Origin of the sequence: Paraburkholderia sediminicola, assembly GCF_046026855.1 — a bacterium.
GTDB classification, from domain to species: domain Bacteria; phylum Pseudomonadota; class Gammaproteobacteria; order Burkholderiales; family Burkholderiaceae; genus Paraburkholderia; species Paraburkholderia sediminicola_A.
Genome location: NZ_JAQQET010000005.1, coordinates 113,100 through 228,442 on the forward strand (window position 1 = coordinate 113,100; position 115,343 = coordinate 228,442).

Consider the following 115,343-nt stretch of genomic DNA (forward strand, 5'->3'; position numbering starts at 1 on the left):
GGCGCATCATGAATTCAAGGACCCGGTACTCAGTGGGCTGAAGCTCTATCTCCTGCCCGTCACGAGTGACTACGCGCGACAGCAAGTCGATCTCGAGCGGCCCGACCACGAGTCTGGTTTCCTGCACCGGTGACCTGGGTGCGACGCGCCGAAGCATCACTTCAAGGCGTGCGAATAATTCTTCAAGCTCGAACGGTTTGGTCAAATAGTCGTCGCCCCCCGCACGCAGTCCGCTTATACGTTCGTCCACATCGCTCAGCGCGCTCAGCATCAGAACCGGCGTCTGAACACCAACGGCCCGTATTGCCTTGACGATGGAAAGTCCGTCCATTCCCGGCAACATACGGTCAAGCGTAATCGCGGCATATTCGTTGCTCATGGCTCGAAGCATCCCCTCCGGACCGTTGTCCACCCAGTCAACCTCAAACCCGTTTTCGCGCAGATAACAGACGATGTCGCTCGCCGCGGACGAATCATCTTCGACGGTCAAAATACGCAACTGGTTCACGGCTAGTACTCCTTAGAGCGGCTCTGCGGCAAATGACACAGGTGCGAGAGCTGAGACGTGTGGGTGATTAGCGAGTTGAAGTTTGAACCGTCGTCGGGGTGAATCACGCCGATTGGCGTGCCCGCGCAAGGATCACCTACTCATCTAACGTCACAACTATTGAATGATTGTATTACAATATTTCAATTGCACAAAGCTGTAGTGCCGGTCGTCTCCGCGGCACAGCGAATAAGTTCACGCGAAACGCCTGGTGAGATAGGGTCGAAAACTGTGATCTGCTCGTTGAGCATATCGATTGGCAAAAGAGGTCAATCCCGATCGTTCCACAGCCACAGTGGTGTCCGTGCTAGCGCGTATGCTCGAGGGACAGCGGAAACCGGAGCGCTCGTGGACCGAGTGCTCCGACGGGATATACGGGTCGGGAAAGGCTCACGAGGGTGAGACGGTTTTTCGGCCGGGCGCAGTCTTGTTGATATGGTTATATATCGCGCCGACAGCCATCAATGCACAGGTTCCAAGAAACACCGCGCGCATTCCAAAGTGCCCCCCAACGAACCCGCCTAACAAGGGTCCAAGCACCTGCCCCGTGTACTGCGCGGAAGTAGAGTAACCCAGCATTTTCCCGGCGATGCTCTGTGGCACGTTGAGTCTTATCACCGTCGCCACGCAGGGCAAGAGACCGCCCAGCGCCATTCCCATCAGAAATCTCAGGGTAACGAGCTGCCACCCCGTCGTCACGAACGCCTGCGGAATCAGGAGAACGGCTGCAACTGCCAGACACCCGACGATCACATTCCAATGTCCGATCCGATCGGCCAGCCGCCCCAGGCGGGATGCCGAAATTATGCTTCCCAGGGCCGCAGCGGACATCACCAGCCCCGCGACAAAGGTCACTTGTCTCACATCGACGATCTGTGCGACGAATACAGTGATGATGGGTTCGATTGACATGTTCGCCACCATGAGCAACACGCCCGTGACAAGCATGGCTACAACGGGCCGTCTGTCCGGTATGGCATGCCAGTCAACCTGTTGCTTCTCTGTCTTCTTCGTGACGAGTCGTGGGTCTTCCTTGAGGAAAAACGCAGTGGCGAGGAACGCGACAAAAATGAACGCTCCGGCCGCCAGAAAGGTTGCCCGCACCCCGATGAGTGGCGGTAGCGAGCCGCCGATTAGCGGACCAGCAAGGTTGCCAGCCATGATCCCTGACGACAACATGCCAAGCGCCCAGCCGCAGCGATGTTTCGGTGTCTGAGTGGCGACCAGCACGGTGGATCCCGATGCGTATCCGCCGAGAAGGCCCGCAAGGAGGCGCAACGCAACCAGTTGCCAGACGTTGTGCGCCATGCCGATCAGGGACATCGCAATCGCCATCCCCAGGCTGGCGCGAATCAGCATCAGCTTACGGCCGTAACGATCGCCAAGCCGGCCCCACAGCGGCGCAGTCAAGGCAGCGGACAGGAACGTGGCGCCGTACGCGACACCGGACCATTGCACGATCGCCGTGTGACTCTTTACGCCAAGTTCTTCGACATAGAGTGGCAGAAACGGCAGAAGCAAGGTCATCGCCACGATGGTGGTAAATGAGCCGAAGACACAGACAAAGAGGTTTCGCCGCCAATGGGTAGCCTCGTCCTGCTGTGGCGCAGGAGGCTGCGATACACTCGTGTGCGGATTCGCCATGATTGGATCCGGGTAGACGTCGCAGTAATTCAACGGAGCCAGTCAGCATTCGGTTGAGTACTGCGGCTGCTTTGCCCAGCAAGGCTGCTTTGCCGGGACGACTGCGTGCAATCCTACGGTGTGCCGGGATCGGCATCCAGTCCAGCGCGCATACTAGTATTGGGAATACCAGTCGCGCGGACGCGCCAATCGACGCGACCGCGAATTTAAGCGCCCTTTAATGCATCACTGCTGAGCGTGCCTGGCCGCGTCCTCAATCACCGCTGCCACTTCCTTCGGACGCGATTCGTAGACCGAGTGGCTTGCGCCCGCCAGCACCGTGGTGTGACTATGAGCGCGCTGATAATAGAACCGCTCGAGATCCGGATTGATGATCTTGTCGTCACCGGCAACGATGCCCCAACTGGGCTTGGTGGTCCATGCAGCGACCGTCATCGGCGCCGAAAAGACCTTCGCGGCAGTCAGGATTTGCGAGTGCGATTCGAACTCTGCCTGCTTGAGCGGCAGGTCGGCAGCGAAGTCTTTCGGAAAGTCCGACGGGTTCAGATACGTATAGCCGTCGTCGGTCTTCTTGATTGCGCCGGGTTGCTTCGACGTGTAGCTGGGCATTTTCTTGCCCAGATCGGACTCGTCCTCGCCGACAGCAGGCGCGTGCGCCGCGACGTACACGAGGCCTGCCACCTTCGGATCAACGCCGGCCTCCGTGATGACCGAACCGCCGTAGCTGTGCGCCACGAGGATGGTCGGGCCGTCCTGCAGGTCGATCACGCGCCTGGTGGCGGCGACATCGTCGTCGAGCGAACTCAGCGGTTCCTGCACCAGGGTGACGTGATAGCCGTCCCCGGTCAGGATGTCATAGACCGGCTTCCAGCCCGAGCCGTCCACCCACGCGCCGTGTACCAGAACAATGTTCCTGACCGGCGCGCCAGCCGGCTGGGCGTCCTGCGCCATTGCGGCGGTCGATGCAAACAGACACGCTGACACGGACAGGACCGATGCTACGAAAGGCAAGATCTTCACGACAAAACTCCAGTAATAAGGATGTGGCATTTGAAAACCAGTGGGCTTGACCCATAACCGGCCAAGGCCGCGAGACACACGCGTCCGTCAAGCCGTCTATTTCTGTTACTCGAACTGGCGGCGATCCTGTGCCTGGCAGCAACGGCACAGGACCCGTACCTCGCCACCTAGCTACCGAAGTACACGTCGCAGAAGCTGACCGGTCCGACGCAGTTGACCGGCGTCAGCGTGTGAGTTACCGCTCCCGAGGCACCACTGCCATTCTGGGCGACACCGCCGACAGCCTGCCTGGCGAGTTGTTGATCGTCTTGTGCGGCGATCTTTGCTTCAGCCGCCTGGATATCTGCCGGGTAGTCGATGTCGTCAGCGCGGCCCGGGGTATAGCCAGCCTGCTCGACACGAACGAGATCAGCGCGAACTTCAGCACGCGTCAACGGCTCGTTCGATTGCGCGAAGCTAAGAGCGGGAACGCCAAGGGTCGCGGCGGCAAGAGCGAGGCCAATAAGAATCTTCGACATGGTTAATATTCCTTCATTAAATTAAATTAACTGAGCGGCAAAGGCCACCTGCAGATTCGCGATACAGAAGCCGATGAATGCAGGCTTCCGGTAACTCACAAGCAGTCTGAACCTCCAGACGTTGCAAGGGATCAACGTGTTCATTACAAAGTTGTTATGTTTTTGAGGCAGAATGCCGGCACTGAGATTCTGCGCACGGATTCAAGCGGCTTCGCCGGCTTCACTATTTCATTACTACTTTAAATTCATTTAACATCGCATTCCTAATTTTTAAAAATCACCTTCCAGATGCGATATAAATCTATCTGAGCATCGCTTTCAGACCAGGCTTGATGAGCCGATCACTCGGCCAAAACAGGACAAGCCACCTCCCCTCTTCCAGTCTCGGCGCATCGCTTTGCTCCCTGTCTACATGAGGGCAAACACGCTGCCCCGGGTTTTATTCCAGACATTTACTGGAATGTTGTTCAAAGTGCACCGTCCGTGTCACCGCGCGATCCAGTCCGAAGAGAGGCGAAGCGCAACAGGTCAAGGTGGTAAAAGCGGCGCGAAAATGATCGGTCTTATGAACCGTAACCGGCTGGGAATCGAGCAGCACAGCCACGACTCTGCCGGTTCCCTCGCCCCGTTCTGACCAGCAGGAGCCCAATAGAGTCCCGCTCGTTTGAAGTCGTGGCGCTGCCCGGTCAACGACAGAATGAGACTTTTGTCTCAGCCATTTTTTGTTATGGGGACAGCATGCAACGCAATTTCCGGGCTAAGGAAACGGGCATGCACGATGCCCACTGCTAGAATAGTCGCCCTTTTCCCTGGAGACGCACATGTCCTGGTTCATCTATGAAGTGCCCGAATACAACGAAGATGGGGCGCGCATCGAACCCTTCAGCGACCTGCGCAGCCGCGTCCTGAAAGTCAGTGGGCAGGCAATGGTCGACGAGCTGGAAAGCGTCCGCGACAACGCCGCGACGACAGCGAACACGCCGGCGCACCCGCTGCTCAGCGCGGAAAATCCTCATGTATTCCCGATCCCGTATGCCGACTCCATGATCCTGGTCGGATTCATTTTCGAACTGAAACGGGAAAACCGGCATCTGGTGGTATCGCCGGTGGAAATGCCCTGGCTCAAAGAGGCGTAAAAAAGAGGCGTAAAAACGGGCTATTGGGGTTAGAAACGGGCGCGCCCAGACTCAGGGCCGTGCCGGCAAAAACCGACCTGTTCCCTGGCGCGCGGGATGCAGCAGGCAATGCGCCAGGCCATCGGGCCGGCCAGTGATCAGCTACGTTTAGCCAGATAGGCGTCGACCAACTCGACCAGTCGTTCTCGCCCGAAGCTCCCGTCGTGCCCAGCGTGAACCACTTGCACGGGCAATTCGCGCAGGCGCTTCATGGTGCGCACATAGGTCGGAATATCCGCGCCACCGATCTCATCCAGCAGCGGGCCATCGTAGATCGCATCGCCCGAGAACAGCGTGCCGGACGCCGCCTCCCATAGACCAATGCTGCCCGGTGAGTGGCCTGGCAGATGCAGGACTTCAAAATGCCGGTTGCCGAGATCGACGATGTTCCCTTCCTTGACGATCTCCGTGACCGTTGCAGCCCGCACGCGATAGTCGGTCATCGAATAATCAGCGCTGGGCAGGGCCGTGATCAGATCGCCGTCGAACGGATAGCCTGCTTCGCGATACCGGCGAATGGCTTTGTCGCCTAATACCGACGCCAGAAGGGTGCCGCGCTCGCGCGGCGCGCGCAGGTTCTCGGCCTCCAGTTCGTGAACCAGCGTGTGTTCGAACTCGTGATGTCCGCCGATATGGTCCGAATGCGTATGCGTCGCAACGGCGGTGACGTCCTTCTGCAGCAAGTGCTTCGCGGCATCCTGCAGACTGACGATGCCCATCCCCGTGTCGATCATCAGATCCCGGTCGCGCCCACGCACATGCCAGATATTGCAACGCATGAGCGGAACGACATGAGGCTCCCAAAGCAGCGTGATGTCGTCGGTGATGCGTTTGAGTTCGTACCACCGGTCGGCAATCGGTAATCGGGTCATGCGGGGTCGCTCCACGAGTAAGAGTCGTTACTCTGACACACGCTGCATCAATGGGCGGCGGCGTTGGCATCCATCCACATCACTTCCCAGATATGGCCGTCCGGATCCTCAAAACTGCGACCGTACATGAAGCCGAAATCCTGCGTCGGGGTCGGATCGATCACCGTGCCGATGGCCTTCGCCTTGCCGACCATCTCATCGACTTCAGCGCGGCTGTCGACAGTGATGCAGATTAATACCTCACTTGTCGTTCGTGCATCGGGGATCGCCTTGGTCGTGAACTGCCGATACTTATCGTGCGTCAGCAGCATCGCGTGGATGGTGTCGCTCAACACCATGCAGGCGGCCGTGTCATCGGTGAATTGCGGGTTGTTGGTGAAGCCGACCGCCTCATAGAAGCGCTTTGACGCGGCCAGATCATGCACCGGGAAGTTCACGAAAATCATCTTGCTCATCACTGTCTCCTTCAAGGAAGGTGCGAGTCGCGATATTAGCTCGCCACCGGCGTAGTCACGCCATTTTTCTCGTCGCCGACAATATTTTCGATCGTGAATCGTCTACAGGCGTATGGCACCGCCGCGTGGCGCGAAACCGCATCATCGACCGCGTTCGCTTGCAACGCCGTGTATGACGAACTGGATATCAAAAGGAGCAGATAGATGAGTTTCAAACTGAGATGCGTCGGCAAAGCACTGCTGGTTCTGGTGGGCATTGCCGTGCTGGGATGGATGGTGATGACGCTATGGAATTGGGTTATCCCGGCGCTATTCATCGGTGGCCGTTCGATCGACTATCTGCACGCGATGGGCCTGCTGATTCTGAGCCGGATTCTGTTTGGCGGATTTCGAGGACATGGCGGTTGCCACGGACGCCGGCATTGGCGCCGGTGGGAACGGATGACACCCGAGGAACGCAACAATTTTCAGAAGAACCTATCGTCCATTGACGGAAAGCGCCCAGGGGATCAAGCATGAGCGACACTTCGACATCCGCTTGCAAGCAGGAGGCAGGCGTGATTGTTCCCATCGTCAATTTGAAACGGTGCGAAGGCAAGGGCGATTGCGCAGTAGTCTGTCCCGAGCACGTTTTCGACATCCGCCGGATCGACACGGACGACTACCAGCAATTGGGAGCGCTGCACAGATTCAAGCTGCGCGTCCATGGAATGAAAGTCGCGTACACGCCAAACGCCGATGCGTGCCGGGCATGCGGCTTGTGCGTGACTGCATGTCCCGAACGTGCCATTACATTGGCCAGAATCGGGGCGCCATAACGATACGGATAAAACGAGCAACGGGAATAGTTTCGCGTAAGGGAAAACCCGTATAATGGTGAGAGGTCAGACAACTATAGGACATAGTTGTCGTCACGACCCTGGCCCGCGCCCTGCCGCGCAGCGCCTATCCTGAAAAGCCCTTCTCTCCCAGACCCGTGAATCCGACTGCGACTGCTGCCCTGCCTTTCCGAAACGCCCTGCTAGCCATGCTGGGCATCGGCCTCGTCAACATGCTGGTCGCACTCGACCAGACCGTCGTCAGCACCGCGCTGCCTTCGATCGTCGCCGAACTACATGGCTTCGAGTACTACGCATGGATTGCCAGTGCGTACTTGTTGGCGTCGGTAGTGACTGTCCCCGTGTTCGGCCGTCTCGGCGACTATTTCGGCCGCAAGCGTTTCGTGATCGCCGCGGTCATCACGTTCACGATCGCATCGGTGCTCTGCGGCGTCGCGAACGACATGCTGTTTCTCGTGATCGCGCGCGGCTTGCAAGGGGTTGGCGGCGGGATGATGGTGGGTACGGCGTTCGCGTCGATACCCGACCTTTTTCCCGATCCGCGCGCGCGGGTGCGCTGGCAAGTGGTGATGGCGGCCGCGTACGGGATCGGCACCGCGGCGGGTCCGTCGCTGGGTGGCTGGATGAGCGAGCATTGGGGCTGGCGTTCCACCTTCCTGATCAATCTGCCGGTCGGCGCAGCGGCGCTCTATTTCATCTGGGCGCATCTGCCCAATCTGCAGCGTCCGCATGAAGGCGAAGTCAAGATCGACTGGCTCGGCGCAGCGCTGGTCGCCGTCGTGCTGGGCGGCCTTCAGGCTCTCATTGAAGCCGTGCCGAAATACGGTCTCACGGCCGGCAACCTGGCGCTGGCGGCCTTCGTGGTTGCGGGTGCCATCGCATTACTGGTGTGCGAGAAACGCGCTACGCATCCGATCATTCCGCTTGACCTGTTCAAGGACGGGCAGCTCGTCACGCTATTCATACTGGGCTTCCTGTCCGGCTTCGTGATGTTCTCGCTGATCTTCTTCGCGCCGCTGCTGTTGCAAGGCGGCTTCGGGCTGTCGCCGCAACAAGCCGGTCTGCTCGCTACGCCGATCGCCGCCTGCATCGCACTCGGCAGCCTGCTCAATACGCGCATCGTCATTCACATGAAGAAGCCCACGCGGATTCTGTCGATCGGTTTCGCGCTGCTGCTGTTCGCATCGATCGCGTTGGCGTTTGCCAATCCGGAGACACCGCACGTATGGATCGAATTGCCAATGGCGGCCGTCGGCATCGGCCTGGGTTTCATCCTGAACAATCTGAATGTGTTCGGCCAGGAGATTGCCGGGCGCGAACGCTTCGGCATCACGACGGCGCTGCTGCAGTCCACGCGGATGGTGGGCGGGATGCTGGGCACCAGCATCGTCGCGACCGTGGTGTCGCACCACTATCGCGACGTGGTCACCCGCACGATGAGCGTGCTCGGCGAGCCGGCCGTATCGCAATGGCAGCCGCGCTTCGTCGATCTGCGCATCCTGATCGACGAAGCATCGCGCGTAAAACTGATTACGGATATGAAGCCATCAGGGCTCAATACGCTGGCGCTGATCGACACGGCCCGCGATGCACTGGTGCAGTCGATTCATATCGGCGTGTGGCTGACGGCGGTGGCAGCGCTTGTGGCCGCGTTGCTCGTGCAGCGCATCTCGCACGTTGTGTTCCGGCGGAGTTGACTGCTTACTGCGCGCCGAGCTTCCTGATCAGCACGTCGAGTTGCGCCAACTCTTCTTCAGTCAGATCGGTCAGCGGTGCGCGCACCGGACCTGCGCTACGTCCGACCAGCTTCGCACCCGCCTTCACGATGCTGACGGCGTAACCCTGGCGGCGGTTGCGGATCGCCAGATACGGCAGGAAGAATTCGTCGAGCAGCTTGCCGACGGTCGCGTGATCGTCCGCGGCAATCGCGCGATAGAAATCCATCGCGGTCTTCGGAATGAAGTTGAACACCGCCGACGAATACACCGGCACGCCGAGCGCCTTATAAGCCGCGGCATAGACTTCCGCGGTCGGCAGCCCACCCAGATACGAGAAGCGGTCGCCGAGGCGCCGGCGAATCGTCACCATCGCCTCGATTTCACCCACACCGTCCTTGAAACCGATCAGATTCGGGCAACTGTCCGCGAGACGTTCGAGCATGTCCGCATTCAGCTTCGAATTCGCGCGGTTATAGACGATCACGCCGATGTTCTTCACCGCCTTGCATACTTGCTCGACGTGCGCGGCAATCCCTTCCTGCGATGCCTCGGTCAGATAGTGCGGCATCAGCAGCACGCCACTTGCGCCAAGACGCTCAGCTTCCTGCGCATAGTCGATCGCCACACGCGTCGGGCCACCCGCACCGGCCAGAATCGGTACCTTGCCGCGGCAGGTCTCGGTCGCCGTGCGAATCACGTTGGTGTAATCGCTTCTGGTCAGCGAGAAGAACTCGCCCGTGCCACCGGCGGCAAACAGCGCGGTCGCCCCATACGGCGCGAGCCATTCCAGGCGCCCGGCATAAGTATCGGCGCGGAAATCGCCCTGTTCGTCGAAATCAGTTACCGGGAAGGACAGCAGGCCTTCAGAAACGATCGCTTTGAGTTCTTGCGGTGAGGTCATAGCGTAATAGCTTGATAGCGTGAATTGCGGGTGAGAGCGAACGGCCGCATGGACCACCGCTCAGATCATAGGAGACTCAGCGCACCAGACACGGGCGCTTGTTATCGAACTTCCAGTTCGGAATCAGGTACTGCATGGCAACGCCGTCGTCGCGCGCGCCGAGGCCATGTTGCTGATACAGCGCGTGCGCCTTCTCGATCTCGTCCATATCCAACTCGACACCGAGGCCTGCGGCCTGAGGCACTTTGACCTTGCCGCCGACGATCTGCAACGGCTCACGCGTGAGGCGCTGGCCATCCTGCCAGATCCAGTGCGTGTCGATCGCCGTGATCTTGCCGGGTGCCGCCGCCGCGACATGCGTGAACATCGCGAGCGAGATGTCGAAGTGATTGTTCGAGTGCGAGCCCCAGGTGAGACCCCATTCGTTGCACATCTGCGCCACACGCACCGAGCCCTGCATGGTCCAGAAATGCGGATCGGCAAGCGGAATATCCACGGACTGCAACTGGATCGCGTGACCCATCTGGCGCCAGTCGGTAGCAATCATGTTGGTCGCCGTCGGCAAACCGGTCGCGCGGCGGAATTCGGCCATCACCTCGCGGCCCGAATAGCCGTTTTCCGCGCCGCACGGATCTTCCGCATAAGCCAGCACGTCGTGCTGGTCGCGGCACAGGCGCACCGCTTCCGCGAGCGACCATGCGCCATTCGGATCAAGCGTGACGCGGGCGTTGGGGAAACGTTCAGCGAGCGCCGTCACCGCTTCGATTTCGGCGTCACCGGGCAACACCCCGCCCTTGAGCTTGAAATCGTTGAAGCCGTAGCGCGCCTGCGCCGCCTCAGCAAGTCGCACCACGGCCTCGGGCGTCATCGCTTCTTCAGTGCGGACGCGCTCCCAGGCGTCGTGTCCGTCCGCGCCACTGACATAAGGCAGATCGGTTTTCTTGCGCTCGCCGATGTAGAACAGGTAACCGAGCATTTCCACTTCGTCGCGTTGCTGGCCTTCGCCGAGGAGTGCCGCGACGGGCACGCCCAGATGCTGACCAAGCAGATCGAGCAGTGCGGCTTCGAGCGCGGTCACCGCGTGAATGGTGGTGCGCAGATCGAAAGTCTGAAGACCGCGCCCGCCGACGTCGCGGTCGGCGAACTGCGTACGCGCTTTGTTCAGGATAGCTTGAAGATTACCGATCGACTGACCGACAACCAACGGGCGCGCGTCGTCGATCGTCTTGCGGATGCTCTCGCCGCCCGGCACTTCGCCGACGCCGGTATGGCCGGCACTGTCGCGCAGAATGACGATGTTGCGCGTGAAGAACGGGCCATGCGCGCCGCTCAGATTCATCAGCATGCTGTCACGACCGGCGACGGGCACGACGCGCAGTTCGGTCACGATCGGCGTAGCGTTCGATTGAGATGAGTTCGTGGACATGAGAATGGGCCCGGTTGAATTAGTGAGCCAGCACGTGGGCGTCCGCGTGCTGCACAAGCGCGCTTGAAACCCATGCCGGACAGAAAGTGAGAAATGCGTTATTCATAGTCGACAATTTTCGCCGGTCAGTGGGCTTTGCTATGCAGCGATTCCGGCAACGTGTCGGAGTTCACACGGCGATTGCGGGTCAGGAAGCCGGCCGCCGCCGCGATCAGCGAAGCCACGCCCAGGGCATACAGGCCGCCGGTAATCGAGCCGGTATGCTGCTGCAGATAGCCGAACGCGGCCGGCGCGAAGAATCCGCCGAGGTTGCCCACCGAATTGATCAACGCAATAACCGCAGCGGCAACGCGTGCATCCAGATAACCCTGCGGAATCGGCCAGAAGAGCGAAGACGCTGCCTTGAAGCCGATCGCCGAGAAGCAGATTGCCACGAATGACAGTACCGGGTTACCCGAAGTCGAGGCGAACAATCCGCACGCCGCGATAACGAGCGCCACGGCCAGCCACGCCTGCTGGAAGCGCCATTTCGCCGACAACACCGCGAAACAGTACATCGCGACCATGGCGATGAGCCACGGGATCGCATTGAACATGCCGACCTGGAAGTCCGAGAGCCCACCCATCTTGCGGATGATCGTCGGCAGCCAGAAGGTAGCCGCGTAAATGGTCAATTGAATCGCGAAGTACAGGAAGCAGAACAGCAGAATCTGCGGGTCCTTCAGCAGCTTCATCGCGGGCAGATGCGCACCGCCGTGCGCCTCGCGCTCGGCCTGCTCCGCCGCAATCGACGATTCAAGAACGGTCCGCTCTTCAGCCGTCAGCCACGAGGCATCGCGAATGCGCGACTTCAGCAGCATCCAGCTGACACCGCACAGCACGATCGAGAAAGCGCCTTCAATGAGAAACATCCATTGCCAGCCGTGCAGGCCGAAGCCGCGAATCGACAACAGGCTGCCGGTAATCGGACCGGACAGCACCGACGCGAGAGCGGAGCCCCCAAGAAAGACCGCCACGGCCTTGCCCCGCTCCTTTTGCGGCAGCCATTGGGTGAAGTAAAACACTACGCCCGGAAAGAAGCCGGCCTCGGCGACACCGAGCAGGAAGCGCAGCACGTAGAAGGACGTATCGTTCCAGACAAATGCCATAGCGGCCGCGACCAACCCCCAGGTGCCCATGATGCGGGTCAGCCAGGCGCGCGCGCCATACTTCTGCATCAGCACGTTCGACGGCACTTCGAAGAGCGCGTAGCCGATAAAGAACAAACCGCTCCCCAGCCCGTATGCGGCTGCGCCAATGCCGAGGTCCGTCTGCATGTGAGCGTTGACGAAGCCGATATTCACGCGATCGATGTAGTTCGCGATGAACATGATCAGAAAAAGCGGCAGCACGTGCCGCTTGACCTTCGAGATCGCGGACTCAAGTGGGTCGGCGGCCGTGGTGAGAGCAGATGTCAAGGTTGTCTCCAGTGTCGGCCACTCCGGCGGCCTGCCCGAACGCACCACGATGCATTCGAGCCGGCCGGATGATCCGGTCCTTAAATGCGTGATACGTTGTCTGACGACAGTCTACTACTTTCTATCGACTGATTCCAACGGGGCGTTTACCCTGCCTTGCAAGGCATATACATTGGGACTTCGCCACGAATATACTGCAATAACACGTCGCACCACAAAAAACGAACTAAGACGTCTGATGACTTGAATTCTGCCCAGGAGGCAATCCATGAAAACACTGGCGACGGCGTCCGCCGCCGAACCACAAACGGCGGGGACTGCGACGACCGAAGAAGATTCGCTGTATTCACTGGTCACCCGCAGGCTGATGCCCGTGCTGCTCACCGCGTTCTGCATTGCTTATCTCGACCGGATCAACGTGGGTCTCGCCAAGTTGCAGATGGCGTCCGATCTCGGATTCAGCGACGCGGTCTACGGTTTCGGCGCAGGAATCTTCTACCTGGCCTATGCGATCTTCGAAGTCCCCAGCAATCTGATCATGCATCGGGTCGGCGCGCGCCGCTGGATCGCCCGCATCGCTGTCTCATGGGGACTGGTGTCGATGTGCATGCTGTTCGTGCGCACGCCGGCCTCGTTCTACGCCCTGCGGCTGCTTCTCGGGATGGCCGAGTGCGGCCTCTTTCCGGGCATCATCCTGTATCTGACCTACTGGTACCCGGCCCATCGACGCGGCAGGATCGTCGCGATGTTCATGGCGGCGCTGCCCATCTCCGGGCTGGTCGGCGGCCCGCTGTCAGGCTTGATCATGCAGCGGTTCACCGGCGTATCGGGCCTGCACGGCTGGCAATGGCTGTTCTTCCTCGAGGCGCTGCCGGCGGTGGTTATCGGTATCGTCATCTGGTTTCTGCTGCCTGACCGGGTGGCGGACGCACGCTGGCTCTCCGACGAACAGAAAAGCATCATCGCCGCCAATATCGCCAAAGAGGATGCCCAGAAGCCGACGTCGAACACGCGCAGCGTCTTCACGAGCGGACGCATCTGGCTGATGAGCCTGATGCTGTTCGCGTTCGCCACCGGCAACATGGGTATCAGTTTCTGGCTGCCGACCATCCTGCAGCGTGCAGGCCATGGCAGCGCGCTGAACGTCGGCCTGCTGAGCGCGATTCCGTACGCGTTCGCGGCGGTCGCCATGATTGCCCTCTCGATGAGCTCGGACAAACGGCGCGAGCGCCGCTGGCACCTCGCTTTACCGGCGTTTGCTGGCGCCGCGCTACTGGCGCTCAGCACGGTGTGGAGCAACGACCTGACCATGACGATCGTGACGATGACCGCGGCGTCGATGTGCGTGTTCGCCGTTGCACCGCTGCTGTGGGCTCAGCCGACCGCCCTGCTGAGCGGCGGAGCGGCTGCGGCGGGCATCGCGATGATCAGCTCGCTCGGCAATCTGGCGGGACTCTTCTCGCCTTCGTTGTTCGGCTATCTCACCGTACGCACGCATAGCACGTCGGCAGGGATGTTTCTGCTGGCGGGGTTCATGGTGCTCGGCGGACTGTTGGCGCTGATGACACCGGCACGCCTCGTCAACAAGTGATCGCAGGCGAGCCGCTGCTTTCAAGCGGCGTCCTGTGCCATCCTTTGAGGGAATTTCGGCGCGGCCACCGCGCCTGATTCTGACTGGCGCTATGATGGCCGTATCGAGACGTGAAATGACGTCTCTCGCACACAGCTTGTATTTCCAGCCGATTAGTCACTAAGCCACAGCAATGAGCAGCCTAACTGAGAAGGTGGTGGCCACCCTTTCCGATGAAATCCGACGCGGCGCCCTGAGGCCGGGAGATCGCATCCCGACAGAAGTCGCGATGATGAAGCAGCTCTCGGTGAGCCGCTCCGTGGTTCGCGAAGCGATCTCGCGCCTGCAGGCGGCCAAGGTGGTCGAGACGCGCCACGGCATCGGCACGTTCGTTCTGGAGCCGGCCACGGAGCAGTCCATGCAACTGCCCGCCGCCGACCTGTCCAGCATGCTGGACGTCATGGCCATTATCGAATTCCGTATCGACGTCGAGGCGGCCTCAGCCGCGCTCGCCGCAGCGCGACGGACCGAGCAGAATCTCAGGCAGATTCGTGCCGCGCTGGAGCGTTTCGAGTCCGAACTCGAGCGGGGAAGTACTGACACGCTGGCGCACGACATCGAGTTTCATCTGCAGATCGCGCGCGCAAGTGGCAATCGCTATTTCTTCGATGTACTCAGTCAACTCGGCCGCGCGGTGAGCCCGCGCACGCGCCTCGGCACCGCTGAGATCGCGGAGCTCGACCATATCGAGCACCTGCGCAACGTGCTTAGCGAGCACCAGATGATTTATCGGGCGATCGAACGTCAGGACGCGGACGATGCACGCGCCGCCATGCGGATGCATCTGAGCAACAGCCGCGAAAGACTTCGGCGCGCGCATGAGTTGAGCAAGGCAAGCGGTTAGCGCTAACGCATACGCGAAACGGTCACGACTCATGGCCGGGTCCGGCAACCCGACCAGATGCTGCGCGGCGATCGCGCGCGGGGATGGATTGCCAGACCGGCTCGAAACGGATCTACGGCGTAGGGGCCTCGACATCCAGCCCCATCAACGCCGAACTCAAGGATTTGCCGTGCGCGTCGAGCGCAAGCGAGCGCGTCACGCCTCCGCCGAGCGCATGACCGAGTACGAAGTTGAACGCGGCAATGCCAGGCAGTTCATAACGCACCACGTCACCTTGAACGACATCGCCCAGATGCGCCTTGACCCGCTCCGGTGTCAACACCGCTCGCAGATGCCCATAGTGCTTCGCGTCGTAACAGATCACGGAGATGTTCAGCGTATTGCCCTTGTCGCCGGTACGCGAATGAGCAAGCTCACGTAGTTTCATATCACGCCTCCACCAGCGAGAAAATCGGCTTCACATGCTCGCGCGGCAACAGCACCGATTGCACCGCGACGACTTCGCGCGACGACTTCGTGACGCCGCCACCGCCCGCCGGACCATTGGTGTAAAGCGTCTCCACCTCATTGCCGATCTGCACCGCTTGCGCCTGCGATGTGGTGCGCCCTGCCACCCGCGCTCGCACCTCATAAGGCTCGGCGTAACCGGCAGCCACCGCTTCGCCATGCAACGCGTTCACGCCGATCAGATCGAAGCGCAATTCGCGCGTTTCCACGCCGGTCAGCGCAAGCCGTTCCCGCACGATATCGAGTGCCAGCCGGGCACGCGCCAGCGCGCCGGGACCGCCGTACGAGATCTGCCCTTCGCCGATATAGCCGTCGAAGTACGCGACGGACACCTTCAGGGTATCCGTACGCGGTGTGCCACGTCCACCGCTCACATGAACGCGATCCGGCGCTTCCCGCCTGACACGCACCTGGGTGAAATCGGCGACCACGTCCGGTTGCAGATAGCGCTGCGGGTCGTGAATCTCATACAGCAGTTGCTCCTTGCAAGTCGCCTCGGTCACCTGTCCGCTGGATTGCGCGAGCTTGGTGATGACCACGGAGCCATCGAGCGCCACTTCAGCGATGGGAAAGCCGAGCCTCGCGAGGTTGGGAACGTCCTTGAAACCCGGATCGGCAAAATAACCGCCCGTGATTTGTCCGGCGCATTCGAGCAGGTGGCCGATCACCGTCGCCTGCCCGAGCGTCTGCCAATCGTCCATCTGCCAGCCGAATTCGTGGATCAGCGGCGCCACGAACAACGACGGATCGGCGACACGTCCGGTCAACACGATCTGCGCACCGGCGGCAAGCGCATCGACAATCGCCGACGCGCCGAGATACGCATTCGCGGACACGAGGCGATCCTTGTACGAAGCGACGCTTTCACCGGACTCCTCGAAGCGGAAATTGCCCTGACGCACGACGTCGAGCACATCGTCCCCGGTGACCGCGGCAATCTTCACATCGCCGAGACCGAGCGCGCGCGCGATCTCCGCGGTCTTGCGCGCCGCCGCGAGCGGATTCGCCGCGCCCATGTTCGAAATGATCCGCACGCCGTTGCGTATCGCAGCGGGCAACACGGCCTTCATGCGCGTTTCGAGCAGCGGATCGTAGCCGAGCTCTGCGTCTTTGCTGCGCGCCTGCTGCGCAATCGCAATGGTGCGTTCGGCGAGGCATTCGAACACGAGGTAATCGAGCGCGCCGTATTCCGCCAGTTCGACTGCGGGTTCGATGCGGTCGCCGGAATATCCCGCGCCCGCGCCAATTCGCACCTGGCGTCTAGCGTGAGTGGTCGTCATGCTGGTCGTATCCATTCAGTGAAACAGTCAAGCTCACAACGAAAATATCCCCAGCACGACGCAGGCGATCGTCATCACGATCGACGCGCCGAACAGCAGGGGGAACGTGAATTTCTGGTGGTCGGCGAGATCGATACCGCACAGGCCGACCACGAGGAATGTCGCCGGTGTCAACGGGCTGACCGGAAAGCCGGTCGTCATCTGGCCGAGCAGCGCGGCCTGGCCCACATGTACGGCGGGCACGCCGAGCTGGCCGGCCACCTCGGCAATCACCGGCAGCACGCCAAAGTAAAACGAGTCCGGGTCGAACAGCATGCTCAGCGGCATCGACATCAAGCCGAGCGCGACGGGAATGTGGCTTGCCATCGCGGGCGGCACGAAGCCCACGGCTGCCTGCGCCATCGCTTTCAGCATGCCGCTGCCTTGCATCACGCCAGTGAACACGCCGGCCGCGAGCAGAATGCCGGCCATCATCAACGCGGCGCGCGCGTGAGCGTCAATACGCTTGCGCTGCATGTCCACGTTCGGATAGTTCACCATCAACGCGATGCACAGCCCCACCATGAACATGATGGCCGGTGGAATCTTCTCGCCCATCACGACCATCGTGCCGAGTACGAGCAGCGTCAATACGATGTTGAACCAGAAGTTTTTCGGCCGGCGCAAGGCTTGCTCCTCGGGCGTCAGTTCGCGCTTCGGCATCGGCACCGAACCGCTCGCACCCGTGAGGCCAAGCCGCTTTTCCTCGCGCCGCCCAAGCCAGAACGCCATGCCGAAGACGAACACGAGGCCGATTGCCTGCACCGGGATCAGCGGATTGAACAATGCCGAAATCGGCAGATGCAGCGACGCCGACGCGCGGATCATCGGCCCTGTCCATGGCAGAAAGTTGATGCCGGCCGCCATCGAAACGGCCGCGGCCAGCACCCGCCGATCCATCTTCAGGCGATCGTAGAGCGGCAGCATCGCGGGAATCGTGACGAGAAAGCAGACCGCGCCGGAGCCGTCCAGGTGAATCAGCAATGCGAGCAGCGTGGTGCCCATCACAATGCGCGTGGGTCGTGTACCGACGGCCCGCAGGATACGGTCGATGATCGGATCGAGCGTGCCGGCGTCGGTGATGGTGCCGAAGTAGAGAATCGCGAACACGAACATTCCGACCACGGGCGCGAGGCTCTTGAGCCCGTCGATCACGAACTTGCTTGTCTGAAAGCCGAAGCCGCCGATGAGCGACGCCGCGATCGGCACGATGATGAGCGCCACCAGTGGCGACATCCGTTTCGACAGGATCGCGCCGAGCAGCACGACGATGGTGGCCAGCCCCAGCAATGGCAGCATGTGCTTGTCTCCAATGTTGTTTTTTACTGCGATCCAGCGTAAGTTCGAGCCGGCAATAAATCAATTGAAATGATTTGATCACAGCAATTACAAACCATTATGGATCTGAACCTTCGGGACATTCGCGCGTTTATCGCCGTCGCGCAAACGGGCAGCTTCACGCGTGCGGCGACACGACTGCATCTGTCCCAACCGGCCTTGACGGTGCAGATTCGCCGCCTCGAGGAAACCGTGGGCATGCGGCTCTTCGATCGCAACAGCCGCAATGTCGCGCTCACGCCGACCGGCCGCGAACTGTTACCGCTGCTGCAGAAGTCGCTGCACGACATGGAACACGTGCTGATCGACGCGCGTGCGCTCGGCGAGGGTACCAGCGGCACAGTACGGATCGCGTGCCTGCCGACTTTCGCGGCCAGCGTCTTGCCCGAACTCGTGCAGGAGATGAAGAAGGCCGTGCCGCGCGTGAGCTTCCACGTGCGCGACGTGGTCGCCAGCATGGTCAACACGCTGGTGCGCAACGAAGAGGTCGATATCGGGCTGACCGGCGGCGAACTGGATGATGCCGGCTTCGAGGTACTGCACGCGGGCATCGACCGGCTGGTAGCGGTTTTTCCGAAGCGTCATGCGCTGGCACGGCGGCGGCGCATCACGCTGGCCGACCTCGCTGCCGTGCCGCTCGTGTTGACCGCCCCAGGCACGAGCGTACGGGCGGTGGTCGATAGCGCCTTTGCAAACGCTCGCTGTGTGCCGGAGATCGCCTGTGAGCCGACCTACATGATGAGCGCCGTCGCTATGGCACGCGCCGGGCTCGGCGTGACTATCCTGCCCGCGTCGGCTCGCGAGGTTCGAGCGGAACCTGAACTGGTGGTCCGCCCTGTCGACGATCCCGCGTTCACCCGCCCGATTGCCCTCATCAAGAAACGCGGCAGGACCCTGCCGCCCGTCACGGAAACCTTCGTTGCGGTATTGATCGACAAGCTCGGCGACTCAGCGTCGGAGTAAGTACATCGCGCTGCGCGGTGGATATCGGCGGGGGTGCGGATATTCACCGCGCAGGAGAGGAATATCTCCAAAGGGCCTAATAAATCCCCATCGCCCCTTCAACACTGCGCACCATCGAAACCAGCCGCGGCCCGATATCCCCCTCCAACTGATTCTCCTTCAGCAGATAGGAAGGCACCCCGCAGTTGAACACCAGAATCTCGCCGTCGCTCGACGGTTTCATCGGCACGGCGACGGCGTGCACTTCCTGTCGCAAGTCTCCGTACGAGACGCAGAATCCGCGCTCATAGAAGTAATCGATGCCGCTCATCACCCGCTCGCGAAACGTATTCCATTCGTTCGGCGCCTTGACCGCAATCTCATTGCAAAGCGCCTCGCGGCGCTCGGCCGGCAGCGCGGCGAGCAGCGCCCGGCCCATCGCGGTGCGCACGATCGGATAGCTCAGGCCGATATCCGCCGGCAAGCCCAAAGGTGTCGTGCTGCGGCTGCTTTCCAGATACACGACATTGAGCCGGTCACGCATGCCGAGCGAGACCGAGCCGCGAATCTGATCCGCCAGGTCCTTCATTGAAGGCCGCGCGATCTGCCGCACGCTCAAGCTCGCGAGCAACGGATAGCTCAACGACAGCACGGCCGAGCCGAGCTGGAACTTGTTGTTCATACGATTGACGCGCAGGTAGCCGAGGCGCGTGAGCGTGTAGGTGAAGCGCGAGATGGTGGCCTTGGTCATGCCGGTGCGCGCCGCCAGGTCCGCATTGCCGAGCTGCGATTCGCGTGGCGTGAAGCAATGCAGGATGTCGAGGCCGCGCGCTAAAGTCGTGGCGAATTGCCGGTCGCCGTCGAATTCGTCGGGCACATAGCGGGCCTTCGAATCCAGATAGTCGCTTGTCAGCGCTGCCGCTTTGGAAAGCTTGTTGCTGGCTGCCATGATCGTCTTCCTCCAGATAGCCTATTTTGCGCGCCCTGTTCAGCATATCCAAACTCTGTTCTGCAGAGTCGAACAAATCACGCAGTCAGCCTGTAAATATTCGATAGTAAAGCCATAAATCGACTCACATGACGGAGACAGGCATGACCATGAACCCCTCGCATTTCGACTCGATGCTCGCGGACGTCGCGCGTTTCGTTCGTGAAGAAGCGATGCCGCGCGAAAACGAGATCGAGAAGGCGGATGCCGTGCCGGCGGATCTCGTCGAACGCATGCGCGAACTCGGCTATTTCGGCTGGAGCATTCCGCGCGATTTCGGCGGCGCAGGACTTTCGACGGAACAACTCGTGCGCGGCGCGTTCGAGCTCTCGCAAGCCTCGGTGGCATTCCGTGCGCGGGTCGGCACCAATACCGGCATCGGTTCGGAAGCGCTCGTCGCCGACGGTACCGACGCGCAGAAGCAGCACTATCTGCCCCGTCTCGCCTCGGGCGAACTGACCGGCGCTTTCGCGCTGACCGAAGCGGACGCCGGCTCGGACGCCACCGCGTTGCGCACCACCGCGCGGCGCGAGGGCGATCACTACATTCTCGATGGCAGCAAGTGCTTCATCACCAACGCGCCGATCGCGGACCTGTTCACGGTGATGGCCCGCACCGATCCTGCCACGCCCGGCGCCGGTGGCATTTCCGCATTTCTCGTCGAACGCGGCATGCCGGGTCTCTCCACCAGCGCGCCTTACGACAAGATGGGCCAGGCGGGCTCGCCGGTCGGCGACGTGGTGTTCAATGCGTGCCGTGTGCCTGCGGCCAATCTGATCGGCGGCGTCGAAGGCCAAGGCTTCCGTACCGCGATGAAGGTATTGAACAAGCAGCGCATTCATCTGGCCGCGCTGTGCACAGGCCCCGCCATGCGGATGCTTGAAGAAGCCGTTGCCTACACATCGAAACGCGAGCAGTTCGGCAAGCCCGTCGCCGAGTTCCAGCTCGTGCAGGCGCTGATCGCCGAATGCCAGACCGAAATTTTCGCCGCGCGCTCGATGATTCTCGAAACCGCTCGCAAACGCGATGCGGGCGAAGACGTGGCGCTGGAGGCGTCGATGTGCAAGATGTTCGCCTCGGAGATGTGTGGTCGCGTCGCGGACCGCGCGGTTCAGATGCTCGGCGGACGCGGCTATCTCGCGGGTAATGCGGTCGAGCGGTTCTACCGCGATGTGCGCGCGTTCCGCATCTATGAAGGCACCACACAGATTCATCAGTTAAACATCGCGAAGATCACGCTGCGGCGCGCGGCTGAACGCGATCTGGCGGAACAGAAGGACAGCAAGAAGGACAGCGTGCAAGCCGCCGCTGCGCGTGCAGCATGAACACCGTCATGAACCCCGTCATAAAGTCTGATATGAAGTCCGGCACGCGCTGCGCAAACACGCTCGATATTAACCGGCTCGTCGATCCGCGCTCGATCGCGATCATCGGCGCCTCGAACGATCCGAAATCGATCAGCGGCCAGCCGATGCGCTTTCTCATCCAGCACGCTTACCAGGGCGCGCTGTATCCGGTGAATCCGAAATATGCGGAGATTGCCGGCGTGGCATGCCATGCCAGCATCGCCGCGTTGCCCGCTACGCCCGATCTCGCGCTGATCCTCGTTGCGGCGCGTCGCGTTCCCGACATGCTGCGCCAATGCGGCGAAAAAGGTATCGGCTTCGCGATCATCTACAGCTCAGGCTTTGCGGAAGCGGGCGAAGCCGGCGCCGCATTGCAGCGCGAATGCGCAGACATCGCCAAGGCGTTCGGCATCCGCATAATAGGCCCGAACTGCCAGGGATTCGTCAGCACGGGCGCCGGCGTCTACGCCGGCTTCGGCGCGCCGTTCGGCGTCGATTACCGGCGCGGCGGCCTGTCGCTGATTTCGCAAAGCGGAGGTTTCGGTTGTGCGTTATTGCTGATGGCCGACGAACTCGGCATCGGCTTGCGGCATTTCATCACCACCGGCAATGAGGCAGACGTCAGCCTGCTCGATCTCGTCGATGCATGCATCGCGGACCCGCAAACGTCGCTGATCGCCGCGTATATCGAAGGCTTGAAGGATGCGCGGCGTCTCGTCGACGTCGCCAACCGCGCGCTCGACGCCGGCAAGCCGCTGCTCGCATGGAAGGTCGGCAATACTGCCGACGGCGCCAAAGCAGCCGCGTCGCACACGGCGAATCTGGGCGGCGCCTCCGCGCTCTATCGCACGGCTTTCCGCCAGACCGGCGTGATCGAAGTCACCGATGTCGCGGACCTCGGCGACTACGCCAGGGCGTTCGAAGCCAAACGCCTGCCGTGCGGCAACCGGATCGCGGTCGTCACGCTCTCGGGCGGCGCCGGCATTCTGATCACCGATGCCTGTGCTGAACGTGGCATGTCCGTGCCCGCGTTGTCGGCCGCCACGCTCGAGCGGCTCAAACCGATCGTGCCCGCGTTCGCCTCGCTGAACAATCCGATCGATCTCACCGCGGGCATCCTCGCTGAACCAAAGATTTTTGCCGACGCGCTGCAGATCATTGCCGACGATCCGAACATCGACGCCATCGCGATCATGGCAGCCGCAGCGAGTGGAGAAGTGGCACGCACGATGGCCGAGGCGATCGTGCGCGTCTACGGGAGCACGACCAAGCCGATGATGCTTGCCTGGAACGCGCGCCGCGATATGGCATGCGAAGCGTACGAGATGATCGAGACACATGGCGTGCCGCTGTACGCAACACCCGTGCGTTGCGGACGCGCGTTCGCGGCGTTGTCAGACTATGCGCAGGCGCGGCGCACGCGTGCCGCGGCATGCAGCGCTGAACCGCTTGCACTGCCGCAATACGATGTCGAGCAAGCACGCACGTTGCTAGCCGCCAGTCGGGGCGACCTGACCGAACACGCATCGCAGGCGTTGCTACGCAATTACGGCATCGAGACGCCCCGGAGCGGGCTCGCGCATAACCGCGATGAAGCATGCGCCATCGCGCGATCAATCGGCTTTCCGCTTGTGATCAAAGTGCAATCGCCTGACATTCCGCACAAGACAGAAGCCGGCGCAGTGCGCGTCGGCATCCGCGATGAAGCGACACTCGCCGATGCTTTCGACGAAATCGTCGCGAACGCGCGCCGCCATGTGCCTCACGCACGAATCGAAGGCGTGCTGGTGCAGGAAGAGATCCGCGATGCGATCGAGATGATCGTCGGCATCGAGAACGATGCGTCGTTCGGACCGGCTGTGATGTGCGGTCTCGGCGGGATCTATGCCGAAGTGCTGAAGGACGTGACCTTCCGGCTCGCCCCGGTCGCGCGCGCCGACGCCCACGCGATGATCCGCGAACTGCGCGCCTTCGCAATGCTCGACGGTGCGCGTGGCAAGCCAACTGGCGATATCGAGGCGCTCGTCGAAACGATCGTCACGCTCTCCGCGATGGCGCTCGACCAGCAGGCGAACCTGAAGGAACTGGATATCAATCCGCTTTTTGTGCTGCCCGCAGGCAAGGGCGTGCGGGCCGGCGACGCGTTGGCACGCTGCATGCCGCGCGCGGCCGACGCCGCGGATCTTGCCAACGCCGCTGCCGCCAACCACTTGCACGAAAGCGAGCATTGCGCTCCGGCTGTCGTGGACGGATAGTGAGGCGGTGCCAGGCCGCTTTGAGACCGGACGTCGCTGATTTGCCGCGTACAGCTACATACAGCGCTACACATCGCGCTAAAGCCGCACGACGCGTGGCAACACGCATCGCAACAGACACAGCGACGTTCACCGCAGTTGGCATTCTTCGCGAGACCATCATGCACGGCTATTCGCATTCAGGCACATCGAGCACAGACGACCTTACGCCCGTCGAAGTCGACCGCACTTACCGCAAGATCTTTTTCCGGCTGATTCCGTTGCTGTTTCTCTGCTACGTGATCAGCTATATCGACCGCGTCAACATCAGCTTCGCCAAGCTGCAGTTCATGCACGACCTCGGCTTCTCGGAGTCGACATATGGCTTGGGCGCAGGGCTTTTCTTCATCGGCTACGTGTTGTTCGAAGTCCCGAGCAATCTGTGGATGCAGCGTGTCGGCGCGCGCCGCACGCTGTTGCGCATCATGTTCGCGTGGGGGCTGGTGTCGAGTCTGATGATGTTCGTACGCACGCCGACGCAGTTCTACGCGATGCGCTTCCTGCTTGGTGTGACCGAAGCGGGCTTCTTCCCCGGCATCATCTTCTATTTGAGCTGCTGGTTTCCGGGCGCGCGGCGCGCCCGCGTCACCGCATTTCTGATGATGGCCACGGCGGTGGCGGGCATCATCGGCGGCCCGATGTCCGGATTCATCATGACGCGGCTGGCGGGCGTCGGTGGCTTGCCGGGCTGGCAGTGGCTGTTCCTTCTCGAAGGCGTGCCGGCCGTGACGCTCGGAATCGTCGCGTTCCTCATGCTCGGCGACAAACCAGAAGACGTGAGCTGGCTCGATGAGCGCGAGAAAGCGCTGGTGTCGCGTGAACTCGCCGCCGATGAGCAGACCAAGCAAACCGGTCATCTCGACGGACTGCGTGGCGCGCTCGCCAACCCACGCGTGTACTTCGCAGCGCTCGTCTATTTCGCGGTGATGATGCCGTTCAACGCAATCGGCTTCTGGGCCCCGACCATCATCCGCGACATGGGTGTCGCCAACGTGCTGGACATCGGGCTGCTGTCCGCCCTCGTCTTCATTGCGGCTGCGCTCGGCACCTATGTGGTGGGCGCCAGTTCCGACCGGACCATGGAACGGCGCTGGCACGTCGCGGCCAGCGCTTGCGTCACCGCGCTGGCGTTCGCGCTGCTGCCGGCAGCCGGCCATAACGTCGCGCTCGGCGTGGGCTTGCTGGCGCTGGCGGCGGCTGCGTCGTACGGCTCGTTTGTCGTGTTCTGGACGATTCCGCAAACCTTCCTGCCGCGCTCCTCGGCGGCGGGCGGCATCGCGATGATCACGAGTCTCGGCGGCACCGGCGGCTTCGTGAGTCCGGCGTTAGTTGGCTGGGTCAAGACGCAGACCGGCAGTGCGCAATATGGGCTGATTGGATTGGCGGTGGTGCTGCTGGCCGGGGTCGTGTTGATGCTGGTCGTGTTTCCGGCGCCGCGCAGAAGCGTGTCGAATACGGCCGCGCAACACGGGCTCGGGCAAACGAATTATTGAGGGGAGGCACCGGCGCCGAACCACGCTTCCGGCCTCGGCCTCGGTATCGCCTTACTGACCGAGATTCTGCGGTACGCGCAACGCAGGCACACGGGTTCGCGTGCTGCCGGACGAGACTCCGCTTGCCACGACGCGGCATACGTTGACGCTGCCCAACCACGGTCCGGGCACGAAAATCCGTAGCGTGGTTGATTTTCTGGTGGTGGCGCTGGCAATCTAGGGGGTTCTTGGGTTGCTGAGCTCACCAGGAAGGAACCGTTTATGGAATTCCACGACGACGACCTCACCCATTTCGAAGCGCACGGCGCGGCCCCATTGCCGGTCTCGAACGACCATGGCTACGTGGAGCACGAAGGCGCGCGAATCTGGTACGCGTCATATGGGAGCGGCGCGCCGGTGATCCTGCTGCATGGCGGTCTGGGACACAGCGGCAACTGGGGTTATCAGGTCCCGGCACTGGTCGCTTCGGGGCATCGCGTGGTGGTGGTCGACAGCCGCGGCCATGGCCGCAGCACCCGCGATGCGCGCCCCTATAGGTATGAGTTGATGGCCTCCGACGTTCTGGCCGTAATGGACACGCTCCAGCTCGACCGGGCGGCGATGGTGGGCTGGAGCGACGGCGCCTGCGTCGCCCTGGTGCTCGGCCGCCAGGCCCCGGAGCGTGTTGCAAGCGTGTTTTTCTTCGGCTGCAACATGGATCCGGGCGGGACGAAAGAATTCGTGCCGACGCCGATCATTGACCGTTGCTTTGGGCGGCATGCCGAAGACTATGCGCAACTCTCCACGACGCCCGCCGACTTCGACGCATTTGTCGGCGCGGTCAGCGAAATGATGAGAACCCAACCCAATTACTCGGCGCACGATCTGGCCGGGATTCGCGTGCCGGTTGCGATCGTCCAAAGCGAACACGACGAGTTCATCAAACCGGAACACGCCGAATATCTCGCCCGCAGCATCCCCGGCGCGGCGCTGACTCTCCTGCCTGGCGTGAGCCACTTCGCCCCGCTGCAACGGCCGGCGCAATTCAACCGCGTGATGCTCGCTTTTCTGAAGCGGGTTCTTCCCTGAAAGGAGCGATCCCGCCCGACGTTTCGTTCCGCCGCGAATGCATGACACCCCACTATTTGGCCACAACGCCAAAATTTCACGATGTGGCATGAGCCCTTGCTTCGTAAAAAATCGTGGTGCGTGGCACAAATTCGTCATTTCGCAATGCCGCCCCACGTTGCACATCGTAAAACGACAACTGCAAGCCTTTATTTTTAAACGATATTTTTTGATCGAATGAACCGTCTAACAGCCCCTTGCGCCATGACTCACTGACGTAGACTCTTTTACAAGAGCCGACGCTTCATAGGACGCAGCGAAAAGGGTGCAGCGAAAGACGGGACGAAGACGCAGTCGCAGTAAGTCCCCCGCCCGCACATGAAGCAGGTCACGGCATCGCGGTTTTTAATTGGCAATTGGGAGACTAAAAATGAAAGGCTTTCGCTTTGGATCGACCCAGGGAGCGTTCTACATTTTGCCGGGCCAGGATGGTTGGGAGGCAACCTACGGCAACGAAACGCTCGGTGAATTTTCCAGCCCGCAACAGGCTGCCGATGAAGTCGCACGCGGCCTGAGCTGCCCGCAGCTGACGGAGGTGGACACGTCGACGCTCGAGATTCCTGAAAAGCTCTGCGATTGGGAAATCGTTCACGTGTGAGCGCAGGCATGACCGCCACTCACGTATGCGTAGAAATGACGATGGCGCTCCTGAGGAGCGCCATCGTCTTGCTGACCGCTGACTTTTTTGCCTATCTGAATGCGTTAGGCAACAGCGTCAGTGCCTTATTCAGCACCACATTCAGACCATCAGGCAATCGCGTCGACGATCTTGTTCAGCGTGGCGCTCGGGCGCATGGCCTTGCTCGTCAGTTCGACATCCGGACGGTAGTAACCGCCGATATCCACCGGCTTGCCTTGCGCTGCACCCAGTTCTTCGATGATCTTCGCTTCGTTGTCGGCCATCGCCTTCGCCACGCCGGCAAACTGCGCCTGCAATGCGGAGTCTTCGGTTTGCGCGGCCAGTGCTTCGGCCCAGTACATGGCCAGGTAGAAGTGGCTGCCGCGGTTGTCGATACCGCCAATCTTGCGCGCCGGCGACTTGTCGTTGTCGAGGAACTTGCCCGTTGCCTGATCCAGCGTTTTGGCCAGAATCTGCGCCTTCGGGTTGTGATACGCGCCGCTCAGGTGTTCGAGGGAAGCCGCCAACGCCAGGAATTCGCCGAGCGAATCCCAACGCAGGAAACCTTCTTCGACCAGTTGTTGAACGTGCTTCGGCGCCGAACCGCCCGCGCCGGTTTCGAACATGCCGCCACCGGCCATCAGCGGAACGATCGACAGCATCTTCGCGCTGGTGCCCAGTTCCATGATCGGGAACAGGTCGGTCAGGTAGTCGCGCAGCACGTTGCCGGTGACCGAGATCGTGTCCTTGCCGGCGCGGATGCGCTCGATCGAGAACTTCGTCGCTTCAACCGGGGTCATGACACGGATATCCAGACCGCTGGTGTCGTGGTCCTTCAGGTATTGCTCGACCTTCCTGATGATCTGGGCGTCGTGTGCGCGAGCCGCGTCCAGCCAGAAAATAGCCGGCGTGCCAGTGGCGCGAGCGCGGTTCACCGCGAGCTTGACCCAATCCTGGACCGGCGCATCTTTGGTCTGGCACATACGCCAGATGTCGCCGGCTTCAACCGCCTGCTCGATCAGCACCGTACCGGTTGCGTCGGTCACGCGGACCACGCCGTTCGCGGAAATCTGGAACGTCTTGTCGTGTGAACCGTATTCTTCAGCGGCCTGCGCCATCAGACCAACGTTCGGCACCGTACCCATCGTGACCGGGTCGAAAGCGCCGTTCTTTTTGCAGTCTTCGATCACAGCCTGGTAGACGCCGGCGTAACAACGGTCCGGGATCACAGCCTTGGCGTCGTGCAGTGCGCCGTCCGCGCCCCACATCTTGCCCGACTCGCGAATCATGGCCGGCATGGAAGCGTCGACGATCACGTCGCTCGGCACGTGCAGGCTGGTGATGCCCTTGTCCGAGTTGACCATGGCCAGTTGCGGGCGTTGCTCGTACTGCGCCTTGATGTCGGCTTCAATCGCTTCACGCGTTTGCTCCGGCAAATCCTTCAGACGCGCGTACAGATCGCCGATACCGTTGTTCGGGTTGAAGCCGGCTTGCGCCAGCGCGTCGGCATGCTTGGTCAGCACGTCTTTGTAGAACACCGACACCACGTGACCGAAGATGATCGGATCCGACACCTTCATCATGGTCGCCTTCAGGTGCACCGAGAACAGCACGCCCTTGCTCTTCGCATCGGCAATTTCCGCTTCGATGAAACTGCGCAGCGCGTTCTTGCTCAGCACCGAAGCGTCGATGATCTCGCCCGCTTGCACGGCCGTCTTTTCTTTCAGGACCTTCGTCGAGCCGTCGGCGGCGATCAGTTCGATCTTCACGGCGCCGGCGGCTGCGATCAGCGCCGATTTTTCGCTGCCGTAGAAATCGCCGCTGCTCATGTGCGCCACGTGCGACGTCGAGTCCGCGCTCCAGGCGCCCATCTTGTGCGGGTGCTTGCGTGCGTAGTTCTTGACCGACAACGGCGCGCGGCGATCCGAATTGCCTTCGCGCAGAACCGGGTTCACGGCGCTGCCCTTGATCTTGTCGTAGCGAGCCTTGACGTCTTTTTCGGCCTCCGTATTCGCTACGTCCGGATACGGCGGCAGCTTGAAGCCCTGATCGCGCAGCTCGGTAATCGCGGCCTTCAGTTGCGGCACCGAAGCGCTGATGTTCGGCAGCTTGACGATGTTCGCTTCCGGACGCGTGGTGAGTCCACCCAGTTCCGCCAGATCGTCGGAACCCTTCTGTTCCGCGGTCAGGTAGTCCGGAAATGCAGCGATGATCCGGCCAGCAAGCGAGATATCGCGCGTTTCAACGATCACGTCGGACGAGCGCGTGAACGCCTTGACGATCGGCAGCAGCGAGTAAGTCGCCAGAGCAGGCGCTTCGTCGGTCAGGGTGTAGATGATCTTCGGCGGAGTGGACATGTTTGATGCTTTGCTAGATGAAGTGTTAGACAGAGCGTTCGTGGCGCTGAGCCCGCGAGTTGCGACGAAGCAGCAAAAACGCAGCGCGACCCACGGCACTACTTTTTACGGCCCGACCGTGAGTATATGCGCGTTTTCCAGTAGCTGCTGCTAAACAAACATATCGCCGCGACGCCCCGAAAGGGGCCGATCCCCGCCACTCAAGGCTTACAGCCTATTACCCTATGTCTTAAGACAGATGTCTTATAGATGACTTACCATGCGAAATAGATTGTTAATGCGAATCAGATGCATTACCATTCGTATGGAATCGCAGTTTGAACTATCCGTTTAACCACCACTCGCTCGCATGCTGCCGTTTCGCACATCTTTGGTGCGCGGCGGCGCCACCCTGCCCAATTCAAACAACATGCAGAATCTATTTGTCGCCAGCCGCTCAGCGCGGCCAACGTTTATGCGCGGCCAACGCCGTACTCCGTCGCTACTCAGTGCGGGGCTTCTCGTCAGCGTCGGTTTATCGTTGTCTACGCTGTCGTCATCGGGCTGGGCGCAGGCTGTGCCGGCAAGTGACGCTGCCGCCACGCTGCCGGCCGTGAGTGTCTCGGCAACGAAAGACACCGCCGTGGCACAGGCCGACACGGTCAGCGCCGGCGCGCTGGGTTCGCGCAAGCAGGTGGACACGCCATTCTCGACGCACGTGGTGACGAGCGACGAGGCGCAGGACCTGATGGCGGCAACCGCCAACGATCTGTTCAAGTACGACCCGGCGGTGTCGACCATCAGCGAAAACGGGATCAGCGAAAACTCCATGTTCACCGTGCGCGGCATGCCGATCGACACGCTGAACAGCATCAAGGTGGATGGCCAGACGTTCCCGTCGTGGGACACGGATCTCTCGCTCGAACCGTTCGAGCAGGTCGAATTGCTCAAAGGCCTGTCCGGCTTCATGTATGGCTTCGGCTCGCCGGGCGGTATCGTCAACTACGTGCTGAAACGCCCGACCGACGATCCGTACCGCAGCATTTCGATCGGCTACAAGTCGGCCGGCGTGTTCAGCGAAGCGGTCGATCTGGGTGGCCGTTTCGGCAACGACAACCGTTTCGGCTACCGCCTGAACCTCGTCAATGAAGACGGCAACACGGCGGAAGATCACGGTCACGTGCGCCGCCAGGTGGCTTCGCTTGCATTCGACTTCCGCATTACGCCGGACCTGACCTTTAGCGCCGACGCTTTCTATCAGAAACGCAAAACCAACGGCACGCTGTTCGGCCTGATGTTCGGCTCCGGCCTCGGCATTCCCGACGCAAGCACCGTCACCCATGCGCTGACGCAGCCGCAGAATTACTACCAGACCGAGATGGCCTCGTTCGGCACGGGCCTCGATTACCGCCTCTCCGAAAACTGGCATGCGAGCGTGAAATACCGCTTTGCCAAGGAAAACCGCACTAATTCGGACAGCTTCCTGTATGTCAACGACGACGCGGGCAATTACTCGAACACGCTCTATGCGGCGATGACGCGTTACTTCTATCAAAACGTCGACGCGATGGTGCAGGGCAAATTCAACACCGGCAGCATCAAGCACGACGTCGTACTCGGCGCGGGCTTCGAGACGCAAACCAGCGAGTACAGCAACAGCACAGGCTGGAACGACGGCTACTTCCTTGGCAACGGCAATCTGTACAACAGCACGCTGTTGACCAACGACGAAGTCAGCATCGGCTCGGAGCTGTACCGTCAGCAGCGCACCACGCAGGCCGCTGTGTACGCGAGCGATACGGTGCAGTTCACGTCACGCCTGTCCGCCCTGGTCGGCGTGCGCTACACGCAATACCGCGAGCACGTGTACGACCCGAGCGGCGCCGTCTCGTCGCAATACAATGCGGATCCGGTCACGCCGACCTTCGCGCTGATGTTCAAGACCGATCCGTACTCCACGGTGTACGCGAGCTATGTCGAATCGTTGGAACAGGGTGGCGCGGCATCGAACACCAACCTCAACTACCCGGCCACGTTCGGCCCGCTGAAGAGCAAGCAGTACGAAATCGGCTTCAAGACGGACCACAGCAAGTGGGGCGCCAATCTCGCGCTGTTCCGTGTCGATCAGGGCTACAACTATACGAACTCGGCCAACATCTTCGTGCAGGACGGCACGAAGCGCTATACCGGCGTCGATGCAAGCGGCTGGCTTGCGCTGACGAACGAATGGCGCGTGATGGGTGGCGTGATGTGGCTCGACACGAAGGCAGTCGATGTGGACGATGCCAGCGTCGAGGGCAAGCGCGTGTATGGCGCACCACGGTTTACCGTGACCGGTCGTATCGAATACAACCCGTCGTACCTGCGTCCGCTGACGCTGGCGTTTGGTGGGAAGTACGTCGGCAACCAGGCGGTCGATGCGGCTAATACGCAGTTCGTGCCGGCTTATGTCACTTACGATTTGAGCGGCCGCTACGAGACCAAGATTGCCGGAAAAGATGTGACATTCCGGGCAGGGATCAACAATCTGTTCAACCGCCGTTACTGGACCACGGCGTGGGGCTATTACGTGGCGCCTTCGCCGACGCGCACTGCTGTGGCCAGCGCTACGTTGCAATTCTAGTCACGACGCACAATGGGTGCGCCTGCCGCAGGCGCACCCAGCATAGCGGGAATCTCCGCAACCAGCGCGTCGATCGCGCAGCGCGTTTTCAAGGGTAGATATCGACTCTTCGGCCACACCACGTGGATCTCCTGAGAAGGCCGGAAGCAGTTCTCCATCACCGTCACCAGTTCGCCCGTTTCCGCATAGCGAGCCAGTAGCCAGCTGGGCAACCAGGAAAGGCCGAACCCCGCAATAGCGGCATCGACAATTCCCTGCATGTCGTCGAAAGCAAGCTGCGGCCGAACATCCGCGCGACGGATTTGTCCATTGACGTCGAGCACATCCCATGGGTCAGCGGCCCCTGCCCTCAGGTAAGCAATCACGACGTGCCCGCGCAATTCATCCACGTTGCCCGGCGTGCCATGCCGCGCCAGATAGGAAGGGGCGGCGCCAATACTCGCATACTGCATACCGAGCTTTCGCGCCGCGAGGCTCACGCTGTCGACCAGCGGACCGATCCGCACAACGAGGTCGAAACCTTCTTCCACCATGTCCACGAAACGATCGCTAATCGAAATATCGATCCTCAATTGCGGATGCCTGCGCGCGAGCCGGAGCAGCACCGGCGCCACACAATGATGACCAAAGGCCTGCGGCACGCTCACCCGCAAACGCCCTTTGGGTTCGCGCCGCCCTGAATCCAGATCGGCTTCCGCGGCTTCGAGTTCGGCGAGCGCGCGCACGCAGCGGTCGTAATAGGCTTGCCCGTCTTCCGTGAGACTTTGGCTGCGCGTCGTGCGCGTGAGCAGGCGCACACCAAGACGCTTTTCGAGCCGGACAATCACTTTGCCGACCGCCGAGCGCGTCAGGCTCAAGCGTTCCGCGGCCAACGCAAAACTGCCCGCCTCCACGACGCGCACGAACGTGGTCACGCCATCCAGGATGTCACTCATCACCTCACCTCATTTAATTGGTTCCTAAAAGGACGCATTTATGGGATTAATACGCGTCAATCGGGATACTAATTCCCTCTATATTACACAGTCCATGGTGGCAAAGCCCATCGACTATTGAGGTGAATTTCTATGTCCAGGTATCGGATCGCTCCGCCAGGGCGCGACAGGCAACCCCAGGCGGCCGCTGCTGCAGAACGCCAATCGACTTCGCGTAAGAAGCCGGTGGCTCAGGCGAGCCGCCCCTTCCCAATTCCAAAGAACATGCTGGCGCTGGCCGCCGTTTGCCTGTCTTCCTTGATGTTCGGCCTCGAGATCTCCAGCGTGCCGGTGATCCTGCCCACACTCGAACGGCTGCTGCATGGCGACTTCAAGGGCATGCAATGGATCATGAACGCCTACACGCTCGCAGTAACGACCGTGCTGATGGCGACCGGCACGCTTGCGGACCGATACGGCCGCAGACGGATATTTGTCATCGGGATTGCGTTGTTCGGCATCACGTCGTTGATTTGCGGATTCGCGCAGAGCGTACCGACGCTGATCGTCGCGCGTCTGTTGCAAGGTGCGAGTGGCGGCGTGATGTTGATATGCCAGGTCGCGGTCCTTTCGCACCAGTTCAACGAGGGACCGGAGCGCGCCCGCGCGTTCAGCGCGTGGGGCATCATCCTGGGCATTGGGCTAGGCTTTGGGCCGATCATCGGCGGGATGATCGTTGCGTTGTCGGGTTGGCAATGGGTTTTCTGGGTGCACGCGCTGCTCGCTGCCGCCACCTTGATGTTCGTGTTCGGCGGCGTGCAGGAGTCGCGTGATCCCCACGCGCATACGCTCGATATTGCCGGCATCGTCACGCTCTCACTGGCGGTATTCGGCCTCGTGTACTTCATCACGCAGGGCTCGGACATGGGCTTTACGAGCCCGCGCGCGATCTTCATCGTCGTGGCGACGCTGGTGGCTTTTGCAGCCTTTCTTTGGGCGGAGCAACGCAGCGCCCGCCCCATGTTCGACTTTTCGGTCTTCAGGATTCCGCAGTTTTCTGGCGCGCTGATGGGTTCCGCGGGCATGAATTTCAGCTTCTGGCCGTTCATGATTTACCTGCCGATCTATTTCCAGATCGGTCTTGGCTACGACAGCGTGAGCGCGGGATTGGCGCTGCTTGCGTACACGCTGCCGACGCTGCTCTTTCCACCGCTTGGGGAACGGCTCGCGTTACGTTATGGATCCGGAATCGCCATCCCTGTTGGGCTCTTTACGATCGGCCTCGGCTTCATCCTGATGCGATACGGCAGTAGCGCCGCGCATCCGGGCGTGCTGGCCATGCTGCCAGGCTGCGTACTCGCCGGCGCCGGTCTGGGCTTGACCAACACACCCGTCACCAATACGACGACCGGCGCGGTTCCCGCCGAGCGCGCGGGCATGGCATCCGGCATCGACATGAGTGCACGGATGATTACGCTTGCGATCAATATTGCGTTGATGGGCGCGATATTAATTGCCGGCATTCTGTTTCATCTGAAGGCAAGACTGCCAACGACGATCGACACCCGCCTGCTCGCACGATTGGCCGAGAAAATTGCCGCGGGAGATGTTGAAGCCATCAGAGCGGGAATTCCTGCGTTGGCGCAGATCGATCCCACTGAAACCGTCGTTCACGCTGCACTGATAGAAGGCTTTGGCTGGGTAATGCTATACGGCGGCATCGGTGTATGGGTGCTGGCCGCGCTCAGCTTTTTGATTTCCGGAAGCACGTCGAGAAACCCGAGGCAAGTCAGAGCGGCCACGCCAGCCCCCTCCCTTCCCGCCGACCCTGGCTAAACGTCGATTCGGTAGTTCACGCACCCGCGTTTGATGCGATTTGCATACGCTTTTTTCGGGCAATTTGATTTCGGAGTTGTCTGATTCTTCCATTGGTCTGCCTCTGCAAAACTAAATTAAACATTCACTTCATAACGAGCGCTCTGATCCCTTCTTTTGGAATCAGCGGTCGCCGTCTTGAATTGCCAGGGAGATATAAGACGATGGGACGCAGTCACCTTGCGATAGAGCTCCTTGTGCACCACGCAGCCAGAATGCCGTGCATCGAATATATGCAGCCGCACTGGCAAGACCGCCATGACGATCTGGCTGGATGCCAGTGATGTTTCGGTCGCCTCACACCGAACGCCAATCGACAGAGTTCGGCCGCCTTCGTCGTCTCCGGTCACCTGCGCTTGTCTCCGGGCTACTGGCGTTGTCTTTTCTGACCGGGGCTGCCCACGCTGCAAATCTGTCCCAACTGGCTGACGACGCTCTGGCGCATGACGCCACGCTTGCGAGTGCTGAAGCGTCATACCGCGCCGGTCTGGAGAGGGAGCCCGAGGCGCGCGCCGCGCTGCTTCCGCACCTCGGGCTTACTCAGTCCGATTTCAGGAATGCGATCCATGTCCCGGGACAACCTGCCGCGCCCTATTCCACGGTAGGGGCGACCCTGTCGTTCAATCAGTCGCTATTCAAGTGGGACGACTGGCAGGCCTATCAGGAAAGCAGGCTCTCAGTCGTTGGTGCCGGCTTCACGTTCGCCAGCGCGAAGCAGGATCTCCTCCTGCGTGTGGCCCAGGCCTATTTTGATGCGCTTGCCGCGAAAGATACCTTTCTGCTTTCGCAGGAGCATCTGCGCTCGATCGATGAACAGTTGGGCCTGACCAGGCGAAGCTTTGCACTGGGCGCAGCGACGATCGTCGATCTGGATGAGGCACAGGCAGCGTCCGATTCCGCGCATGCCGATCTCGTCAAGGCGCAGGGGGAACTTGCGAGGCGCTACGCCGCGCTGCAAAAGATAGTTGGCCATTCCGTCGATGCGGTTGAACCGCTCGATGCAGACGCAAGCCTCACGACTTTTACATCCAGTTCATCCGATACCTGGGAATCGGTCGCTCAAACATCCGGGCTGGGTGTCAGGCAGCAGCAGATTGCACTTGAGGTCGCAAGGCGAGAGGTCAGCAAGGTGGATGCGGGCTATATGCCAAGCGTGTCGATAGTCGGCAACGCGAGTAACGGCAATGCCGCGTTCATCAACGGACAGACCAACTTCTATACCGGCGCCCACCGGGCTTCATCCGGCGAGATTGGCATCCAGATCAGCATTCCGCTGTTCGACGGCCTTTCAACGTCGAGTAAAAAGCGCGAAGCCCTGGCGCTCAGGGACAAGGCCGAACACGATCTCGAGGATGCACGCCGCTCGGCCGCGCTTGATGCCCAGCAGGCATTTCTCAGCGTGCGCGATGGGCTCGCGCAGATCGCCGCGCTACGCACTGCGCAGCGATCCGCCGAGACGGCCCTGCAGTCTGACCGTAAGGGTTTTCGTGTGGGCGTGCGCATCAACGCTGACGTTCTCGACGCCGAGGACAAACTCTTCAGCACGCGGCGCGATCTTGCCAGGGCTCGATACGACACGCTGATGCAGTTCCTCCACCTCAAGGCAAGCGTCGCGCAGCTTGACGAAGCGACGCTTGCACAACTTGACCCGCATGATGGCCAGAAGGCCGCGCCCTCCCAGAAATAAAACATGACGATGTTTCAGGCAATCAGGCGGCATCTGCTATTCGCGACGTTATTTGGCATCGCGAGCAATCTGCTCGTACTGGCCCCCACGCTCTATCTGCTTCAGGTCTACGACCGTGTTTTGCCGAGTCGCAGCCTGGAAACGTTAGCCATGCTGATGATCTTCATGGCGATTTCGTTGTTCATGATGTTTGCGGTGGATGTCGTACGCAACCGCGTGCTGGCTGATCTCGGCCGGCAACTCGCGGACCGACTGGACCGGCTGGCGCTGGCGGCCCGCGTCGAGACACTGGCAAGACGAACGCCTCGGCCCGATCTCGCTACGTCACAGGACGTGGCCGCTCTCCGGTCGTTCCTTTCTGGCGCGGGAGTAACCGCACTCCTTGATATGCCCTGGCTCGTCGTTTATCTCGCGCTCATGTTCCTTTTTCACTGGTCGCTCGGTCTGATCGCTGTGGTGAGCGCAATCATTCTGGTCTGCCTGACGCTGCTCAACGACAGGTTGACGAGAGGCGGAGTCCGCTCCTACATGGCACGTCAGCGCGAGACCGAGCAAATCGCCACGCAGATTGCGCGCAACGCGGAAATTGTGACGGTACTTGGCATGAACGGCACCGTGATTGACGCCTGGGCAGCCCGGCGGAGTCTGGATCTCGACGCTCAGGAGCAGGTAACCGACACGTCGATGTTGAACAGGAATGTCGGTAAGACGCTGCGTCAGGCCATTCAGGTTGTGATGATGGCCGCGGGTGCATGGCTCGTTATCAACCAGTATGCAACGGGTGGCGTCATGCTTGCCACGACGATCCTGCTGGGCAAGGCACTCGCTCCGGTCGAGCAGATGCTCGGGAGCTGGAAGCAGCTTACGGAGGTCCGGCAAGGCTGGGACCGGCTGAATGCACTGTATCGCTGGACGGCTGGACGCAGTGCGATCGCGTTACCTGGACCAGAGGGTCGGCTTACTGTCGAGGCACTGACTTTCAGCAGTCGCAACGTCAACGATCAACGGGGCCGTCTTCTGCTTAAGGGCATTCAGTTCGCGCTGAGTCCCGGTCAACTGCTTGTGATTGTCGGCGCCAGCGCATCCGGGAAATCGACGCTTCTGCGGCTTCTGGCGGGCCTGTGGGAACCGCAATCAGGCACGGTCCGCCTTGACGGCGCTGACATTGCCCAGTGGCCGCGCGATACGCTAGGACGATATCTGGGGTATGTGCCGCAGGATGTTGAACTCTTTTCCGGCAGCGTGGCAGGCAACATTGCGCGCGATCCCAACCCGGCGAGTAACGATGCCCAGGCGATTGTGCTCGCGGCACAACGCGCGGGCGTGCACGAGATGATCCTCAAATTGCCGAATGGCTATGAAACAGACATCGGTGACTCGGGGGAGACGCTATCAGGTGGTCAACGCCAGGCCATCGCGCTGGCCCGTGCACTCTATGGTGACCCGCGTCTCGTGTTGCTCGATGAGCCAAACGCCAATCTCGACGCCGATGGCGAACGTCAGTTAAACACGGCTCTGCTCCAGTTGAAACGGGACGGGGTAACCGTCGTAGTAGTGACGCACCGGCAGGCCGTGCTCTCGATCGCCGACCGCGTAATGATGATGCGCAGCGGACAGATTGAATGCTTCGGCACGCGCGAGCAGGTCGAGGCGTGGGCGCGCTCGAAGGCCCGACCGGCAGGACCTGCGTCGGGCAATGACCACCGTCGGGAGATCGTCGCATCATGAAACTGCGCCCTGTCGTAAAGGACCTGCGCGCACGCATCCGCAGCGCGTTGGCTGACCCGGGCCGATCATTCGAGCCGCAACGGACAGTCGAGCGCTTGCGTTTGCCGCGCAGGGCGATTGCATCGGGGTGTCTTGTGCTCGTCCTTGGGTGTAGCGCGCTAGGCATCTGGGCCGCTCTCGCGCCGCTGTCGGGCGCAGTCGTCGCAGAGGGTGTTGTGCGTGACGATGGCGAACGCAAGACGGTAATGCATCAGGAAGGCGGGATCGTCAAGGCCATCCTTGTGAAAGACGGCGATCATGTCAAGGCCAGACAGGTGCTGCTCACGCTCGACAGCGTGCGGCCCGATGCCGAAGTCTCGGCGCTGCAATCGCAACTGGCCGACGACGAAGCAAAGGCCGCACGGCTCGAAGCAGAACGTGACATGAAGAACTCGGTGATGTTCCCTGTGCAGTTGACCGCCCGGTCGTCGGACCCCGCTATTGCCGCACTGCTGCAGCGAGAGCAAACGCTGTTCGACTCCGAGCGGCAGACTCTGGACGACCAGTTGCGTCTGTTGCAGGAGCAGGCGGCCCAGACCCGCCAGGAAATCGCGACCGAGACTGCGCTTGTACGCACCAGCGGTGAAAGTCTCGGCATTTCGAAGCAGGAGCTTCAGGTCAATGAACAGTTGCGCAGCGAAGGCTACGTGACCGAAACAAAGATGATGGAGTTGCGGCGCGCCGCGGCAGATTATCAGTCACGCCAGCAATCGGATACGGCGGAACTGATTCGCGCGCGACAGAAGCAAACCGATCTCGATCTGAAGATCACTGCGCTGCGCAATGACTATGTGAAGTCGGCCGACACACAGCTGAAGGACACGACGGCAAAAATCCAGCAGGTCACCGATCAGTTACGCCCGGCACAGGATATCGAAACGCGCACCAGGATCGTCGCACCGGTCGATGGCGAGGTCGTCGGACTCATGGTGCACACAATCGGCGCGGCCATCGGTCCGCGCGAGCCGCTTCTCGATCTGGTGCCGTCGGGCACCCCGTTAATTGTTGAAGCGAAGATCAAGCCGGACAACGTGCGCGAAATTCTGCCAGGCAGCAAGGCCGATGTCCGGCTGACCGCGTACAACCCGCGAACCTCTCCGGTACTTGAAGGCACCGTGACGTATCTCTCAGCCGATTCGCTGAACGACAAGGAGACGCGGCAGCCTTTCTATCTGGCGCATATCGAGATTCCCGCTGATGTCATTGCGCGCGCGAACAGCGTGGCGCGTGAGCCGATTCAACTCGGGCCGGGATTGCGGGCGGAAGTATTCATCAAGACCCGCTCGCGCAGCGCGTTTGATTACCTGTTCGAACCGCTTTGGGACGGCATCCAGAAATCAATGAGGGATTAAAGGAGTAGATATGCGAAAAATGGCCATTGCTGCCATGGCGTTCTTTTTTGCTGCGATTACTGGTTGCGCGCAGCCGCCGACGGATCAACGCGAACTGGCGCGAGTTCAATGGCTTTCAGGGATAAAGGAAATCATTAAATCAGATGATTTGGCTGACTATCACAATGTGGCAACGCAATTAAATCTGCAATTGTCCGCCCGGCACCCATTTCAAGTTAAAGACGTTGACGGGAATGTCACAGGGAACAGTTTTGACGTTGAAACCGTACCGGCCGCAGATAAGCGAGAGAAAAATGACATCGAATTTTATTACGGTATATATACCCCAAATGATCAGTCATATCAAAGGGCCATGTTGAGTGTGCGAAACGTCACTTTAGGCGAATGCGTTACCGAGTCCGATATATATAGCGCTTTTGGATACGTTCGGGGAAAAACGTATCCTCATTCAACCACCTACAGCATCGATTACCACTTCGAAGGGAGGAATTCGATTGATCTGTATTTAACGTTTAATAGCATCAATGATAAGTGCGCAAGAGAGATTACGGTTTTTCAAAATAGGTGGAAATAAATATGGCTACGATTACTGGAAATGAAGCATTCTGGGGGAAGATTGTTCTTTCTCCGACTGAGATTGCATACATCAATAGCAGTCAAACGCTGGTGAAGCAGCTTTTGCAGTACCAGAACGATTTTTCAGAGCGAGCGATTGGCGCGTTTACGACAAGTGGCGGGGAAGGAACCGAGTTTATCGCTTCAGGGGTTCAATTCGCTTCAAACTATACTACATGGACTCCCGAAATACTGGTGGGAGAACTCGCTCATGAAATAGGGCATTATATCAATCAGGCCGCTGACACTGCTTTCACAAACAAATACGAGGTCTCATCGAACGATCCAAATGCATATTCCATTGATGCAATGCTTGGTTTGCACCGGGAAGGCGAAGCGGTTGACAACAACTATGTGGTCCAGCAGGAAATTTCGGCGGCAACTGGCGGCAAGGTGAACATTTACCTTGCTGGAGCCCTCAACGTTGACGGCACCAGTACGGGGCTTCAGGAACTGCTCAATGCGCAACATAGCTTCGATCAGACCGAGGGGTACTCGACCACCCAGGACATGAACCTGATGATCGAGCAGGCGATGGGTGTCTACGCCAAGTTGCCTGGCAGTGAGAAACCAAACCAGACCTACTTCGATTACTACGGTACGCTTAGTGGAGCAAAAGCACCTGCTCAGGCTCCGGGGTTAGCCAGCGTAACACTCACCGATCCTGCTGCGACAGGCAATTTCACGACAGAAAAAGAGGTGTTCACCTCCGGTCAAGTCGAGACGCAGAGCTTCAGTAATGGCGTAATCAGTTCCTCAACTCTTGATGATCAATTCGGCAACGTCATTTCGCAAACAAACTATAGCCATAATGCGGACGGGAGCTATACGGCCAATATTTACGATGGCCAGGGCCATCTGACCGGGCAGGACCAGTTCCATGCCGATGGTTCTGCGATTGATTACCAGATCAACAGTAACGGCACGCAGACCGCCACGGTGTTTAACGCGACCGGTCACGAAACCGAATACGCGACCTTCGGCACCAACGGCACGAAAACGCAGGACGTGTTTTTCGACGCCACGACTGGACGCGAAACTCAGGAAAACGACATCAACGCCGATGGCAGTCAGGTTGACCACATCTTCAACGCCAACGGCACGCAGAACACCGCAGTCTTCAATGCCACCGGTCACGAAACCGAGTACGCGACTTTCGGCACCAACGGCGCGAAGACGCAGGACCTGTTCTACGATGCAACGTCGGGCCATCTGACGCAGGAGAACGACTTCAACGCCGACGGCAGCCAGGTTGACCACATCTTCAATGCTAACGGGACGCAAACGGCGTATGCCTTCAATGCCGCAGGTCATGAAACCGAGCAAGCAACCTTCGGCGTAAACGGCGCGAAGACGCAGGATTTGTTCTATGACGCAACGTCCGGCCGCCTGACGCAGGAGAACGACTTCAACGCTGACGGCAGCCAGGTCGATCACATCTTTAACGCCAACGGGACGCAAACCGCTTACGCCTTCAACGCAGCGGGTCACGAAACGGAACAGGCAACATTCGGCGCCAACGGTAAGATCACGCAGGACCTGGTCTTCGACGGATCGACTGGCCGAGAGTTACAGGAGACTGACTACAACGCCAACGGTAGCGGCGTTGCTCACATCTTTAATCCTGACGGTACGCAGACCGCTGCGGTTTTCGACCCATCTGGTCACGTCTCCGAATACGCGACGTATGGTACAAACGGCAAGATGACGACCGACGCCTTTTTCGATGCCAACGGTCGCGAGACGCAACTGAATGAATACTCCGGGAACCAGACGACCGTCCACATCATCAACGCGGACAGGACGCAAACGGCGACGGTCTACAACAGCGCAAATCAGGAAACCGAATTTGCCCAATTCGATGCCAGTGGACATAAGACTGACGACTACTTCTACAACGGGCCGACGGGTCAGGAAACTGAACATGATCACTATGCTAGCGATGGAAGCATGGCCGCTAGTATCTTCCATAGCGACAATAGTCAGGACCTGATTATTTACAACGCGTCGGGCCAGGAGACGCAGTACGACGCATACAATAGTCAGGGGCAACTTACCGGATTCACGAACTTCACCTATACCGTGGGCGGTGGCTATAACGCCATTGCGTATGGGCCGACTGGATATGAAAGCGGGTGGGCGGATTACGCTTCGAACGGCACGCAGATTTCAACGAGCGGCGGCACGTATAACTTCACGCTGGACGACGGCTACGAGTGCGGGGCCGACTGGGGTTTCACGACGGACCTGGGCGGCACCGGATATAGCTCCGATTATGGCTTCTACATCTGATAGCTAGAGCGAAGCCAGCAGTTGCTGCGTCCGCAAGCTCCCGTAGGTTCGCGGACGCAACATGTCGAACGCGTCTGATGGATACTTGCATCTCTGAACATTTCGGAGTCTGTCCTTGAAGGCCCCCGTCGAAAAAAAACACGCCGGAGGCGGGCCAGAAAATGCGTCCGAAGCGAAACCGGCTGGGGAAAGCACTATTCCGCTCGCGTACGCAGATCTATTAACAGGGCCTCCGCTTGGACTGCATGCCCAGCCATCATCGCAAGCCCTTCATTCAACGCCGGAAAAAGACTGCGATTGAAGTTGTTCCAGCGCAGCTCCAAAATCGTATCGTCTTTGTCGATCTCGGTATTCAGCACGTCGTGAATCACCTCACCCGAATCGATCCCATTATCGACGTAGTGAAATGAGGCGCCGGTGAGATAGAGAGGCTCTACCTCCACGATCTCCATCGTCTTCCAGTTCACCACCTTCCTGCCACGCGCGCCATACAAGGCATCAAGCGTCGCATACGCACCGCGCCGCTCATACGGCGATTCCGCGCGCGTCACGCCAGGATGAATATTCACGATCTTGCGATAGAACGGCGCCTCCGGCCGAACCAGTTCGTCGAGAATGATCAACAACCCATCCAGCACCACAATATCGGCCTTCAACTCGACGAACGTATCGAGCAGATGCTTCTCAAACCGGCTCTTGCCTGCCGCGCGTCCCTCGGCACCAAGCGGCTCGCGGCGGTACGTCGACGGAATGGCAAGCAACAGATCATTGACAGCTTTACCCTGCACACGCAAATTCGGCGGATAGAACCACCGCTTACCCGGCTCATACGAGAACCCATACTCTTTCAGTTTCTCACGGTCCAACGCGGATCCCGCGTCATCGTCGTAGATCACTTTCTCCAACGAATACTGCTCACCGAGTTCGGTGTCGTTGAGCGCTTCCACGAGCGATTCCAGCACTGACTTCATATACCGTGTGCCGCTCCTGTACGCGACATCCTGCCCCGCTTTGTCAGCGGCTGCGTTTCTCAGAGACCAGATGTAAACGAGCTTTTTCTTCGGCATAGTCGGATCGAATGAATATCAATAGTTGCGAACGAGTTCAAAACAATGGGTGTTCGGACAGCACACAAGATAACAACAGCGATCCGAACACCCATCCCTTACCAGTCGTATTTCGCCGTAGCGATCACCGTGCGCGGATTCCCATAAAAGCAGGTATTCACCGACTGGCAACCGCTCACAAACCGGCGATTGAAAATGTTCTGCCCATTAACCGCGAAACGCCAGTTGCGCATCTCGTAGTGAATCGCCGCGTCGTACACGGTGTAGCTCGGCACGTACAGCGAGTTGTCCGCCGCACCCGCTGTGCCGCTTTGATAGCGGATACCAGCACCAAAGCCGAGGCCGGCGAGCGGCCCAACGTGCCACGTCCAGTCGCCCCACAGCGAAGCCATCTGACGCGGTCGTGGAATATCCACGGGCCACTTGCCCAGGGTATCGTCGCCGGCCTTGATGTTTTTCACGTCCTGATACACGTACGCGGCAATCACCGAGAAATTACGCGTGACGTTACCCACCCCGCTCAACTCAATGCCACGCGAGCGCACTTCGCCCGTCTGCACTGACGTACTGCCGGTCGGGTCGAGGGCGAGATCGGGCGTGACGACGTTGGTCTGGTTGATCTGATAGACCGCCGCGTTCAACATCAGATTCTTGCCGGCCGGTTGCCAGCGCAACCCCGCTTCGATCTGCTTGCCCTTGGTCGGCTCGGCAATACCGCCGCCCGCGATCTTCACGCCGATCAGCGGATTGAACGAGGTCGAATAGCTGATATACGGCGACAGCCCGTAATCGCCGAGATACACGAGCCCGACGCGTCCCGAGAAGGCATGATCGTTCTGCGTGAGCCGCGTGCCGCCGGCGAGATCGTTCTGCGTCGTGTCGCTCCAGTCCTGGCGCCCGCCGAGCGTCAGTACCCAGCGCTGCCACTTGATCTGGTCCTGCGCATACACGCCGAACGAATTGAGCGTCGACTTCGTGTCGGTGCGAGGAAACGCGGTGGGGCCACTGAAAATCGCGTTGGTGATCGGCGTATACACCGGGTTGTACATATTCAGACTCGGCCCGGTCGCCATCGACTCGCTATCGGTCGTCGACTGCCGGTTGTATTCAAAGCCAAGCAGTACTGTATGGTCGAGCGGGCCGGTGCGGAATTTGGCCAGCGCCTGGTTGTCAACGTCGAAACGGCTGTAATTCAGCTGATACAACCCGACATAGCGCAGCAGCGACGCCTCCGTGGGATCCGCCGGATCGAGACCACCACCGAACACTTGCCCCTGATCGAGCGACAGGTGCATCAGGCGCGTGTTCTGCCGGAACGTCCAGACCGGATCGAGCTTGTATTCGAACTGATACCCCACCGACCACTGCTTCTTACGATAATGGGAAAACTCCGGATCGCCCGTATAGAGATCCGGTGAAATCTTACCGTTCGGATTCGGCAGAATCGTGCCTTGCGCCGGCAGAAAGTTGTTCGACGCGTCGCCCCAATCCTGCAGATAGGTCGCCTCGACAGTCAGCGAGGTCTTCGCGTTCGGCTGCCACTTCACCGAAGGCGCCAGCGCCACGCGCTGCTCCGGGTTCGGCCCAGTTTGCGAATTGCCGTCGCGTCCTACTCCCTGAACACGATAAGACAGCGTGCCGTCCTTATCGATCTTGTCGCCCACATCGAAAGCGAGTTGCTTGCGCGCGTAATCGCCCACCTGCATTTCGACTTCGCGGATGCGCTCGCCGTTCGCGAGCTTGCTCTGCACGTCGATAATCGCGCCCGGGTCGCCCTGGCCATACAGAACGGAAGTCGGACCGCGCAGCACCGTGATGCTGTCGATCATGTACGGATCAACACGCCAGCTCGAGAGATTGAGCGTATTGGGCACCTGCAGACCGTCGACGAAGACAGTTGGCGTAAAACCGCGCAGCACCGAATACCAGTCGGAGCGCACATCCGAGCCATACGTCGAAAAGCCCGGCACGTAGCGCAAGGCCTCGTTAATGGAAGTCGCGCCGGTTTGCTCGATCTGCTCCGCGGTTACGACGTTGATCGTCTGCGGGATCTCCTTCAGCGCGGTGTCGGTCTTGGTGCCCGTACTGCTGCGGCGAGCGACGAGGCCCACCGTTGACTCGCTTTCAGTCGCCCCTTTGACGCTGATCGAAGGCAGCGTATTGGCTGGCGTTGCGTCCTGTTGTGTTGTGTTGGTCTGCTGTGCGTCGCCCGCTGGCTGCGCGGCAGGTTGGGATACCTGCTGCGCCTGCGCATGCCCGGCTGCCGCCGCGTAAAACGCCATGCTTGCCGCGGCTGCGATCGCACGCCGACGCGTGCCTATTGCCCACTCCATCTCTCGATGCTCCAGGTTGTTATGCGGCCAATTGGCCGCGTTTTATTAAAGAGCGAAGACCATGCGGCCCGTGCTCGTCCCGTTTTCTTCTGTTTGTGTGGTCCGGCTGGTCAACCGGTCTTGTGATGTGTGGCGAGAGAGCGACGCGACGATTTCGTCGGAGCGCAGCGCGAGGACCGACAGCAGCGTGTCGGAAAGCCCGTGGCTGTCTTCACAGCAGCCCTGGAGGTAAATGCGCGGTTTGAAACTCGTGGGCGTGGCAAGCCGGTAATCGCGTTCGACGTTGCCCTGCGCGAGCGCATCGCCCAGATGCGGCGCAAGGCCTTCGAGCAGTTCGAAATGCGTGTCGCGGCGATACCCCGTCGCCAGCACGAGCGCATCGAATTGCTCGGCACGCGCGTGGCCGCTCAGACGGTCGCGCAGCGTGAGTTCGATCTGACCGTTCGCCGTGCGCACCGCCGTCTCGATGCCCGTGTTGGCGAGCAAGCGATGGCGCGGCTCTGCCGCAACGTTCTGCATATAGAGCATTTCGTAGATCTGCTCGATCAGCGGACGGTCGACCACCGCGTAGTTGGTGTCGCGAAAGCGCTCGATCAGCGAACGGCGCCCGTCTCTCGGCTGCGCGTAGACGATATCGGTAAACGCCGGGCTGAAGATCTCATTGACGAACGGACTGTCGTCGGCAGGCTTGAGCGCGCTCGAACGGATCACGAGACTTGCGTCGACATGCGGATAGCGGCGTGTCAGATCGATGAACACTTCCGCCGCACTCTGCCCCGCACCGATCACGGCCACGCGTTTGCGCGCCCCGTTGGCGTCACCCACCACCCGGTCAATCGAAGTCAGATACTTCGACGAGTGCACGATATTGTGCGAACCGAGTGCGGCAAAAGCCTCCGGCACCTGCGCGCCGCCGCCGATACCGACCGACAATGCGCGCGTCACGCGCTGCCACTCGCGGCCCTCTTCGTCGCGCGAAAACACGCGCAGCGCTTCGACTTCGTTCGCGTTACCGGCAGATTTAACCGCTTCGATACCGATCACTGTCTGCCCGTAGTGCGCGCGATCATCGAACGACGCGGCCACCCAACTGAGATAATCGTGAAACTCGACACGCGTCGGATAGAAACTCTTCAGATTCACGAATTCCGCCAGACGTCCCCGCTCGAACAGATAGTTGATGAACGTGAAGCGGCTCTTCGGATCACGTAACGTAACGAGGTCCTTGAGGAAGGAAATCTGCATCCGGCAGTCGTCGAGCAGCATGCCGCGATGCCAGCCGAACTCGGGTTGTCGCTCGATAAAGCAATGTGCGAGGTCTGATACGCCGGCCTCTTCGGCAAGGCGCACGGCAAGCGCCAGATTCGACGGCCCGAAGCCGATGCCGATCAGATCAAATACGGTGTCTCTGTGCATGTCGCAGGTCCTCATCGGTGTGAGCCGGCGCGCCGGATGCGCTGGCCGGAGAAAAATGTTTGTTGGTGGCGTGAGCTTCAACCGGCATCCCGCACCTCGGCGACGGTCGATGCACCTGCAACGATTCGTATGCCGAGACCAGCGAAGCTCGGCGCGGCAAACACGTCGGCAATCGAGAGTGCATGACCGGCTGCTTGCGCCGCGTCGACAAAGCGCACGACGTCGAACGAAGTCGCGCCCGCTTCGAATAAATCGTCGTGATGTGCCGGCGTGTTGCCTTCGAAGAGATCGCTCCAGACGCGTTCGAGCGCCTCGGCGAGCCGGGTTACTTCGTCTTGATGTGCGCCGGGCGCGTTCATGCCAGCAGCAATGGCAGGCGTTACCAGTGCGAACCGCGCCGGCGACACGCCGAGCGCTTCATGCGGTGCATCGACGAACTGTTGAACCACGTTGAGATAATCAGCCGTCAACGCCTCGACGAACCGGCCGTCGACCAGTTCATCCGCATACGAAAACGCACCTGTCACGCGTCCATCCGGATGCTCGACCACGTCGAGCTCCAGTTCGAACACGACGCGATGCCGGACGTCGTTGAAATCGGCGAGCGTGAGACCCGCCCAGTCACGCTCCGCTGCGCCCGCGGGGCGCAGGTAATTGAACATCACCGAGAAAAGCGGATTGCCGGGTTCCGGGCGCGGCGCGCGCACCGCCGCGACCACGTCGGCGAAGGGTGTGTCCGCATGCGAATAGGCCGCGAGGGCCGCATCGCGAACCTCAGCCAGCAGCGTGGCGGGCGTGTGTGTTTCGGCGAGCCGCGTGCGCACGACCACCGCGTTAATGAAGAGCCCGAGCGCGCGGCGTGCGGTCTCGCCCGTCAATTCACGTGTCGATGCCAGAACGCCGACCGGCTGATCGGTCGCGCCGGTTGCACGATAGAACGCGACGTTTAGTGCGGCGTGCAGCAGCATCGGCAACGTTGCGTGGACTTCAAGCGCCATCACGCGGGCACGTCGCACCACGTCCGGCGAGAAATCGAACGCGAGGCGGCCTGCGGTCCAGCGCGGCGCTGCGGATCGGCCCGACAGCGGCGCGGGTAAAACGTGCGCGGGTGCGTCGGCAAGCACATCGCGCCAGAACGACAGGCGCGCACGCGGTGCCGCGATTGGCAGGACCAGCGCGTGAGGCAAAGGTGATGCCTGGCTCGAAGCCGCGGGCAACGCACCCCGCACGATCGCCACATAGATCGTGCGGACTTCGTCAAGCCACAGGTCGATCGACTGTCCGTCCGACACGATGTGATGCACAACCAGCGACAACACATGATCGTGCTCGCCGACACGCAATAGCCGCACGCGCCAAAGCGGCGCGTCGTCGAGCAGGTCGAATGGCGTCAGCGCATCTTCGTCGGTGAGCGTAACGGCGGCGGCCTCGCGCGCGCTGTCTATGTTATCCGCGGTGTCTGCTGCTTCGAGCGAAAGCAGATCGATCACCGGCAGTTCGAAAGGCGCGATCGTCGCAATCCGTTGGCCCGGCAATTCTCCGTTCCGCTCGACGAGGCGTGTACGCAACGCCGGATGCCGCGCCATGGCCCCGGCAAACGCTTCACGCAATGCATCGGCATCGAGCGGCCCGCGCAAACGCAGCGCGACAGGAATGTTGTAGGCCGCGCTGTCCGGCTGCGCGCGCCACAAGAACCACAGGCTCAATTGCGCGGCAGACAGCGGCAACACGCCTGGCGCTTCGGCAAGCGCGCGCGATTTCGTCGATCCGCTCGCGAAGCCCGAATGCGACCCGGACTCGGCGTTCACTTCGACCACCGCCTCACTCCGCGCCGCAGCCATGACCCGCTGCGCGTACTGAGCCAGAATCGGTGCTTCGAAGAGTGTGCGCACCGGCACATCTCGTGCAAGCCGTTCGGCTACGCGTGTCGCCACGCGAACTGCCGCGAGCGAATGCCCGCCGAGTTCGAAGAAGTGATCGCCACGACCGACGCGCTCCACGCCCAGCACTTCCCGGAAAATCAGCGCGAGCGCCGTTTCGAGGCCGGCGCCAGGCGCCTGATAGGCGCGTGCGACCCGCTGCGGCTCCGGCAATGCAGCGCGGTCCACCTTGCTGTTCGCATTGCGCGGCAATGCATCGAGCACGACGATATGCGCGGGCACCATGTAATCGGGCAATGTGTGACGTAGATGCGCGTCGAGTTCGGCGGCGTCCGCCCGCGTGTTGCGCTCGCGCGCTTCCGCGCTCAACTCGACATACGCCACCAGCGCCGCTTGCGCTCCCTTGCCGTGCACGATCGCCACCGCTTCGCGCACGTCCTCATGTGCGGCGAGTTGCGCTTCGATTTCACCCAACTCGATACGCAAGCCTCGCAGCTTCACCTGATGGTCCACGCGACCGATAAAGTCGAATACACCGTCCGCGCGCCGTTTCACCAGGTCACCCGTGCGATAGAGCCGCGCGCCCGGCGCACCGAACGGATCCGGCACAAAGCGCTCCGCGGTAAGCGCGGGCCGGTCGAGATAACCGCGTGCGACGCCCACGCCCTCGCCGCCCAGATACAGTTCCCCGATCACGCCAACCGGCAGCGGATTCAGGCGTGCATCGAGCACATGCGCGGATCGGGCGCCGACCAGCGTGCCGATCGGCAGATAGGCACTGTCGGCGAGCCTTGCGACATCGTCAGTGGGATAGAACATCCACAGCATCGGGGTGATGACGGTCTCGGTCGGCCCATAGCCATTGACGATGCGTGCGTTCGGAAACGCGCGGCGCATCAGCGCAAAAGCTTCACGTGAAGTCGCTTCGCCGCCCACCGTCAGCGATCGCAAAGTCGGCGGCGCACCGTGCGCGAGCGCCCATTCCGCAAGCTGCGTCGCGCAACCGGGCGGCACGTAGGTCATCGTCACGCCTTCGCGCACCATCATCCGGCAGGTTTGCGCGGGCGGCCACAGTGTGTCGGCGGTGATCGCTACCGCGGCGCCGGACATGTACTGCGAGAACCATCCCTCGTGAGCACCGTCGAAATTGACCGACTGGAACAACAGGAAGACGTCGTTTTCACCCGCGCCGTAACGCTCAGCAATCGCCGCACAGTGCAGCGCGAACGAACCGTGATCGACCACAACGCCTTTCGGCTTGCCGGTCGAGCCCGAGGTGTAGATCACATAGGCCGCCTGGTGCGGCGAGACGGCAGGCAACGCGGTTGGCGCAGACGATAGATCGCCACGCTGTGGTTCTTCGTCGATCAACCACAAGCGCAGGCGATCCGACGCCGGCAGCGCAGCCAGGCTGGCGCGCTCGGTGATGACATGCGTGATCTGCGCGTCATCGAGAATCTGCGCGAGACGCTCGCGCGGATGGCTCGGGTCGAGCGGCACAAACGCGCCGCCGGATTTCAGCGTAGCAATCAGGCCGACCAGCAGATCGACCGAGCGGCCCAGCGCCACCCCAACGCGCATCTCCGCGCTCACGCCGGCTGCCACGAGTTGCTGCGCAAGCCGTGTCGCGCGCGCGTCCACTTCACCGCGTGTAAGCGAACGTTCGAGATCCGCTACGCCGCGTGCATCTGGCCGTGCATGCGCATGATCGGCCACGCGTTGGTGAACCGGTCTGAAGGCTTCCTGGTGATTGACCACCGTGCTGTTCCACGCATCCAGCTGGGCACGCTCGGCGTCAGGCAGCCATTGCAAATCGCCGACCGTCGTCCCGGGCGCGGCCGTTGCATTCGACAGCAATTCGATGAAACGTGCAGCTAGCCGCTCAACGGCATCCGCCTCGAAGAGATCAAGCGCGTAGATGAAGTAGGCATCGACGGAACCGTCGTCGCGTTCCTCGAAGCTCAGCGTCAGATCGAACTTGGCGAACGGTGCTCCCGACGGCAATTCCGTCATGCGAACGCCCGCAAGCGAAGGCAAACAACGCCGCGCACCATAAGCCGCCATTACTTGGAACAACGGATGGTGGCTCGCACTGCGCACCACACCAAGCGCTTCGACCACCTGTTCGAACGGCACATCCTGATGCGATTGAGCGTCGATGAGCGTTTGCTGCGTCGCCCCAACCAGCGCGGCGAACGGTTGCGTTGCGGCAACAGGCGTCGCGAGCGTCAGCGTGTTCACAAAGAAACCGACGAGGCCAGCCACTTCGCCACGCTCGCGATTCGCGGCGGGCACGCCGATCTGAATCTGCGCCTCAGCCGACGAGCGCGCGAGCACGGCATTGAGCGCTGCGAGCAACACCGCGAACGGCGTAGCGCGCTGGGCATTGGCGAGCGCCTTGACCTGCGTGACAAGCGCGGCATCCAGCACGAACCGATGCCGCGCGCCACGCGCGCTCCGTTGCGCCGGACGCGGCGCGGCCCCGGGCAGCATCAATACGTCGCGGCTCGCATCCAGCCTGGCACGCCAGAATTCCAGCTGACGCTCACGCTCGCCCGCATCGAGCCAGCGGCGCTGCCACAGCGCATAGTCGGCGTACTGGATTGGCAACGGCGCCAGCGATACAGCTTCACTCTTCGCATATGCGTGATAGAACGACGCCAACTCCGCGAGCATCACGTCAGCCGACCAGCCGTCCGACACGATGTGATGCGTCGTCAACGCGAGCCAGTGCGTCGTCGCGTCGAGCCGGATCAAATGCGCGCGCATCAGTGGGCCGAGCGACAGATCGAAGGCCTGCGCTTCATCCGCTTGCGCAATGGCAGCCGCGCGCGTGTCACGCTCATGCGTGGGCAGCGTGCTCACGTCGCTCGCATGCCACGGGCAGCGCGACGGCGCATGCACGGTCTGCAACACGCCGTCCGCGCTCTCGGTGAAGGTCGTGCGCAACGCCTCATGACGCGCGATCAGTGCATCGCACGAAAGACGCAGTGCATTTGCATTGAGCGCGCCGTCGAGCCGAAGACGTTCGGTGATGTGATACGCGGCCGGCTCGTCGATCATGCGCGCATGCAGCCACAGACGCGTTTGCGCGAACGAAGCCGGCACGCTCGCGGTCCGCTCGGCGCGCGGCGGAATCGGCAGCACGCGAAAATCGATGCCGGCTGCGTCGAGCTTCGTGAGAAAAGCCTTGCGCTGCGCGTCCGGCAAAAGCGCGAAACGTGTCGCGAGGGAAAGCAGATCCGGTTTGGCTGTCGTCATGCTGGGTTGTCTCAGTGCTCAATGCTTGTCGGCGTGATGGTTTATTGCAACTCGAGTTCGCCGAGGAGTGCGTCGATCGCACTCGCGGTGTCCTCACCGGCACCCGTACCGCGCTCGGCTAACGCGCGATCGATCGCGGCGGCGCAGCGTTGCAGCGTGCGTTCGTCGAATAGCGTGCGCAGCGGCAGGATCAGCGTCCAATGCAGATTGGCCTGCGCGTTGGCCTGAGTCGCGAGCAGCGAATGACCGCCGAGCGTGAAGAAATCGTCGTCGCGACCGATCGCTTCCAGATGCAGGACGCGTTTCCATATCTCGGCCAGCTCGCGTTCGGTAGCGGTTTGCAGAGAAACAACCGCGTCCTCGCCAGATGAAAGACGACGAACCGGTGCGGGCAATGCATGACGATCGCACTTGCCGTTCGGCGTAACCGGCAGCGCCTCCATATCAATCAACTGCGCGGGCACCATGTACGCGGGCAACTGGGCACGCAGCGCCTCGAGCAACGCATGCGTGTCGATCGTGTTGTCCACGCCTCGCGCAACATAGCCGACCAGTTGCTCATCACGCACGATCACCACCGCGTCGTGTACACCCGGCTCTGCACGCAGCAAGGCTTCGATTTCACCGGGTTCGATGCGTTGACCGCGCAGCTTCACTTGCGTATCGATACGGCCGAGATAATCGAGGGCACCGTCCGCGCGACGGCGGGCGAGATCGCCGGTTCGATAGAGACGGGCACCTTCACTGAAAGGATCCGGGACGAAGCGCTCCGCCGTCAGTGCGGCACGACCGAGATAGCCGCGTGCGAGTCCCACTCCGCCTAAATACAGCTCACCGACCGCTCCTTTCGGCAACGGCTGCAACGCCGCATCGAGTACATGTAGTTGCAGGTTCGCGATCGGGCGACCGATCGGCACGGACACCGCGTTTGCATCACGCGTATCGCAACGCCAGTGCGAGACGTCGATAGCAGCTTCGGTCGGTCCGTACAGGTTGTAGAGGCGTGCATTCGGCAAATGCTGCGCGACGCGCGCCACCAGTTCCGGTGCGAGCGCTTCGCCGCTCGCGACAATCCGCTCGATGCTCGAACAGCGAGCCGCAACTTTGAAATCTTCCAGGTGAGCAAGGAACGCGGCGAGCATCGACGGTACGAAATGCAGCGTTGTGACGCGATGCGTTTCGATTGCCGCGACCAGACGTGCCGGATCGCGATGATCGCCCGGCGCCGCAATCGCAAGTTTCGCGCCGACCGCGAGCGGCCAGACAAACTCCCATACCGATACGTCGAAGCCGAACGGCGTCTTGTGCAGCACGACGTCGTCAGCGTTCAGACGATAGGCGTCCTGCATCCACGCAATCCGGTTCGCCAGCGCGCCATGCGTATTGCCGGCGCCCTTCGGCTTACCCGTCGATCCGGATGTGTAGATCAGATAGGCGAGTTGATCGGAGGCGACTTCCACCGGCGCAGCGAGCGTGGCGTCGGCGCTGAGCAGTTCGCCGACGCTCAGAATCCTGACGTCGATGCCTTCGACCGCTGCGGCGACACGTTCACGCAGATGCGACTGCGTCAGCACGACGGCCGGGTTTGCGTCGTTGAGCAGATAGGCGATGCGCTCGGCCGGATAGTCGGGATCGATGGGCAGATACGCCGCGCCCGCTTTCAGCACACCGATTAGCGCCACCACCATGTCGAATGAACGCTCGACGCACAACGCAACCGCCGTATCCGGCTGAACGCCCACTTCGATGAGCGCAGCCGCGACCCGATTGGCGTTCGCATCGAGCGCGCCGTAGGTCATTTGCTGCGTATGTCCTTGCGGATCGGTGAATTCAAGCGCGATTGCGTCGGGCGATGCGAAAGCAGCCCGCTCGAACTGCCGATGCAACGGCTGCTGCTGCGCTTGCGGCCACGATTGCGTGGTCGCATTGGCGCTCGCCAGCGTGGCGAGATCGTCGGCGGTCGCAATCGAGATCGTGCCGAGTGATGCATGCGGATCGGCGATCAAGGCGCTCAGGCACGCGGCAAATGCGCTATGCAAAGCGGCCACCCGAGTCGCATCGAGCTGCGCGGTGTCGTAGCCGTAGTCGATCGTGAGCGCCGTGCCGGCTTCGATCACGAGCGTGAGCGCGAAATCGGTGGCCTCGATATTGCGCAGCTCACGCAGCTTGAGGGCGCGTTCGTCGCGTCCTTGCCAGGCTTCATCGACCGGATAGTTTTCGAATACGACCAGCGTGTCGAACAGCGCGCCGCCACCTTGCCCCGCCCACTGCTGGATTTCGTAGAGTGGCGTGTGCGCGTGCTCCGCTGCGGCGGCATTGTCGCGTTGCAATTCGTGCAGCCATACCGATGCACTGCGTTGCGGCAATGGCGCGGTAATGACCGGCAGCGTGTTGATGAACAGGCCCAGCACGGTGTCGGTGTCGGTGTCGGCTTCGGCTAGCGCGTCGGGGCGGCCTGCCACGGTTGCGCCGAAAGCGACTGCCGTGCGATGTGTCATTCGTTGCAGAGCAAGCGCCCATGCGCCCTGCACCATCGTGTTGACAGTGACTTTCAGACGGCGCGCCGTTTCGGTAAGACGTGTCGTTGTATAGGCGTCGAAGGTTTCGCGGTGCGTGAGATTTTGCGTCACACGTGAGCTTCCCAGGTCGCGATCATGTTCGCGCTCACTGTCGGCGATCAATGTCGGTTCATCGATCAGCGCAAGACGTTTCAGCCAGAACGCACGCTCGCCTTCAGTATCGCGCGCCGCGAGCCACGCGATGAAATCGCGGTAGCGCGTTTTAGCCGGTGCGGCGAACGGTTGCGGACGCCGCGGTTCGATATAGTCACGCAGCACGTCGGCGAAGAAACGCGCCGTGCTCCAGCCGTCGAGCAGCAAATGATGGCGGGTCCAGACGAGACGCCACGCCTGATCCGTCACGCGGATCAGCGCGACGCGCATCAAAGGCGGGGACGTCAGATCGAAGCCGCGCGCGCGGTCGTCAGTGAGCCAGGTTTCAAATGCGCCGAGTGCACCCTCACCTCGTTCACGCCAATCAAGGATCTCAACCGGCAGGCGTGCCTGGCGATGCACGATCTGCATTGGCGTGGCTTCATCGGGCGTAAACCCGGTGCGAAGGATGTCGTGACGCGGCACCGCGCCCTCGAACGCGGCGCGCAGACGCTCGACGTCCGGATCGATCAGTGTCGCGACCAGTTGATTCACATACGTCGATTGTTCGGGCGCGAACAGCGAGTGAAACAGAATGCCGTGCTGCATCGGCGAGAGCGGGTAGATATCGTCGATGGTGCGCAGATCGAGCGGCAGGCGCTCCAACGCAGCTTGCGTGAGACCTCCCGTACGCGCGAGCGGATAGTCGCCAGGCGTTGCGCCGCCGCCGCGTTGCGCGAGACGCGCCGCGCATGCGGCGCTCAACTCGGCGAGCGCGGCTTCGAAACGCTGCGCGAGCGCGTCGATCGTCGCGCGCTCGAACTGGGTCGCGCCGTACACCCAATGGATTTTTAGCGTGCGTGCGGCATCGCCGTCGATATACGCGTGAATCGCCAGCGCGTTGCCGATCGGACCAGCGGGATCGCGCTCGCAACCTGCGCCGCCGAAACGGGGCACCAAAGCCGCTTCGCGCGGTGCATCGAACTGGCCGAGGTAATTGAAGGTCACATGCGGCCGCGGCACGGCGGCGAGCGCCGCGCGCGGCGTCGCATCGCCGTAGTGGCGGAGCACACCGAAGCCGAGCCCCTTGTTCGGCACCGCGCGCAGTGCGTCCTTAACTGCGCCGAGCGTCGCCGCCGGCGTGCTTTCGACCGTAAACTGCACCGGATAGTGGCTCGTCAACCAGCCGAGCGTGCGGCTCACGTCGGCATCGTCGAATAACGCCTCGCGGCCATGGCCTTCGAGTTCGATGCGGCATCGTGGCATGCCGAGCGACTGCACCAGGGCCGCGATCAGCAATTCGATCATCTGCGTACGGTAGGCCGCGTTTGCCTCGGTCAATGCGGCGCGTGTCAGATCGGCGTCGATCGTCTGGACGACGGTTTGCGCGTCGGCGTTGCTTGCCTTGGCGTGCGGATGGTCGAGCGGCAGTTCGTCGCAAGGTTCCGTGAGGGCCGCCCAATACGGCACTTCGGCGGCAAATGGCGAGTTCGTTGCGTCGCGCGCCGCATGAGCAAGCCGAGCCGCCCAATCCTGCGCACTCGTGCCGGTCGACGCAAGACGTACCGTGCGGCGTTCGTGCGCTGCACGATAGGCGGTATCGAGATCGTCCAGCAGCACACGCCACGACACACCGTCGACGATGAGGTGATGAATCGCCAGATAAAGCTTTGTCGTTCCGTCCGGCAATAGCGCGGCGAAGGCGCAGACGAGCGGGCCATGCGTCAGATCGAGCGTGCTTTGCAGCGCGTCGAACTGGGCGAGCGCATCGGTTTCGTCGCGTGCGGCAGCAACCGCGAACGGTAGCGCTTCGAACGCGCGCCCGGCGAACGTGATCTGCCATTCTCCAAGCGGGCCGCTCGGTGCGAAACGGTGGCGAAAAACCTCGTGATGCGTCAGCAAGGTTTCGAATGCGCGGGCGAAAGCATCGGTGTCGAATGGCGCCTGGGCATCGAGTTCGATCGACTGGTTCCAGTGACCACGCTGCGGGATATCCAGCGCGAAGAAGCGCAGTTGAGCGGGAGTGAGCGTCGTGCTCTGTCCAGACGCTGACGGCAATGCCTGTGCTTTGGGCGCGGCCGACGTGGAATACGCTTTCGGCGCAGCCGGGGCCGTCGCATCTACCATTGTTGCAACACATGCGAGTTGCGCGAGCGTAGGTGCGTCAAACAACTGCTTCGGCGTAAAACGCACACCGCGTTTGCGTGAGCGCGCGATCACCTGCAACACCAGAATCGAATCGCCACCCAGTTCGAAGAAGTTGTCGTCGCGGCCGACGCGTTCGGCTTTGAGCACTTCTTTCCAGACGGTGGCAAGTGCCTCTTCCGTCGCCCCCTGCGGCGCGTCGCCTTCGGCAACGGACGGCGTCGGCGCGGCGGCAAGCGCGCGCAGTGCCGCTCGATCGATTTTGCCGTTCGCTGTCACCGGCAATGCGGCTACGATCAGCAACACTGCGGGCACCATGTAATCCGGTAGGCGCGCGGTCAGCGCTGCACGTAGCGTCGGCTCGTCGAGGCGTGCACCGTTAGAGGACGCCACGAATGATGCCAGGCGCAAACGGCCTTCATGGTCCACAGCAAGCGTCTCCGCCTGAGCGACGCCCTCGAGTGCGCGCAGTGCCGCACTCACTTCGCCAGGCTCGACGCGATAGCCGCGAATTTTCACCTGATCGTCAAGCCGCCCAAGAAAATCCAGCCGACGGTCGGCCCGCAGCCGTACACGGTCGCCGGTTCGATAGAGGCGTTCGCCCGGAGCTGACGGATGCGGTACGAAGCGCTCGGCGGTTGCGGCAGCGCGGTTCAGATAGCCACGTGCGAGGCCTGGACCACCTAGATACAGTTCACCGATCCCGCCAGGCGGCACGCTCGCGCCGTGAGTGTCGAGCACGCACGCATAGGCGTTTGGCAACGGCAGGCCGAGCGGCACGGTTTGCGTGGATTGCGTGGATTGCGTGGATTGCGTGGGTTGCGTGGGTTGCGTGGGTTGCGTGGATTGCGTGGGTTGCGTGGGTTGCGTGGGTTGCGTGGGTTGCGCGGTTTGCGCGGTTTGCGCGGTTTGCGCAGCATGGCCCGCTTGCGCGGCGCGAGCGTTCGATAAGCGCAACACGGCCTGCGCCGGCGCGGACGTATCGAAGGTCAATGCGCCAACCGTTGCTTCGGTCGGACCGTAGTGATTGATGACACGGCACGCCGGCTTGAGCGCCGCAATCCGTTCGACAAGCGACCACGGCAGCGTTTCGCCGCCCGTCACCAGCGCGTGGGCGGGCAGCACGTCGGCCGCCTGCTGCGCATCGAGCAATGCATGTAGATGACTCGGCACGATCTTCAATACGCCGATGTCGTGCGTACGCATTTCGTGAGCGAAGCGATCGGGGTCGAACGCGCATTGAGCCGGCAGCAGATGCAACGTGCGACCCGAGCAAAGCGCACCGAATAGCGTCGTATGACCGAGGTCGGCGGCAACGGTGGAGACCATCGCCATCGACGCTCCTGCGGTAAAGGCGAGCTCGTCCAGCATGCCTTCAACGTAATCAACCAGCGCGCGATGCGAGATCACAACGCCTTTCGGCGTGCCGGTCGATCCGGATGTGAAGATCAGATAAGCGGCCTGGTCGGGTAAAGGTGCCGGACGCGGGGCGTTGGCGTTGGCGTTGGCCCCCACGCTGACCTCTGCGTTAGCGCGCAGATTGATACTTGAACTCACACTGGCGGCAACCTCCAGCCCAACAATCGATGAACCTTGCGCAAGTGCATCGAAATCCAGCGTCGTGGCATTGCCCACGGCTAGCGCGCCTTGCACGCCCTCCGCGGTTAACATCCAATGCGCGCCGCAGGCATCCACAGCAGCCGCCAACCGCTCGTGCGGCGAAGCTGGATCGAGCGGTACTGCGTAGGCCCCCGACTTCATCACACCAAGCAGCGCCACCGCGAAGCGCACCGAGCGCTCGATGCATACGGCAACCGGCTGCTCCGCGCCCACTCCACGTCGCTGCAGGGCGAGCGCTATCCGGTCCGACGCGTCGTCGAGTTCGGCGAATGTAAGCTGCGTGTCGGTGTCCGCAAGCGCGACGCGATGCGGCGTTTCACTCGCATGATGCGCGAAAAGCGCCAACACGCTATCTGTCTCAGGCTGAAGCTCGCGTCCATGTCGCGCCGCGCCATATTCAGCCCCATCCGCGCAATCCAGTTCAGCAATCGCGCGTTGCGGATCACGCACTGCATCGGCGACGAGCGCGGCATAGCTGTTGAGCCACGCCTGGGCGGTCGCTTCATCGATACCGTCCAGTGCATACGCGACCACCAGTTCGATGCCACGCGGATCGTCGGTGAAATCGAGTGCGAGATCGAAGCGCGCAGCAAGATCGAGCCCCGGCGACATCTGCACCGCAGCGCCCGGCAATTCAGCCGTCAATTCCAGATCGAACTGCTGCGCAAATTTGACCTTGAGCCATTCTTCGCCACGCCGCACCGGCGGCTTGACCGCATCGAGCACCTGATCGAACGGCACATCCTGATGCGCGAAAGCATCGAACGCCGAGCGACGCACACCGTCGAGCAAGGCAGCGAACAATTGACCTGGCGCGACACGCGCGCGCAATGCGAGCGTGTTGAGGAACAGTCCGACCAGTGGCGCGGTTTCCGCACGTTGCCGATGCGCAATCGGCGCGGCCACTACGATGTCGGTTGCGCCGGTCAGTCGATAGAGCCATGCGTCGAACGCGGCCAGTAGCACGGTAAAGGGCGACGCCTGCGCGCGCCGTGCGGTTTCGCGCACCGCGGCGGATAGCGTTTCCGGCAATCGCAAGGCGAGCCGGCCGCCGCGATAGTCGCGTTGCGGCAGGCGCGTCCGGTCGAGCGGCAATGCCAGCGGTTCGGGCGCAGCGCGCAACGCGTCGCGCCAATACGCGAGTTGGCGTTCGCCTTCGCCTGCGGCGAGCCAGTCGCGCTGCCATTGCGCATAGTCGGCGTATTGAACCGGCAGCGCGGGCAATTGCGGCGTGCGCCCCAGGGCGAACGCCGTGTAGGCCGTTTGCAGTTCGTCGAAGGCGCAACGCGAGCTCCAGCCGTCGCTGACCGCGTGATGGGTCGTCAACAGGAAGCGTTGCGTGTTGTTGGTCAGCGTGATGAGCGTGGCACGCACTAACGGGCCGTTCGATAGATCGAACGCTGCGCCGACGTGTTGCTCCATCAACGCCGCAAGCCGCGATGTCCGCTCGCCTTCACTACTGGTGTGCAGATCGACATCGGCAATCCGCACGGGCAATGCGGCATGAATGCGCTGCATGACGATACCCTCGTCGGTTTCGACGAGCGTGGTGCGCCAGGCCTCCTGACGCCCGACCAGACAATCGAGCGCGCGTTGCAACGTGCCGAGGTCGAGTGCGCCCTGCACGTCCCATTGCACGGCGACGTGATACGCCGAGCCGGCGTCCTGAGTTTGCGCGAGGACCCAGAAACGCTGCTGGGCGAATGAAGCAGCACGGTCGACAAACGCGGCGGTTGAAGGCTGCATTACCGCAATTTTCTGATGCCGGTTCACAGCCGATTCAGTCTCGCTGCTATCGATCAGCGCCGCGAGTGTCTCGAGCGCTTGATCGTCGAACAGTGCATCGAGCCGTAAATTCACGCGCCATTCGATCCGGATAGCCGCCTGCAATTGCATCGCCGCGAGCGAATCGCCGCCGCGTGCAAAGAACCGGTCGGTGCGACCGATCGGCGTGGGATCGTTCAGGAGTGTTTGCCAGAGGTTGGCAAGCCGCTGCTCAGTGGCGGTCTGGGGCGCGACATAATCGGCAGCGGTCGCAACGGGCTGTGCCGCCACGGCATCGCGCAACGCAGCGCGATCGAGTTTGCCGTTCAGCGTGTAAGGCAGACGGGCGAAGCGCGCGAAACGATGCGGCAGCCACGCTTGCGGCAAATGCGCGGCGAGATGCGCCTGCAATACTGCGTCGCCGAGCGCCTCCTTCAGTACCACACAGGCGATCAGTTGCGTCCTGCCGCCCATTGGTTCAGCGAGCACACCCGCATCGGCGATCGCCGGATGCGTCAGCAGGCATGCCGCAATCTCACCGGGTTCCACACGAACGCCGCGCACTTGCACCTGATCGTCGATGCGGCCCAGATAATCGAACGAGCCGTCCACGCGTTCGCGCGCGAGGTCGCCGGTGCGGTAGATCCGGTCACCCGGTTCGCCATTGGCGTCCGGCAAAAAACGTTCGGCGGTAAGCGCCGCGCGGCCATGATAGCCACGCGCGAGACACACGCCGCCAAGCAGCAGTTCGCCCACCTCACCGCGTTGCGCCGCGCCTTCGATACGCGCCACGCGGCGCCCGATCGGCCAGCCGATCGGCAGCGACGCGTAACCGTTTCCCACCTCGAGTGCCGGTGTCGTGCCCGGGTCGACCGGCCACAGCATAGGTGAAATCACCGCCTCGGTCGGCCCATATCCGTTGACGAGCCGGATCGACGGGAACACGCGGCGAATCTCGTCGAAGCTGTCCTGCGACATCGCCTCGCCGCCGAACAGCAGCACGCGCAGCGAAGGCGGCACGCCAAGGCGCTCGCAAACGTTCGCGAACTCGCGCAGATAAGCGGGTGGCAGTGTGGTATTGGTCACGCCCTCTCGCAGCATGAAGCCATGCGTGGCCTCTGGCGGAAACGGCGGCGGATCGCTGATCACCACACTGCCGCCCACGGCAAGCGGCACCAGCCATGCTTCGATCGAAACGTCGAAATTCACCGAAGCGAAATGCAGCACGCGATCCGTGCCGTCGATCGGCAACGATTCAGCGAGCGCATCGCCGTGCGCGGCAAGCGGCCCGTGTTCGACGGCCACCGCTTTCGGCGTGCCCGTCGAACCAGATGTGTAGATCATGTAAGCAGCCGCGCGCGGATGCACCGACTCGTCATCGCCATCGAAACGCGCAGCGGCAACGTCTGTCAAAACATCGTTTTCCACGTCGAAACACTGCGTGAAACGCGCGCGCATGGCTGCATCGGCGGAAGCGTCGACAATGCCGTGAGCAAGACCCGCATCCTGCGCGACCCAGTCGAGCCGTGCCGCCGGATGTCGTGGATCAAGCGCGACGAACACGCCGCCCGCCTTCAGCACGGCGAGTAATGCGACGAACAGATCGCACGAACGCGCGACACATACGCCGACGCGCACCTCCGTCGTGACGCCTGCCGCCCTCAGTTGCTCGGCAAGCCGCGCCGCGCGGCTGTCCAGCTCTCCGCGCGTCAGCCGCACGGTACGCGGCGTGAACGACGCCAGCGCGGGCGCATCGGGTTCGATACGCGCCAGAGCGCGGATTCGGTGGTGCAATGCAATCGGGAAGCTCGTCATGGGCGTGAAATCCGTTAGAACTGGCCGCATCGGCCAAGTCGCAGGCCGCAATGGGCCGCTTCATTGGGTGTGACGAACCGCGACCGAGAATCTTTACCGCTAGCATCGATTTATTCGGACTGCATCGCTTCGATGCGACAAACAGCAACAGACGGTAAATGTTTGCAGCGGCCATTCGTCTATCAAGCGAGGGGCGTGTCTTTGCGCCCCACTGATATGCCGCCCGCATGCGCTGCATTTCACCGATCCCTTGCGACCCACTGCGACCCTTTGCCGATGACCGCTGCCAACGAGCGCTACGACGCGCCACCCTCGCTTTCTCCCTCAACCGCCAGTCAAGCCACTGGCAAACCGGCCATGCGCCTGATCGTGGCATTGCTCAAGCGCTCGCGTGGCGCCTTCGCGATCGCGCTCACCGCCTGCGTGCTGAACGGCATCGCGAGCGTGCTGCTCGTCGCGACCTTGAGCCGTGCGCTGTCGCAATCCGGCGCCGCCGACATGTCGCTCGCGATGCGTTTCGCGCTATGCGCAGTGATTGCACTCGTCACGCGTGTCATCACCGGCGTGCTGTTTGCGCGGCTCTCGCAGGACACGATGGCGCAACTGCGCGCGCATGTCGCGCGACGCGTCGCCGAGGCCGAGCTGCGCGACGTCGAACGGATCGGCGCGGCGCCCGTGCAGTCGGTGCTGACCGACGACGCCACCAACGTGTCAATGCTGTTCTTCGCGCTGCCCAATCTCGTGATGCACGGTTCGATCGTGTTCGGCTGCCTCGGCTATCTGGCGTGGCTGTCCTGGCCGGTCTGCCTGCTCGCGGTCGCCGCGATTCTGGTCGGTTCGCTCGGCTATCACGCGGGTGACAAGCGGGCCATCGCCTCGCTCGAAGCCGCCGGCCGCTCGCAGGACAAACTGTTCGGCTATCTCGGCGCGCTGTTCACGGGTGCAAAAGAACTGAAATTGCATCAGGCCCGCTCGCGCCAATTCGTCGACGGTCAGCTCGGCTCGGCTATCGACGAAGTGCGCGACCACCGGCGTCAGGCGTTCAGCGCCTATGCGGTCGGGGTCGGCTGGATCGTGTTCCTGTTTTATGTGTTTCTGGGCGTCGCCGCGTTCTGGCCGGCGCTCGGCGTGCACGCCGACACGCCTTCCGCGTCGGGCTATGTCGTGGTGTTCCTGTTCATGCTGCTGCCGCTGGACGGCTTGCTGAACAACGTGCCGACGCTGAATGCCGCACGTGTCTCACTCGACCGCATCGAAAAGGTGATGAGCGAATTCGGCGCACTGCGCACCGCGCCGCCGCCTGATGAAAACGCGTCACACGCGCCGTACCAGACCCTGACGTTGCGCGACGTCACCCACTCGTATTTCCATGAGCGCGACGAACGGATGTTCCGCGTCGGGCCGGTCAATCTGACTTTCAGGCCCGGCGAGATGGTGTTCATCGTCGGCGGCAACGGCAGCGGCAAAACCACGCTCGCGAAGGTGCTCACCGGCCTGTACGAACCGGAAGACGGCACGATCGAACTGGACGGCAAGCCGATCGGCCTGGCCGAACGCGCCGCATACCGGCAGCGCTTCACTGCCGTATTTAACGACTTCCATCTGTTCGACGCGCTGCTGGGTATCGTCGATCCGAACGCCGCATCGCGTGCGCAGGCCGACGCCCGCGCAAATGCACTGGTTGCGAAGCTGGCACTCGACCACAAGGTCCAGGTGGTAAACGGCGCGTTCTCGACGCGCGCGCTCTCCACCGGGCAGCGCAAACGTCTGGCGCTGGTCGTCGCGTATCTGGAAGACCGGCCGTTCTATCTGTTCGACGAATGGGCCGCGGATCAGGACCCGCAGTTCAAGGCGGTGTTCTACGAGCAACTGCTGCCGGAATTGCGCTCGCGCGGCAAGACGGTGCTGGTGATCAGCCACGACGATCGCTACTTCCACCTGGCGGATCGCGTGTTGAAGCTGGATAACGGCAGTATCGTCAGCGAGACCTATGGCGCCGCGCAGGCTGTGGAGCATAGTCCGGTTGCAAACGGCACAGTCGGATAAGTGAGTTAGGTGAGATCCACGCCGGGCTTGTTGGCCTGAACGCCCGGTGTGCAGCAACAGCAATAAAGACCTGGCCTGAGGTCGAATAACGCTAATCCGTTTGCCGCCGCTTACTTGCTTGCGGACGGAGCCGGTAGGGAGAGCAGTGTTTCCGTCATCGTATCGGCCATCCGCAACGCGGACATCGGCCCACCAAAACCCCAGATATTCCGTTCGACCAAGCCCACGCGCCCCGCGCTGCGTGCCGGCACGAAGCGCCAGATCGGCGAATCGAGTTTGGTCGCGAGCGGCACGCCGGGTTCCGTCGCGCTGACGAACAACACCGTCAGATTAGGCTTCTTCAACAGATCTTCCGACGTCACATAGGACGTGCCTTCCCGCGTCGGTTCGGCGGGCCACGACTCGAGGCCAAGCGCGTGTGCGACGCCGGCTGCCGTGCTGTTGCCGGTAAATGCCCAGTAACGGTCGGGCAATCCCAACTCCTGTAACCACGCAACCTGTTCGCCTCGGCGGCCGGCTTGGGCGAGGCGTTGTGCGTCGCGTGCAAAACCCGCATCGACTTTGGCTTCGACTGTGCGCGCCGCTTCCTCGCGGCCCGTCAGGCAGCCGATCGTACGGAGAATTTTGCGACCCCAATCGAGTTGCGTGACGCGGGCGCCATCTTCGGCGAAGTTCGGACCGTATTTGAATAGCACGGTGGGCGCGATTCGTTCGAGCGCTGCAAAGATCGGCGCGTGGCGCAGGCCCACGCCGAGGATCAGGTCCGGTTTGGCCGCCGCGATCGCTTCGAGACTCGGCTCCTGACGCGTGCCGATGTCCGGTACCGAGGCAAGGCGCGCATCGTCGTAACCGATCCATATCGGGTAGTACTCGGGATCGGCCATGCCGGCCGGAGTAATGCCAAGCGCGGCAAGGTCTTCGGCGAACATGAATTCGAGCACGACAATGCGTTTCGGCCGCGTGGGCAACGAGGGACTTGCCTGGGAGACTGCGGGATTGTCGGCGAGCGATGCGCAGGTTTGCTGGGCTTGCGTGCCGGTGCGGACGGCCGGGGCTGCGCTGGTAGCGCGGCTTTCGCCGCTTTCGCGCACGGAGCTGGCTCCTCTGCCCTGCGCGAACGCATGGGAGTTGGCCAACAGCGTGACCGCCATCGCCGTGGCCGCACACACTCGCTTGATCTGTTGCGTTTTCCTCGCGTGATTCGTCAATGCGACGCTCCCTGCAAAGCGATTTCCGCGTCGTTCATCGTCAACAGCAAGGGGCAGCGTCCACACAGTTGCATCTCTCCGGGAATTTCATAACGTACGCGGCACGCGCGTGGCGCGCGAATTCCGTTACGGCGACTCCGACAGGCTGACCGGGTTCGTCTTCGGCTAACGTGGGTTCGTCGTTTGCATCGGGCGTGCCGAGCCAGACATGTGCCAAATGGTGTGCGATCGAGTCCGGCACATATTCCGCGAAGCACTGTGCGTGGAAATCGTCGTTCGACGTGATGGAGAACGAATGCCCCTGCTTCTGCCTCACTGTTTGCCCCGCTTCTCGCGCCGAGCCTCCACGATCAGCAACGCAAGCAGATAAGGCGCGCCGATCAGCGCCGTCAACACGCCGGCAGGAATTTCGCGCGGCGCCAACAGCGTGCGCGCCGCGATATCGGCGACCACCAGCACCAGCGCACCGCACGCGGCGGCGAGCCACAAACGCGTGCGATGCGCACGCGCCCCCAGCATCGATGCAAGATGCGGCGCCATCAAACCGATAAAGCCGACCGGTCCAACCGCGGCCACCGCGGCGCATGCAGCCAGCGTCGCCACGGTCAGCACCAGCGGACGCAGCACGCCGATCGGCAAACCGAGCGCTGCCGCCTGGTCATCGCCTAATGCGAGCAGATCGAGCGGCCGCGCGAGCAGGGCAAACACAGGCACTGCCAGCACGCACCACGGCAGCAGCGTCGTCACTTCGCCCCAGCTGCGTCCATACGTACCGCCGACCAGCCACACGACGAAACGCGCGGGTTGCACGCTTTGCTGCGTGATGAGCCATTGGGACAGTGTGGTCCATAGCGTGCCGATCACGATGCCTGTCAGCGCGACAGCCAGCGGCGCATAGCGATGCCGTCGGTTAAGCAATAACGTGAGCGCCAGCGTTACGCCGCCACCCGCGAGCGAGGCCATCGCCAGCGTCGAATGTCCTGCGAGCGGCCACGCGACGAGCGCCGCGAGCGTGGCCAAGCCCGCGCCTTGCGTCACACCCAGCACTTCAGGCCCGGCAAGCGGATTGCGCACGATGCTCTGCATCAGCACTCCGCTTGCGGCCAGCAACGCACCTGCCAGCAAGGCACAGATGAGGCGCGGCAGGCGCAACTCGAGTAGCATGCGCGCGAGTTCGTCACGCTGATCCAGGACGGCCAACCAGCGATGCAAGCCGATCGTGGTCGGGCCAAACGATGCGCCCGCGCAGACGATCAGGATGCCGAACGTCAGCAATACCATCGCCGTCAGCGGCCATGGCCACGCATCGAGCATCCGCACCCAGCGCGTCCCGGCGCGCACGGCTGGACGGTCCTGTCCGGCATGCAACGCGCCCGACCACGCCGCGCCGCTGCGAATCATCGCCAGCATCAAGGGCGTGCCGACGAAAGCGATCGCCACACCGGTCGAGAGCGTCGCGTCGAGATCGAGCGCCTGCACCGCGCTATCGGTGAACAGCACGAGCGCACCGCCCACCAGGGCGGACAACGGCACGAGCACGGCCAGACGCGAGGCCTTCGCACTGCGTGCCTGCCGCAACAGATTCGGTGCGATCAAACCGACATACGACAGCGGTCCCGCCACGCTCACCGCAACGCTCGCGAAACCGACTGCCACCACCATCGCCGCGAGCCGCGTCGCGTCGACGCGCACGCCGGCCGCAGCGGCGGCGTCGTCGCCGAGTGCGAGCGGGTCGAGCGGACGGATCACGAATGGCAACGCGATGAGCGGCAGCACGAGCCAGGCGGCCGCGATCTTCAGACCCGCCGCGCCCGGTTGATAGAGACTGCCGCTCGCCCACAGCGACACGCCGACGATGCTTTGCTCGAAAAACGCGAGAATCAACGTGGTGAGCGCGGAGAACAGCAGCATGCAGACGCTGCCGGCAAGCACGAGACGCAACGGCGTCGCGCGCCAGCCGCCTGCTGCTGCGGCCACGCACGCAGCGGCGGCAAGGCCGCAAACGAACAGCAGCGGCACCGAGGCCACACCCGCCAGCGACGGCACCAACATCGCGGCGACCAGGCCGAGTTGAGCACCACCGGTGATGCCAAGCAAATCGGGCGAAGCTAGCGGATTGCGAGTCAATGACTGGAACAATGTCCCTGCTATAGCAAGGCAACCGCCTGCGACCAACGCCGCCAGGATACGCGGCGCGCTCAGGTCGAACAGCAAAATGCCGGCGAGTTGCGCGGCATCGCTGCCCGCAGGCGCGGCAAGCCACGTGCGAAAACCGGGCGCGAGGCGCAATGCGGCCACTACGACGATCAACGCGACGAGCGCGCCCCCGATCATCCCTGCGCGGCTTTTCACGGGCGCGCGCCAGCCATCGATGGCAGACTCGTGACGGCGCAGGCGTTTGCGCGCTGCAAGCGTCGTCATGCGGCGAGGTCCTTGCTCGTGGATACGGCGTCGCTCAATGCCTCGTTGTTGAATCCAGCGCCGGCGATATCCATGGCATTGCCCTCATAGGCCGGCACGCACATCGGCGCGCCCGTCTGCGGATGCGCGATCTTGAGCATCGGCACACTGAAGGTGTCGTTCAGATGACGCGGGTCGAGCATCGCATCGGGCGACCCGTGGGCGATGATGCGGCCTGCGCGCATCAACACGATTTCGTCGCTGTAGGCCGCCGCCTGATTCAGGTCGTGCAGCACCCAGACGATCGTCAGGCCGCGTTCGCGGTTCAGGCGCCGTAATTCACGCAAGATGTCCAACTGATGATGGATGTCGAGGTACGTGGTCGGTTCGTCGAGCAACACGATCGGCGCCTGCTGCGCAAGCGCCATCGCGATCCATGCTCGCTGGCGTTCGCCGCCTGAGAGCGCTGCGACGTCGCGCGCGGCGTCGTCCGCGAGCCCGCTGGTGACGAGCGCTTCGTCAATGGCCGCATGGTCCGCGCGCGAAAGTCCGCGCAGCCAGCCGCCGTAGGCGTAGCGGCCGTATGCGACCAACTCGCGTACGGTAAGGCCCGACGGAATCTGGTTGAATTGCGCAAGCATTGTCAGCGTGCGCGCCAATGTACGTCGCCGGTATGAAGCGAGCGGCTTGCCGTCGACTTCAACGCTGCCGGAGCGTGCCGGCTGCAAACCGGCGAGCGTGCGCAGCAACGTGCTTTTTCCGCAACCGTTCGGTCCGCACAAAGCGGTGACGCAGCCGGCCGCGATTGTCAGGTTCAAACCGTGGAGCACGACATGATCGCGGTAGCCGACCGTCAGCGATTGCGCCGCGAGTGCCGCGCCCTGCGTTTTCGTCATTGCGCGGCCGTCCGCTGGTCGTCGTCGCTTCTATCTGTGCGTGTGCCTTTGACTGCGACTTCATCAGCGCCGGTGCCTTTGACTACGCCCTTGCCGTGACCCTCGCTATAGCTCTGCGCCATCGCCACGACAACTTTGCGAGGCCCTTCGAACGGATCGCGCGCGTGTGCCGTCAACATGTTGTCGAGCATCAGCACGTCGCCCGTGAGCCATGGAAACACGACGCGCTGCTGATCGAGCACACCGCGGATCTCCGCGAGCGCATCCGCTTCGAGCGGTTCGCCGTCGCCGTAATAGACGTTGCGCGGCACGTTTTCAAGCCCGACCGAATCGATCAAGGCTTCCTGCATGTCTTCATCGAGCGACGAGAGATGGAACAGATTGGCCTGGTTGAACCACACCCGCTCGCCGGTGCGCGGATGACGCGCTACCGCCTGACAGCGCTCGCGCGTACGCAACAGCAGTTCACCGTCGTCACTGTCGCGCCATTCGCAATCAATGCCGCGCGTGCGGCAAATCCGTTCGACCACACTCGGGTCGTCCGAACCGAAGGCCTGTTCCCACGGCAGATCGAGCCCTTGCCCGAAGTTGCGGATGTATAGCAGCTCGCGCTTCGCAAAACGCTCGACGAGCGCCGGGTCGAGCGCACGATAGATCGCGCGGCTGTCGGCAATTGGTGTCGCGCCGCCAGCGCGCGCGGCGAGCGCACAGTGGAACCAGATGCGCAGCGGCCACTCACGCGTGTACGACTGCTCGTTATGCAAAGGAATCGAGCGATGCGGCGGATATTCCGTCGACGTGTACACCGCGCCTTCCACCTGACTGCGCGGCGTCGAGGCAAATTCATAACCGATCAGTGGATGCCCGAACGAACCGGCAAAGCTCTGGAAGGCATCGATCGAGGCCACGCGAAATCCGGTGAACAGCACGCCGCCGGCCTTTTCGAGCGTATCGTCAACGATCGCATGCAGCAGCGGCGCAGCCTCTTCCAGTGAAATCTCCGCGCCCGAACGCGGCGAGACGACAGTCGGCAGATCCGGCTCGATCAATAAATCGGCGAGCGTGGGCAACGGCATCGAAAGCATGGTCATGCGAACTCCTCTTGCAGAAGCGACGCGACCTGGGGCTTGTCCAGGCCGGCCCGATTACGCTGCGCTCGCCTTCGAGGCGGCCTCGTCCATGTGACGGCGCAAGCTGGCCGGACGCATATCGGTCCACACGGACTCGATATGCGCGAGGCAGGCGACCTTCGGGCCGCTGACACCCACTTCGCGCCAGCCGGCCGGCACGGCGCGGAAGGTCGGCCAGATCGAGTACTGCTCTTCGTCATTGATGACGACCGTATAGACGAGATCGTCCGCCTCGCCTGCTGCGGCGGAAGGGGTTTGCTGTGCTTGCGTCATGATGAATGGCTCAGTCGATGAAGGGTCAAAGCTGCCTCAGCAGACTGCTGATGGACTGCCCCGGAACAGCGGCGGCGGCATCTCGCTCGCCCACCGCCTCTACTCAATTGACGTTTGATGCGCGCGCTTTTTTACCGTCGGCGGGCGCGGCCGCTACAGAAGGCGGGACCGGCCACGCCGCGATTGCAGGCGTCGAGGCAGTCGGCGCAATGCTTTTCGGCGTCGCGTACCATGAAATGCACGAGCGTTTGCGAGACGTCGAGCGCGCGCGCCGTGCTTTGCAGCGTTTCCTCGCGCAAGCGCACCATCTCGAACGCCGCGCGGCTGCGCGGCGGTAATTGCTCGAGCGCGTTGTAAACATGCCGCAGCGTGTCGCGCACGAGCAGCGCCGCTTCCGGCGAAGGCTCCGGCGAAGGCACATGCAAGCCGTCGTCTTCGTCAGCGTGATAGGTGTTCTCGAGGCTCTGGCGGCGGAACGCGTCGATCGACGCATTGCGCACCATGCGAGTCACGTAGGCGACGGGTTGCCGCACGGCATCCTGAGCCGGGAAATCGACCAGTTTGATAAAGACGTCATGCACCACGTCTTCCGCGAGACTCGCGCAACCCACAAAGCCGCGCGCCAGATTGACAAGCATCGGCCGGTTGTCGATCAGCACGTCGAGCAGCGTGCCCTTTTCCCAATCGACAGAACGGGATTCGGTGCGCGCCCGCCGCGGAACCGGAGGACAGGCGACGCCGGCGCTGAAAACAGACATCGGTATCGCTGTTGAAGGCTCCCGCCGGATGAGCACCTCGGCCATAGATTCGCTCCGTATTTCTCAAGGAAGAGCGTCAATCTAACGTAAACGCGAATCATTCTCAATCAAGATTTGGAATAACCTTACATTTCCGATAGTTTCGACTGATGAATCAGGCGCCCGCGGGCTGGCGGCTGAAAAGACAGGGACTCAGGGGTCGGTGCTCGGTGCTCGGTGCTCGGTGCCCCGCACCGTATCGTCCAGTTCAGGCGGCCACGAAATTACATTAGGTATCCATATCTTTTTCTTTTCAATTCAAAACAGGGAACAGCCGCGCAATAGTGGAAATCCCTGCCCTGCCTCAACCCGCCTCGCTCGATTCTCTCTCTCACAGCGCTTGACACTTTCCACGACGCATCATAAAGTTTGCCTGCAGATCTAGATAAGAGACTATCTGTAAGATGGTCTCTTACGCCTTAGCGGAACACATCCGCGATTTGCACCGCGAACAGCACCGGCCTCTTACAGAAAAACTAAAGGAGACCGATTGTGCAAACGATCGCGATTAAGATTCGTGGCATCGACGATGTCATTTCATTCATCGACTCATGTTCAGGCATTCCCGGTCGAGCCGGCGTTATCTGGTGGCTTGCACTCGGTGGCCTGTTTCTGGACGCATTTTCCAATTCTGCTTTGAGCGCGGGCCTCGGGCCCATGACGCGAGATCTCCATCTCGGCGCGCCTCAAATTGCGCTCATGACGTCGTTTGCGTCCTGGGTCGCCATCGCCTTTAACCCGATCGGCGGCTGGATGGCCGATCGCTGGGGGCGCATCCGTCCTTTAGTGCTGGCCAAATTTCTCGCGGTGATCGGCGCGGTGCTGGTGGTATTCGCACCGGGTTTCGAAGTCATTCTGGCGGGCCGCTTCTTTGTCGGCATGGCGTACGGCATCGACTTCGCGATTGCCATGGCGATGCTCGCCGAGTTCACGCCGGTCAAGCTGAAGAGCCGCCTCAATGCGTGGCAGGGCATGTGGTACACCGCCGTCTGCTCCAACCTGCTGCTCGCCCTGCTCTTTCAATCGTGGCACGTGGGCGATTCGATCTGGCGTTATTCGGTGGCGGCGACCGCCTTGTTCGGCATCGCGATCCTCATACTGCAACTGGTGTTTCTGGTCGAGAGTCCCATCTGGCTGGCTCGCAAGGAACGTCTCGTGGAAACCGCCACCGCGATGAGCCGCATCTACGGACGCACCTTCTCCGCCGCGCCGGTCGAAGAACGCGTGCCGGTGCTGAATCAGGCCACACGTGGGCTCGCGAACGTCGCACTGATCTTTCGCGGCATCTATTTGCCACGCACCCTGCTCGCCGCCACCGTTCAGGTCGGCCAATCCATTCAATACTTCGCGATCGGCTGGTATCTGCCGTTGATCAGCGCCGCGTTGTTCGGCAAGGATTTCGTCTACGCAACGCTTGGCGCGCTGCTGTTCAACGTGTTTGGCATCGTCGGCGGCTTCATGTCGCCGGCCATCGGCAAAAGATTCGGCTTGCGGCGCGCATCCGCATTCGGCTTCGCCGCAGTCTTCGTGATGCTGCTGGTACTCGGCCTGTTCGGCTCGAAGATGCCACTGTGGCTCGCGGTCATCGTGCCGTCGCTGTTCATTCTGTTTCACTCTTCGGGTCCTGGCGCGAACGGCAAGAGTCTTTCTTCGCTGTCGTTTCGCAGTGAGATTCGCGCTGGCGCCAACGGCGTGATCGGCGCGCTGGGTTCGATCGGCGCCGCGCTGGGTCTGCTGGTATTCCCGCTGTTCCGTGAGCACTACGGGCTCGACAAAACATTCCTGATTCTGGCGATCGTGCCTCTGGTGGCGAGCGTGATCTGCTTCGTCATCAAGTGGGACCCGACGCGCACCTCCATCACGCCAGACAACGAACCCGATGCGCCGCAATTCAAAAGCGATGCAGAGGAAGCACCCGTCTTCATGAACCCGGCAATCGAGAAATCCCAGCGATGACCCGTAATCAAAACGTTATTCTTGCGATCGACGAAGGAACGTCCGGCACGCGCGCGGCAGTCGTCGGCGCTGACGGACAGGTCTCCTGTCTGGAGTACCTGCCGCTCAGTGTCGACAGCCCGCGGCCGGGCGTCGTCGAGCAGGACGCGAACACCATTCTTGAGAAAACCATCGCCGTGTGCCGCGAGACGCTAACACGCGCGGCCAGCGAGAAGTTGAACGTGGTCGCGCTGGCCATCACGACACAACGCGCCACCGCCGTGCTGTGGGACACCCACACCGGCCGCGCGCTGGTGCCCGCGATGGTCTGGCAGGACACGCGCCACGCAAGCGAACTGGACCGGCTGGCCGCGAAGTGGGACAGCACGCTGATAGAACGCGTGGGACGCCCTGCCGGCGTGCGCTCGCCTTACCTGTGGGCTGCCCATCACCTGCAAACGACGCCCTCTGTGATCCTCGCACATCGCGAGCGCCGCCTCGCGTTCGGCACCGTCGACACGTGGCTGCTCTGGCATCTGTCCAACGAGCGCATTCGCGTGACGACGCCGACCAACGCGACCTCGGCGAGTGCGTATCTACTTGCCGACCACCGCTATTTCCTCGACTGGATCGACGCCCTTGGTTTCCCGCAGGCACTCCTGCCAGAACTTCGTCAGGATGCCGATGAATTCGGTCGAACCCGCCGCGAGGTACTAGGCATCGACGTACCGATTCTCGCCTGTGCTGGCGATCAGCTGGCAGGCGCGGTGGGCCTCGGCTGCCTCGATCGCGGCCAGTCGATGTGCGTGCATGGCACCGGCAGCTTCGTCGATCTGCTGGTGGGCATGCAGATTCCGCCTACCACGGAGACCTCGCATGAAGGCACGCTGACGATGACCGCACGCCGTCAGCACAATGTCTCGCACTACTCGCTCGAAACTTTCGTCGCGACCACCGGATCGGCGCTGAACTGGATCTGCGAGAAATTGCACTGGTTCGACAATCCCGCGCAGATCAGCGCCCTCGCCGCGACGGTGAACTCGCCGCGCGGCGTGACTTTCCTACCTGCCTTGACCGGGTTGCGCGTGCCGCAATTGCAGCCAAACGCACGCGCTTCTCTCTGCGGTATTTCCATCGCCACGACGCAAGCCGACATCGCCTACGCGATTCTTGAAGGCATCGCCCACTCGGTCGCGTTGTGCATCGACGCGAATCAGGCGATCGCGGACGTCGAAGCCACCGAACTGGTGGTCGGCGGCGGGCTGTCGAGCAGCGACACGCTGCTGCAAATTCAAGCCGATCTGAGCGGCATGCCAGTGCGCCGCATGCATGAGAGCAATCGAGCCAGCCTGCGTGGCGCCGCGTTTCTCGCGGGGTCGTCGGGCTTGCTGTGGGATTCGCTGCAGCACGCGCGCACCACTACCGTCACTGAAGCGGTGTTCGAACCGTCGGCGGAATCCGGGGCACGCGCGAAGCGGCGCGCCTCGTGGCATGCAAGGGTCGAGGCGGAGCTCGCCCACGCAAGCGCATTCGATAACAGTCGGGGGGACTGATACACATGTTGTTTATTCCATCGAGAAAGGCCTCGAAAGAACGCGCTGAGATGACCGGCACCGAGCCCTTGCGCATGGTGCGCGACGAGCAACTCGACCGGCTCGGCAGCGAAACATTCGACATCGTGATCGTGGGCGGCGGCGTAACCGGCGCCTACGCGGCACTCGACGCGAGCTTGCGTGGCTATCGTGTGGCACTGCTGGAAAAGAGCGATTTCGCTTCGGGCACATCGTCGAAGTCGTCGAAGATGGTGCACGGCGGCCTGCGCTATATCGAGCAAGGCAATCTTGGGCTGGTGCGTCACTCGTTGCTCGAACGGCAGCGTCTGCGCAGAAACGCACGGCACCTGGTGCAACGCTTGCCATTCCTGTTCCCCGTCATGGAGAAAGACGGTGTATTCGACAAGCGCCTCGCCAAAGCCTTCGAAAGTCTGCTGTGGACCTATGACATTGCCGGTGGCTGGCGTGAAGGCATCCTGCATCAGAAGCTGAGCAAGGCGGAAGTGCTATCGCACTGCCCCACCTTCAACGAAGAGAATCTCACCGGCGGCTTCATGTATTTCGATGCGCGCGTCGACGATGCACGCCTCACGTTGAATCTCGCGCGCACGGCGGCGTTTCATGGCGCGGCCGTCGTCAATCATGCGAAGGTCGTCGAGATCACACGCGACGGGCACGGCAGTGTCGACGGCGTGATCGTGCATGCGGACGAGCGCGAGATTCGCGTGCGCGGCGGCGTGGTGGTGATGGCCACCGGCGTCTGGTTGCGCGACTGGAACGGCCGCAGGAAAGACGATCCTGCGGCCTTGCAAATCCGTCCCGCGAAAGGCGTCCACGTTGCGATTCCGTGGCTGAAGATTCGCAACGACTGCACGGTGACGATTCCTGTGCCGGGCCGCAGCCGCCGCGCGACGATCACGCGCTGGGGCAACGTGTCCTATCTCGGCACCACCGACGAAGACTATCGCGGCGATCTCGACGACGTCTGTTGCACGCGCCAGGAACTCGACTTCCTGATCGAAGGCGCGCGCTCCGCCTTGAAGACCGATCTGCAAGCGGAAGACGTGGTGGGCAGCATCGCCGGTTGCCGGCCGCTGGTTGGGCCGGCTGGCGGAAAGACGCTGGAAATGAAGCGCAATCACGAGATTCATACCGCGCCGGATGGGCTCGTCACGATCGTGGGCGGAAAGCTCACGACCTCGCGGCACATGGCCGAACAGACCATCGACGCCGCCCAGAAGGTAATCGGCAAACGCGCGAAATGCCGTACGAAGTCGGCGTATCTGCTCGGTGCGGCGGGCTACGACTCGCAAGCGATCGTCGCGTCGGGTGGCTTGTCCGCTCAATTAGGAGAACGCTACGGCACGGAAGCGCGTTTCGTCACCGACATTCTCGAAAGCGATGCGAGCTTGCTGAAGCCGATCGTCGAAGGCCTGCCGTACACCGAAGCGGAAGTGCTTTACGCCATCAGACACGAACTCGCGAGCAACGTGGATGACGTGCTGTCGCGCCGCATCCGCGCACGCCTGATGGCACGAGATGCATCGGCACGCGCCGCCGCGCGGGTGGGTGAAATTTTACAGACGGAGCTCGGCTTGTCCGAGGCGGTCGTCGCAAAGCAGGTGAGCGACTACGTCGCCGCCATCGAACATGAAAAGTCTGTTCTTATGGGAGAAACTGAATGATCAGCAAGGAAGCAATCAAGCGTGGCTATAACCGCGGCAACTATATCGTCGGCGCGCATACTCCGCCGGCTTACGCCGCCACGATCAAGGACACGACCGGTGAGGCCGGTCTGCAACGCGATCCGGTCAAGGTTAGCGCGCAACATGTCGACGCGCTGCGCGCCGTAGCCGACGAAGTCCTGACGCTCGCGCCCGATGTCGTCGCATGGACGCGCGACTGGTGGGCCGCCTCGATGGTGACCGAAACCGCCGGCAAGCCGGCCACGCCGCACGCCGTGATCGTGCGCGTCTCGAAGGTCGAGCAGATTCAAGCGGTCATGCGTATCGCCCACGCAGCAGCGATTCCCGTGACCGTATCCGCGGGACGCAGCAATGTGACCGGCGCGGCACTGCCCGTGCGCGGCGGCATCGTGCTGGATGTGTGTGAGCTGAACCGCCTGGTGGGCTTCGATAAGGAAAGCCAGATCGTCGAAGTCGAAGCCGGCATGTTCGGCGACATCTTCGAAGAGACGATCCAGCGGGACTACGGTATGACGATGGGTCACTGGCCCTCTTCGTACGCGATCAGCACGGTCGGCGGATGGGTGGCATGCCGCGGCGCGGGTCAGCTCTCGACGCGCTACGGCAAGATCGAAGACATGGTGTTCGGCATGGACGTGGTGCTCGCCGACGGCAGCCTGATCAGCGTGGGCGGCTATTCGCGCGCCGCCGTCGGCCCCGATCTGCTGCAGCTTTTCATCGGTTCGGAAGGCACGCTCGGCGTGATCGTGCGTGTGCGTCTGAAGCTGCATCGTCTGCCGGATTACGGCCGTGCGATCGCGTATGGCTTCAAGACCTTCGCGATCGGCCTGGAAGCCAGCCGCCAGATCATGCAACAAGGTGCGAATCCGGCGGCCTTGCGTCTCTACGATGAACTCGAAAGCGGCGTGCAATTCGGCCTGCCGGAATCGAACGTGCTGCTGATCGCCGACGAAGGTCCACGCGAAATGGTCGAGGCCGTGCTGACGATTAGCGAACGCGTGTGCAAGGAACTCGGCGAGCAGCTGGACGATAAGGTGATCTTCGAGAAGTGGCTCGACACGCGTTACCTCACCGGCAAGAGTGCAGAAGGTTTTAAACGCAGCCCAGGCTTTGTCGCCGATACGCTGGAAATGGTCGGCCCGTGGAAAGATCTGCCGGGCATCTACACCGACGTGGTGGCCGCAATCAACGCAGTGCCCGGCACGTTGGCCGGTTCCGCGCACCAGTCGCATGCGTATGTGGACGGCGCGTGTCTGTATTTCTCGTTGCGCGGCGAAGTCGAAGTCGAGCATCGCGCGACGTGGTATCGCGCGGCGTGGGATGCCGCCAACGCCGTGCTCATCAAATACAATGCAGCGTTGAGCCACCATCACGGCGTCGGCCTGTTGCGCGCACCGTATATGAGCGAATCACTCGGTAGCGCATTCCCGGTTCTACAGGCAGTCAAGCGCACGCTCGACCCGAAGAACATTCTCAATCCCGGCAAGCTTGGCCTGACTGACGAGCAAGCTCAAGACGCGAAGCAGTAATCATATGGACAAGTCACTTGGGGCGCGCCTCACGCGCCACCCGGTCATTGCGACGCTCTTCGGCATCGAGCAGATCGACATTTTTCTGAAAAGCGCCGCTGAAATCTCGATCGTCGCGAATGTCGAATTGCGCAAACTGCACCCGGTGGTCGCGGCCCTGACGAAAGCCGGCAAGTATGTCATCGTCAATATCGACAGCTGCGATGGGCTTTCGCAGGACAAAGGCGGCGTGGAGTATCTGGCGGACATCGGCGTCACCAGCCTCGTCTCGACCCGGGTGGCCACGATCCAGCGCGGCAATCGGGCCGGTCTTGTCACGATGCAGAAAGTGTTCGTGACGGACCGCTCAACCTGGCCGCGCAGCGTGAAGGCACTGGAGCAAAGCGATCCGAATCTGGTACAACTGATGCCTGCGCCGATGCTCTCGCGTCTGTCCGCGCAAGACCGCAAGGCTTTGCCGCCGATCGTCGCCTCGGGCTTCGTCTGCAATAAGGGCGACGTATTCGATGCGCTGAAGAACGGCGCCGTCGCGGTATCCACCAGCGACAGCGAATTGTGGAATCTGGATCCTGAACGTTGAAGGTCCCATCTTGTTGGAGTCATCGATGGCTAATGCTTACCTGCAGGTGATCGCACATTATTTCGCCAAACCCGGCAACGGCGACGCGATCGTGAAGCCCCTCACGGAACTCGCGGCGGCGACCCGCGCTGAACCCAGGAATCTCTACTACGAATTCTTCCGCTCGCCGCTCGACGCTGACCACTTCGTGATTCTGGAGAAGTACAGCGACGCCGATGGCCTTGCGGCGCATCGCGATACGCCGCACTTCCAACGCCTCGGCTTCGGCACCATCATTCCTCTTCTCGACCGGCGCGAAGTCTCGAGCCACATGGTGTCTGGGGACGCAACATGATGAACGCATTCCGGTTTCAAACCGTGCCGACCATGGTCGTCGAATTCGGCGCGGCGCGCCGTCTCGGCGCTTTGTTGCGCGCGCAGTTTCCGTCGCTCACACGCCTGTGCGTGGTGACCGACGGTTTTCTTCACAAGAGTGGGCTGCTGAATCCCGCGCTCGCCGATCTCGCGGCGCACGGCTGGACTGCCACCGTCATCGACGACGTGATCGCCGATCCGCCCGAGCACATCGTGCTCGAAGCGACGTCGTGGGCACGTGAGGCCGGCGCCGAGATTGTGCTGGGACTCGGCGGCGGTTCGTCGATGGACGTGGCGAAGCTGATCGCCGTGCTGGCTCCGCAACGGGAGCAGGCACTCACCGAGATGTACGGCGTGAACAAGGTCACGGTGTCGCGCTTGCCGCTCGTGCAGATGCCCACCACCGCGGGCACCGGCTCCGAAGTCACGGCCGTGTCGATCGTGACGGTGGGCGAGGCGAAAAAGATGGGCGTGGTCGCGCCGCAACTGGTCGCCGATCTGGCGATTCTCGACGCGGAACTCACGCTCGGGCTGCCTACTGCCGCAACGGCGGCAACCGGCGTCGACGCAATGGTTCATGCGATCGAGGCGTACACCTCCGCACATCTGAAAAACCCGGTGTCCGACATGCTGGCGGTGAAGGCGCTCGAACTCCTGTCGCGCAATCTGTTGCCCGCGTGCGAGAACGGCCAGAACCGCACGGCGCGCGAAGCGATGCTGCTCGGCGCAGCATTCGCCGGCCAGGCGTTCGCCAATTCGCCGGTGGCCGCAGTGCACGCGCTCGCCTATCCGATCGGCGGCATTTATCACGTCCCGCATGGTCTTTCGAATGCGCTCGTGCTGCCGCACGTGTTGCGATTCAATGCTGAGGCGGCGGCGCATCTGTACGCTGAGCTCGCGGAAGTGATCGTGCCGGGCATCACGGGCAGCGCCGAAAGCAAAACGCTGGCGTTGATCGAGCGGCTCGAACAGATGATTGCCACGACTGCCATTCCGGCCCGGTTGCGCGATGTCGGCATCGAACGCAGCGGGCTCGAACGGATGGCGAGCGACGCGATGTTACAAACGCGGCTTCTGGTGAATAACCCCCGGCCCGTTACTGAGGCCGACGCGTTGGCGATCTATACCGCTGCGTTTTAATCAGCGCGAGGCATCAGTAAGTGCGGGGGTCGCTGCGGTGTTTCGCGGCGGCTCCGCGCCGTTACAGCCAAGCGGCGCGTTACGTAACACGCGCGCGGAACATGGCGTGGCCGTTTTAGGCGAAATCGTGTTTTTGACGCCATAAGTTCTCTATTTTTAAATTTTTTTAAACACTTATGCGTTTAAACGTCGAGACGACGCTATAACTCGTATTTGGCGCACAACTTGCAACGTTGCCCCCATCAATAGTCGTTCAACGGGGACATCATGCAAAATTTCGCTGGTCGGACAGCCATCGCTGTAGCGACGTCTACATTACTCGCGCTTTACGGTTGCGGATCCAGTCTCAACACCCCCGGTAGCGGACTTGGTGGGGGCGGACTCAGTGGGACTTCCGGGACTTCCGGGGCCATAGGCACTTCTGGCACGTCGGGTACTTCCGGCGGTAGTTCGGGTACTTCCGGTACGTCGGGCGGTAGCTCGGGTACGTCTGGTACCTCGGGCACTTCCGGTACGTCAGGTACTTCCGGTACTTCCGGTACTTCCGGTACTTCGGGTACTTCCGGTACTTCCGGTACTTCGGGTACGTCGGGTACTTCCGGTACTTCGGGTACGTCAGGTACTTCGGGCACTTCCGGTACGTCGGGTACGTCGGGTACGTCGGGTACTTCGGGCACTTCCGGTACGTCGGGTACGTCGGGTACGTCGGGTACGTCGGGTACGTCGGGTACGTCGGGTACGTCGGGCACTTCGGGCACTTCGGGCACTTCGGGTACTTCGGGTACGTCTGGCACTTCCGGTACGTCGGGCACTTCCGGTACGTCTGGCACTTCCGGTACGTCAGGCACTTCGGGTACTTCGGGCACTTCCGGTACTTCGGGCACTTCCGGTACGTCGGGCACTTCCGGTACGTCTGGCACTTCCGGTACGTCTGGCACTTCGGGTACTTCGGGTACTTCGGGCACTTCCGGTACTTCGGGCACTTCCGGTACGTCGGGCACTTCCGGTACTTCGGGCACTTCCGGTACGTCGGGCACTTCCGGTACGTCGGGCACTTCCGGTACGTCGGGCACTTCCGGTACGTCAGGCACTTCGGGTACTTCCGGTACTTCGGGTACTTCCGGTACTTCGGGTACTTCCGGTACTTCGGGTACTTCCGGTACGTCGGGTACTTCCGGTACGTCGGGTACTTCCGGTACGTCGGGCACCTCAGGCACCTCAGGCACCTCCTCCACCCCGATCGGCAACGTCGTCACTCAGGGCGGCAACCTCATCACAGCCGTCGGCACGACAGTCGCCGATACGGGCTCGAAGATCACCGGCACGTCGGTGCCGGGCCTCAACGGCGCAACGACGGCCGATCTCGGCACCGCGATCACCGACCTCGGCAATGGCGTCAAGGTCCTCGGCAACGGCACCGCCGCTGGCCTGGGCACCCTGGGCAGCTCGACCAATCCGCTTGGACCGACCCTGACCTCCACGTCTGGCGTCGTCTCCGATGCCGGCGCCGCCGTCAAGGCGGTCGGCGGTGTGGTGTCGAGCCTCGGCAGCGGGCCGCTCGCACCGCTCGCTCCTGTGACGACGACTTTGGGCAGTGTCGTCGGTGGCGTGGGCAGTGGGGTCATCGCCGTGGGCTCGGGATTGAACAAGGTCCTCACCAGTGGGCCGGTCCAGCAACTCGAGACGCAACTCAGCACGGCGATCAACCCGATCACCACCACCGTCTCGAACACGACGCAAACCATCGGCAACGCCACGGGTCTGGGCGGGCCGCTCAACAGCCTGCTCAGCACGATTGGTAACGGACTCGACGCGGCCGGCCTGAAAGTATCGGGCGCGACCGGCGATCAGGTGGGCAAAGACGTCGGCGGAGTGGTCAGTCAGTTGGGCAAGACCGTGACCAGCACCGGTGGACTGTTCACTGGCGCGACCACCAATCCGCTCGGTCCGATCACGGGCCTGCTCGGCGGCCTCGGCGGCACGGGCACCGGTCCCATCTCCATCCCGCCGCTGACCGGACTGCTCGGCAATCTCGGATCGCTCGGCGGCACAGGCAGCAGCGGTAACCCGCTCGCACCGATCACCGGATTGCTCGGCAACCTCGGTTCGCTCGGTGGCACGAGCGGCAGCAGCGGTAACCCGCTCGCGCCGATCACCGGACTGCTCGGCAACCTGGGTTCACTCGGCGGCACGGGCGGCAGCAGCGGCAACCCGCTCGCGCCGATCACCGGACTGCTCGGCAACCTGGGTTCGCTCGGTGGCACCTCCGGCGCCGGCGGTCCGCTTGCACCGGTCACCGGTCTCGTCAACACGCTGACTTCGACACTGGGCGGCGCAGCGGGCCAAGGCTCATCACCGCTCGCACCGATCACGGGGCTCCTCACCACGGTGACCTCGACTGTCGGCGGCGGCACCGGCAAGACCTCGCCGCTCGCGCCAGTCACGGGCCTCGTGACGGGTCTGACCGGCGGTACGGCCAGCGGCGGTTCAACCGGCACGAGTCTGCTGACGCCAGTGACGAATCTTCTCGGCGGCCTGCTTGGCGGGGTTGCCCCCAGCAAATAAGGCGGGCGAATCAGCAGTACTTCGGCACAGCGGCCGGGCCAAAAAAATCAACAGCCCGGCCGCCTTCAATGTCATGAATACGAGGATGACATGAACTCCACCTTCGATACCGTAGCGCACGTACAAGATATGCGTCCGCGTTCGGCAACACCATTTTCGGTCGGCCTGCTCGGCATCACCGCCGGTCTTCTCACGCTCTGGCTGCTGCGCAACAGCACCGCGCTGGACGGCGCGGCCCGCAGCACTGCGGCCAGTCTCGCGATCATCGCGACCATTGCTGTCTACGAACTATTCGTCGCGCGCGTCTATTTGCGCCCGAGCGCCGGTCTTGCCGGCAGCGCGGTGCGACCGCTGAGCACTGCGCGCGTCGGTTTGCGCCTCGCCGCACTGGCCTCCGTGTATGCCGGCATCGGTCTGCTCTACTGGTTGTTGCCCGAGTATCACGGAGCGTTCTACAACCCCTTCTGGTCGCTGATCAACACACTCGCGCCCTATGTGATCGTCGCGGCGCCGTTCTACTTTATGTGGATGGACCGGCATCAGCGCGAAGTCGACGACGCATACCTGCTGTGGGCACGTCTGCTGTTTCGCGGCGAGCGTCCCGCGAATTGGCGACCCGTGCGGGAAATGCTGGCCGGCTGGATGGTGAAGGCGTTCTTCCTTCCGCTGATGATCGTTTATCTCTCGACCAATGCGGATCATCTCACTGCCTCACTGAACAGCGCGCTGGACGCACCCTTTTCTCTCGCGACGTTCAGGTTCATGTACGACCTGTCGTTCGCGATGGACCTGATGTTCGGCACGGTCGGCTACCTGTGCACGCTGCGCATACTCGACAGTCACGTGCGCAGCGCCGAGCCGACCACGCTCGGCTGGCTGGTCGCACTGATCTGTTATCAGCCGTTCTGGTCGTTGATCTCGAACCAGTACATTCATTACGAAGGCTCGATGTTCTGGGACAACTGGCTCACTTCATTCCCAGTTATCAGAGTGATCTGGGGCACAGCGATCGTCGCGTTACTGTTGTGCTACGCGCTCTCGACGATCTCGTTCGGCCTGCGGTTTTCGAACCTGACCAATCGCGGCATCATCACCTCGGGTCCCTACCGCTTCACCAAACATCCCGCCTATATCGCGAAGAATCTGTCGTACTGGATGGTCGCGGTCCCGTTCATCGAACCATTGGGCTGGCGACCAGCGGTCACGCACTGCGCCGCACTCCTGGCCGTGAACCTGCTGTATTTCCTGCGCGCCAAAACCGAGGAACGGCATCTGATGAACGATCCCGACTATCGTGCCTACGCGGAATGGATCGCAAGGAATGGGCTATTCGCCAGAATCGCACGCGCGTTTCAATAAGGCGTTTATGCGCCAATACAATTTAAATTGTTTTTTGCAGCGCACCATTCATCGACAGGCGTAATCACTGCGATTGGATTTTTCCGACCACCGGTAATCAGTTGCCGGTGGAAGCAGACAATTGCTTCGGTGGCGTAAAGGCGTAATTTTCGGCGAGCAGGGGATGCTCGTCTCAATGGCATGGCGCACAAGACGTTACGTAACGTCTTGTGCCTTCGTCACGGCTCGCTACGTAGCGTGAGGACGTTGGCCAAGCCAGCCTTCGGGCGTGAGAACACGAAGCCTTGCACCAGTGCTTCCGGCCATGAGCGCAGCCATTGCAACTGTGCTTTGGTCTCGACACCGTTCACCACGACCTGTACGTCAAGCGCATGGAGCAGATCCAGTAACGCCGACATCACCACGCAGGCACGAGGATCACGCGGAACCGTGCCCATCAGTTCCGGCGCCATCGTGACGGTGTCCACATCGAGCGCGCCGAGCTGTGCGAGCGAGGACGCGCCGTTACCCCACTTGCCCAGTGAAATGCCGGCGCCCGCAGACCGGAGGCCCGCAGTCAAGGTCCGCAGAGACAGGAGACGGGTCGCGTCAACGCTTTCGGGCACTTCGATTTCAAGCAGGTTGGCCGGCACGCCATACGAGCGCGCAATGCGTGTCAGATCGTCGGCAAACGACTCGAGCACCGCAACCTGTGCCGGCACGGTAATCGCGACCGGCAGCAGCGTTATCTTCGCAGAGAGACAGTCGCGCAGCTCACGGCACACGCCGTCGATGACGAACAAGGCCATCTCCAGCGCGACCTGCGGATGCTCGAGCGGCATCATGAAAATGCCGGGAAGCAGCAGCCCGTAGTCAGGATGCGTCCATCGAACCTGCGCTTCGAGGCGCGCCAGCGCTCCGCTTGCCGCGCGGTAGGCAGCTTGAAACACGAGATGAAATTCGCCCGCGCGCAGACCTTCGCTGACGCGGCTGTCGAGTTCGCTCAGTGCCATAGGATCGTCGCGCGAGTCGACCCAATCAGTCTGTTCAGCGCACGCGGCACGCGTGCCGAACGTAGTTGCGAGCGATACGGGCTTTTCATAATCGAGCGTTAGCATGACGTAGGCGCAAATTTTTAACCTGGCTAACGTACGCACATGTCGTGCCAAGCGGCGCGCTCTTTATGCCACGTAACAGCGACCACGACCGAACAACCTTATCGGGCAATGGTTTACGGCGATACGATCAAACCTGTCGAAGCGCAATTTCTATCGTCATACAATTGTATGAATCGCGAATGTTACGTAGCGTTTCACCTCGACGTTACGGTGCACCGCGCAGCGAGTTGATTACCACACGTCATTCCCTGTGCACTGGTAAACTGTGACATGCATTGCGAATAAGATCGCTATACAACAAACGGCGAATTAAGGTGTCGCACTGCAACAATAAAATTTGACCGAGAAAAAAAGATTTACTAGTATCGGCACGAACGCAGCATGCAACGACTGCGCATTTCCCACACAGTCATTCAAGGCGGCCGATGCTTCAGATTCCTCTCACCGACACCGACTGGGCTCGCGTCCAGAGTCTCTTTCCTGTGGTCTCGTCAGGCCGCGGGCGACCCCGTCGCAGCGATCGCGAGATCCTCAACGCGATACTCTGGGTGATGCAAACAAAAGAAAAATGGCACAGGCTGCCGGCAACTTTTCCGCCGCAGCAGACTTGCTATCTTCGATATATGGCATGGAAAAGAACGGGCGTTCTCGACCAGGTGAATGAGCGCCTGCCTCTGTGCGATCCCGAGCTTTCAACCTGCTGACTCAGCAGCAATCATTGCTTCGCATACCACATCGATTCAGAAGCGGCCCACTCCCTGCCGGATCGCTTCTGTGATCGCTCGCGCCTGACATGTCAGACCTTGCCGCTCATCCGATCGATCACCGCCAGTAGATCGGCGAGCGACTGCTTGCATTGCGCCGCATTCGGCGTGCTGGCGCGCAACGCGCTCAGCGAGCGGTCGATCGCTTTGTCGACGGTGTGCCAGTCCGCTGCGGCGCGAGGCTTCAACGAAGGCTCGGCGTCGTCCCAGGCGAGTTCCAGATCTTTGACGCGCGACTTACCGCCCGCAAGGTCGCCCTTGTCGACCAATGCCGCGGTATCGGCGGCGATCTTGCGGAACGGCGACAGGTCGCCGAGCTTCGACGCCTTGACAGGTTCCGCCGCCTCCGCCGATGGAAAGCCTGGCCTGCCCGCCTCGCGATGCCCGAAGCTGATAGCGGAAATAGCGATGAAGGAAGCGATGACGGCTTTGCCGAGGGTGCGTTGAGTCATGATTGTTCTCTTCTCTTTGATCCGATATGCGATTGAAAAAGACTGCGTGTACGACTGCTCGAATGAGGCGCACTCAAGGTTCGCGCGCCGTGACAGTACGCAGGGACCGCTGCTCGACCGCGCTCGCGAAAATGACCAGCACGACGATTGCACTGAGGAATAGCACGCTCGTATTGATCGTACCGAGACCGATACCGCCGTATGCACGCGACTGTGAAAGCAGATCGCCAAACGAGGCGCCCAACGGCCGCGTCAGAATGTAGGCAAGCCAGAAAGTGAGCACCGGATTCACGCCAACGTAATAGACAGCGCTCACCAAAGCGATCAGCGCGCCGAATGCCACGACGCCGATCATGAAACCGAGCCCCAACGCTTCGGTCGCGAGATCTCCGGCCGCAGTACCCAGCGCGAATGTGAACAACACAGTCGCCCAGTAGAAAAGCTCCCGTCGCGTCGTGTAGATAGTGTGTATCGACAGCGTGCGCTCGCTGTGATACCAGAGCGCGAACACCACGGCCAGCGCGAGGGCGAACACAATCGTGCTGACATAAAGACTGATGCCGAGCTTGTCGGTCAGTGCATCGGTAATTTGCGTGCCGACTACACTGACCAGTACCACCGTCAGCCAGTAGATCCATGGCACGTACTTGCGCATGCGAAGTTGCACGGCCAATGCTGCAATCAGTAAGGCGAGCATCATCGCGCCGGTGAGCGCGGTGCCTAGCCCCACGTGCACGGCCAGATAGTCCGCGCCGGTTTCGCCAACCGTTGTCGCCATGATCTTGATCGCCCAGAAGACAAGTGTTGCCTCGGGCACTTTGTTGCGCATCTCAGCAACACGATAAGTGGAGGTCTCTAGCAAGCGGGTTCTCCCATGAACAGGTATTTAATTCGACGTGGCGAGCAGGTGTGCTCGCGCTCGCGCTAACTCAATGCGCCGAATATGCAACGGGAAACCTTATGAATACCTTACGGAGATACCGATAGGCAGAACGCCGTACACACCTTTTTCTATCGGGAGATCGGATGGCGATTCAGACAGACGATCGGCCGATGCATCGCACAAGCACCGGCATCAGCCGCCTTGCCGCCGCCCGCGATGAGATCACGCTGGCGAGGCCCCAAAAAATGCCGTGTGCATACACGATGCACACGGCGTTATGACCACAGGCTTTCAGCAGCGCCTCAACTTAACCGTGCGCCACCTCCCCAGCCTTCAAATCAATGCTTAGAAACGCGTGCGAATACCCGTCGTCAACTCCAACTGGTTCTTCGCGCCGTACGTCGTCGCCACGACATAGCCGTGGTGCAGCTTCATGTAATCGCCGGCCACATAAAGCTCGGTGCGCTTGGACAGGTGATAGAACATCGAGGCGTACAAGGTCTCCTTGTAGCCGCTGCCAGTGCCCGTATCCGGATCGAAGCTCAGGTTGGCATTGGCAATGCTGCCGTTAGTGTCGAATGCGGCGTTCGTCGTGTGCATCTGCTGATAGCCGATTTCGTAGTCGAGCGGGCCCTTCGGCGCCAGCTTGAACGACACGGTCCACGCATTGTCACGGCGTTGGCCCAACGCCCCCTGATCGCCGGTGTAGTGGAAATAGCCGGCATTCACGCGGAAGATGCTGTACGTGTAATTGCCGCCCACCGAGTAGGCCTTATTGGTGAAGCCGTTATTGTTGACGTGGTTGTAGAACGACGACAGGTTAAACGGACCGCCGTTGTAACCGAGGGCGGCCGTATATGTGGCGTTGTTGCCGAAGCTCGTCTTGTTGCCGAACGCATAACCCGCCGACGCGAAAATGCCGTTATTCCACAGCTTCTTCCAGACGAGCCCGTTCTCGTAACGGGTGCCGGTTGCGCTGCCCGCGTAAAAAATCAGCTGCTTGAAGTTGTTGGTGTTGGTCCAGCCGCCTTCTTCGGTGGTCAGCTTCGCGCTGGTGTACGGGTCGCCGTAGATCGCAGCCGCATCTCGCGCAACCGTGTTCTGGAAACCGGCGGTGAACTTGCCAAAGGTGTCGCTCTCCACGCCCACCCATGCATCGCGGTCGAATATCTGGCCCGGGTCTTCCATGGCGCCGTCGCTCACGCGGTACTCGGCTTCCAACTTGAAAATCGCCTTCAGGCCGCCACCCAGGTCTTCCGCACCCTTCATACCGAAACGGCTGCCACTGAACCACGGCTCGCCGTTGATACCCATTGAAACCACATGCTTGCCATCAGCATTCGCGTTGGTCTGATAAGACACCGCGCTCAGATCAATCAAGCCATAAAGCTGTACGTTCGACTGCGCGTGAGCGCTTCCCATCGCCAATGCGCCGGTGCTCGCCACCAGCAACAAGCTGCTTTTTTTTACCATCGTCCCCTCCGATCCTGCTGCGTTGAAATGATCTGATATCCACTTGAGTAGCAGAACAAAGGATAGTCAGACCAACCCTTCACGCCTCTTTCGCGGAAGTGCAGGAAACGTCGGTGAAAACACTAAACACAACGGTGTTGACAATGGTCGGGCGAGCGATTCAAAACTGCGCCACGGCGCTATAACGCCTCGGCAAACGCTTCCCGCGATACCTCTTCGCGCAGGATGTAGCCGAGCCCGCGCAGGGTCATGATCTTCGCGCTGGAGCATGCAAGGTGCTTGCGCAGGCGGTGAATGTAGATGTCGATGGCGTCCGCGCTGGGTTCGTCGTCGAGCGTGAAGACCTTGTCCATCAGCGTGGACTTCGAGACCGTCTTACCCTGTTTCAGCATCAATGTTTCGAGGATCGCGTGTTCGCGCCGCCGTAACGGCAAGGGTTCGTTTTGTAGTACGAATTCGCGGGAATCGAACAGATAGCGCAAATCGCCGCAGTCGATCGACTGGCCTTTGTCGCCAGCCGCCTGGCGGCGGATCAGCGCCTTGATGCGCGCCACCAGTTCACGTGCGTCGAAGGGTTTGACGACATAATCGTCCGCACCGGCCGAGAAGCAGGCCACTTTGTCGTCGGTCGAGCCATTGGCCGTGAGCATCAGCACGGGCACGTTGTCGCGTTTGCGCCGCAGACGCGCCAGCACGTCCTTGCCGCCAATGCCCGGCAGCCGCAGATCGAGCAGCACCGCGTCGTAGCACTGCATGCCGAGCAGCGTCTCCGCCCGCTCGCCGTCCTGCGCCCAGTCAATCACGAAATTCTCGACCTGCATCAGGTTCATCACCCAGCGCGCGAGGTCAGCGTCGTCTTCAACCAGCAGCAGTTTCATCGGTTTCCCCTGAAGTGGCAGCGTATCAAACCGCTGCCGACCATAGTCGCATCTCGACAGTGACGACCAGACCAACACCGCCCTCCCCGGGCTCGAGTGTAACCGTGCCGCCTTGCCGGTAAGCGATCTCGCGCACGATCGGCAAACCGAGGCCGGTTCCGTCGGCGTGACTCGACGCGCGATAGAAACGCTCGAACACGCGCGCCCTTGCCTCGGCTCTGATACCCGGCCCATTGTCGATCACCCGCACGATCGCCCGGTCATTGTCACGCCGCGTGTGCACGGTGACGCGGCCGCCGGGTTGCGTATAGCGCAGCGCGTTGTCGACAAGATTGGTCACGAGCGCCGCGGTCAATGCCTCGTCTCCGGTCACATACAGACCGTCTTCCAGTTCTGCGCCCAGATCGATTTCACGGGACTGCGCGAATGCGATCAACTCCTCCAGCACACTCGCGATCAACGCGCTCAGATCGACCCGTTCACGCGCATTGGATAGCGCAGCGGACTCGGCCTGCGCGAGCAGCAATAGCTTGTTGGTCAAGGTGGTCAGCTTGCGGCTGCTTTTATGCATGCCGGCCAGCGCTTCGGTGAGCGGCACGTCCCGATTCTCACGTTGCCGCGCAAACTGGATCTGCGCAACCAGCAGCGCGAGCGGCGTGCGCAACTGATGCGCGGCATCGGAGATGAATTGCCGCTGGGTCGCGGCCTGTTGCCCCATGCGCGCGATGCATTGGTTGATCGCTTCGACGATCGGCCGCAATTCGACATGCAAACGCGCCACGCGTATCGGTTCGAGTTGCGATGCGTTGCGATCGGCGACGTCGTCTTTCACCTTCATCAACGGCCGCAATTCGAAGGTCAGCCCGAGATAGACGAACACCATGGCGAGCACGAGCGTCAGCACCTCGCCGAACAGTTGCGGACGCAACAGGCGCCACACCATGGCATCGCGCGAGCCTTCCGTTTTCGCGACCACCACGACGACTTCTTCGGTGCGGCCCGAGTCGTATAGTTGCCGCACATAAGCGGCCGCACGCACCGCGCGGCCGTCGTCGAGATGGGTGGCGTAAAGCATGGGGACGTCGCCCGCGCCGCGCGGCACCGGCAACTCAAGATTGCCGGCCAGCAGGCGGTGGCCGCTCGCTTCGACGCGATAGTACACATTGTCCTGTTCTGGCGACTCGAACAGTTCGAGTGCCGCCGGTGGAATCTGGATCGACACGTTGCCGTTGTCCCAGTCGATGTCCTCGCCAATGATGCGCATTGACGATAGCAACGCGTTGTCCTGAACCAGGTCGGCTGTAGTTTGCGCGTTGCGATACGAAATCATGCCGGAAATGGAAACGAACGCCGCCAGTGGCAGCAAAAGCCACCACAGCAAGCGTCCGCGCAAACTGCCTGAAAACACGATTCGTCGTTCCTCTTTTCCGGAAGCCGGCGCACCTCGCCTCAAGATGCGCCAACATTCATCTTAAGGCTTCACCTCGTTGACAAACTGATTGGTGAAAGTACGCGACAGATCGATATGCCGGTCCTTCACCGAAGGATTGAAACCCGCGAGCACTTTCAGCACCGTTTCCGGACCGTCTGCGGGCATCTTGCCGTCGGCCGTGTACATGGGCAGTGAAGCCTTCAATGCGCTGATATAGAGCGCCTTGTCGCTGCCGAGATAGTCTTTCGGCATTTGCGCGGCGATTTCTTCGGCGCTGTGCGTATGCATGTATTGCAGCGTTTTCACGAAGGCGCGCGCGAGTTTGGCCGCTTCCTGCGGGTGCGTATCGAGCCACGCGCTTTGCACGTACAGGCTCGATGCCGGGTAGGTACCGCCGAGCGCGGCGCGCGTGCCTTCCAGCGTGCGCATATCGATCAGCACCTTGGCGTCGCCGGTCTTCAGCAACTGCGAGACGGTCGGCTCGGTAGTCATGCCCGCGTCGATGCGGCTCTGCTTGATGGCCGCGATAAAGCTGTTGTCCGCGCCGACCGGCAGCACCGTGTACTGCGAGCTCGGCACACCCTTGAGATTCGCCAGGTACTGCGTCAGAAAATTGGTCGAAGAGCCGAGCCCGGTCACACCAAGCGTTTTGCCCTTCACGTCGGCCATGCTTTTGATCGTATCGACCTGCTTCGACGCCACCATCTCCACTTCGCCGGGCACCTGGCCGAATACCACGATCGCCTTCACTTCCTTGCCCTTGGCCTGCAGGTCGATCGAATGATCGTAGAAACCCACCACCGCCTGCACGCTGCCCGCGAGCAGTTCGTTCTCCGCATCGACACCCGCCGGTTGCGACAGCAGTTCGACGTCGAGGCCTTCGGCCTTGAAGTAGCCGAGCTGTTCAGTCAGACGGGCGGGCAAATAGATGAGCTTGGTAATCCCGCCCACCATGATGACGACTTTCTCCGGCGCTGCGGCCTGCGCGGGCGCCGTCGATTGGGCGATCAGAAAAAGTGAAAGCGAAGCCGCGGCAACGGCGCGGACGGCGCGCGAAAGGCGCGTCAAAGCAGGGTTCATTGTGGATGTCTCCGTTATATTCCGCGTATGCGGTAGGCGTTTGATGGATCGCCTGCCAAAAATTCTAGGGGCGCGAATCCTTCCCGAAGCTTTCGCCACGCGTTTCTAGTACCGATCGAGGGTTTGTCCCGACTACCTTTGAAGCCGCTGATTCAAAGCGGCTGGATTAACCGGATTGAATTCCTTCCGCAGCCGCACGCGGAAACGAGACGCTCACGTGCACGCCTTTGCCGGCCTCGCCCGGTTTGAGCGTGATCTCTCCGTGATGCGCGTCTGCGATTTCGCGCACGATGGCGAGGCCCAGCCCCGTTCCTTCCGTGTCTACCGACGCCCGGAAAAACGGTTCGAACACGCGGCTGCGCGACTCGGCCGGAATGCCGGGGCCGTCGTCCAGCACCGACACGGCGACCCGATCGGCGTCCGCGCTGACTGCGACCGTGACGTGGCCGCCACTGCCGGTATAGCGGATCGCGTTCTCCGCGAGGTTCGAGATCAACGCCTGAAGCAGGCCGCGATGCCCAGCCACCCGCGCGTGACCGTTCAGCTCCGCGCCGAGATCGATGTTCCGGGCCTGCGCGAGCAGCGCCAGATCTTCTACCACCTCCATGGCCAGCGGCACCAGATCCACCGTTTCCACCGCCAGTTGCGTGTTATCGGCGGCCTCGGCCTGCGCGAGCAACAGCAGCTTGTTAGTGAGTCCGACCATCGAACGGTTGCTGCGGTGCATCGCGGCAAGCGCTTCGTCGAGCGCGGGATTCAGGCCGTCCTGCTGGCGCGCGAACTGCAATTGCGTGCCGAGCAGCGTGAGCGGCGTGCGCAACTGGTGCGCGGCGTCGGCGATAAAGCGCCGTTGCGCGGCCACCTGCACGCCGAGGCGCGCGATACATTGATTGATCGCTTCGACGATGGGCCGTAACTCGGTATGCAGCCGCTCGACGCGAATCGGCTCAAGCTGCATGGGGTCGCGGTCGGCGACGTCTTCCTTCACTTTCATCAGCGGCCGCAATTCGAAAGTGAGTCCGATGCAGACCAGCGCGACTGCCAGCACGATCATCTCGATCTGCCGCACGAGTTGCGGCTGCCACAGTTGTTGCGCCATTGCGTCGCGCGAGCGCACTGTTTTGCCCACTGTGACTCGCACGCGGCGCGTCGCGCCGTTGTCGTACATCAGGCGCACGAGGCCGACCGCGCGCACGGGCTGGCCGTGGAGTTCGGTGTCGTAGTGATCGGCCGTGTCGGACGCGGACGGCGCGCGCTGCGGAAAATCCGGTGTGCCCGCCAGCAGGCGGCCATCGTCGACCCGCACGCTGTAAAACACCTGGTCGCGATACGGCGACACGAACACTTCAAGCGCCGCAGGCGGCACATCCACGCGCAGAAAACCGTCCACCCATTCCACTTCGCCGGCGATCATCCGTGCCGACGAGATCAGTTGATTGTCCTGCACCAGATCCGCCGTGCGCCGCGCATTGTCGTACTCCGCCTTACCGGTGACGAACACGTACAACGCGAGTGGCACCAGCAGCCACCACAGCAGGCGCATGCGCAGGCTATTGGTCATCTTCTTTCTTGCGCAGCAGGTAACCGAGCCCACGCAACGTGACGATCGCGGCCGAACTGCCGTCGAGCTTCTTGCGCAGCCGCGAAATGTAGATTTCGACTGCGTCCTCGCTCGGTTCGTCCGAGAGCGTGAAAATCGCGTCGACTAGCGCGGGTTTCGTCACTGTCTTGCCCAAACGCAGAATCAGCGTTTCGAGCACCGAGCGCTCGCGCGGCGTGACGTTCAGCGGCGCACCCTTCAGCGTGAACTGGCGCGTGTCGATGTCGAACGCGAGATCGCCGCACAGCACCTCGCTCGATTTCGACGGCGACTGACGCCGGATCGCGACCTTGATCCGCGCAATCAGCTCGCGCACTTCAAAAGGTTTGACCAGGTAGTCGTCCGCACCGGCGCCGAGCAGTTCCACTTTTTCGTCGATCGAACCGCTCGCCGTGAGGATCAGCACCGGGGTGGCGTCGCCGCGCTGACGCAAACGGCGCAGCACGTTCTTGCCCGACAGCTTCGGCAGATTCAGGTCGAGCAGGATCACGTCATAGTGATTGGTGCGCAGCAGGCGGTCGGCGGCGTCGCCGTCCTGCACCGCGTCGAGCGCGAATGCCTCCTGCTCCAGCATCTTCGCGAGCCAGTGCGCCAGCGTGGGGTTGTCTTCGATGAGCAGCAGCTTCATGGCGGGGACGGCAAATTTGACGGCAAACGATGGGCAAAATGAGCGGCAAAAGTCAGGACGCCGATTGTGCCGTAAAACAAGGGCTTTGCGCGCGTTCGGCGCGGTTTGCGCAACACGTCGGGACGTTTGCCGCAGGGTTGTGCCCGGGTTGCGCCAAAGTTTCGGGTTAACACCCATGATTTGCGGACAGCCCCGAAAGCTGCCAGAAGGTTTCCAATTTCTATAATCGCCGTCATTCACCCAGAAAGCGCCGCATCCGTACATAGCGGCGACCAAACCAAAGGAGACTGCTTCATGCGTACCTTGCGCCAGATTGCCGCTGTGTCAGGTGTTGCGTTCACCCTTGCCGCCGCTTCAGCCGCGGCTCACGCCGAGAAACTGACGATCATGGTCGGCGGCGCCACCAAAATCATCTATCTGCCGGCCAGGCTCACGGAGCAGCTCGGCTACTTCAAGGACGAAGGCCTCGACGTCGAAATCCTCTCGCAACCGGCCGGCGTGGACGCGGAAAACGAACTGCTCGCGGGCGCGGTGCAAGGCGTGGTGGGCTTCTACGATCACACCATCGACCTGCAGAGCAAGGGCAAGGAAGTCCAGGCGCTGGTGATTTTCGGCCAGGTGCCGGGTGAAGTGGAAATGGTCTCCACCAAGGCTGCCGATACGTTTAAAAGCATGGCCGACTCGAAGGGCAAGACGCTCGGCGTGACCGGTCTCGGCTCGTCGACCAGCTTCCTCACGCAATACCTCGCGCAACGCGCGGGCGTGCCGTCGACGCAATACACGCTGCTGCCGGTCGGCGCGGACAACAGCTTTATCGCCGCCATCAAGCAGAACCGCATCGACGCGGGCATGACCACCGAGCCGACCGTCTCGCAGTTGCTGAAGACCGGCGACGCCAAGGTGCTGGTCGATATGCGCACGCTGGAAGGCACGCGCGCCGCGCTCGGCGGCACGTATCCGGCTTCGAGCTTCTACGTGCAGCGCGCATGGGCCGAGTCGCACAAGGAAGACGCCACGAAACTCGCGCACGCGTTCGCAAAGACGCTGAACTTCATCGCGACGCATAGCGCGGAAGAGATCGCAGCGAAGATGCCGAAAGACTACTACGGCAACAACAAGGACCTGTACGTCGGCGCGCTGAAGGCGTCGCTGCCGATGTTCACGAAGGACGGCAAGATGCCCGCCGACGGTCCGGACACCGTCCTGAAGGTGCTGTCGGCGTTCAATCCTTCGGTGAAGGGTAAGCATATCGACCTCGCCAAGACCTACTCCAACGACTACGTGTCGGCAACGGTCAAGACCGCGGCGAAGTAACGCCGTCGACATAGCGCCCTATCAACATCCAAGAGAACTGCGAGGCACCAGCCGATGAATCAACCCATGTCACGCGATACGCCCGCCATCGAGCTGCGCAACGTATCGTGCCGCTTCATCTCTCCGGACGGCAAGGCGACGATCGCGTTGCGCGACTTCAGCATGTCGGTGGCGCGCGGCGAATTCGTCGCGGTTGTCGGGCCGACGGGTTGCGGCAAGTCGACCACGCTCAGCTTGATCACCGGTTTGCTGAAGCCGACCACCGGCGAAGTGCGCGTGATGGGCGCGCCGGTGGACGGCATCGATCCGCGTATCGGCTTCGTGTTCCAGGCAGACGCCGTGTTTCCGTGGCGTTCGGTGCTCGATAACGTCGCAGCCGGTCCGCTGTATCGCGGCCGCTCGAAATCCGCCGCGTACGACGAAGCCAACGAATGGCTGCGCCGTGTGGGCCTCGACAAGTTCGGCAAGCACTATCCGCATCAACTGTCCGGCGGCATGAGAAAGCGCGTGGCGCTCGCGCAAACCTTCATCAACAAGCCGGAAATCCTGTTGATGGACGAGCCCTTCTCGGCGCTCGACATGCAGACGCGCACGCTGATGCAGGACGAACTGCTGCAACTGTGGGGCGGCGCCGGCTCGGTGGTGTTCGTCACGCACGATCTGGAAGAGGCGATTGCGCTCGCCGACCGCGTGTTCGTGCTGACCGCGCGCCCGGCAACGCTGAAGAAAGTGTACGAAATCGATTTGCCACGTCCGCGCGTCACGTCCGAGGTTCGCTACGACCCACGCTTTATCGAAATCTCGCGCGACATCTGGCACGACCTGCGCGAAGAAGTACAGATCGGTTAATCAAGGAACGGCAAACATGTCTACTACCCCTCAACAGACGATGCCTTCGGGTATCGACCCCGCGACGCTCGCACAAGTCGAACGCGTCGCGCAAAAACGCATCCGGCAACGCCATGCGCTGGTGATCTCGCTGCGCATTATCGTGCTGGTGGTTGTGCTCGGCGGGTGGGAATTGTCCGCGCGCCTGAAGTGGATCGATCCGTTCTTCTTCTCGATGCCGAGTGCGATCTTCGATCAGATCATCGACTGGTTCGTGAACGGCACGTCGCAAGGCCCGCTGCTCACCCAGGTTTGGGTCACGCTGGAAGAAACCGGTCTTGGCTTCATCATCGGTTCAGTGGCGGGCGTGGTCTGCGGCATCGTGCTCGGCCGCAACAAGCTGCTCTCCGACGTGTTCAGCCTGTACATCAAGATCGCCAATTCGATTCCGCGCGTGGTGCTCGGCTCGATCTTCGTGATTTCGCTCGGTCTTGGCATGGCTTCCAAGGTGGCGCTGGCGGTGGTGATGGTGTTCTTCGTTGTGTTCGCCAATGCGTTCCAGGGCGTGCGTGAAGCTGACCGTTACATGATCGCGAATGCGCAGATTCTGGGTGCGTCGCGCCGTCAGGTGACGACCTCGGTGGTGATTCCGTCGGCGTTGAGCTGGATTCTTGCCAGCTTGCACGTGAGCTTCGGCTTTGCGCTGGTCGGCGCGGTGGTGGGTGAATTCCTCGGCTCCAAGCAAGGTATCGGCCTGCTGATCTCCACGGCGCAAGGCGCGTTTAATGCAAGCGGTGTATTCGCGGCAATGATTGTGCTGGCGGTGGTCGCACTGGCTGCGGACTATCTGCTGACGGCGATCGAACAGCGATTGTTGAAGTGGCGGCCAGCAGCGGTTTGAGTTGACCGTCAGGTCGTAAAGGGAAAAAGGGCGCCGTCGGCGCCCTTTTTTCGTTCCGCTTTGCTCTCATTCAGCATAACGCGCCGAAGCACGACACGCTTTCGCAATGGCGCGTTTTGCGCTACGTTTGCAACGCTGGCATCACCTGATCGAACTGACACGGCAGTACGCACAGAAAATCCATCCAATCCCCTGCTGGAGCGATGAATATGAGTGACGTCCACGACGGCGAAGCGGCAGCAAGCGAGGCAAACACACCGAATGTGGGGAATGCGCCGAAGGACCAGATCGAACATGTCGTCCTGCTGCTTATGGAAAATCATGCCTTCGATCAGATGCTCGGCTGTCTGGACGAAGTACACGCCGGGTTGGATGGAATACGCAACGCCGCGTCGAAGTCCAACGACGACGGCGAAGGCCATATCTTCTTCCCTCAGGCAACACAAGAGCGACAGATGCAGCACGATCCGGACCACGGATACGAGGCCGTTCTGGCCCAGATCGCGGGAGACAACGGTGGCTTCGTTCGATCGTTCGTGAAGGACTACCCAAAGAGCACCCTCGCCGCGCGGCAGGACGTCATGGGCTATTACCCGCGTGGCTTTCTCCCAGCGTTGCACATGCTGGGTGAGCAATTCACCGTGTGCGACAAGTGGTTCTCATCGTTGCCCGGCCCAACCTGGCCAAACCGTTATTTCGCGCTGACGGGTACGTCGATGGGCGAGGTGGGGATGCCCGAGGGGCTCAATGCCCTGAATCCGAGGTGGTACAGCGAGCAAAACCAGGACACGATTTTCGACCGTTTGAATGACAAAGAGAAAACGTGGAAGATTTACTTCTACGATTTTCCCGCGTCACTGCTGCTGAAAAACCAGCGTCGAACGGAAAATCTCGCAAATTACCACCTGTTCGACACGTTCTTCGAGGATGCTGCCGGCCCCGCGAACGCGTTTCCGCAGTTCGTCCTCATCGAGCCAAAATACTTCGGCGAAGCACAGAACGACGATCATCCGCCGCACAACATCATGAAGGCGGAAAAACTGATCGCCGACACTTACAATGCGCTGCGTTCCAATCAGACACTGTGGGAGCGCACATTATTAGTCATCCTGTACGATGAACATGGCGGTTTCTTCGACCATGTTCCACCGCCATCGAATGCCGTGGCACCCGACGAACACACGGACAGTTTCGACTTCACCCAACTCGGCGTGCGCGTCCCCGCTATTCTCGTATCCCCGTGGTGCGACGCAGGCGTGTGCCATACGCAATTCGATCATTGCAGTCTGCTGAAATACCTCTCCGACAAGTGGGGGCTTGCGCCGCTCGGCAATCGCACGCAGGCTGCGGCAAGCGTCGGACCGGCGATCCGTTCCACCGGCATTGCCCGGTCCGATACGCCAGCTTTTATCCGCGTGACCAATCAATCCCTGATTGCGGAGCACGTGGACCTGGAAAAGAAGTCGTCGAACGGCAACCAACACGGACTCCATCATTTTGCGGACTACTTGCACGCGGAGCTGGATAAATTGGCCGCGGATTTGGTCGAGTCAGCATCGCATCTCGCCCGTAACGAAACTGGGTGGGTTCTGCTAAAGAGCGCACTCGGCTCCGCGATGATGCGTTTCGGGCAGTGGCTCAGCAAAGACTTCTATCACGCCCGGGATGAGCGTGAAGCGCGCACCAGCCAGGCCTTCACCCGGCTCTCACAGTCCACGAAGGTCCCTGCGGATACGCCGCAAGACGGCGCCCCAGTCGCGGCATCGCGATCCTAGCAAGCCATACGCACAGGACTCATCAACCGAAGCCCCTTCTTTTATTGCAAATATCGCAACAAACCTTACCTGAATTGACGGTTACTCCAGCCAGATCTCAAAACTACAATGTAATCACTGACTACGAACAACACCGCTCGTAGCAAGATAAAGACCGAACTGGAGGTAGTTCATCATGAAATCGCTCATTCAAGCTGTTGTTATCGCCGCTGTGCTGGCCGCTCCTGTTGCTTCGTTTGCTCAGTCAAACCAGCCCGTGACCCGCGCTCAAGTGCGCGCAGAACTGATTCAACTCGAGAAAGCCGGCTACCAGCCGGGCCGTTCTGACCCGTACTACCCGGCTGACATTCAGGCTGCGCAAGCCCGTGTGGCCACGCAGAACGGCACCGCACAAGCCGCCGAAAGCGGTTACGGCGGCGTGGTGAATGGCTCGTCGCAGTCGGGTCACCCGGTTCCGGCGAATGGTCCGAAGTCGATTTATTTCGGCAACTAAGCGGGTAACCAGGCTGGTGACCACGCTGTTCAGCGGAACGAACCACAGAGGCCACGCCGTTTGCCCTGATCGACCGCTACGCGCGCAAAACAGCCGCGCGCTCTGATTCAAACGAACTGGCCCGCGACCGAGTATCCCCGATCGCGGGCCAGTTCTGTATTCGATACCTCCGTCATCGGGCTCCCGATGACTTCGCCTGGACCCTCGCGGTCTGGGCGCTTTTTATGTATTCCTTGTCGAAGCCTCAGCGATACCAGGCTGCTTGCGTCATTCGCGGGCGATCAGGTCGCCCACCTGGCCACGCCCCGTGACGAGACAGCTCGACAGGAAATTTTCACCCTGGCTGCTGGCGCCGGCGTCACCGAAGCCCTTTTTCAATGCGCCCGACTTGACCAGCTCCGCGCCCTGGTGGCACGTTATTGTCCCCATTTCTCCCGCTTGCGCGCGCATCAGCGCCCTATCCGCCAGCAGATAGCCAAGCAGCAACACCACAGCAATATTGAACGCTTGCCTCATGGATCGTCTCCTCTTTTGAAGAGACTAACGCGAACCATCGATGCAGGATGCTAGGGGTTTCCCGATTGGTGGCAATGCAATGATGCAGATTAAGTTAAGTGGCGCTGCCGCGTTAATCAGCTATGCGGCGTGGCTGGACCTGGCTTGGGTCGTAGAAAGCGGAACTGCCGGATGCCACGTTGCACGCGTTTCGTATTCTGTTCGAACAGCAGATAGACTGCGAACGCGTATACATAGCAGATAACCAGCATGGCCACGAACACCAGCGCGCCCCGGCCGTCAAACTGGATGCGCTGCCCGAACCCGACCGCTGCCACAAAAAGAATGAATGAGAAGTGCGTCAGATACAGCGAATAGGAAAATCCGGAAAAGAGAACCGCGATACGCGACAGCGGCGCAGGATGCAGGCGAACGTTTTCCCAGAGTATGCAGCGCAGGAACACGAAACACGGCACGCCGACGATCCAGTCGTTACTCAACAAGAACATCCGTGACACCACTAGCGCAGCAATAAAAACTGTCCCGCTGGCAAGCGTGAACCATGGCAAACCTGTTCGCGTGCCGCGCGCCGGGAAGCGTTTTTCAAGCAATACGAGTACGACGCCAAGCATCCATAATCCGAACCCGCTCAGAAGCGAGGGAAACGCGATCATCGTGCCCAGGGCGAACACGCCCGCAGCGATTGCGCCTAATCCGCGACGCTGGCGCAGCAGGACATAACAGGCGGGAAACCACATGTAGTACCAGAACTCATTGGCGAGGCTCCATAGCGGTCCATTGGAGCCATATGTGCCGCACGTGAGTGTCTGCAGGAACGCGAGATTGCACAGCAGCGTCGCCTGGCCGAGATGCGAGGCCACATTGATCTGCTGATCGAATGTGCCCTCGGTCCCCAGATAAAAAGGCCCGCCTGCCAGCGCGATGCCCATGCGGTCCCAGAACAGCGTCAGCAGCAAGGCCGGGATCAACACGATCCATAGCCGCGACATGCGCTCGGTCAGATAGCGCTGCCAGTTCCATGTCCCCGTTTCGACCTGCCGCAGCACCGAGCCGCCGACGAAATAGCCGCTCAGCAGGAAGAAAACGATCACCGCGGTGTGACCGTAGTTACTGATGAAATAGAATGCCTTGCCCGCAAGTCCAATACCGGTGCTCGTGCGGTAGTCGACGAACAGCAGATTGCGCAAATGACTGATGCACACCGCGCCTGCCGCCAGCGCGCGGATCAGGTCCAAGGTGTCGCAATGTTGTTTGCCGGTGGGTGCCATGAGTGTCTGGAATCGGACAAGGAGGGTTGTCCGCCAAACTACGGCCCACGGCGTTTTTATTCAGTACGCTTGCCCACATTGCATGGGCACCACACGTTATCCGCCGCGATACGGCGGGATGATCAGATTCGCGCGCAACGTAGCGAGCCGATTCGTAATAGCGCAGCGGCCGTTCAGAGCCGCGCTTCAATCTGCTTGATGCGCTTTTCAACCGCCGCTCGCACGAGGCCATTCGAAGGCACCAGCAGCAGCGACGAGGCGATGATCTGATACACCTGATTGCGCCGGACCTTGGAGACCTTCGCCGGGTCGAGCCAGGCATCGTTATCCACTAGCAACAGCAGCGTTTCCAGACCGATCAGAATCGGCCACAAACACGCGAGGCGCAAACGCACCGAAAACGCGGGAATGGCCAGGGTGTAGTCCAGGGACTCGCGGAAATGATCGAGTGCCTTGCGTACAAGCTCAACCATCAGAGGCCGCGCGCGAACAGAATTCGCCGGCGGCAGGAGATCTTGCGCGCTCAGGCCATATTGATCGAGCATCGTCTGCGGAAGATAACAGCGGCCGATCCGCAAATCCTTGCCGCAATCGCGCAGCACGTTAGTCATCTGCAGCGCTTTGCCGAAACGCACGCCGCGGCGCGCCATTGTCTCGGGCCGCTCTTTCAGCGTGCCGGGCATGTGCGCGTAGGTCATGGTGGTCCAGAATTCGCCGACGCAGCCCGCCACCAGATAGGTATAGCGGTCGAGTTCATCGTACTCGCGCAGCGCGGCGATCTCCCCGGAACGCTCGTCGGGGAACGTGCGAAGGTCGAATTCCATCCCTTCGGTCAGGGTCGACACGATCCCGCGCACGGCTGTGCGGTCAGACTCGCTCAGTTGCGACAGCACCTCGAGCGCGGGTCCAAGCGATTCCAGCAGGACCTTTTCGTCGGACTGGACCTGTTGGCCCGCCACCTCGGCGGCCATGCGCTGGAACAGCGCGCCGTCGTTGGGGGCGCCGTTGACCTGGTCGCGCAGCGACAGCAGCAACGCCAGGCGTTGCTCGGGCGAGATCAGCGAGGTGTCCGCAATCGTATCGGCCGCGCGCGCAAGCAGGTAGGCCAGGCCGATCGGATCGCGCATACCGACGGGCAGCACGCGCAGGGTGAGATAGAAGGAGCGTGAAACGCCTTTCAGGAGCGGGCCGAGAAGAAAGGCCCGGGTCGGATTCGGCATGAGTGGGATCAGGTCAGTATTGGGCAAAAATCAGGCGCTGCCGAATTGTATACGGCGAAACGCCTTTGCCGCGCGGCGAGGACCCCGGAGTGAGCGAGCGACGCGTGCCTTAAGCCGCGCCACAAGCGGCCGCGTAAATCACGGCGGGATCGCGCTGCGCCACGTCGTACATCGCTTCGACGAGCGCGGCCCGATGCGTTAGCACCGCGCGCTGATTGATCGATCCTTTGTCGGTGATCTCACCGAGATCGAGCGAAGGCGCGACGTCCATGAGTCGGATACGGGCGATTGTGGTCGCGCCGCCGGTCGCACTGCGATTGAGCGTCTCCAATAAAGCCGCAAAATGCGCCCGCACGACGGGGGCGTCAATTACCTCCCACGCGCTTGCCGACAAAGGCAATCCAGCCAGCCGCCGGCAATCGTCGAGCCGCGGAAACACCAGCAAACCGACATCGTCCCGATTCATGCCTGCGACAACCACATCCTGCACATAAGGTGCCCCTTCGGAAATGACCCGTGCCCGCATCGGGCCGACGCTGACGAAGGTGCCTGAACTCAGCTTGAAGTCCTCAGCGATGCGCCCGTCGAACAGCAGGCCGAGTTCCGGCCGCTCGACGTCGACAAAGCGCAGCGCGTCGCCGCTGCAAAAATAGCCTTCTTCGTCGAATGCGTTGTCCAGCCCGGCAGCGTTGGCGCGCCAATAGCCGGCCATCACATGCGGCCCGCGGTAGCGCGCTTCGAGCTTGTCGCCGATCGGCGCGAGTTTGACCTCGCAGCCATGCGCGGGCAGGCCGACGTAGCCGGCGCGCATGATCGGGCCCGTGGTGAACAGGCACGACGGCGACGTTTCGGTCATGCCGAGTCCGGCCATGATGCGAATGCGCTCGCCGCAATATTTTTCGGTGACGCGTTCGAGCCGGTCCCACGCGGCTTGCGAGAGTCCCGCACCTGCGAAGAAATAGACCTTCACGCGCGAGAAAAACATCTCGCGCAATTGTGCGTCCTGCTCAAGCGCAATCGCCAGTTCTTCCCAGCCCTTGGGCACATTGAAATAGATCGTCGGGGCAATTTCGCGCAGATTGCGCAGCGTTTCCTCGAACTTGCCGTTGACCGGTTTGCCGTCGTCGATATAGAGCGTGCCGCCGTTGTAGAGCGCGATGCCCGCGTTATGGCTGCCGCCAAAGGTGTGGTTCCACGGCAGCCAGTCCACCAGCACCGGCGGCTCGTTCGCGAACTCGGGAAACGTTTCGCGCAACATCTGCTGATTGCTGCACAGCATGCGATGGGTGGTCGGCACGGCCTTAGGCAGTTTGGTCGAACCCGACGTGAACAGAAACTTGGCGATGGCGTCCGGCCTCACCGCTGCGTGAGCGGAATCGACGGTGGTGGGCACGGTATTCAGCAGATCGCTGAACGGGGTCACGCTGCGTGCCGTTGGTGACTCCTTGGACGCACTTGCCGACACGACCTCGACATCAGCCGGCAGCGCCGCCTCGATCGCCCTGGCGTAGGTGTCATAGCCGTTTACGAAAACCAGGCCCGGCGTCAGCAGATCGATCGTATGGCGCAGCTTGCCGTAGTCGCCCGAAGCGAGTGCATACGCTGGAGAAATCGCTGCATACGGAATGCCGGCCCACATCGCGCCGAGCGCCAGTTGCAGATGTTCGAGATCGTTGCCCGAGAGAATCACGACGGGCCGTTCGACGGAAAGATCGCGCGCCAGCAACGCTTGCCCGATCGCCCGGGCGCTTTGCAAAGCCTTCGCGTAACTCAGGCCGAGCCATTGACCGTCACTGCCGCGTCGCGCCGCCAGCCAACGCGCCGGATGATCGCGCGCTCCGCTCGCGAGCCGGTCAGTCAGGCGTTGCGGATGCTCACCCAGCGGCTCGTCTGCACGCAGGTACCATGTATCGCCGTGCCGTTGTGCGTGCAACGATGACGCGCCGATCGCCGTCGCGCGGTAATGCATCGGCGTGCTGTCTCGCGCACCGGGGATGTTCGATTGTTTCGGCTCGGAATGCAAAGCCTGTCTCCTGTGGACCAGAGTTGGTGCTTCAGCACTTACTCTGGTCCCATACAAAGTTGTGGACCAGAGTTGGCGCTCTTCGCAGCGGCGCAACCTTCTTTGATGCGTTGATGTAGCCCGTGAACCGCTGGCGCTCAGATCGGATAGTGCCGCGGTCCGGTTTGAATCGTGATCCAGCGCAGGTCCGTAAATTCGGCGATCGATGCCTTGCTGCCGAAACGCCCGTAGCCGCTCTTTTTCACGCCGCCGAACGGCATCTGCGCTTCGTCGTGCACGGTCGGCCCGTTGATGTGGCAAATGCCCGATTCGATACGCCTCGCCACATTCAATGCGCGAGATACGTCGCGACTGAATACCGCCGCAGTCAGACCATATTCGCTGTCGTTTGCCACCCGGATCGCTTCTTCGTCGCCGTCCACGCGCTGTACCGTTACCACCGGTCCGAAGGATTCCTCGGCGTAAAGTTTCATCTCGCGCGTCACGCCGTCGACAATCGCCGGTTGCATCGCAGCGCCTTCAACCGAACAGCCGAGCGGCAGCTTCGCGCCCTTCTCATGGGCATCCTCAACGAGCGCCTTGATGCGTTGGGCGGCTGCCGTACTTTCGAGCACGCCGAGTACCGAATCGGCCGCGGCCGGATCGCCCGCCTTCAAGGTTCGCGCTTTGGCCGCGAGCTTCTCGACCAGTGCGTCGGCAATCCTGCGGTCGACGATCAGCCGTTCCGTCGACATGCAAATCTGCCCCTGGTTGAAGAACGCACCGAACGCAATGCCGGCCACGGCCGCATCCAGATCCGCGTCGTCGAGCACCACAACGGGTGCCTTGCCGCCCAGTTCGAGCAAGGCCGGCTTCAGATGCTGCGCGGCATGTTGCGCAACGATGCGACCCACCCGCGTCGAGCCGGTGAAATTGACCCGGCGCACCGCCGGATGCGCGATCAAGCGCTCGACGATCGCAGGTGCATCTTCGGCAGAATGCGTGACGACGTTCACCACGCCATCCCCAAGACCCGCTTCCTGCAACACGCTGCCAATCAAACGATGTACGCCTGGACAGCCTTCAGAAGCCTTGAGCACGACCGTGTTGCCGCAGGCGAGCGGCATGGCGATCGCCCGCGTACCGAGGATCACCGGCGCATTCCACGGCGCCATGCCGAGCACCACGCCGCACGGCTGACGCACGGCCATCGCGAGACTGCCCGGCACGTCCGACGGAATCACGTCGCCGTCGATCTGGGTGGTCATGGCGGCGGCTTCACGCAGCATGTTGGCAGCCAGCATGACGTTGAAGCCATACCAGTTCGGCATCGCGCCCGTTTCGGCGACACCGGTTTCAATGAATTGCGCCGTGCGGGCGTCCATCAGATCGGCTGCGGCCAGGAGGCGTTTGCGGCGTTCGGTCGGCACCATTGCCGACCATGCCGGGAACGCGCGCGCGGCGGCTTCCACGGCGGCGTCCGCATCGGCTAATGTCGCGGCCGGCGCGCGTGAGGCCGCCAGGCCGCTGGCGGGATTGATCCGCTCGAAGGTCTTACCGTCCGATGCGCCGCGGCTCTCACCGCCGATCAACAACGTTACTTCATGCATGTGTCTCGTCTCCTCGCTCTCTCACTCATCTCGCCCGTCTTCACGCGCGCCCGCTTCCTTCCTGTGCGTGAATCCGCCTGCATCCCCGTTAGCGTCTGCGATGCATCAGCGCTTGTAGGTTTGCAGACCCGGCTTGATCGCTTTCTCGTCGAGGAACTGCTTCAGGCCCTGCTCGCGGCCACCTTCGGGATCGCGCAATTGCGCCTGATCGAGCTTGGCGTACAGGTAGTCTTCGTTCTGATCCCAGGTCAGTTCGCGGCAACGCTTGAAGCCGTTCTTGGCTGCGCGGAGCACCACCGGATTCTTTTGCAGCAGTTTTCCTGCGAGAACACGCGTGGCCTCGCGCAGTTCGGCACGCGGTACGCTCCTGTTGACGAGGCCCATTTGCGCCGCTTCCTGACCGGTGAATGTCTCGCCCGTCATGATGTAGTAAAGCGCCTGACGATGCCCCACGGTGTCCGCCATCGCCTTGCTCACCAGATTGCCCGGCGGAATGCCCCAGTTGATTTCGGAAAGCCCGAACACCGCTTCGTCAGCGGCAATCGCCAGATCGCACGCCACCAGCGGCGAAAATCCACCGCCGAAACACCAGCCGTTGACCATCGCAATGGTCGGCTTCGCGTACATGCGCAGCAACTGCCATTGCCAGCGGCACGCATCGCGGCGAATCTTTTCCTGCAGGATTTCCGGGCCAGCGTCGACTTCGCGGAAATACTCCTTCAGATCCATGCCTGCGGTCCACGCGTCGCCCTCGCCCGTCAATACAAGAACCTGCGCTTCGGTGTCCAGTTCGACTGCTTCGAGCACCTCGATCATTTCCTTATTCAGCGTTGGGCTCATCGCGTTGCGCTTCTCGGGGCGATTGAACGTAACCCATGCAATTCCCTCTGCAACATCGACCTTGACGGTGTCCCAACGACCTTCGTAATTCATCTGTTTTCTCCGTGAACGTTGACCGCGACAGCGGCCTGATGAACACATTTAATATCAGGCTACCTGACATGTAAAGTGAGATTTTGCGGGCTCGGTGCAAACCCCTATCGGCGGAATCCACCGTGAGGCGCGCTAAGATGCGGGCTACACCGGACCTCCTGCCCACCATGAGCAAAAATCAGAATTCGCCCGCCGAACCCATCACCACGCGCACCCGCCGCTCTAACCTGCGGCTCGCCTATGTGATCGGCAGTCTCGACCGTATCCTGCGGCGCCGCATGACCGAGGCGCTCGCGCCACTCGGTCTGACGCTCGCCCAGTTCACCGCGCTTTCGGTGCTCGATGCAAAGGGGCAGGCGTCCAATGCGCAAGTTGCCGAGCGCTCCTTCATTACGCCGCAATCCGCCAATGAAGTGATGAATGCCATGGCAAGCCGGAACTGGGTCAGCCGCGAGCCGGACCCAACGCACGGCCGCATCGTGCTGCTGCAACTGACCGACGAAGGGCGAGCCGTGCTGCGCGAATGCGAGCAGGCCGTCAAGGCGATCGAGAAGCAGATGATGGAAGGCACCGATCTCGAAGCGGCCGGCGCGGTACAAACCCACCTCGAAACTTTCGTGCGCAACCTGCGCGGCTAACGTTCCCGTCTCCGCAAACTACTAGGTGTTTTCACCGAAGCATTTGCGCTTGTGTTATCAGCCTACCTGATATTAAATCCAGTCCACGATGCAGCGCATGGAGACGCGCTGTATCGCTTCGAGGCAAACGGACAGCAATACGGGCATCGAATCGATGCGCTGCGTGCTGCGGCTTTCGCCGGGCTGTTCCTGCGCATCTCATCGTGACCTCCATGGCGATCTGAATCGCGCTTCACCAATACTGCCTGGAACAGCGGACGGGCAGACGCGACGCAACCGCAACCGCTTCTGCGCGGACCGGCACACCAGACGGAGACTCGACGCCTGCCGCCCTTCATCGACACCGGAAAACCACGCATTTTAATAAGGATCACTAACGTGAAAAGAACCGGAACACTCCCCTCGACCGAGGGCCCCGCCATGCCGGCAACGTCCAGTGGGACAGGCGCCTTTGTCACACTCGGATTGTGTTTTGCCATCGCTTTGCTCGAAGGGCTCGACCTGCAGTCGGTCGGCGTCGCTGCGCCGCGGATGGCACGCGAGTTCGGTTTGTCGGTCGGGCAAATGGGTCTCGCGTTCAGCGCGGGAACCTTCGGCTTGCTGCCCGGCGCGATGTTCGGCGGACGACTCGCCGACCGGATCGGCCGCAAGCGCGTGCTGGTGATTTCCGCGTGTCTGTTCGGTTTTCTGTCGATCGCGACCGCCCTGGTAAGCGACTTTCACACACTGGTGATCGTGCGTGTGCTGACCGGTATCGGCTTGGGCGGTGCGTTGCCGAACCTGATCGCGTTGTCGTCGGAAGCGGTCGAGCCGCGTTCGCGCAGCACCGCGGTGAGCGTGATGTATTGCGGCATTCCGTTCGGTGGTGTGATCGCTTCGGTGATCGGCGTGCTAAGCGCGGGTGACACCGAGTGGCGTCACATCTTCTACGTCGGTGGCGCAGGACCGCTGGTGCTGGTGCCGCTGTTGCTCGTGTTTCTCGCGGATTCGAAGGCATTCACTAGGGCCGCCAAAGACGGTCATGCGAAGCCCGCGCCGGTCGGCGAAATCCTGTTCGGCGGCACACGCGGTTTGTCCACCGTGCAGATCTGGGTCAGCTACTTCTGCACGCTGATCGTCCTCTACTTCCTGCTCAACTGGTTGCCCTCGCTGATGGCGGCAAGCGGCCTGTCGCGCGCCCAGGTGGGCTACGTGCAGATCTTCTTCAACATCGGCGGCGGTATCGGCGCGTTGTGCATCGGCATGTTGATGGACCGCATGCGCTCGGGTGTCGTGGTGGCCGGCATGTATGTCGGGATCATCGCATCGCTCGCGGCGCTCTCAATGGCGCCGGGCTTTGGCGCGCTCGCCACCTCGGCGTTTTTCGCGGGGATGTTCGTGATCGGCGGGCAATCGGTGCTGTACGCGCTTTCTGCGGCGTTTTATCCGACTGCCATGCGCGGCACCGGCGTCGGCGCCGCCGTGGCTGTGGGGCGTATCGGCTCGGTGATCGGGCCGCTGGCCGCAGGTCAATTGCTGGCGATGGGCCGCAGTTCTTCGACGGTCATCGGCGCGAGCATTCCCGTCACGCTGATCGCCGCCGCGGCTGCGTTGCTGTTGCTGCGCCGTCCGCGCGCCGAAGACTGAGCAGCCATACAAGAAAACCCAACAACAACAACAACAACAAACACATTCAATCAACGGTTTGGAGAGACACTTCATGCAAGCACCCACACGCCTTCTTCTTTGCGGCGCATTGTGCGCCGTCAGCGGCGCAGCAGCAGCCCAATCGAGCGTGACGCTCTACGGCATCATCGACACCGGCGTCGAATACGTCTCGCACGCGAACGCCGCGGGCAATAGCGTTTTTCGCATGCCGTCGGTTACCGGCGAACTGCCTTCGCGTTGGGGCCTGCGCGGCAATGAAGACCTCGGCGGCGGCTATAGCGCGGTGTTCACACTGGAAAGCGGCTTCAACGTGCGCGGCGGCGATCTAGGCCAGGGCGGCCGGCTGTTTGGACGTCAGGCGTTCGTCGGCATCAAGAGTCCGTACGGCACGGTGTCGTTCGGACGCCAGTACACGATGACGTACCTCGCGTTAATGGGCGCGGACCTGATCGGCCCGGACATCTACGGCTTGGGCTCACTCGACGCCTACGTGCCAAACGCTCGCGCTGACAACTCGATCAATTACCTCGGCACCTATGCGGGCGTGACGTTCGGAGCGAACTACTCGTTCGGCCGCGACGCCGCCGGCACCGGCAACTCGCCAGGCCAGGGCACATGCACCGGCTCGGTGGCCGGGCATGCAACGGAATGCCGCGAGTGGTCGGTGATGCTGAAGTACGACGCGCCGCTGTTCGGCATCGCGGCGTCGTACGAAGAACAGCGCGGCGGGAGTACAGCGGCGGCGAACTTCTTCGACGGCATCGCGCCGACGCCGCTCACCAACGCCGCCGACAAGGACATCCGCACCCAGCTCAGCGCATACGCGAACCTCGGCAAGGCAAAGATTGGTGCGGGCTGGCTCAATCGCCGCGTGGAACCGTCGGCCGTCACGATCGCAGACGTGCGCTCGAATCTGTTCTTCGTCGGCGCCTCGTACTTCGTGACGCCCGCCTTCATTGTCGACGGTGAGGTCTACCACATCACCAACAGCGACCACGACACGCGCGCCACGATGGGCACGCTGCGCACCACGTATCTGCTTTCGAAGCGCACCGCAGTCTATGCGCAAGGCTCGTATCTCGCCAACAGTGCGAAGGCACGCTACTCGGTCAGCGCCGGTGGCGGCGGCACGACACCCACGGCAGGCACCGGCCAGACCGGCGTGATGTTCGGCATTCGTCATTCGTTCTAGCTCGGGATGCCCATCCCGTCTCTTGCGCCTTCCCTTCGTTGCATCGTTTTGAAAAAAGCGCTGTCGCATTCCCTCCGCACCGCCCTGTAAGCAGCCCCTCCCGCTCCCTTTGCGCACCCTGCGCGCCGGCCGCCCCCACGCTGTTCGCCAAGTGGGGCGCGGCTCGAGGTAGCGTCCGCTTCATCGAATGCCGACACGCATATCGCCGCCCACGAGCGGGAACGCGGATTGCTGCCACGGTTAGTTTGAGCGATAGACGATTCGCCCGGGTCCACTGGCGAGCTGCCGCTCCTTCGCACCTTGAACGGCATATCGACAATGACTATCCGCGAATCTCAGACGTCCTCCGAGTCCAACGTGGAAACGGGCGTCCCCGGCCTCGACGAGATCCTGGGCGGAGGTCTGGTCCGCGGCGGGGTCTATCTGCTGGAAGGCATGGCCGGCGCGGGCAAAACGATTCTGTCGAGCCAGATCGGTTTCCATCGTGTAAGCAAGGGCGAAAAGGTGTTGTACATGACCTTGATCGCCGAGTCGCACGACAAGCTGCTGGCGCACCTCAAGGGTCTAAGCTTCTTCGACGAGAGCGCCGTTGCGCAGCAAATGTTCTTCGTGTCCGGTTATCACGAGTTGATGCAGGACGGTCTCGATGGCTTCCTCAAGCTGATTGCCTCGAGCATTTCCGACTACCGTCCGACCCTCATGATCATCGACGGCTTTCGCAGCGCACGCGAATTCAGCGAGACCGAGTTGTCGCTGTCGAAATTCATTCACGAATTGAACGCACTGGTCGCGGCAATGGGTTGCACCACGCTGTTGCTCGCGCCGCTATCCGGCAACGAACCACATCCCGAGCACACACTGGTCGACGGTCTGATCGAACTGAACCGTTATAACGATGGCATGCGCCGCGCGCACGAAATTGAAGTGCACAAGATGCGTGCACGCAACCATCTGCTGGGCAAACATTTCTTTCGCATCGCCGAAAGTGGGCTCCGGACGTTCCCGCGTCTGGAATCGCAATGCGCCGCGCAACCCGGGCCAGTCGATCTGAAAACGCGACTCGGCTTTGGTCTGCCACATCTCGACAGTCTGCTCGGCGGCGGTTTTGCCCAAGGTTCCACGACCACGCTGATCGGACCGTCGGGTGTCGGCAAGACCTTGCTTTGCCTGCAGTTTCTCGCAGCCGGTGTGGCGCGTGGCGAACACTGCGTGTATCTGGGCTTTTACGAAGGGCCGCAGCGGCTGATCGGCAAAGCCGAGGCCGTCTCGATCGACCTCGCCGACGCATACAACGACGGCCGCCTCATGATCCAATGGCAACCCGCCATCGAACTCGCAGTCGACGAACTCGCTGCGGTCGCGCTCGCAACCGTCAAGAAGACCGGCGCGAAACGGATCGTGATCGACGGGGTGGAAGGCTTTCGCGACTCGGCCTTGCGGACTGAACGCTTCGGCCTGTTCCTGAACGCGCTCCTGCATCAACTGCGGGAAGCCTGCGTCACCGCGATACTGACGGAAGAACTGCCGCTTTACGCCGACCCCGGCCACGCGAAGAGCGTGCGGGTCTCCGCGTTGACCGAAAATCTGGTGCTGCTGCGTTACGCCGAAACGGACACGGGTTTGCGGCGCATGATTTCCGTGGTCAAGCAACGCGAGAGTGCCCACGATACGTCTCTGCGCGAACTCGTGATTTCGTCGCAAGGCCTCGACGTGATCGGGAGCACCGCCAGTCCCACCAGCGGCTATCCGGCGCCAGGCCTGTCGGCCACGCTGACGCCGCGAAGAAATACCTAGCCGCTCATGAAAACCATCCTGGTCGTGGACGACGAGTTCGACATCCTCACGGTCTGGCGACTGTTGCTGGAGCGGCATGGCTATACCGTGCTGACGGCGTCCAACGGCGCCGCCGCACTCGAACAGATCCGCAAGACCCGGCCCGACATCATCGTGTCGGACTGCATGATGCCGGTCATGTCAGGGCTGCAACTGTGCGCCGCCCTGTTCGCCGACCCCGATCTGCGCGCGATTCCGATCATCCTGTGCAGCGCGGCCGCGGATATCCCCGTGCAGCCGAATCCCACCATCGAATACGCGCGCAAACCGCTTTCATTCGACACCCTGCTCGCCATGCTGAAGCGGATGGCGGCTTGACGGCTAGGTAAAACCCCGAATTCCTGACAAGCGTCACACAGACTAACCTCGCCACACTGATTAAATAGAACGTCGTTCTATTAGACAGAACGATACAGGCAAGAGACACTCGAAGGAGAATTCCATGGCAAGCCTGCCGATCGACGCACCCGGCGCGTCACCCCATTCAGGCGCCGGTGCGTCAGCGCTCACGACCGGCATCAACGCGCGCATCGACCGTCTGCCCGCGACGCGCACGGTATGGATGCTGGTGTTCCTGTTGTCGATCGGCGGCTGGTTCGAGTTCTACGATCTGTTTTTTACGGCCTATGTCGGCCCCGGCCTCGTCAAAAGCGGGCTCTACGCGACCACCACCGCGTCGTTCTTCGGCGTGTCCGGGCTGGGCGCCTTCGTGGCGGCGTCGTTCGCCGGGCTCTTCATCGGCACGTTCTTTTTCGCGGGCATGGCGGACCGCTATGGCCGCAGAACCGTGTTTACCGTCTCGCTGCTGTGGTATTCCGCAGCCACGCTGATCATGGCGCTGCAAACCAGTGCGCCGGCCATCAACCTGTGGCGCCTGATTGCGGGCATCGGCGTGGGTGTCGAACTGGTGACGATCGACACCTATGTCAGCGAACTCGTGCCAAAACATCTGCGTGGCCGCGCATTCGCTTTCGTTCATCTGGTGCAGTACACCGCCGTGCCATCGGTTGCCCTGCTTGCGTGGTGGCTGGTGCCGCAAACGCCGTTCGGCATCGACGGCTGGCGCTGGGTCGTGATCATCGGCGCGCTCGGTGCGGTGGTGGTGTGGGCTATCCGCCGGCGCGTGCCGGAAAGCCCGCGTTGGCTCGCACAGCAAGGCCGCGCCGCCGAAGCGGAACAGGTCCTGCAAGCACTCGAAGCAAAAATCGCGAAGCAATACGGCAAGCCATTGCCCACCCCTGTCCCAACGGTCGAGCCGGCGACCACCAAGGCGGCCTTCCGCGAAATCTGGCAGCCGCCGTATCGCAAACGCGCGATCACGATGCTCGTGTTCAACCTGTTCCAGGCAATCGGCTTCTACGGTTTCGCGTCATGGGTGCCCACGCTGCTCGTTTCCAAAGGCGTGACAATCACACACAGTCTGCTGTACTCGTTCGTCATTGCAATCTCGAATCCGTTCGGACCGCTGATCGGTATGGCGATCGCGGACCGCATCGAACGCAAGACGTTGATCGTGCTGTCGGCACTTGGCATCGCCGTGTTCGGCAGCCTGTTCGCGATGCAAACATCACCCGCCATGCTGATGACGCTCGGTGTGCTGATCACGCTTTCCGGCACGCTGCTCTCGGTCGGCTATCACGCGTACCAGACCGAACTGTTCCCCACGCGCTTGCGGGCACGCGCCGTCGGTTTCGTTTACTCGATGTCGCGTTTATCCGCGATGTTTTCCGGCTTCATGATCGCCTTCGCGCTGCGCCACTTCCAGGTGCCGGGCGTGTTCGCGTTGATCACTGTGTCGATGGTGATGGTGATGGGCGCGATCGGTATCTTCGGGCCGCGTACCAACAATCGCAACCTCGACGAAATTTCGCATTGAACAAGAGACTTCAAAGATGACGCTGCCGTTGGCTGGAGTGCGGGTACTGGATTTATCGAATGTATTGGCGGGGCCGTTTTGCGCGTATCAACTCGCGCTGCTCGGCGCCGACGTGATCAAGGTCGAGCACCCCGAAGGGGGCGACCTTGCGCGGCGCCTGGGTGCGGACAAGGAAGCGTCGACGCGCAACATGGGGGCCTCGTTCGTTGCGGTGAATGCGGGCAAGCAGTCCATCACACTCAATCTGAAAGACCCGCGCGGCAAGACCATCTTGCGCGAGCTCGTCAAAACCGCGGACGTGCTGGTCGAAAATTTCCGGCCCGGTGTGATGACGCGGCTCGGCCTGGATTTCGACGCGCTGCGCGAGGTCAATCCGAAACTCGTGTATTGCGCGATCTCGGGCTTCGGCATGGATGGCGAGTTTTCGAAACGCCCCGCCTACGATCAGATCATTCAGGGCATCTCGGGCGTGATGAGCGTAACCGGCGACGCCGACAGCGCGCCGATGCGCGTCGGCTATCCGGTCTCGGACACCGTGGGGGGGCTCACGGCTGCGTTCGGCATCTGCGCTGCGTTGCTCGATGCGCGTGCGAGCGGACACGGACGCATGCTCGATGTCTCGATGCTGGAGGCCACGCTTGCGACGATGGGCTGGGTCGTCTCAAACTATCTGAATGCCGGCGTCACGCCCGTGCCGATGGGCAACGAAAATTTCACCGCCGCGCCTTCGGGCACCTTCAAAACGGGCGACGGGCCGCTCAATATCGCCGCGAACGAGAACAAGCAGTTTGCCAGCCTCTGCCATCTGATCGGCCGCGCCGATCTGCTCGACGACGCACGTTTTTCCGAGCGCAACGCGCGCAAAGTGAATCGCGCGGCATTGAAGGCCGAAATCGAAGCGGCGCTGGCAAGCGACAGCGCGACCCAATGGGAAGCCAAATTCTTCGAAGCCGGCGTGCCGGCCGGGCGCGTGATGTCGGTGCCGGAGATCCTCGCGCACCCGCATCTGGAGTCGCGCGCGTTCATCCGCGAATTTGCCGGTGACGGTACGACTGAGCGCCAACGCGTCACCCGTGCGGGCTTTCGTCTCTCCGATGGCGACACGGCGCCGACCACACCCGCGCCGG

Annotated in this window: 82 protein-coding genes and 4 pseudogenes (2 of these 86 cut by a window edge); 42 read left to right on the forward strand and 44 right to left on the reverse strand. The window is 61.6% G+C overall.

From position 1 onward, the window contains the following. The 5 genes and pseudogenes from PQR40_RS07360 to PQR40_RS07380 form a co-directional block, all read right to left on the reverse strand. Nucleotides 1–499, reverse strand: the 5' portion of a protein-coding gene (locus PQR40_RS07360; protein WP_408508745.1) for a response regulator transcription factor. It extends 176 nt beyond the left edge of the window; only the first 499 of its 675 coding nucleotides appear in the window; it begins with the start codon at nt 497–499; its stop codon lies off the left edge, out of view. Nucleotides 500–937: 438 nt separating this feature from the next. Beyond that, nucleotides 938–2,191 carry a multidrug efflux MFS transporter gene (locus tag PQR40_RS07365; RefSeq protein ID WP_408236665.1) on the reverse strand — a complete coding sequence of 418 codons (1,254 nt, stop codon included), beginning with the start codon at nt 2,189–2,191 and terminating at the stop codon, nt 938–940. A 225-nt stretch (nt 2,192–2,416) separates the two neighbouring features. Beyond that, the gene (locus PQR40_RS07370; protein WP_408236668.1) at nt 2,417–3,211 is read right to left on the reverse strand and encodes an alpha/beta hydrolase; all 795 of its coding nucleotides are present in this window, start codon (nt 3,209–3,211) and stop codon (nt 2,417–2,419) included. Between the two features lie 167 nt (nt 3,212–3,378). Beyond that, nucleotides 3,379–3,729 carry a DUF4148 domain-containing protein gene (locus PQR40_RS07375; RefSeq protein WP_408236671.1) on the reverse strand — a complete coding sequence of 117 codons (351 nt, stop codon included), beginning with the start codon at nt 3,727–3,729 and terminating at the stop codon, nt 3,379–3,381. 505 nt (nt 3,730–4,234) lie between these two features. Then, nucleotides 4,235–4,410, reverse strand: a pseudogene (locus tag PQR40_RS07380) (Fis family transcriptional regulator); the annotation flags it as partial. 140 nt (nt 4,411–4,550) lie between these two features. Here PQR40_RS07380 and PQR40_RS07385 point away from each other — a divergent pair. Next, nucleotides 4,551–4,865 (forward strand): helicase, encoded by a 315-nt coding sequence (locus PQR40_RS07385; protein WP_408338351.1) that lies wholly within the window; start codon nt 4,551–4,553, stop codon nt 4,863–4,865. Nucleotides 4,866–5,002: 137 nt separating this feature from the next. On the opposite strand, the gene PQR40_RS07390 is transcribed toward PQR40_RS07385, so the two are convergent. Further along, nucleotides 5,003–5,776: an MBL fold metallo-hydrolase gene (locus tag PQR40_RS07390; protein WP_408508686.1), complete on the reverse strand. Its 774-nt coding sequence runs from the start codon at nt 5,774–5,776 to the stop codon at nt 5,003–5,005. Nucleotides 5,777–5,823: 47 nt separating this feature from the next. Next, complete coding sequence (locus tag PQR40_RS07395) at nt 5,824–6,231, reverse strand: VOC family protein (RefSeq protein ID WP_408236767.1); 408 nt, start codon at nt 6,229–6,231, stop codon at nt 5,824–5,826. Between the two features lie 204 nt (nt 6,232–6,435). Here PQR40_RS07395 and PQR40_RS07400 point away from each other — a divergent pair, with 204 nt between their 5' ends. From PQR40_RS07400 to PQR40_RS07410, 3 genes are all read left to right on the forward strand, one after another. Further along, entirely contained in the window at nt 6,436–6,750 is a 315-nt protein-coding gene (locus PQR40_RS07400) for a hypothetical protein (protein ID WP_408508687.1), read from the forward strand. After that, on the forward strand, nt 6,747–7,049 hold the full coding sequence (locus PQR40_RS07405; protein ID WP_408236683.1) for a 4Fe-4S dicluster domain-containing protein: 303 nt from the start codon (nt 6,747–6,749) through the stop codon (nt 7,047–7,049). The genes PQR40_RS07400 and PQR40_RS07405 overlap by 4 nt, the downstream gene beginning before the upstream one ends. Before the next feature lie 209 nt (nt 7,050–7,258). Next, nucleotides 7,259–8,767 carry an MFS transporter gene (locus PQR40_RS07410; RefSeq protein ID WP_408338357.1) on the forward strand — a complete coding sequence of 503 codons (1,509 nt, stop codon included), beginning with the start codon at nt 7,259–7,261 and terminating at the stop codon, nt 8,765–8,767. 4 nt (nt 8,768–8,771) lie between these two features. Here PQR40_RS07410 and kdgD read toward each other — a convergent pair whose 3' ends face one another. From kdgD to PQR40_RS07425, 3 genes are all read right to left on the reverse strand, one after another. Further along, complete coding sequence (kdgD, locus tag PQR40_RS07415; RefSeq protein WP_408338359.1) at nt 8,772–9,689, reverse strand: 5-dehydro-4-deoxyglucarate dehydratase; 918 nt, start codon at nt 9,687–9,689, stop codon at nt 8,772–8,774. A 76-nt stretch (nt 9,690–9,765) separates the two neighbouring features. Beyond that, nucleotides 9,766–11,115, reverse strand: a complete 1,350-nt coding sequence (gene gudD / locus PQR40_RS07420) for a glucarate dehydratase (protein WP_408338361.1) — start codon at nt 11,113–11,115, stop codon at nt 9,766–9,768. A gap of 125 nt (nt 11,116–11,240) precedes the next feature. Continuing rightward, nucleotides 11,241–12,572 carry an MFS transporter gene (locus tag PQR40_RS07425; RefSeq protein ID WP_408236695.1) on the reverse strand — a complete coding sequence of 444 codons (1,332 nt, stop codon included), beginning with the start codon at nt 12,570–12,572 and terminating at the stop codon, nt 11,241–11,243. Nucleotides 12,573–12,840: 268 nt separating this feature from the next. On the opposite strand from PQR40_RS07425, the gene PQR40_RS07430 reads away from it, so the two are divergent. Together PQR40_RS07430 and PQR40_RS07435 are read left to right on the forward strand one after the other, a co-directional pair. Beyond that, complete coding sequence (locus tag PQR40_RS07430) at nt 12,841–14,163, forward strand: MFS transporter (protein WP_408236698.1); 1,323 nt, start codon at nt 12,841–12,843, stop codon at nt 14,161–14,163. 172 nt (nt 14,164–14,335) lie between these two features. Continuing rightward, on the forward strand, nt 14,336–15,046 hold the full coding sequence (locus PQR40_RS07435) for a FadR/GntR family transcriptional regulator (protein ID WP_408236701.1): 711 nt from the start codon (nt 14,336–14,338) through the stop codon (nt 15,044–15,046). A 112-nt stretch (nt 15,047–15,158) separates the two neighbouring features. Here PQR40_RS07435 and PQR40_RS07440 read toward each other — a convergent pair whose 3' ends face one another. From PQR40_RS07440 to PQR40_RS07450, 3 genes are read right to left on the reverse strand one after another with little or no spacing between them, the layout of a single operon-like run. After that, a complete protein-coding gene (locus PQR40_RS07440; RefSeq protein ID WP_408236704.1) occupies nt 15,159–15,473 on the reverse strand; it encodes an AtuA-related protein in 315 nt (104 codons plus the stop codon). 1 nt (nt 15,474) lies between these two features. Then, entirely contained in the window at nt 15,475–16,833 is a 1,359-nt protein-coding gene (locus PQR40_RS07445; protein WP_408390372.1) for an acyclic terpene utilization AtuA family protein, read from the reverse strand. A gap of 33 nt (nt 16,834–16,866) precedes the next feature. Further along, nucleotides 16,867–18,171 carry a CitMHS family transporter gene (locus tag PQR40_RS07450; RefSeq protein WP_325047073.1) on the reverse strand — a complete coding sequence of 435 codons (1,305 nt, stop codon included), beginning with the start codon at nt 18,169–18,171 and terminating at the stop codon, nt 16,867–16,869. A gap of 99 nt (nt 18,172–18,270) precedes the next feature. Here PQR40_RS07450 and PQR40_RS07455 point away from each other — a divergent pair, with 99 nt between their 5' ends. Next, complete coding sequence (locus tag PQR40_RS07455) at nt 18,271–19,173, forward strand: LysR family transcriptional regulator (protein WP_408236713.1); 903 nt, start codon at nt 18,271–18,273, stop codon at nt 19,171–19,173. Nucleotides 19,174–19,249: 76 nt separating this feature from the next. On the opposite strand, the gene PQR40_RS07460 is transcribed toward PQR40_RS07455, so the two are convergent. Beyond that, nucleotides 19,250–20,101, reverse strand: coding sequence for an IclR family transcriptional regulator (locus PQR40_RS07460; RefSeq protein ID WP_408236716.1), 852 nt, complete (start codon nt 20,099–20,101; stop codon nt 19,250–19,252). A 143-nt stretch (nt 20,102–20,244) separates the two neighbouring features. Between PQR40_RS07460 and PQR40_RS07465 the strand changes: the two genes are divergently transcribed. The 5 genes from PQR40_RS07465 to PQR40_RS07485 all read left to right on the forward strand — a co-directional run bounded on the left by PQR40_RS07465 (nt 20,245) and on the right by PQR40_RS07485 (nt 26,978). Beyond that, nucleotides 20,245–21,465 (forward strand): acyl-CoA dehydrogenase family protein, encoded by a 1,221-nt coding sequence (locus PQR40_RS07465; protein WP_408236719.1) that lies wholly within the window; start codon nt 20,245–20,247, stop codon nt 21,463–21,465. Nucleotides 21,466–21,473: 8 nt separating this feature from the next. Continuing rightward, nucleotides 21,474–23,741 carry an acetate--CoA ligase family protein gene (locus tag PQR40_RS07470; RefSeq protein ID WP_408508688.1) on the forward strand — a complete coding sequence of 756 codons (2,268 nt, stop codon included), beginning with the start codon at nt 21,474–21,476 and terminating at the stop codon, nt 23,739–23,741. Between the two features lie 161 nt (nt 23,742–23,902). Next, on the forward strand, nt 23,903–25,273 hold the full coding sequence (locus PQR40_RS07475; protein ID WP_408338412.1) for an MFS transporter: 1,371 nt from the start codon (nt 23,903–23,905) through the stop codon (nt 25,271–25,273). 261 nt (nt 25,274–25,534) lie between these two features. Next, a complete protein-coding gene (locus PQR40_RS07480; RefSeq protein ID WP_408508689.1) occupies nt 25,535–26,341 on the forward strand; it encodes an alpha/beta fold hydrolase in 807 nt (268 codons plus the stop codon). Nucleotides 26,342–26,750: 409 nt separating this feature from the next. Beyond that, the gene (locus PQR40_RS07485; protein ID WP_408236728.1) at nt 26,751–26,978 is read left to right on the forward strand and encodes a hypothetical protein; all 228 of its coding nucleotides are present in this window, start codon (nt 26,751–26,753) and stop codon (nt 26,976–26,978) included. 149 nt (nt 26,979–27,127) lie between these two features. On the opposite strand, the gene PQR40_RS07490 is transcribed toward PQR40_RS07485, so the two are convergent. Further along, the gene (locus tag PQR40_RS07490; protein ID WP_408236731.1) at nt 27,128–29,356 is read right to left on the reverse strand and encodes an NADP-dependent isocitrate dehydrogenase; all 2,229 of its coding nucleotides are present in this window, start codon (nt 29,354–29,356) and stop codon (nt 27,128–27,130) included. 409 nt (nt 29,357–29,765) lie between these two features. Here PQR40_RS07490 and PQR40_RS07495 point away from each other — a divergent pair, with 409 nt between their 5' ends. Continuing rightward, entirely contained in the window at nt 29,766–31,958 is a 2,193-nt protein-coding gene (locus tag PQR40_RS07495; RefSeq protein ID WP_408236734.1) for a TonB-dependent siderophore receptor, read from the forward strand. Here PQR40_RS07495 and PQR40_RS07500 read toward each other — a convergent pair. After that, entirely contained in the window at nt 31,955–32,893 is a 939-nt protein-coding gene (locus PQR40_RS07500) for a LysR family transcriptional regulator (protein ID WP_408236737.1), read from the reverse strand. The genes PQR40_RS07495 and PQR40_RS07500 overlap by 4 nt on opposite strands. Nucleotides 32,894–33,157: 264 nt before the next feature. Here PQR40_RS07500 and PQR40_RS07505 point away from each other — a divergent pair, with 264 nt between their 5' ends. The 6 genes from PQR40_RS07505 to PQR40_RS07530 all read left to right on the forward strand — a co-directional run bounded on the left by PQR40_RS07505 (nt 33,158) and on the right by PQR40_RS07530 (nt 42,460). Continuing rightward, the gene (locus PQR40_RS07505) at nt 33,158–34,708 is read left to right on the forward strand and encodes an MFS transporter (RefSeq protein WP_408508746.1); all 1,551 of its coding nucleotides are present in this window, start codon (nt 33,158–33,160) and stop codon (nt 34,706–34,708) included. A gap of 415 nt (nt 34,709–35,123) precedes the next feature. Next, nucleotides 35,124–36,434: a TolC family outer membrane protein gene (locus tag PQR40_RS07510; RefSeq protein ID WP_408390390.1), complete on the forward strand. Its 1,311-nt coding sequence runs from the start codon at nt 35,124–35,126 to the stop codon at nt 36,432–36,434. Nucleotides 36,435–36,443: 9 nt separating this feature from the next. Continuing rightward, entirely contained in the window at nt 36,444–38,162 is a 1,719-nt protein-coding gene (locus PQR40_RS07515) for a type I secretion system permease/ATPase (protein ID WP_408236776.1), read from the forward strand. Beyond that, a complete protein-coding gene (locus tag PQR40_RS07520; RefSeq protein ID WP_408236743.1) occupies nt 38,159–39,553 on the forward strand; it encodes an HlyD family type I secretion periplasmic adaptor subunit in 1,395 nt (464 codons plus the stop codon). The genes PQR40_RS07515 and PQR40_RS07520 overlap by 4 nt, the downstream gene beginning before the upstream one ends. A 10-nt stretch (nt 39,554–39,563) precedes the next feature. Then, the gene (locus PQR40_RS07525) at nt 39,564–40,127 is read left to right on the forward strand and encodes a hypothetical protein (protein ID WP_408236746.1); all 564 of its coding nucleotides are present in this window, start codon (nt 39,564–39,566) and stop codon (nt 40,125–40,127) included. 2 nt (nt 40,128–40,129) lie between these two features. Continuing rightward, nucleotides 40,130–42,460 carry a hypothetical protein gene (locus PQR40_RS07530; RefSeq protein WP_408508690.1) on the forward strand — a complete coding sequence of 777 codons (2,331 nt, stop codon included), beginning with the start codon at nt 40,130–40,132 and terminating at the stop codon, nt 42,458–42,460. A 194-nt stretch (nt 42,461–42,654) separates the two neighbouring features. On the opposite strand, the gene PQR40_RS07535 is transcribed toward PQR40_RS07530, so the two are convergent. The 6 genes and pseudogenes from PQR40_RS07535 to PQR40_RS39060 all read right to left on the reverse strand — a co-directional run. Further along, the gene (locus tag PQR40_RS07535; protein ID WP_408390396.1) at nt 42,655–43,527 is read right to left on the reverse strand and encodes a N(5)-hydroxyornithine transformylase PvdF; all 873 of its coding nucleotides are present in this window, start codon (nt 43,525–43,527) and stop codon (nt 42,655–42,657) included. A 98-nt stretch (nt 43,528–43,625) separates the two neighbouring features. Continuing rightward, nucleotides 43,626–45,860 carry a TonB-dependent siderophore receptor gene (locus PQR40_RS07540; protein ID WP_408233088.1) on the reverse strand — a complete coding sequence of 745 codons (2,235 nt, stop codon included), beginning with the start codon at nt 45,858–45,860 and terminating at the stop codon, nt 43,626–43,628. A gap of 45 nt (nt 45,861–45,905) precedes the next feature. After that, a complete protein-coding gene (locus PQR40_RS07545) occupies nt 45,906–47,276 on the reverse strand; it encodes a lysine N(6)-hydroxylase/L-ornithine N(5)-oxygenase family protein (protein WP_408390398.1) in 1,371 nt (456 codons plus the stop codon). A 77-nt stretch (nt 47,277–47,353) separates the two neighbouring features. Beyond that, a complete protein-coding gene (locus PQR40_RS07550) occupies nt 47,354–52,417 on the reverse strand; it encodes a non-ribosomal peptide synthetase (protein WP_408390401.1) in 5,064 nt (1,687 codons plus the stop codon). Nucleotides 52,418–52,458: 41 nt separating this feature from the next. Beyond that, a pseudogene (locus tag PQR40_RS39055) lies at nt 52,459–60,549 on the reverse strand (amino acid adenylation domain-containing protein); the annotation flags it as partial. A 77-nt stretch (nt 60,550–60,626) separates the two neighbouring features. Then, nucleotides 60,627–62,412, reverse strand: a pseudogene (locus tag PQR40_RS39060) (non-ribosomal peptide synthetase); the annotation flags it as partial. A gap of 276 nt (nt 62,413–62,688) precedes the next feature. On the opposite strand from PQR40_RS39060, the gene PQR40_RS07565 reads away from it, so the two are divergent. After that, entirely contained in the window at nt 62,689–64,458 is a 1,770-nt protein-coding gene (locus tag PQR40_RS07565) for a cyclic peptide export ABC transporter (protein WP_408233099.1), read from the forward strand. A 110-nt stretch (nt 64,459–64,568) separates the two neighbouring features. Here the strand turns inward: PQR40_RS07565 and PQR40_RS07570 are convergent, their stop codons facing one another. The 7 genes and pseudogenes from PQR40_RS07570 to PQR40_RS07600 form a co-directional block, all read right to left on the reverse strand. Further along, nucleotides 64,569–65,666, reverse strand: coding sequence for an ABC transporter substrate-binding protein (locus PQR40_RS07570; RefSeq protein WP_408390407.1), 1,098 nt, complete (start codon nt 65,664–65,666; stop codon nt 64,569–64,571). Further along, a pseudogene (locus PQR40_RS07575) lies at nt 65,663–65,785 on the reverse strand (siderophore-iron reductase FhuF); the annotation flags it as partial. The pseudogene PQR40_RS07575 and the gene PQR40_RS07570, both read right to left, overlap by 4 nt. Nucleotides 65,786–65,978: 193 nt before the next feature. Then, a complete protein-coding gene (gene fhuB / locus PQR40_RS07580) occupies nt 65,979–68,087 on the reverse strand; it encodes a Fe(3+)-hydroxamate ABC transporter permease FhuB (RefSeq protein ID WP_408390410.1) in 2,109 nt (702 codons plus the stop codon). Next, entirely contained in the window at nt 68,084–68,962 is an 879-nt protein-coding gene (locus PQR40_RS07585; RefSeq protein WP_408390412.1) for an ABC transporter ATP-binding protein, read from the reverse strand. The genes fhuB and PQR40_RS07585 overlap by 4 nt, the downstream gene beginning before the upstream one ends. Next, the gene (locus tag PQR40_RS07590) at nt 68,959–70,053 is read right to left on the reverse strand and encodes a TauD/TfdA family dioxygenase (RefSeq protein ID WP_408390415.1); all 1,095 of its coding nucleotides are present in this window, start codon (nt 70,051–70,053) and stop codon (nt 68,959–68,961) included. The genes PQR40_RS07585 and PQR40_RS07590 overlap by 4 nt, the downstream gene beginning before the upstream one ends. A gap of 54 nt (nt 70,054–70,107) precedes the next feature. Beyond that, nucleotides 70,108–70,365, reverse strand: a complete 258-nt coding sequence (locus PQR40_RS07595) for an MbtH family protein (protein ID WP_408233114.1) — start codon at nt 70,363–70,365, stop codon at nt 70,108–70,110. A 131-nt stretch (nt 70,366–70,496) separates the two neighbouring features. Then, nucleotides 70,497–71,168: an RNA polymerase factor sigma-70 gene (locus tag PQR40_RS07600; RefSeq protein ID WP_408390418.1), complete on the reverse strand. Its 672-nt coding sequence runs from the start codon at nt 71,166–71,168 to the stop codon at nt 70,497–70,499. Between the two features lie 486 nt (nt 71,169–71,654). Here PQR40_RS07600 and PQR40_RS07605 point away from each other — a divergent pair, with 486 nt between their 5' ends. From PQR40_RS07605 to PQR40_RS07650, 9 genes are all read left to right on the forward strand, one after another. Next, nucleotides 71,655–73,118: an MFS transporter gene (locus PQR40_RS07605; protein ID WP_408390421.1), complete on the forward strand. Its 1,464-nt coding sequence runs from the start codon at nt 71,655–71,657 to the stop codon at nt 73,116–73,118. Next, entirely contained in the window at nt 73,115–74,650 is a 1,536-nt protein-coding gene (locus PQR40_RS07610) for an FGGY family carbohydrate kinase (RefSeq protein ID WP_408390423.1), read from the forward strand. Before PQR40_RS07605 ends, PQR40_RS07610 begins: the two co-directional genes overlap by 4 nt. A gap of 5 nt (nt 74,651–74,655) precedes the next feature. Next, nucleotides 74,656–76,335, forward strand: coding sequence for a glycerol-3-phosphate dehydrogenase/oxidase (locus tag PQR40_RS07615; RefSeq protein ID WP_408390425.1), 1,680 nt, complete (start codon nt 74,656–74,658; stop codon nt 76,333–76,335). After that, entirely contained in the window at nt 76,332–77,885 is a 1,554-nt protein-coding gene (locus PQR40_RS07620) for an FAD-binding oxidoreductase (protein WP_408508691.1), read from the forward strand. Before PQR40_RS07615 ends, PQR40_RS07620 begins: the two co-directional genes overlap by 4 nt. A gap of 4 nt (nt 77,886–77,889) precedes the next feature. Beyond that, on the forward strand, nt 77,890–78,465 hold the full coding sequence (locus PQR40_RS07625; RefSeq protein WP_408508692.1) for a glycerol-3-phosphate responsive antiterminator: 576 nt from the start codon (nt 77,890–77,892) through the stop codon (nt 78,463–78,465). A gap of 25 nt (nt 78,466–78,490) precedes the next feature. Further along, nucleotides 78,491–78,799, forward strand: a complete 309-nt coding sequence (locus tag PQR40_RS07630) for a putative quinol monooxygenase (protein WP_408390432.1) — start codon at nt 78,491–78,493, stop codon at nt 78,797–78,799. Beyond that, entirely contained in the window at nt 78,799–79,959 is a 1,161-nt protein-coding gene (locus PQR40_RS07635) for an iron-containing alcohol dehydrogenase (RefSeq protein ID WP_408233390.1), read from the forward strand. Before PQR40_RS07630 ends, PQR40_RS07635 begins: the two co-directional genes overlap by 1 nt. A gap of 267 nt (nt 79,960–80,226) precedes the next feature. Next, on the forward strand, nt 80,227–82,524 hold the full coding sequence (locus PQR40_RS39065; RefSeq protein ID WP_459252656.1) for a collagen-like triple helix repeat-containing protein: 2,298 nt from the start codon (nt 80,227–80,229) through the stop codon (nt 82,522–82,524). A gap of 90 nt (nt 82,525–82,614) precedes the next feature. Next, nucleotides 82,615–83,883 carry an isoprenylcysteine carboxylmethyltransferase family protein gene (locus tag PQR40_RS07650; RefSeq protein WP_408391563.1) on the forward strand — a complete coding sequence of 423 codons (1,269 nt, stop codon included), beginning with the start codon at nt 82,615–82,617 and terminating at the stop codon, nt 83,881–83,883. Nucleotides 83,884–84,101: 218 nt separating this feature from the next. On the opposite strand, the gene PQR40_RS07655 is transcribed toward PQR40_RS07650, so the two are convergent. Then, nucleotides 84,102–84,980 carry an EAL domain-containing protein gene (locus tag PQR40_RS07655; protein ID WP_408233143.1) on the reverse strand — a complete coding sequence of 293 codons (879 nt, stop codon included), beginning with the start codon at nt 84,978–84,980 and terminating at the stop codon, nt 84,102–84,104. Between the two features lie 425 nt (nt 84,981–85,405). Between PQR40_RS07655 and PQR40_RS07660 the strand changes: the two genes are divergently transcribed. Next, entirely contained in the window at nt 85,406–85,684 is a 279-nt protein-coding gene (locus PQR40_RS07660) for a transposase (RefSeq protein WP_408233146.1), read from the forward strand. 92 nt (nt 85,685–85,776) lie between these two features. Here the strand turns inward: PQR40_RS07660 and PQR40_RS07665 are convergent, their stop codons facing one another. From PQR40_RS07665 to PQR40_RS07700, 8 genes are all read right to left on the reverse strand, one after another. Next, nucleotides 85,777–86,196 carry a histidine kinase gene (locus PQR40_RS07665; protein ID WP_408233149.1) on the reverse strand — a complete coding sequence of 140 codons (420 nt, stop codon included), beginning with the start codon at nt 86,194–86,196 and terminating at the stop codon, nt 85,777–85,779. 73 nt (nt 86,197–86,269) lie between these two features. Next, on the reverse strand, nt 86,270–87,025 hold the full coding sequence (locus PQR40_RS07670) for a COG4705 family protein (RefSeq protein WP_408233393.1): 756 nt from the start codon (nt 87,023–87,025) through the stop codon (nt 86,270–86,272). Between the two features lie 399 nt (nt 87,026–87,424). Beyond that, the gene (locus PQR40_RS07675; protein WP_408233152.1) at nt 87,425–88,552 is read right to left on the reverse strand and encodes a porin; all 1,128 of its coding nucleotides are present in this window, start codon (nt 88,550–88,552) and stop codon (nt 87,425–87,427) included. A 179-nt stretch (nt 88,553–88,731) separates the two neighbouring features. Next, the gene (locus PQR40_RS07680; RefSeq protein ID WP_408233155.1) at nt 88,732–89,430 is read right to left on the reverse strand and encodes a response regulator; all 699 of its coding nucleotides are present in this window, start codon (nt 89,428–89,430) and stop codon (nt 88,732–88,734) included. 25 nt (nt 89,431–89,455) lie between these two features. After that, a complete protein-coding gene (locus tag PQR40_RS07685; RefSeq protein WP_408233158.1) occupies nt 89,456–90,838 on the reverse strand; it encodes a sensor histidine kinase in 1,383 nt (460 codons plus the stop codon). Nucleotides 90,839–90,901: 63 nt separating this feature from the next. After that, a complete protein-coding gene (locus tag PQR40_RS07690; protein ID WP_408391561.1) occupies nt 90,902–91,942 on the reverse strand; it encodes an ABC transporter substrate-binding protein in 1,041 nt (346 codons plus the stop codon). 166 nt (nt 91,943–92,108) lie between these two features. Then, nucleotides 92,109–93,503 (reverse strand): sensor histidine kinase, encoded by a 1,395-nt coding sequence (locus tag PQR40_RS07695; protein WP_408508695.1) that lies wholly within the window; start codon nt 93,501–93,503, stop codon nt 92,109–92,111. Then, complete coding sequence (locus PQR40_RS07700) at nt 93,493–94,170, reverse strand: response regulator (RefSeq protein WP_408212571.1); 678 nt, start codon at nt 94,168–94,170, stop codon at nt 93,493–93,495. The genes PQR40_RS07695 and PQR40_RS07700 overlap by 11 nt, the downstream gene beginning before the upstream one ends. 294 nt (nt 94,171–94,464) lie before the next feature. On the opposite strand from PQR40_RS07700, the gene PQR40_RS07705 reads away from it, so the two are divergent. The 5 genes from PQR40_RS07705 (at nt 94,465) to PQR40_RS07725 (ending at nt 99,481) form a co-directional block, all read left to right on the forward strand. Next, nucleotides 94,465–95,484: an ABC transporter substrate-binding protein gene (locus PQR40_RS07705; RefSeq protein ID WP_408233167.1), complete on the forward strand. Its 1,020-nt coding sequence runs from the start codon at nt 94,465–94,467 to the stop codon at nt 95,482–95,484. A 54-nt stretch (nt 95,485–95,538) separates the two neighbouring features. Further along, nucleotides 95,539–96,333 carry an ABC transporter ATP-binding protein gene (locus PQR40_RS07710; protein WP_408233170.1) on the forward strand — a complete coding sequence of 265 codons (795 nt, stop codon included), beginning with the start codon at nt 95,539–95,541 and terminating at the stop codon, nt 96,331–96,333. A gap of 16 nt (nt 96,334–96,349) precedes the next feature. Then, the gene (locus PQR40_RS07715; RefSeq protein WP_408233173.1) at nt 96,350–97,213 is read left to right on the forward strand and encodes an ABC transporter permease; all 864 of its coding nucleotides are present in this window, start codon (nt 96,350–96,352) and stop codon (nt 97,211–97,213) included. 209 nt (nt 97,214–97,422) lie between these two features. Then, complete coding sequence (locus tag PQR40_RS07720) at nt 97,423–98,988, forward strand: alkaline phosphatase family protein (RefSeq protein ID WP_408391557.1); 1,566 nt, start codon at nt 97,423–97,425, stop codon at nt 98,986–98,988. Between the two features lie 175 nt (nt 98,989–99,163). After that, the gene (locus PQR40_RS07725) at nt 99,164–99,481 is read left to right on the forward strand and encodes a DUF4148 domain-containing protein (protein WP_408233178.1); all 318 of its coding nucleotides are present in this window, start codon (nt 99,164–99,166) and stop codon (nt 99,479–99,481) included. 267 nt (nt 99,482–99,748) lie between these two features. Here PQR40_RS07725 and PQR40_RS07730 read toward each other — a convergent pair whose 3' ends face one another. The 6 genes from PQR40_RS07730 to PQR40_RS07755 form a co-directional block, all read right to left on the reverse strand. Next, nucleotides 99,749–99,997: a hypothetical protein gene (locus PQR40_RS07730; RefSeq protein WP_408233181.1), complete on the reverse strand. Its 249-nt coding sequence runs from the start codon at nt 99,995–99,997 to the stop codon at nt 99,749–99,751. 116 nt (nt 99,998–100,113) lie between these two features. Continuing rightward, a complete protein-coding gene (locus PQR40_RS07735) occupies nt 100,114–101,265 on the reverse strand; it encodes an acyltransferase family protein (protein WP_408339304.1) in 1,152 nt (383 codons plus the stop codon). 173 nt (nt 101,266–101,438) lie between these two features. Then, nucleotides 101,439–102,485: a phytoene/squalene synthase family protein gene (locus tag PQR40_RS07740; RefSeq protein WP_408508696.1), complete on the reverse strand. Its 1,047-nt coding sequence runs from the start codon at nt 102,483–102,485 to the stop codon at nt 101,439–101,441. Nucleotides 102,486–102,594: 109 nt separating this feature from the next. Continuing rightward, the gene (locus tag PQR40_RS07745; protein WP_408508697.1) at nt 102,595–104,508 is read right to left on the reverse strand and encodes a feruloyl-CoA synthase; all 1,914 of its coding nucleotides are present in this window, start codon (nt 104,506–104,508) and stop codon (nt 102,595–102,597) included. Between the two features lie 137 nt (nt 104,509–104,645). Next, nucleotides 104,646–106,097 (reverse strand): aldehyde dehydrogenase, encoded by a 1,452-nt coding sequence (locus PQR40_RS07750; protein WP_408508698.1) that lies wholly within the window; start codon nt 106,095–106,097, stop codon nt 104,646–104,648. A 105-nt stretch (nt 106,098–106,202) separates the two neighbouring features. Further along, nucleotides 106,203–107,030 (reverse strand): p-hydroxycinnamoyl CoA hydratase/lyase, encoded by an 828-nt coding sequence (locus PQR40_RS07755; protein WP_408233196.1) that lies wholly within the window; start codon nt 107,028–107,030, stop codon nt 106,203–106,205. 167 nt (nt 107,031–107,197) lie between these two features. Here PQR40_RS07755 and PQR40_RS07760 point away from each other — a divergent pair, with 167 nt between their 5' ends. From PQR40_RS07760 to PQR40_RS07790, 7 genes are all read left to right on the forward strand, one after another. Beyond that, on the forward strand, nt 107,198–107,668 hold the full coding sequence (locus PQR40_RS07760; protein ID WP_408233199.1) for a MarR family winged helix-turn-helix transcriptional regulator: 471 nt from the start codon (nt 107,198–107,200) through the stop codon (nt 107,666–107,668). A 420-nt stretch (nt 107,669–108,088) separates the two neighbouring features. Continuing rightward, complete coding sequence (gene mhpT, locus PQR40_RS07765; RefSeq protein WP_408483986.1) at nt 108,089–109,294, forward strand: 3-(3-hydroxy-phenyl)propionate transporter MhpT; 1,206 nt, start codon at nt 108,089–108,091, stop codon at nt 109,292–109,294. 73 nt (nt 109,295–109,367) lie between these two features. Continuing rightward, complete coding sequence (locus tag PQR40_RS07770; protein ID WP_408508699.1) at nt 109,368–110,507, forward strand: porin; 1,140 nt, start codon at nt 109,368–109,370, stop codon at nt 110,505–110,507. A 318-nt stretch (nt 110,508–110,825) separates the two neighbouring features. Next, entirely contained in the window at nt 110,826–112,301 is a 1,476-nt protein-coding gene (locus tag PQR40_RS07775) for an ATPase domain-containing protein (protein WP_408508700.1), read from the forward strand. 6 nt (nt 112,302–112,307) lie between these two features. Then, nucleotides 112,308–112,658 carry a response regulator gene (locus PQR40_RS07780; RefSeq protein WP_408233208.1) on the forward strand — a complete coding sequence of 117 codons (351 nt, stop codon included), beginning with the start codon at nt 112,308–112,310 and terminating at the stop codon, nt 112,656–112,658. Nucleotides 112,659–112,782: 124 nt separating this feature from the next. After that, on the forward strand, nt 112,783–114,216 hold the full coding sequence (locus tag PQR40_RS07785) for an MFS transporter (protein ID WP_408233211.1): 1,434 nt from the start codon (nt 112,783–112,785) through the stop codon (nt 114,214–114,216). A gap of 16 nt (nt 114,217–114,232) precedes the next feature. Continuing rightward, on the forward strand, nt 114,233–115,343 hold the 5' portion of the coding sequence (locus tag PQR40_RS07790; RefSeq protein ID WP_408233214.1) for a CaiB/BaiF CoA transferase family protein. It continues 89 nt past the right edge of the window; 1,111 of the gene's 1,200 nt are visible here — the first part of the coding sequence; its start codon is at nt 114,233–114,235; its stop codon lies beyond the right edge, outside the window.

Excerpts from the sequence above, each read along its gene's own strand:
- PQR40_RS07365 (WP_408236665.1), bottom strand. The coding sequence starts at position 2,191 with ATGGCGAATCCGCACACGAGTGTATCGCAGCCTCCTGCGCCACAGCAG.
- PQR40_RS07375 (WP_408236671.1), bottom strand. The coding sequence starts at position 3,729 with ATGTCGAAGATTCTTATTGGCCTCGCTCTTGCCGCCGCGACCCTTGGC.
- PQR40_RS07385 (WP_408338351.1), top strand. The coding sequence starts at position 4,551 with ATGTCCTGGTTCATCTATGAAGTGCCCGAATACAACGAAGATGGGGCG.
- PQR40_RS07390 (WP_408508686.1), bottom strand. The coding sequence starts at position 5,776 with ATGACCCGATTACCGATTGCCGACCGGTGGTACGAACTCAAACGCATC.
- PQR40_RS07395 (WP_408236767.1), bottom strand. The coding sequence starts at position 6,231 with ATGAGCAAGATGATTTTCGTGAACTTCCCGGTGCATGATCTGGCCGCG.
- PQR40_RS07400 (WP_408508687.1), top strand. The coding sequence starts at position 6,436 with ATGAGTTTCAAACTGAGATGCGTCGGCAAAGCACTGCTGGTTCTGGTG.
- PQR40_RS07405 (WP_408236683.1), top strand. The coding sequence starts at position 6,747 with ATGAGCGACACTTCGACATCCGCTTGCAAGCAGGAGGCAGGCGTGATT.
- PQR40_RS07410 (WP_408338357.1), top strand. The coding sequence starts at position 7,259 with ATGCTGGGCATCGGCCTCGTCAACATGCTGGTCGCACTCGACCAGACC.
- kdgD (WP_408338359.1), bottom strand. The coding sequence starts at position 9,689 with ATGACCTCACCGCAAGAACTCAAAGCGATCGTTTCTGAAGGCCTGCTG.
- gudD (WP_408338361.1), bottom strand. The coding sequence starts at position 11,115 with ATGTCCACGAACTCATCTCAATCGAACGCTACGCCGATCGTGACCGAA.
- PQR40_RS07430 (WP_408236698.1), top strand. The coding sequence starts at position 12,841 with ATGAAAACACTGGCGACGGCGTCCGCCGCCGAACCACAAACGGCGGGG.
- PQR40_RS07435 (WP_408236701.1), top strand. The coding sequence starts at position 14,336 with ATGAGCAGCCTAACTGAGAAGGTGGTGGCCACCCTTTCCGATGAAATC.
- PQR40_RS07440 (WP_408236704.1), bottom strand. The coding sequence starts at position 15,473 with ATGAAACTACGTGAGCTTGCTCATTCGCGTACCGGCGACAAGGGCAAT.
- PQR40_RS07445 (WP_408390372.1), bottom strand. The coding sequence starts at position 16,833 with ATGACGACCACTCACGCTAGACGCCAGGTGCGAATTGGCGCGGGCGCG.
- PQR40_RS07450 (WP_325047073.1), bottom strand. The coding sequence starts at position 18,171 with ATGCTGCCATTGCTGGGGCTGGCCACCATCGTCGTGCTGCTCGGCGCG.
- PQR40_RS07455 (WP_408236713.1), top strand. The coding sequence starts at position 18,271 with ATGGATCTGAACCTTCGGGACATTCGCGCGTTTATCGCCGTCGCGCAA.
- PQR40_RS07460 (WP_408236716.1), bottom strand. The coding sequence starts at position 20,101 with ATGGCAGCCAGCAACAAGCTTTCCAAAGCGGCAGCGCTGACAAGCGAC.
- PQR40_RS07465 (WP_408236719.1), top strand. The coding sequence starts at position 20,245 with ATGACCATGAACCCCTCGCATTTCGACTCGATGCTCGCGGACGTCGCG.
- PQR40_RS07470 (WP_408508688.1), top strand. The coding sequence starts at position 21,474 with ATGAACCCCGTCATAAAGTCTGATATGAAGTCCGGCACGCGCTGCGCA.
- PQR40_RS07475 (WP_408338412.1), top strand. The coding sequence starts at position 23,903 with ATGCACGGCTATTCGCATTCAGGCACATCGAGCACAGACGACCTTACG.
- PQR40_RS07480 (WP_408508689.1), top strand. The coding sequence starts at position 25,535 with ATGGAATTCCACGACGACGACCTCACCCATTTCGAAGCGCACGGCGCG.
- PQR40_RS07485 (WP_408236728.1), top strand. The coding sequence starts at position 26,751 with ATGAAAGGCTTTCGCTTTGGATCGACCCAGGGAGCGTTCTACATTTTG.
- PQR40_RS07490 (WP_408236731.1), bottom strand. The coding sequence starts at position 29,356 with ATGTCCACTCCGCCGAAGATCATCTACACCCTGACCGACGAAGCGCCT.
- PQR40_RS07495 (WP_408236734.1), top strand. The coding sequence starts at position 29,766 with ATGCAGAATCTATTTGTCGCCAGCCGCTCAGCGCGGCCAACGTTTATG.
- PQR40_RS07500 (WP_408236737.1), bottom strand. The coding sequence starts at position 32,893 with ATGAGTGACATCCTGGATGGCGTGACCACGTTCGTGCGCGTCGTGGAG.
- PQR40_RS07505 (WP_408508746.1), top strand. The coding sequence starts at position 33,158 with ATGCTGGCGCTGGCCGCCGTTTGCCTGTCTTCCTTGATGTTCGGCCTC.
- PQR40_RS07515 (WP_408236776.1), top strand. The coding sequence starts at position 36,444 with ATGTTTCAGGCAATCAGGCGGCATCTGCTATTCGCGACGTTATTTGGC.
- PQR40_RS07520 (WP_408236743.1), top strand. The coding sequence starts at position 38,159 with ATGAAACTGCGCCCTGTCGTAAAGGACCTGCGCGCACGCATCCGCAGC.
- PQR40_RS07525 (WP_408236746.1), top strand. The coding sequence starts at position 39,564 with ATGCGAAAAATGGCCATTGCTGCCATGGCGTTCTTTTTTGCTGCGATT.
- PQR40_RS07530 (WP_408508690.1), top strand. The coding sequence starts at position 40,130 with ATGGCTACGATTACTGGAAATGAAGCATTCTGGGGGAAGATTGTTCTT.
- PQR40_RS07535 (WP_408390396.1), bottom strand. The coding sequence starts at position 43,527 with ATGCCGAAGAAAAAGCTCGTTTACATCTGGTCTCTGAGAAACGCAGCC.
- PQR40_RS07540 (WP_408233088.1), bottom strand. The coding sequence starts at position 45,860 with ATGGAGTGGGCAATAGGCACGCGTCGGCGTGCGATCGCAGCCGCGGCA.
- PQR40_RS07545 (WP_408390398.1), bottom strand. The coding sequence starts at position 47,276 with ATGCACAGAGACACCGTATTTGATCTGATCGGCATCGGCTTCGGGCCG.
- PQR40_RS07550 (WP_408390401.1), bottom strand. The coding sequence starts at position 52,417 with ATGACGACAGCCAAACCGGATCTGCTTTCCCTCGCGACACGTTTCGCG.
- PQR40_RS07565 (WP_408233099.1), top strand. The coding sequence starts at position 62,689 with ATGACCGCTGCCAACGAGCGCTACGACGCGCCACCCTCGCTTTCTCCC.
- fhuB (WP_408390410.1), bottom strand. The coding sequence starts at position 68,087 with ATGACGACGCTTGCAGCGCGCAAACGCCTGCGCCGTCACGAGTCTGCC.
- PQR40_RS07585 (WP_408390412.1), bottom strand. The coding sequence starts at position 68,962 with ATGACGAAAACGCAGGGCGCGGCACTCGCGGCGCAATCGCTGACGGTC.
- PQR40_RS07590 (WP_408390415.1), bottom strand. The coding sequence starts at position 70,053 with ATGACCATGCTTTCGATGCCGTTGCCCACGCTCGCCGATTTATTGATC.
- PQR40_RS07595 (WP_408233114.1), bottom strand. The coding sequence starts at position 70,365 with ATGACGCAAGCACAGCAAACCCCTTCCGCCGCAGCAGGCGAGGCGGAC.
- PQR40_RS07600 (WP_408390418.1), bottom strand. The coding sequence starts at position 71,168 with ATGGCCGAGGTGCTCATCCGGCGGGAGCCTTCAACAGCGATACCGATG.
- PQR40_RS07610 (WP_408390423.1), top strand. The coding sequence starts at position 73,115 with ATGACCCGTAATCAAAACGTTATTCTTGCGATCGACGAAGGAACGTCC.
- PQR40_RS07615 (WP_408390425.1), top strand. The coding sequence starts at position 74,656 with ATGTTGTTTATTCCATCGAGAAAGGCCTCGAAAGAACGCGCTGAGATG.
- PQR40_RS07620 (WP_408508691.1), top strand. The coding sequence starts at position 76,332 with ATGATCAGCAAGGAAGCAATCAAGCGTGGCTATAACCGCGGCAACTAT.
- PQR40_RS07625 (WP_408508692.1), top strand. The coding sequence starts at position 77,890 with ATGGACAAGTCACTTGGGGCGCGCCTCACGCGCCACCCGGTCATTGCG.
- PQR40_RS07630 (WP_408390432.1), top strand. The coding sequence starts at position 78,491 with ATGGCTAATGCTTACCTGCAGGTGATCGCACATTATTTCGCCAAACCC.
- PQR40_RS07635 (WP_408233390.1), top strand. The coding sequence starts at position 78,799 with ATGAACGCATTCCGGTTTCAAACCGTGCCGACCATGGTCGTCGAATTC.
- PQR40_RS39065 (WP_459252656.1), top strand. The coding sequence starts at position 80,227 with ATGCAAAATTTCGCTGGTCGGACAGCCATCGCTGTAGCGACGTCTACA.
- PQR40_RS07650 (WP_408391563.1), top strand. The coding sequence starts at position 82,615 with ATGAACTCCACCTTCGATACCGTAGCGCACGTACAAGATATGCGTCCG.
- PQR40_RS07655 (WP_408233143.1), bottom strand. The coding sequence starts at position 84,980 with ATGCTAACGCTCGATTATGAAAAGCCCGTATCGCTCGCAACTACGTTC.
- PQR40_RS07660 (WP_408233146.1), top strand. The coding sequence starts at position 85,406 with ATGCTTCAGATTCCTCTCACCGACACCGACTGGGCTCGCGTCCAGAGT.
- PQR40_RS07665 (WP_408233149.1), bottom strand. The coding sequence starts at position 86,196 with ATGACTCAACGCACCCTCGGCAAAGCCGTCATCGCTTCCTTCATCGCT.
- PQR40_RS07670 (WP_408233393.1), bottom strand. The coding sequence starts at position 87,025 with ATGCGCAACAAAGTGCCCGAGGCAACACTTGTCTTCTGGGCGATCAAG.
- PQR40_RS07675 (WP_408233152.1), bottom strand. The coding sequence starts at position 88,552 with ATGGTAAAAAAAAGCAGCTTGTTGCTGGTGGCGAGCACCGGCGCATTG.
- PQR40_RS07680 (WP_408233155.1), bottom strand. The coding sequence starts at position 89,430 with ATGAAACTGCTGCTGGTTGAAGACGACGCTGACCTCGCGCGCTGGGTG.
- PQR40_RS07690 (WP_408391561.1), bottom strand. The coding sequence starts at position 91,942 with ATGAACCCTGCTTTGACGCGCCTTTCGCGCGCCGTCCGCGCCGTTGCC.
- PQR40_RS07695 (WP_408508695.1), bottom strand. The coding sequence starts at position 93,503 with ATGACCAATAGCCTGCGCATGCGCCTGCTGTGGTGGCTGCTGGTGCCA.
- PQR40_RS07700 (WP_408212571.1), bottom strand. The coding sequence starts at position 94,170 with ATGAAGCTGCTGCTCATCGAAGACAACCCCACGCTGGCGCACTGGCTC.
- PQR40_RS07705 (WP_408233167.1), top strand. The coding sequence starts at position 94,465 with ATGCGTACCTTGCGCCAGATTGCCGCTGTGTCAGGTGTTGCGTTCACC.
- PQR40_RS07710 (WP_408233170.1), top strand. The coding sequence starts at position 95,539 with ATGAATCAACCCATGTCACGCGATACGCCCGCCATCGAGCTGCGCAAC.
- PQR40_RS07715 (WP_408233173.1), top strand. The coding sequence starts at position 96,350 with ATGTCTACTACCCCTCAACAGACGATGCCTTCGGGTATCGACCCCGCG.
- PQR40_RS07720 (WP_408391557.1), top strand. The coding sequence starts at position 97,423 with ATGAGTGACGTCCACGACGGCGAAGCGGCAGCAAGCGAGGCAAACACA.
- PQR40_RS07725 (WP_408233178.1), top strand. The coding sequence starts at position 99,164 with ATGAAATCGCTCATTCAAGCTGTTGTTATCGCCGCTGTGCTGGCCGCT.
- PQR40_RS07730 (WP_408233181.1), bottom strand. The coding sequence starts at position 99,997 with ATGAGGCAAGCGTTCAATATTGCTGTGGTGTTGCTGCTTGGCTATCTG.
- PQR40_RS07735 (WP_408339304.1), bottom strand. The coding sequence starts at position 101,265 with ATGGCACCCACCGGCAAACAACATTGCGACACCTTGGACCTGATCCGC.
- PQR40_RS07740 (WP_408508696.1), bottom strand. The coding sequence starts at position 102,485 with ATGCCGAATCCGACCCGGGCCTTTCTTCTCGGCCCGCTCCTGAAAGGC.
- PQR40_RS07750 (WP_408508698.1), bottom strand. The coding sequence starts at position 106,097 with ATGCATGAAGTAACGTTGTTGATCGGCGGTGAGAGCCGCGGCGCATCG.
- PQR40_RS07755 (WP_408233196.1), bottom strand. The coding sequence starts at position 107,030 with ATGAATTACGAAGGTCGTTGGGACACCGTCAAGGTCGATGTTGCAGAG.
- PQR40_RS07760 (WP_408233199.1), top strand. The coding sequence starts at position 107,198 with ATGAGCAAAAATCAGAATTCGCCCGCCGAACCCATCACCACGCGCACC.
- mhpT (WP_408483986.1), top strand. The coding sequence starts at position 108,089 with ATGCCGGCAACGTCCAGTGGGACAGGCGCCTTTGTCACACTCGGATTG.
- PQR40_RS07770 (WP_408508699.1), top strand. The coding sequence starts at position 109,368 with ATGCAAGCACCCACACGCCTTCTTCTTTGCGGCGCATTGTGCGCCGTC.
- PQR40_RS07775 (WP_408508700.1), top strand. The coding sequence starts at position 110,826 with ATGACTATCCGCGAATCTCAGACGTCCTCCGAGTCCAACGTGGAAACG.
- PQR40_RS07780 (WP_408233208.1), top strand. The coding sequence starts at position 112,308 with ATGAAAACCATCCTGGTCGTGGACGACGAGTTCGACATCCTCACGGTC.
- PQR40_RS07785 (WP_408233211.1), top strand. The coding sequence starts at position 112,783 with ATGGCAAGCCTGCCGATCGACGCACCCGGCGCGTCACCCCATTCAGGC.